The sequence below is a fragment of the Levilactobacillus mulengensis genome, from assembly GCF_003946045.1.
Taxonomy (GTDB): domain Bacteria; phylum Bacillota; class Bacilli; order Lactobacillales; family Lactobacillaceae; genus Levilactobacillus; species Levilactobacillus mulengensis.
In genome coordinates this window covers 57,672-151,710 of record NZ_RHNW01000007.1, presented here as the reverse complement: position 1 = coordinate 151,710, position 94,039 = coordinate 57,672, and the positions used below count along the sequence as shown (strand labels likewise).

The following is a 94,039-nucleotide window of genomic DNA, read 5'->3' as shown; positions in this document are numbered from 1 at the left end:
AATCGGTCGAGGACTTAACCAAGTTGAAAAACGTGGTGTTCTCAATAGAAAATAATTTGATGATATCTAGTTTTGAGGGAATAAGTTCTCTTATAGTGTGGTGGCGATAGCCTAAAGGATACACCCGTTCCCATGCCGAACACGGAAGTTAAGCTTTAGCACGCCGATAGTAGTTGGGGGATCGCCCCCTGCGAGGATAGGACGTTGCCACGCAAACGTTAGGAACCCAGTGATGGGTTCCTTTTTTTGTGCAGAAAATCAAAAGCAGATGGGGCGCATGACCGCGGCGGTAGCGAGGTTGGCAACACCGGTCACGTCAGAAGCAGATTCCCCAGTACAATTGCATAAACGTTTTACCCATCCACTGCTAGCAGTGCAACTGATATTTTCACAAAAATCTACTGCTTAGCACAGCCAGCGGTTAGGACTAGCTACTAGAAATGGAAAATTCAGTCCCTTGCTGGTCTCAGGTGGCCGTTAAATCTGTTAGCGTCTCCGTGGTAGGCGATACACTTAAGTGGCGTTAGAGGCTAACTGAGGACGTTTTCCCACTTGAAATCGGTTGTGTGCCATCTTTGCCGGGACGGGGCATTGTGCTATCATTATGACTGTTGTGACTAATCACTACCTAAATTATCTGAAACTATCAAATTAAGAGAGAACAGGTGACAGTAGCATGCAGAAGTATCGGAAGTACCGCCTGAGTCTAGGGTGGCAAATTCTGATTGGGCTGATTCTCGGGATTATTCTTGGGGCAGTCTTTTATCAGAACAAGGTCGCTATTACGGCGATGCAAAACATTGGGAACATGTTTATCGGGTTGATTCAAATGATCGTTCTGCCAATCGTGGTTTCCTGTCTGACCGTTGGGATCGCCAACATGGGTGACATTAAGCAATTGGGGCGTATTGGTGGGAAGACTATCATTTACTTTGAAATCATGACCACGATTGCGATTGCCTTAGGGTTACTGGTTGGGAACATCTTCAAACCCGGGGATTTCATTGATATTCACCAATTACATAGTACCGACATCAGTCAGTACGTTTCCTCTGCCAAATCGGCTGGAAATTCTGGTATTTGGGCAACCTTGATGGGCATCATTCCAACCAACATTTTCAAGTCGCTGTCTGAGGGGGACATGATGCCAGTCATCTTCTTCTCCGTCTTCTTCGGACTGGGAACGGCCGCCATTGGTAAGCAGGGGCAGGTCATTATTGATGCCTTAGACGCCGTCTCGCAAGTGATGTTCCGCGTAACGAACTGGGTCATGCATACGGCACCCATTGGGGTCTGTGCGCTGATTGGGGTCACCATCGCGCAAATGGGACTGTCGGCGCTAGCACCGCTGGGGTATTTCATCGTCTTAGCCTACGCAACCATGGCCGTCTTCATTCTCGTCTTCATGGGCTTGGCGGCCCGGTTGTTCGGGTTCCGGTTGTGGGATTTGCTGTACGTAATCAAGGATGAGGCCGTTTTAGCCTTCTCAACGGCGAGTTCTGAAGCAACCTTACCCCGGTTGATCGATAAAATGGACAAGTTCGGGGTTAGCCAAGGTATCGTGTCCTTTGTAATTCCCACCGGCTATACCTTTAACTTGGATGGATCCGCTATTTACCAGTCATTGGCCGCGCTCTTCCTGGCACAGGCGTACCATATTCACCTGAGTCTGGGACAGCAGATTACCTTGCTGGTGGTCTTGATGATTACCAGTAAAGGGATGGCTGGGGTGCCTGGCGCATCCTTTGTGGTCTTGCTGGCGACGGTTTCGACGATTGGGGTGCCTATGAGTGGGTTAACCTTTATTGCTGGGATCGACCGGTTAGTTGATATGGGACGGACCGCCGTTAACGTGGTGGGGAACTCCCTAGCGACCGTGATCATTGGGAAATCGGAACATGAATTTAGTGAAGAGAAGAGTCAGGCTTATCTGGACCATCTTCATTCGGCAAAAGCAAAATAATAAAAAAGCAGCGAACCAATCCGTTTTTCGGAATTGGTTCGCTGCTTTTTAATGAAGCGTGTTTGGTAATACCAGCTCATCAACGTCATGGCGGTGGGACCTTGCGGGGTGATTCCCATCAGCCCATGGGGCCCATCAAATGGCGTTGATAACCAGTTTATGATTGGTTTGGTATTGATTAGTCGTATCGACCGTTAGAGATTAAAAACCGACCTAGTTGAAACGGCGTCAGTTACGAAATGTTTTCCTCTCCACTGGGTTCCCCCAACGGTGAAGCATCGCTACGTAGTGTAACGCTATGCGACTAGCACGTCAATGCATTATGGTGACATAGTTGCCGAGAAAGACTGGTAACTCTAGCTTGCGTTATCCATTAAGTGGGTGGAACCCGGCTGGCACACGAACGAGTTCGGGAAGTTCAGACGAGTTACGGTCGGTTGCAACACCGACAGCGTCTGAAATAAAGTGGCCAGTCGTTTCCGTTTAAAGTCTACTAGTCGAACCTCCGCATCAAGCTACGGGGTCCGGGATAGGGAAAGCTAGAGGTTTGTCCTCCTCAAAGCGTCAACCAAGAGGCTTGAACAGACTGTAACTTTCCCACCGGCGAGTAATAACACGCTCCGGGATCATCTAAAAGTTGCGTTGTCATGTTCAATCACCTCCTGTAGTAAGTCGACAGTGACAACTGCGACAAATTAAAAGCGCTTAGCCACGACTAGCTAAGCGCACAATAAAAACATGTGTGATTTTGGCTAGTCGTTGAGTTTTAGCACTATACGGCGTAGTTAATTTCATAACAGCTACATTAGATCAGGCCTTGAATTGACCTGAACAGCTGACTCATTGGCGTTTCTCGACGTTTCTGAGCAGTAGCATTTTCCGTATAGGAGCCTCACCTAACAGCTTCTAATTTATCTATGTACTTAGTATATCTGCTTTTGGCGCACAATGCAAGAAAAAAGCGTAAACTCTAGCGAATAATAATTATAATAACAAACTATTAAAACCTTTATAGAACGCGGACATCTGGTATTTTTCTAGTTTAGAATGATTCTTGATTTCGTGGAGGAAACCGCGTATGCTAGGGGTGTGTTAGAAGTTATCAATTGAATGAGGGGAGTTTTACATCATGAATTATATTGGTTCTGCGTTACCCGATTTTCAAGTCAATGCTTATCAAGACGGCGAGGTTCAGTCTTTAACGCCCACCGACTTACTGGGCCACTGGTCCGTATTGTTCTTCTATCCAGCCGACTTTTCTTTCGTTTGTCCCACGGAACTCGGCGACCTGGCAGCGCACTACGCGGCGTTTCAGAAACAGAATGCGGAAATCTATAGTATTTCTGAGGACACCGAGTTCGTGCATCAAGCTTGGCACGAGCAGAGCGATGAGGTTGGTCACGTGGCTTACCCGATGATTGCCGATCCAGCTGGCGTGCTCGCGCGGCACTATGACGTACTGGACGAAGAGGCGGGGCAAGCCTACCGGGGTGTCTTTATTCTGGACCCTGCCGGCAAGGTGCGTTCCTACACCATCAACGATATGGGTATCGGCCGCAATGCCGAAGAGATTCTGCGGACGTTGACCGCAGCGCAGTTCGTTGCAGAGCACGGCGACCGCGTTTGCCCAGCCAACTGGCATCCAGGTGAAGAAACATTGAAGCCGGGGACAGACCTGGTTGGTAAAATTTAATCTTTAAATCAGTAAAGGCGCGTCCAAAATAATCCGGACGCGCCTTTTTAGTGCGCAAAAAAAGGCAGCTGCCTGCCCCTCATTGCCTGCTTTATTTACCTTCGGCGATGCCAGCGTACTGTTGTGCGTACCAGCCGTCCCAAGTTAAATCTTTGAGCGCACCACTTGCCGTGTAAGGCAGGTTGACCGTCTTCAAAATGGCTAAGAATAGGTCGCGCTTGTTAGCCAGAACCCCAGCGGCCAGTTGGTCGGGGCTGAAGTTCAGGTTGCTGTAGATGTACATGTTGATATCGTTCATGGCGTAATCAACCTTGAACGAAGCCAAGATTTCCAAATCGTTGGTCCGGTAGTGCCGTAAATAAAAGTGGACAAAATCAGTTAGAGCAGTGTTTTGGGCGTTTTCGTCCAAGTCAGTGATGGTCAAATCTGGATTTTGCAAAATTTGAGACCTCCTCAAAATGTGTGTGTCAAAGCGAGTATCGGTCAAAGTCGGTCGGTGCCCTTCCTTCATTATAGCATGGGGGCTAGTGGGGTAAAGCAGACTGGTCAAAAAATTTCAGTTGTCAATGACTTCTATAGTGTTGGATTGTGTGTTAAGCAAGTAGGTCTTGGCTCTACAGACGTCGTAATTAAGTAGACAATACTTTGGACTGAAAGGATGGGTTAGCCGGTATAAGCCGGAGGGATGGTGAAAATGAGCCCAGCCGTGGGAGTTCCCTTAGTGGCTTTGCCACTTAGGGAACTGATATCTTTGAGACGCGCTTTTTGCGGCTCAAAGTAAGCCCCGGAGACCGTTCCTTGGCTCCGGGTGTGCGCCCACAGCGTCCCGGTCTTATTTTCACCATTCCGGAGACGCTGACGAGGACCGGTTAACGCGTAGTGTATAATGATTAAGGAAAGTTTGGAAGGGAGCTTGAGAACTGATGCGGGTAATGATCGTTGGGGCAAACGGCCACGTGGGTCGGCTATTAGTGGCGCAGCTGTTGGCCAAGGGGGATGAACCGATTGCCGGGTTGCGGCCGGATGAAGATGGTGAGGACTGGGAAGACCAGGGTATCGCTGTGCGCCGGCTAGACCTCCTAGAGAAGCCTGAGCGGATTGCTAGCACGTTCATGGATGCCGAGGCTATCATCTTTGCTGCGGGCTCTGGTGGGCGTACCAGGGACGATATGACGCTACTGATTGACCTGGATGGCGCCGTGAAGACCATGCAGGCCGCTGAAATTGCTGGCGTCCACCGCTTCTTGATGATCAGCATGTTATTTGCCGAGGACCGCAACCGCTGGGCCGATCCGTTGAAACCGCTGTACGTGGCGAAATTTTATGCAGACAACTGGCTGGTCCACCAAACGCACCTGGATTACACCATTGTGCAGCCGGGCGCGCTGTCCTTTCATCCCGGGACTGGCAAGGTTAAGAGTGACCCGTTGGCAGTTGGCAGTGTGCCTCGAGAAGACGTCGCCGCCTTCTTAGTGGCGGCGCTGCATGCCCCCCAGACAATCGGCAAAACCGTGCCGTTGTTGCAGGGTGACCAATCAATTGATCAGGTGATTGACCAGTTGTGAGCATAATGGTCGCGTTCGTTAGTGATTCTTGTTAAAATAAAGACAGAAATAGAGAGTATCCGACTGAACATTTGCTAAGGAGGGGACGGTTATGACTGAGAACTTAGTGTTAGACGCGCCAGAAGCTCTGGAGTTAGCGCACCACCTTGATGAATGGGCGAAATGGCGGCAGACAAAGGACCGGACCACGGCCGATATGGACTGGGACCGGTTCATTGCCAAGAGTCGCGAAAAAGCGCAATGGCAGGCAGGCCTCGCCACTGAAATTGACCACTGGGAAAACCTCCACGCGATTCAAATGGCACTTGAAGATCGTTTAGCGGGGACCACAGCTGGTGGCCACACGCGTCAATAGAGAAATTTAAAAACCGTCTGGGGAATTGCTCCTCAGGCGGTTTTTGTACATGAAAATGAACCTGAAAACTGCCACCTGGGCATCGACCTAGGTGGCAGTTTTTTTAGCTGAAGGCGTGCCACAGTACGTAGGCTAGCAGAATCAGTGGGGCGAAGGTAAACTTACCCAAATTACCTAATAACCTTGGCAGCCAGTGTTCGTGCTGGACCGTGTAATCGCGTAAAGGCATTAGGGGCAGACCGGCCGCGTAAATACTAGCCCGCGGCGTTGGCGCCTGGGTCATCGGGTGGGGATGACGGGGCCAGCTAGCGCGGAGATGTGACAGTAGGACGACTGCCAGTGGGAAGGTGGCGTAACAGAGGGTGAGGTACCACGAGGTCAGGTTCCAAGTAAAGTTGAACTTGCTTAAGGTAAACTGGCAGTTTAGTAAGATGAGAATGAGCCAGATAGGCAGGGCCTGCAGGTACAGAATGAAGTAGCGACGAGGGGATGCTATTAAGGAAATAGATCCAGATTTTGGGGACAAGTGCGCGAGGGCTTTCATGATAATCACTCCTAACTTGGTTTAGTCTCAGTATAGGTGGCCATAACCGGGCGGATGACAAAAATAAATCGGTTAGGGTCATGACAGTAAAAACAGTGGGCTAAGGATTAATAGTCATGGTAGTGTTCGGGCACAGCCATTTTAATGATGGGGGACTGGGTGACTAAAACCATTCACCTAGTCATAGTTCCGAAGATAAGGGCGCTTGTGGAACCGTCGTCATAACCATTCTTTTGCAGTTCTTGATTGACAATTCAAGGTGTGTCAGCGATACTTTAGAAAATAGTATCGGGGGCGAAGCGGATGGCGAACGGTCGAGCAAAGCAAGTGATGGGAATTATTTTAGGTTTAATGTTGGCGACAATTTGGGTGCAATTGTTCACGACGCCGGTTCATGCGGCGCACCGGCAACTAGCTAGCACGCCCAAGGTCTTACGTGGTTACTGGTATACCTATGGCACCAAAACGACCCATCGCCATGCCAGTGACCTGGTTTACTTGCACGTGACTGCCAACCATATTGACGGCAGTGTGATTTCTCGCAAGACCATGAAATTAGGCTTGCAAATGTTCAGCGGGGCGAATCTGAATCCGGGGAATCCAATTGCTACAAAGTTACGTGCTAATAAGACCAATACGCTGTACCAAATCAACCGCAACCATTGGCAGTTACATGCGCTACTGTCGACGGCAGATGGCAAACTGTATGCCACCGGTCGATATGCGTTGAAGGGCCAGAAAACGCTGTTCTTCCAAGGGCTAGGCAGTACCAAGGGATTCAATGATCACCCCCTGGCGGTCCACGAACGCTTGCACGGAAAGTACCCCGTTATTAAGTATACGAAAATCAGTCGGCAGTATCTGCAATCGATTGGCATCTTTGATTAAGTCTGGTTCTAGAGGAGGCCAACAAAAAACGGTCAGGACAATGTTAGCCCTGGCCGTCTGTAAGTAGATTAAGATAATTGATCAAGCTGATTGGCGCCGGCACGCTTATGCCAGAAGGAAATTTCGGCAGAAATCAGGATAATCGCCGTAATGGTTGCGAGGAAAGTGAAGTCGCTGGCGAGCGAGACGTTGCCGGTGAACTTTAGAATCAGTGCGGCAACGGCGCTACCAAGGGCGACCAGCAAGATCCATGGGCGTCGTTTCGTCCACGCAACATACGGGTTAACATTATCCAAACTATTGGCGAAGACCGTTAACTGGTTTAACGCCAAGATATTGATCATGCCCATTAGGTAGAACAAATCCTGGCTAATAAAGGTCTGGTGCGAAAAACTCAGACCAATTAAAAAGAGAATATCAACGATGGTGAGTGTTTTAATGACAGGTTTAATCGATTTGAGAACGACAGGTTTCCGTAGTGTATCGGTCAGCCCGGTATCGTTCTTGAGCAGTGTATCTAAGGAAATCTGAAAATAATCGCTTAGTTGAATCAAACTATCGATATCTGGATAGCTCTTGCCGCGTTCCCAACTGGAAATGGTTTGTCGTGTGACGTGTAGATTCTTCGCGACAGTTTCCTGTGTTAAATCTTGATGTTGCCGTGTGCGTTTAATTCTTTCCCCGAATTCCATGGTGGTGCCTCCTCTAACTGATGTGTCTAGTATAGGCATAGGTGGGGAGAAGTGTCTAGCAAAGGTTCTCTGCAACGTTGATATGACGCCGTTTCTGGTCAAATCAAAAACTCACGGTCAAAACGACCGTGAGTTTTCTAAATCACTTTAAAATTAAGTTTATTGTTCTTCGTACCAACTGTAATGGAAGTTCCCATCGCGGTCGTTCCGTTCGTAGGTGTGGGCACCGAAGTAGTCCCGTTGTGCTTGTAACAAGTTAGCAGGCAGAACTTCTGCACGGAAGCTATCGTAGTAGGTGATAGCAGCGGACAGACTTGGAACGGGGATGCCGGCTTGAACGGCCATGGCAACCACGTCACGGATGGATTGTTGATACTTGCCGGCGATATCCTTGAAGTAGCTATCGAACAGCAGGTTAGTCAGCTTAGGATCCTTGTCGAAGGCGTCGGTGATGTTTTGCAGGAATTGGGCCCGGATAATGCAACCGCCACGCCAAATCTGTGCTAATTCACCAAACTTCAGGTCCCAATCGTTAGCTTCGGAAGCGAACCGCAGTTGTTCAAAGCCTTGGGCGTAACTCATCAGCTTACCAAAGAAGAGGGCTTGACGAACTTCCTCAACGAACTTGTCCTTGTCAGCAATTTCGGCCTTGCCTTGCTTAGCTGCAGCTGGCAATTCCTTAGAAGCCTTGACCCGTTCGTCCTTCAACATTGAAATGTAACGGGCATAAACGGCTTCCGTAATCACGGATTGTGGGACTTGAACATCGAGGGCATCTTCGGAACTCCACTTACCAGTCCCTTTGTTGTTCCCACGGTCCTTGATGGCGTCAACGATTGGCAAGTTCTTGTCGTCGCCTAAGTCATCCTTACGGGAAAGGATGTCAGCAGTGATTTCGACCAAGTAGCTATCGAGTTCACCCTTGTTCCATTCCTTAAAGATGTCAGCCATGTCGTCAACGGAGATTCCGGCAACGTTACGCATGATGTTGTAGCTTTCATCGATCAGCTCTTCATCACCGTATTCGATACCATTGTGGACCATCTTAACGTAGTGGCCGGCACCATTAGGCCCAATGTAAGTGACACAAGGCTTGCCGTCTTGAGGCGCCTTAGCCGCAATTTTAGTTAAGATAGGTTCAACAAGATCATAAGCTTCCTTTTGGCCACCGGGCATCAGTGAAGGTCCTTGTAAGGCCCCTAATTCACCACCGGAAACACCCATACCAATGAAGTTGATGCCGGACTTGTCCAGCTCAGCGTTCCGTGCCATGGTGTCATGGAAGTTCGTGTTCCCACCATCAATCAGCACGTCACCCTTATCAAGCAATGGTAACAGTTCGTGAATAACGGCGTCAGTTGGCTTTCCAGCCTTAACCATCAAGAGAATCCGCCGTGGCGTTTCCAAAGATTTAACAAAGTCTTCAACCGTGTAACTTGGAACCAGTTTCTTTTCGCTGTGGTCCTTCATGACTTGTTCAGTCTTGTTTGCGGAACGGTTAAAGATTCCGACCGTGTACCCGCGACTTTCGATGTTCAGGGCTAAGTTCTTGCCCATGACTGCCATACCAACAACACCAATATTTGCTTTTTGATCTGCCATTAGTAACCTTCCTTTTTGTCTCAAAATTAGTAACGACTTTCCACCAGCTAGTGTAGCATTGAACAATTTGAAAGGAAACTGATTTGACTGGAAATGGGTGAAAAAATCGCTCAGGTTTCAAAACGGTCACGTAAAATGGTAACGGCACGCGGTTTAAGACCGCTTTTCTTGGAAATCACGCATGGTTCGTCGCAACCTTGGCCAGCAATTCTTCGATCAGGGCGGCCTCACCGGTAGATAAACCAGCGGTTCCGATGGCCAGGACGTGTTACTCATAGGCTTCAAGCGCGGGCGCCATTGCCATGCCCTTAGTCGTTGCGACTAGGGGCGGCGTTTCTTATTGGTGTCGTCGGTCTCACGACTGACGTAGCCACTCGTGATAAGTTTGCGCACGGTTCGTAGGCAAGTGGAGGGGTCAACGTGAAGCTGACTAGCCAATTCAGTCTGGGTGATTCCGGGTTGTTCCGTGATCCGTAGAAGATAATGAATTGGTCACAGCAAAAAAAGCGCTGATTACCAGTTTCCTGGCAGTCGGCGCTTTTGCTTAATTATAAATTAGTTGTTTAAACGGTAGACCCATTCACGGTGGTCGCGTTGAATTAATTCTTCAGCAGCGGCTGGTCCCATTGAATGTGGCGTGTAGTTAGGGAAGTTAGGTGCTTGTAAGTCCCAAACACGACGGATTTGATCCACGAACTTCCAAGCGTAGGAAACTTCTGGCCAACTTGAGAAGTTAGTCCCGTCACCCTTCAAGACGTCGTGTAACAGACGTTCGTAAGGTTCTGGCGTTTCCTTAGACTTTTCAGCGTCAACCAAGTAGTCCAACTTGATTGGTTCCGTTGAGAAGCCAGCGTCGTTGGTCTTGGCGTTCAATTGCAGAGAGAACCCTGCGTGTGGTTCAACGAAGATCGTCAAAACGTTGGCAGCCAATGGCGTGTTTTGAGATTGTGGGAAGGCAAAGATATCAACCAGTGGACGCTTGAAGACCACGTCAACTCGGGTGAACTTGTCAGCTAACATTTTACCAGTCCGCACGTAGAATGGGGTACCGGACCAACGGTAGTTGTCAAACAACAGCTTGCCGGCAACGAAGGTTTCAGTCGTGGAATCAGCTGGAACATTGTCTTCATGACGGTAGTCTGGTTGGTTGTCAACGGAGCCATATTGGCCACGGACAAAGTTGGTTGCGGCGTCAGCGACGTTGTACACGCGCAGGCTCCGTAAAGCTTTGACCTTTTCAGCCCGGATATCAACATCGGTGAAGGCAACAGGTTGTTCCATGGCTAACAGGGAAACGATTTGCATGATATGGTTTTGGACCATGTCACGTAAAGCCCCACTGTTATCGTAGTAAGAAGCCCGTTCTTCAACACCCAACTTTTCAGAAAGGGTCACTTGGATGTTGTCAATGTACCGGTTGTTCCACAGGGATTCAACCAGCGTGTTCCCAAAACGCAAAGCTTCAATGTTTTGGATCATTTCCTTACCTAAGTAGTGGTCGATCCGGAAGATTTGTTCTTCCTTGAAGGAGTTACTTAAGGCATCGTTTAATTGCTTAGCGGAGTCAAAGTCGCGGCCAAATGGCTTTTCAATAACCAAACGGTTGAAGGCGTCTTTGTTGGTGGACATCAAGCCTTGTGCCTTTAAGTCTTTGGCAATCGTGCCGAAGAATTGTGGGGCCATGGACAGGTAGAAGATCCGGTTACCTTGTAACTTGTACTTCTTGTCCAGCTTTTCAGCAGCGTCCTTCAAGACGGAGTAGTGCGCCGTGTCGGTGACGTCGTGAGCTTGGTAGTAGAAATGAGAAATAAAGTCGCTGGCTTCTTTTGAGTCGGCGCGGTTACCGCTGTCAGCTAAAGACTTCTTAACTGCGGCACGGAATTTGTCATCGTCAAGCGTTTGACGGGAAGTCCCGAGAACGGCGAAGTGTGTCCGTAAACTACCTTTTTGATAAAGGTTAAACAGACTAGGGTAAAGTTTCCGGTAAGCTAAGTCACCGGTAGCCCCGAAGAACATGAATAAAGATGTACGTTCAGTTGCCACGAGATTGTCACTCCTTAAGTGTAAGTTCGTTATATGAGTCGTATCTACAATAAATATGAGAAACAGTTAGCAATGCTGTCGGCTATCCGTGAGCGGTGAGCAATGCCGCCCCGGGTCCGCAATGATCTAAACGATGTCTAGATCACTTCAAAAATGTATTATACGCTTCTTTTCCATGAAACGCGACCTTTTTAAAGCAAGAATTTAAAATTTGGACAACCGGTTGCAATTGCGTAGAATCAACGTTTTCATCAATTTGACGTTTTCATGAAAACGATAATATTTACGATAAATTAGCATGGAAGCGACTTTCGCTTAGCTCTTTTGTGAAATCGCTGCCACTTGTAGTCTATCAGAAACGGGGTCGATAGTAACGTGAGACGACGCGAATTTGTGAAAAATTTTGGGGCAAAATCATGGTACACTGAATCCATTAGAAAAGAGGGATTGCCATGAGTTGGAATCAACGAGAAATCCAGACGGTAACCACGGCGGACGACCTGCGCCAGTTGTTTAAGAAGCTGGGGCTCGAGTCCACGGACACCTGTCTGGTGCACACGGCGCTCAGTGCCTTTGGGTTTATTCCAGGTGGGGAGCAGACATTGGTGGCTACGCTAAAGGAAACCTTGCGGGACGGCAATATTGCGATGCCCGCGCAGTCAGCAGACTGGTCTGATCCGGTCGATTGGGAAAATCCGCCCGTCCGTGCCGACCTGCAGGCCAAGGTCATTGCCGGTATGCCAGCCTTTGACCGGGAACAAACGCCCTGCCACATGATTGGCCTAACGCCGGAATACTTTCGGACATTACCGGACACCCAGCGGAGCAATCACCCGACATGCTCGATGACCGCCTGGGGGCGTGATGCCAAGAAAATCTGTGAGACGCCGACCCTGGACGTGCCATTTGGTGAACTGGGGCCCCTCCAGAAACTCTATGACCTGGACGCCAAGGTCGTGTGCCTGGGGACGCCATTTGAGAATGCCACGGCGATTCACCTGGCGGATTCCACGATTGGCCGGCCAACCCACCTGGAGCGGGCGCCCATCAACGTTGACGGCAAGCCGCAGTGGGTCTCCTTTGCCATGGCACCGCTGGAACCCTACGATGATTTCAACGAGATGGGCGCCGCATTCATGGCCGCACAGCCAGATGCCGTCCACGAAGAACCCATTGGTGACGGGCACTTGGCCCGGGCCATGTCGATGCGGGCGCTGGTCGATTTTGCGCGGACGTATTACCGGGCGAAAGATTTAGCCGCTAAATAGGTAGGGATTATAGAAATGAAGACAGGCACCGCTAACGCTATCTCGAGGATAGTTCTAGCGGTGCCTGTCTTTTTGAAGTTTACAATTAGTTAGCCAGTGCCTTCAAAGCGTCAAAGTCTGCTTGACTCAGGTCAATATCTTGGCCGTGAATGTTTTGTAGTTCGTGTTCACTGGACTTAGTTCCAGGAATAGGTAAGATAACGTCTGAGCGTTTCAGCAACCAAGCTAAGGCAATCTGAGCGGGAGAGGCGTCGTACTTCTGGGCGATGTCAGTCAGCGTGGGGTTGTCGATGAGTTGACCAGTCGCTAACGGAAACCACGGGATGAAAGCAATGTGGTGGGCGTCCGCGTAGTTCAGCACGTCTTCATCCTGGCGGTTACTGAGGTTGTACATGTTTTGAACGGAAGCGATTGGCGCAATCTTTTCGGCTTCCTTGAGTTGGTCGACGGAGACCTGACTCAAGCCGATGTGTTTGATCTTCCCTTCGTCCTGTAGGGCCTTCAGCTCCCCAATTTGGTCGGCCAATGGCACGTTGGGGTCGATGCGGTGTAATTGGAGTAAATCAAGATGGTCGAGGCCTAGGGTAAACAGGTTCAGTTCGACCTGCTGACGTAGGTAGGCTGGCACGCCGATTGGGGTCCACAGGTTCGGACCTTGCCGCGTTTGGCCAACTTTGGTGGCAACCATCACGTGGCTGTCGGGCCGGTTTTGCAGGGCCTGGCGTAGGTACAAGTTGGCGTAGAAGGGACCGTAAGCATCGGCGGTATCGATGAAGTTCACGCCATGATCAATGGCCGTTTCAATGACCTTGACCGCGTTATCGGGATCCGCCACGGGGCCCCAGACGCCGTCGCCGGTCAGCTGCATGGTGCCGTAGCCTAAGCGATTAACGGTTAACTCGTCGTCAAATTTAAAAGTTTTTTTCATTAGAGTTCCACCTCAATAGTCAGAATATGGTTATGCACAATAAGTTAGTCCTTTAACAACGTAATCGCAAACATTTCGCCTCGGGAAAATGGTGAATCAAGTTAATTTTAAGGGACGTTAAAAAAGTCTAAACTCCTGTTCGATTTTAGACCTTTTTACCATAAAATCTGTTATACTACTAGTCGGTTAAAAAATTAAGTACCGGCGCGAGAATGCCGGTAGAATAGGGGTCAGGATATAATGAAAAAATTTATGGTTGCTATGACCGGACTGGTTACCTTAGCTACTCTGGGAGCCGTTGCACCCGCTGCCGCTGTGACACCAACGACTGCTCACGCCGCAACGACGCATGTTGGTCCTAGCTTGAGCGTTAACGCTGTTTACACGTCATCCGCTAAAGTTTCGGGGACTGCTACGAAGGGTTCTAAGGTTACCGTTAAGGCGACCAAGAACGCTAAGAAGAACTTGGCTAGTGGGACTGCTTCTAAGACGACTGGTAAGTACAGCATCAAGCTGTCCAAGAAGTTGAAGAAGAACGCGAACGTTTACGTTTACGCCACGAACCCTAAGACCAAGACTTCTTTCTACCGGATCATCCGCGTCCAAGCCGCTGCGACTAAGGCTGCAACGACCACGAAGACGACTTCTACTAAGAAGACCACGTCAACCAAAAAGACGACCACGGCCAAGAAGACCACGACGACTTCTACCAAGAAGGTTGCCAACTACGGTGTGAAGACGCCTACTGGTACTTGGAAGTCCAACACGGCTAACAAGTATTCTCAAAAGATCGTCTTCAGCCAAAAGACTGGTTTTAACCAAACTCTTTACAAGAACGGTAAGAAGGTTAAGACCTTAGTTTCTTACGCTAAGTACAGCGTAGATGCTAAGACCCCAACGTTCTGGAAGATCAACTACACCCCTAAGGGTTCCAAGACGGCGCAAACGCTCTACCTGCGTTTCACTTCTGCCAAGAGCTTTAAGCTGGTTAACAGCAAGAACCAAGTCGTTGCCGTTAAGGCCGGCGTTGCCCCAGCTGCTAAGTGGACTTTCACGAAGTAATTAATGACTAAATAAATGGACGACCTCATCAATGTGATGGGGTCGTCTTTTGTTGGGTCTAATGATGACTGGTGAAAATAGTTGATTACAGTTCCCGGCGCTGACTTGTTTAACCGGCCCTAAACGACTAGAATACTTAATGATACAGAGAATTCACAAAGTGTCTGAATCCGGTGCCACTGGGGAGTGAACCACGGATTCAGTCGTTCAAAGGGGGAACGGTGACGTGCAACATAGACTGAAAATAAGTTTGATTGGTCTCGGCGTTGTGGGCATCGGGATTGCAATATACCTGGCGTGGGGCGACATGGTCAACACGATGGCGCTAACGTACGGGGATGCGGCCACAAATGAGCTTGTACTCTGGGAACTAACCGCCGCAGCAACCATTATCTTTGCGCTTAGCCTGTTCTGGCTCCGCTTTCGAGGTATCACCTGTCTGAGTGGCCTGCTGGGCTTCATCAGCATGGGAGGTTATGCCTTGCTGGTCGGAACGGGATTCAGTCCCTTGATTGGCGGCTACCTGCTCTATTTGGGTGTCGGCTGTGGGCTGAAGTGCTACGCCAATAAGGTTTAAACTGAATATGAAATTATTTATCGCACAAAAAAGCGCCGGGTCGTCAGTGACCTAGCGCTTTTCATTTACCAATTATTTAGTTCGTGGCTAATTGTTGGGCAACGGGTTGGGCGTCCTTCTTACCGCGAGGCTTGTAACCAATCAGGCGCATCGCGTTGAAGATAACGACCAGGATGGAGGCTTCGTGGACGAACATCCCACTGGCCATGTAGATGTAACCGTAAACCAGGCCAATCAGCAGGAAGGCGACCGTCAAGATGGCGATGGTGATGTTTTCCTTGGTGTTGGCAGAAGTCTTCTTGGCTAAACCGACCGCGTGGTTCAAGGCGGTGAAGCTGGATTGCATCAGGACCACGTCGGCCGTTTCGATGGCGACGTCGGTCCCACCACCCATGGCGATACCGACACTAGCGGTGGCTAAGGAAGGACTGTCGTTGATGCCGTCCCCAACGAAGGCGACGCTGCGACCCATGTCTTGGAACTTCTTCACAAAGGTGACCTTGTCGGCTGGTAGCAAGTCGGCGTGGACTTCATCGATGCCTAAGGATTCGGCAACGGCGGAGGCAGTGGCTTGGTTGTCACCGGTTAACATAACCAGGTGCTTGATGCCTTGGCGTTTCAGAGCGGCTAAAGCAGCGGGAACCTCGGGACGAACCGTATCGGCAACGCCCAGGATGAAGGCGAGTTGGCCTTGGTAGCCAACTAAGACAGTGGATTGACCCTCATCTTGCATTTCGTGTAAGTCGGTTAGTTGGTCAGCAGTTAAATCAATGCCGTTGTCCTTCAGTAAAGCCGCGTTTCCAACGTAGAGACTGTCGTCGTGCCAGTTGCCGACCATCCCACGGCCCTTGATGGTTTCCGTTTCAATGGCAGCGGCGTTCGCATCGAGGTGGGCGTCTAAGTGAGCCACAATGGCTTGTGCCAGTGGGTGATCAGAGGTTTTTTCGACCTGAGCGACTCCGGCTAAGAGGGATTGGTCGTTCGTGTATTGCTTCAAACCAGCGACGGTCATCTTACCAGTGGTCAGGGTCCCAGTCTTATCAAAAACGATGGTATCAACCTTGGCGAGACTTTCGACCACGTCGCCACCCTTGATCAGGATACCGTTTTTAGCACCGTTACCGATACCCGCCACGTTAGAAACGGGCGCGCCGATAACCAAGGCACCAGGGCAACCGAGAACCAAGACGGTGATGGCTAACCGTAAATCTTGCGAGAAGACGTAGACCAGAATGGCGATGACCAGCACGGCTGGCGTGTAGTATTGCGCAAATTTATCAATAAACTTTTCAGCGGGGGACTTGGTATCTTGGGCTTCTTCGACCAGTTCAATGATCTTAGAGAAGGTCGTTTCGTCCCCAACTTGGGTGGCTTCGATGGTTAACGTCCCACTTTCAACCATGGCACCGGAGTAAACGCCGTCACCATTTTGCTTGTTAACGGGGCGAGATTCACCGGTAATGGAGGCTTCGTTGACGTAACCCGTACCGTCGACGATTTTACCATCGACAGGGACTTGGCCACCGGCCTTGACTAACACAACGTTGCCTTCTTCCAGGTCATCGACGTCGACTTCTTCAGTCGTCCCGTCGTCGTTGACCAGCTGAGCGGTTGTTGGGGCCATTTCTGTCAATGATTGGATGGCACCCCGGGTCTTGGCCAGCGTCTTCTGTTCGAGGTAGGACCCGAAGAGGAAGAGGAAGGTCACGATGGCTGATTCTTCAAATTCACCGATGGCAAATGCCCCGATGACGGCGATGCCGACCAGCAATTCAATGCTGAAGACCTTGGCTTTCAACGCGCTGATGGCCCGTAAAACGATTGGGGCGGCGGCAATAACGGAAGCGATGATCCAGGCGACATCGGTCACGTAAGGTACCTTGGTGAACCAGGTGTTCAGGAAACCAAGGATGATTAAGCCAGCAGACCAGAAGGTAATGGGGTTGGTGTGACTGTAAATAAAGCGTTGAAATTTCATGGGGTAGCATCCTTTCTATTGATCATTCTTAAGTAAGTTTTTGTGTTCCTTGTTTATGTATCCATTATGCCTGCGATGGGGATGGATTAACTTGATGTGAATCAAGTTGGGAGAAACAGTTGGGATTTATTTGGGTTAATGGGAAGAAAACTGACGAAAAATATTAGAGCGCCGAAGTTTGCAGCACATTTACTTAAAAAGGTGTCGTAAACGGTTTCAATCGGTTAAAATCAAGACAACTACTTAATTTTAAAGGGGGATGCCATTTGGACTGGAGCTATCAGGATACAGCTGGCAATCAGTATCGGTTGAAAGCTATTGCCACGAATCGACTAACTGGTGAAAAGGAAGCGGTTTATATTGACTGCCAAACGCAAGAAATCATGGTAGACTCGCTATCTAGTTTTGAACAGTGGGTGGATTTAGTCGACTCACCCACCAAAGAAACACGCTTAACAGTGCAGGAGAAAATCAAGCTCTATCGTACCCGTTTTAATGGACGGTCGGATATTTATGCCAAGCGGTATTACAATAAGAAAGCTCAGAGGGATGTTTATAGTCCAGCTACGGGGTTCATCGATGGGCGTCCTAATCGGGATGATTTACTGCCATTAACTGATGAAGTTGTGAAGGAACATTTACAAGGGAAAATTTTCATTGGTATCTATCCGTTATTACGGGATGACACGTGTAACTTTCTGGTTATCGATATTGATAAACATAATTGGAAAGAAATAACGAAATCATTGTCAAAGGTCTGTCGCCAATTCGAGATTCCAATTGCGGTAGAACGTTCCCAATCAGGAAATGGTGCCCATTTGTGGGTTTTCTTTGCTCACAAGATGGCGGCCGAGCTGGCTCGGCAGTTTGGGCAGGCAATTTTGAAACGCGCAATGGCAATCAATACCAGTATTTCCTTTTCAGCATTTGATCGGCTCTTTCCCAGTCAGAATCATCTTACACAGAAAGGGTTTGGCAACCTAATTGCAGCTCCCTTGCAGTATCAACGAATGAAACTAGGAAACAGCTTATTTATCGATGAGGACTTTAAACCGTATAAAAATCAGTGGGAGTTTCTGGCACAGATAAAATTGATGGATGAACGACGAGTTAAAGAAGCGATTGGCAAGTTGGAAGAAGGAAATACGTTCCGGCTTTTTCAGCAGTTAGATACTTATGAGCCAGATTTATTAAAAGATGACTTGTTAACCATCAAGACGGGCATAAAGATTATTCGGAGTGATCAACTTTATATAGACATGGCTGATTTGAACTCGCGGCAAATTAATGCGCTACGTTGGGCAGCAACTTTTGACAATCCTGATTTCTATAAAAAACAAAAACAACGGTTAAGCACTTGGGATACACCACGATACGTATCATTGGCTAGTCATCAAGGCAAATACTTAGTATTACCTCGTGGTGTTGAGTGGTTTTTGGCTGCCCGGTTACCACAGCCGAACTTTATAGATAAAACCGAAAGTGGTAGTTCTTTGCACGTACAATTTACGGGTGAACTACGGTCAGAACAACTCACAGCACAAGAGGCGTTACTGAAACAGCGAATGGGAGTTTTGGCTGCAAGAACAGGATTTGGTAAGACAGTCATTGCGGCAAGCATGATTGCAGAAAAAGCAGTAAGTACATTGGTTATCGTGAATAATCGGGAGTTAGCTAATCAGTGGCAAAAACAGCTTCTTCATTTTTTGGAAATTACCGATGAACCTTGGGTTGAATTAACTAAAACAGGACGGAAGAAGAAAAAATCAATCATTGGCACATACTTTAGTGGGCACAAATCAGTTAGCCGATTAGTAGATGTGGCAACGGTTCAGACACTAAGCCGCATGAAAAATCTACCAGAATTCTTGCAGCATTATGGCATGGTTATTATTGACGAGGTGCACCATTTGGCGGCCGTTACCTTTGACGATGTCATTAAACAGTCACCAGCACGTTATGTATATGGATTATCTGCAACACCTTATCGGCGAGATGGCTGGGATCCAATTATTTTTATGCGCGCAGGGAAGATTGCCTATCGTACGGCCAAAACTGATGAGCATCAATTGCTGACAACGACACGGACTGTTGTACTAAGACCCACGGGTTTGGGTGAATTAAATGGTGGTGTGATGAGTCAAAATAGTATGCAGGATAACTATGAGGCTATGATAAAGGATCAGGATCGAAATCGGTTGATTGTGAATGATATATTAGAAAATTTCAAGCAAAACAAGCATCAATTAGTACTGACGCAAAGATTGGAGCAAATTGATGTCTTAAAAATGGCGTTAGCCAGATGGTCTGAGATAACTGTTTTCGAGCTGTCGGGGCATTAAAAAAACAAAGAGAATCAGCGAAATATTGATGAAATCAAACGTTGTCAATCTCCTTATGTAATTTTGGCTACTGGTAGTTTTGTGGGTGAAGGTTTTGACGTACATTCTATTGATACGTTATTACTGGCGATGCCAGTTTCTTGGAAAGGTAGTGTTGAACAGTATTTAGGACGACTTAATCGTGACCTGGAGAATAAGACGGACTTAGTCGTTTACGATTATGTTGATTTGTTTGTTCCAATGCTTGAAAAAATGTACCAGAAGCGTCAAAAGACTTACCGAGAACTTCAGTACCAAATACAGTCTGGTGAAAAACAATCTGTTGTGCAGATTAGGAGTGGTAAGCCGGCATTAGGTAAGTTACAGGCTGATGTGAAAAATAGTGAAACAGGTGTTGTAATTGGTGTAACAACAGACCATCCTGCCATTGTGGGCTTTGTGAAACGACTGAAGGGTCCTAAGGTAACCGTGGTGTCTTCACCTAAAGTTATATCGTCATATCAGGCGTTGCCTGATGTAGAAGTTGTCGAAAGCCCGCAGGTATTGAACGCATTGATTATTGATAAGAAATCTGTTTGGGTTGATTATCAGCAGTTGCTGTTTAGTGCCCAGGAAAACTCAGCTTTAGAATTTGGAAGTTCACAATTGGCTGAACGATTTTTAAATGTTCTTTTAAACGAAAAACCCAAGTTGTTTTGAGAATTTAAGAGAATAAAAGCAAGACACTTATCAGCTCCTCCAGTTGGAGACTGGACTGACAGGTGTCTTGCTTTTATTTCAGCTAAGAGTAAATCTTATTTTTTAAGTAGGCGGCGCACAAAGAAATGAATGATCTCGTACGTGACGATGCAGAAAATCAGCAGGAGTAATAGACTCAGTAGTAGCGACGGACCAGCGCCTAACGTGAAGACCTGATTGCTGAGCCACGCGAAGAGCTTGAAGGTGATAAGTATGGCGATAACCAGTTCGAGTAGGGTCAGTAGGTTGTTTTTGATGGCGGCAGCCTCCTTAGACGTGTGCTAGTTTAAAGCTAGCCTAGCAAATGGGGATGATGTCGTCAAATAGAAAATCGCTGGCATAACAAAATAAATATTACGTGGTAAATAGTAAATAAAAAGGCGGCTGCCAGCACCTCGCAGTGTGCTGACAGTCGCCCTTTCTCGCAGGGTGAAACTTGGTGTAAGTGAAATTTGATGGTGGTAAGTGATGATAGGGGCACCAGTGCGGGGCCCGGTGTGATATTGGCTTGGGGCGTTTTCGTTTTTGAGACAGTTCACTTGCCGTAGTTCGGTTCGTGGGACTGGTTCTTCGCGGAACTATCCTGGTACTGGCGGCCTTTGAAACGTGCTCCGCGGGGCAGGTCCCTGCGCTTAACCCCGATTCAGCAATGACCCAAGTTCGGGGTCATCACTGAACCGACGTTAATGCTCAGGACCTAAGCGCCCCGCTCCGCACTCTAGTCTTCGTCATCCTCATCGTCTTCTCCATCCAACCCATCCCGGGCGTCATTGCCCAGAACGGCTTGGAGTTCGCGGATGATGTGGTTGTTGGTGCCGCGCAGGTCAGTTAAGAAGCTAGCCAGGGCTGGGCGTTCTTCCTTTTCGGCGAGCTTGATGGCCCGGTCGATGAAGAGGTTGTGGGTATCGGCGTCGTGGACCAGCTCACTGACTTGGTCTTCGGCGTTGAGGTACTTCTTGTCGCCGCCTTCTTGCAGCATGTTGTAGTCGTGGTATTCCTTGGTCGTGGTCGAAACAATTTCGCCCTCATCCAAGAGCAGTTCACCTAAGGCGTCAAACTGCTTACGGTAAGTGTCGATGTAGCCGGCCAATAACTGGCGAACGCTTAAGGCCAACGGACCTTTGACGGACCACCGAACTTGGTGGAACTTAACGATAGAGATGTGCAGGTTAGACAAGATGTGGTTGGTCATGGCGCCGGCCGTTGGGACGTGATGGTCGTGGTCGGTTTGAGCTTGTTCGGCAGCGTAACGGTCTTCGATACTCATAGTTGTAGTGGTCATTAGATGGACTTCCTTTCAAATTTAGGGGTCAGGGATTAAAGGGCTTTGACTTTGGAACTCTTGACGACGTAGCCGAGGTCAGTGACGGTGTCCGCCAGGCTTTCAGCGGTAACAGCACTGTCGTCGAATTCGGCTTTGATCTTGCTGGCGTTGAACAGGACCTTGACGTTTTCCACGCCGTCCTTCTTACTCAGTGCGCCTTCAATCTTGGTCATGCAAGAGGGGCAGGTCAATGCGTCTAACTTCATGGTTACTTTACTCATAATTGAAAACCTCCTATTGGCTTAAAGAGCTTTAACTTTACTACTTTGAACGGCGTAGCCTAAGTCGGTCACGGTGTTCGCTAAATCTTCGGCGGAAACGGTGGCGTCGTCGAATTCGGCTTTGACCTTGCTGGCATTGAACAGGACTTTGACGTTCTTCACGCCGTCCTTCTTGCTCAGCGCGCCTTCGATCTTGGTCATGCAAGAGGGGCAGGTCAGATCGTCTAACTTCATGGTTACTTTACTCATAATGAAAACCTCCTTCGGCTTTTCGTTTGCCTTGATTACATGACTTAGTATACGGGCGACCGGAGGAAAAGAACTTGACTCAAATCAAGTTGACGGAAAAGATAGAAATTTTTTTGTAGAAAATGAGCAATTTGCTCATAAAACAGCGGTTTAATCCCATTTTGAACGGGTAAGAGTTTCGGAAATTTTTTATCTGTGCGACAATGAAGACAGATTGAAAATAAGTGAGGGACGCTAAATGTGGAAAACCAAACGAGAAGTGAGTATGCCTGGTATTGTAGCGGCAACGCTACTCCTTAACGCCGCGGCCGCGTGTATGTGGCCGTTGACCACGGTTTACATGCACGATCAGTTACACCAAACGCTGACGCTGGCGGGGATTGCCTTGCTGGGGATGTCACTATGTATGATTTTAGGAAATTGGCTGGGCGGCTGGCTCTTTGACAATTGGTCGCCGTTTTTATCGAGTATCGTGGGCACGCTGTGTTCCTTTATCCCGATGACGCTGCTGATCTTTTTCCATGGCTGGCCGGTCTTTGGCATCATGCTGCTGTTCATCGGTTTAGGTGACGGCATCGTCATGACGGTCGTGAATTCCTTTGCGGCCACGGTCAAGTCGGTGGAGAGTCGCAAAGTTTTCAATTACCTCTATATTGGGATGAACTTAGGGGTCGTCATCGGTACGCTGATGGTCGGAGTCCTGATGAAACACGGGGTCACACTGGTCTTCGGGGTGGCGGCGCTCAGTTATTTGGCGCTGCTGTTGATCTTCCTCTTTGACTTCCGGGCCAAGATTGAAAAGAAGACGTATGCGCACGCCAAGGGACCGGCCAAGCCGGCGCAACTTAACCTGATCTGGCTGATTAGTGCGCTAGTCTTCGCCCTCTACATGAGTTATTCCTTATGGGAAAGTGTGATTTCCGTGCACATGACCGGACTCGGCATCTCCTTTGAAAAATACAGTCTGTTGTGGACGCTAAATGGCTTGATGATTGTCTTTGGCCAACCCATCGTAAATCGCTTAGCCGCAGACTTTAAACTGAGTTCTCAGATTTGGGTCGGCACGCTAGTTTTCATTCTCTCGTTCCTGCTGTTAGTTTTTGCCAAGAGTTACGCAATGTTCGTGATTACCATGGTGATTTTAACTTTAGGTGAAATGACCGGTTTTCCAGGGATTCCCGCATGGATCGATGGCCTGGCGGGGGACAATGATAAGGGAAAATTCCAAGGTATCTATAATATGGCGATTTCCTTCGGCCGGGCCGTGGGGCCGCTGTACGGTGGGATGATCATTGAGTATGGCAGTTACCAATCATTGTTCTGGTCGGTGACGGCTTTGATGTTGGTGGCATTGGGGGCCGTTCTCCTCTGTAACCGCCGGAACCAGGCTAAACTTTCTAAATAGTGTTTTTGTTTCGCCTCCCGGGGGCTCAAAATAGGCCGGAACGCTGTGGGCAGGACGCCTAAAGCCTGTGAGGCGGTCTTTAGGCTCGCTTTGAGCCTCTGGAAACCGAGTCTCAAAGTCGCCATTTACTGGGCGCTGCCCAGTAAATCCCACGGCTGAGCCTATTTTGAGCCCCCGTCCGGCTGACACTGGTTTGGAACGTTTGGACTGGTCGTTGATTTTGGCTTAGTTTGTTTTACTTTTTTCACATTTTGCTTTAATAAGGAAGACTGTTATGAAAAAAAGTGGCGTTGTTATCATTTCAATTTTAGTGATACTCGCGCTGATTGGTAGCGCTGGTGTGCGGCTACTCCCTAATACGCCGCAAAATGCCGTACGCTTGGCAATTTTAAAAAATGGTCATCCGGTGATTGCTTTAACCGAAACGCCTAAGAGGCTAAACGAAAATCAGAGAGAGGATTATTCTGGTAAATCTGCTTGGCGGTACTATCAGGTAAAAACAGTCTTCGACGCAAACAATGGCTGGATAAATATTAATACGCTTGCGGTCAATCAGCCAGAAAAAGGGTCATCCGCTTATCGGGTTCACTTAGTCTATAGCGTTGCGTGATTCAGGTTATGCAGTCAAACAGGAGGTAAGTCTGGGAGTATATCAGACTTACCTCCTGTTTTATTCTCTAAAAACAGCCACCTGAGTTCTCCTCAGGTCCAACTTCTACGGTCTGGTCTCACGGATTAATGCAATTATGTGCAGACACTTGACTCAACTGGTTTCCTTAGCCAGGTCTAAAACTTTCTTTCGAAAATAAGGGTCACTTCTAAAGAAATGTAAGGGTTTACATTGACGTGATAATGGGCACGGTGTACATTGAAGTTGTACAAATGTTCACTAACACAATTTCGTAGGGGATGAGCTTATGTTTTCTTTTCTGAAACCAGCTCCAGACGCTAAGGTGAAGGTTCCTGCTGAGAAAATCGAGGGAACTTATCGTTGGCGGCAAACGGGTGTCTTGCTCTCAATTTGTATTGGTTACATTGGTTATTACATTATTCGGCTGATCTTCACGACGGAACAGAACGATATCATGAAGGCGTATGGGTTTACCACCGCTGATATCGGGCTGGTCATGTCCTGCTTTGGGATTGGCTACGGGATTTCGAAATTATTCATGGGGGCGCTCAGTGACAAGAGTAATCCCAAGTGGTACTTAGCAACTGGGTTATTTGTTTCAGCCATTTTAAATTTGGGGTTGGGTGCAACGCGCAACCTGTACATGATGATGTTTCTGATGTTGGTGATGTCCGTCGCCCAAGGGATGGGTGCCGCTGCTTGTCAACGGACCGTTCAACTCTGGTGGGGGAAGAAATGGCGGGGGACCGTCTACGCCGTTTGGTCCTCTGCACATAATGCTGGAGCGTTCGTCTGCGTGGCCGTTGTGCAACTGGCAACATTGATGTTTACCGGCTCGATTGCGGCCGTCTTCTACACGGCTTCCGTCGTTTCCATTATTATTGCTATCTTTATCGTGTTCGCTGGAGCTGACCGGCCCGCCACGGTGGGTCTCCCAAGTGTTGGGGAACATACCGGTGACGAAGTTGTATTGGATGATGGGAAAGCCACGGCCGCTGAACTGACCGACCTGTCTCTCTGGCAGATTTTTGTCAAATATATCTTAACGAACAAAATTGTGTGGGCCATCACGTTGACCTCCATGTCACTTTACCTCGTGCGTTACGGGATCATGAGTTGGATTCCCAGCTATTTGACCCAGTTCAAGGGCTTCGACCCCGGGACTGCCAAATGGTTGGTCGGTATCTTTGAACTGGCCGCCGTCCCAGGCGTTATCTTGATGGGAGCCATCTCCGACCTGTTAAAGGACCGCCGGGCGCTGGTCTGCATCGGTTGTGTAATTGGATTATTGATTTGCCTGACAACCTACTTCTTCAGTACCAGCCACATTGCTATCATCGTGGTTCTACTGATCATGGGGAGCCTGATTTACGCGCCACTGACCCTGGTCGGCCTGATGGTCAACGAAGCTGTGCCAAAGTTTGCCGTGGGTTCCTCAACCGGGTTCATGGGCTTCTTCCAATATATCTTCGGTGAAACCTTGGCCACTGCATTGATTGGGATTCTGGTTGCCAAATTTGGTTGGATCGCCAGCAACACCGTGTTGTACTCGGCTGCCGGGTTGGCACTGCTGCTGTTACTCTACATTGCTATTCACGAACACCGGGTCGCCAAGATTGTTGCGGCGGACCAGGCGGAATAATAAATTGGAAATGGACTGCCGTAATGGCAGTCCATTTTTATGTTGGGGGGCCATTAGAAACCTTATGGCAACGGCATTTTCACAACGATATTTATGGTTGAACGTCTTATTAAAATCGCAATGACGGATTTGCTGATTTGGAGTGAAATTCGTTGTGAAATTGGTGAAGTGGCGTAACCTGTTAGAAAAAGGGGAGGTCTCGCCATGCTAATTGCATTCACGCTCCAAAATTTTCGGTCGTACAAGGAAGCCGCTACGCTCTCACTCGCTGATTTGAAATGGGTGGCCCTGTCAGGACTCAACGGTGCTGGGAAAAGTGCCGTGCTCGCCGGTTTAACCCTGTTACAACAGCTGGTGGTGGTCCCCACGGAACAGATTACGGATTGTCTACCCTATCAGCCATTCGCTTTCGACACGACTAGTGATGGCCTTCCCACGCAGTTTGCGGTGACGCTAGAACGCGGTGGGAGTCGCTATCGGTACGCGCTGAGTTACGATGCCACACGGATTCTGAGCGAAGAATTAGCTGTTCTTCTGCCGGGTGGTCAGTCACAGCGGCTGTTCTTACGGCAAAATGGCGGTATCGTTTGTGTACCAGCCGGGCAGAAGCAAGCGGCCGCTAACACACGACCCAACGCGCTCTTTCTGCAAACCCTCCAAGCAGCCAATTACCAACCGGCAATCGCCGTCTTCAGCTGGTTTGCGGAAGATTTAGTGGTCCTGGGCGACCGTCCGCGAACGGATCTGGTGCTGGATGACTGGCTGATTCCCCAGTTGACGCAGTTCTTACACGCTGTGGGCAGTGAGGTGGCGGGTGTGACCCAACGACAGCTGGCCCTCCAGTTTCTAGATGGGTCGCGGTTTACCCGGCCAGACCTGGCGCTGCTCTATGAAAAATACGATGAAGAGGGTGAGGTCGTCGATGTGGCCGAACTCCCGCTGCGCCAGGCCTCAACCGGGACTCAGCAACTAGTGACCGCGGGATTGGCTTTCATCACTGCCCAGATTGCCAAGAACCCGCAAACGGTGATTGCCGATGAGTTTGCGAGTGCTGTCCGGCCAGAGGTGGCGACGGCTTTACTGGCCCTAGTGGCGTCCGACGTGAACCACAGTCAGCTGCTCTTCTCAACGGGCCATGAGGTCCTATTAAGCAGCCAGACGGACCCGCAGCAACGGTGTCTAGCGGAGAAAAACTATCGAGGTGAAAGCACCTTGCGCCAAGGTATTTCCGCGATGACGGAGCAGCCCACGATTTTTACCCATCAGCGAGTTGACGGTGAGACTCTGCGGACGGCGTTTACGACCGATATAGCATGACTTTAAGTGGGACAGTAAAAAGGGACTGAGAGCGTATCCCAGTCCCCTTAATTTGAATGATTGTGGTTAGTGGGCAGCCTCCAGCGAAAAGCCTTGTTGGATGAGGGCCACTAAAATTTCTTCACGCTGTTTCGGGTCACGGCTCATTTCGCGGACGATGTGGTGCGTAAATGTTTCGTCGCGCTGGTTAGAGCCACGGTCGTGATAGTAGGACGTAATCAACCGATTGTAAGTTTTTAAAACTGGATCAGTGGCGACAATTGGTTGATAGGCGTTGGTGAAGTGAATCAATTCCTTGGGAAGTCGGGGTTTTTGTTCCGGCTTTTCAGCGGGATGACCCACGGCTAGGCCCAGAACCGGGAAGGTCAGCTCGGGTAAATCAAAGAGTGAGATGACCCGCAACGTATCGTTGAGGATACTGCCCATGACGGTGCTTCCCAAGCCCAAACTTTCGCCAGCCGTGACCATGGCCTCGGTGGCAATAGCGGCGTCAAAAATACCGGCCAGCAGTTTATCCGTGCTCCGAAGGTTGGTTGCGGTCCGCTCATTTTTTGGGGCCAACTGTGCGTTACGATATTGATCAGCGACCATCAAGAAGTAGTGACCGGCCTTTTCTAACCAGTGGTGCCCGGTGATTTCACCCAGGACGGCCAGCTTTTGTGGGTCGGTAACGCTGATGATGCTGTACTGTTGGGAAAAGGTACTGGTTGCGGCGTGTTGCGCGGCGTTAACGAGTGTCTCAACTTCGGCAGCGGTCAGCTTCTCACCAGTAAATTGACGAATACTGCGGTGGTCCAACAGGGTGTTTAGTGTAGGATTGATCATGCTTGAGCCACCTCCCGTGCCCGGGCGACGAGGGCGTCGTAGACCCGGGACTCGTCACGAGGAACGCCCCGGAGTTCATAGCTAGCCACGAAGGGCACGTTGAATTGCGTTGCGTACCGTTTAGCCGTTAAGCAATACTGCTCGTTAAAATTACGATTACCACTACCGACGACGCCGAGCAGCTGTTGTGCGTTATGGTTGTAGGCAATGTACTCACCCATAACGTTGGTCATCAGTTCCTTAACGCCGTTATCAATGCCGTTGCCACCGTTCAGGTAGGTGGGCACGAAGCAGAAGTAGGGTTGCGTTTCATCTACAAAGTCGCTGACTTCACTGATCTCCAAGGCACCAATGGTTGGCAGGTTAGGGTTCGCAGCGTGTTGTTGCGCCGCATAAGCGGTCAAGTTCGTGACAAAGTTGCGGGTATTCCCCTCGATGGAAATGAATAAAATGCGTAAGGGTTGCATAAAAAGAGCCTCCGTTCAAAACAATCTGATTACTCCCAGTGTACTCGAAATTGGGTAGGAATGTTGTGATTTTTTCGTGAGTCTTATCCTTAGCCATTTCGAATGAAGATGATTGTGACGGTACAGGTTGGGAAGCGTAGATAGCTAAGGCGTTATTTACGGATAGCGTGTTTATTGGGTTTGGGCTGAGTTAGATTCAGAATAGTAAGCTCGGAAGCCGGTGAGCACAGGCGTGACTACACAGGTATAAAGTGATATTGCTAGTCTGAGTGACCAGAGGCGAATCAAGGTGACCAGCTGTGTCGGTGGTCTTGGCTGGGGGGGGCTTTCCAGCCTAGAGCACGGGACGACTTTTGAGACCGTTTTTTGGCTCAAAAGCGAGGTCCCAGACCGCTCCTAAGGCTGGGACCGTTCCCCACAGCAGGGCACTTTGAATTCGCCGTCGGAAACGGCAATGTAAACAAAGCCAAAAGAAAATCACTTGTCAAAAAATAAGGCCTGTGCTATTCTGTTGGTAATCTAAGAAAGAACGAGGTATTCAGCCGATGCGCAACTAATCAATCCACAAATGTCAGTCAGCTTCACCACCTGCAAGGGGTGGAGTGGGCCTGCAATTGGGATTGATGGTGCATTGACTGAGTTGCCAAACGCAACCAGTGGGCGCCATTTCCGGACGGGAAATGCGGCCACTATTTTTGTACCGGCAATCCCTGCTTTCAAAAGGGGGACGACTTTTTGACACAACTTACCTTAAATAATTTAACGAAAACAGTTGCGGGAGAAACGTTATTTACCGCGGAACATTTAACCGCTCAATCCGGTGACCGGGTTGGGATTATTGGCGCCAACGGGACTGGAAAGAGTACGCTGGCCCACATTATTTGTGGCACGGATACGGACTTCACCGGTCAACGGACCGTCACGGATACCGCTATTTTAGTGCCGCAGATTGCCCCGAACGCGGGTCGTTCTGGTGGGCAAAGCATGCTGGACCGGATTCGTCGGGCGATGGCGCAACGGCCAGAATTGTTGATTTTAGATGAACCATCCGCCAACCTGGATGACGAACACCAAAGCTGGTTAATTGGTCAGCTACAACATTTCTCTGGCTTGCTGATCATCATTTCCCATGACCGGGAACTCTTGACGGCCGTGGCAACACAGATTTGGTCCCTCGAGGATCACGTGTACACCCAATATAATGGGAGCTTCACCAAGTTTGAAACGTACCGGGAACAGCGGCGGGAGAATATCCGGAGCCAGTATCAAAATGAACAGAACGAGCGGCGTAAGCTCCGGCTGGCCGTACAGGCGCGGCATGAAAAGGCCGCGCGAATCCGTAAGGGCAGTCGGAGTATGAGCGCTGCGGAACGGGCAAACTCGCAATCGGTTCGTGAACAGAACGCCGGCAAGATGGAGCGTGGGGCCCGCGCCTTACGCGACCGAGCTGAACGGCAAACGACGACGGTCAAACCGCACGAGACGGCGGCTTTGAAGCTGGTGGCCACGGATTTACCCCCCGTGACCGGTAAACGCCTGATTGCGGTGGAAGACCTGCACCTCAAGCGTGGGAAGCATGACCTGCTGCAGCATGCTCGTTTCAGTGTGACGCCGGGCGAACGGGTTGCATTGGCCGGCCCTAATGGCTGTGGCAAGTCGACATTGATTGAGGCCATTTTAGCTCACGCGCCCAACACCCGTTTGGCGCCTAGCGCGCGGGTCGGGTACTTTCATCAGGACATGACAGAGCTGCCCGCGACGAAGACCGTGTGGCAGGTGATGGCGGCCGCGACGGCGCTTGATGGCAACCGGACGCGTCAGGTGATGGGCGCCTTTGGGTTAACGGCCCGGTTTTACGACCGGTTAGTTGGCGACCTCAGTGGGGGCGAACAGGTTAAGCTGCAACTGTTAGCCATCCTGGTCAGTGCCAGCAACCTGTTGATTCTGGACGAACCCACGAACTATTTAGACTTACCTGCCTTACGGGCACTGGAAGACTATCTGATTGGCTATCCCGGCACCGTCTTGTTCGTGGCGCATGACCAGGAATTCCGCCAACACGTGGCGACACGGACCTTGGTCATGGCAGATCATCAGCTAACGGACCCGGCCAAGACGGCTAAGGGCGTCCCCGCTAGTGATCTACCACGGCTCCAATTTGAATACGACCAGGTGATGATGGCCCCGGAGCTCGATACCCAACGGTTGAAGGAACTCCGGGAACAGATTGCGGCCATTAAGGGAAAATAGGTTACTTGTTACGGAAAATTGTCACCGCAAAAAATGAGAATTAAAAAAAATATTAAAAGTTTTACTTACGAAGACGCTTTTTTTCTGGTAGAGTAATCCATTGTGACTATTCGTGAAAGAGAGTGTGAAAACAAATGGATTCAGTTCAAAATAACCAACCAGAAATGGCGAAGCATGCGCGGGTACAGGTTGCCCACCCCATGCTTGCAATTATGGGGATGCTTATTGGGGGATTTGTGGGGATGTTTTCTGAAACATCTTTGAACATTGCCTTACCCCAGTTGATGACGCAGTTAAACGTGTCAACGGCCACGATTCAATGGCTGGTGACCGGATATATGTTAATGGTTGGGGTGGTTCTGCCACTCTCCAGTATTATTACGAAATGGTTTACGACGCGGCAGGTTATCCTGTTTGCTTTGATTGATTTCATCGTCGGGGCGGTTATTTCTGCCTCGGCACCCGGATTTGGCGTCTTGTTATTTGGGCGGATGATCCAAGGGATTGCGACCGGGTTAATCCTGCCCCTGATGTTTACGGTGGCGATGCAAATCTTCCCACCTTACAAACTTGGGGCAGCCATGGGAATGGTTGGACTGGTTATCATGTTCGCACCAGCACTAGGACCGACCCTGGCTGGTTTGATTTTGGGTGTCGCTTCCTGGCGATGGATTTTCTGGTTATTTGTGCCACTACTGGTGATTGCCTTTATTTTTGCAGTGACCTCACTGAAAAATATTGCTGAAGTCACCCGCCCCAAAGTAGATTTTCTCTCAATTATCCTGTCGACGATTGGTTTTGGGAGCTTGGTTTTGGGGGTTAGTTTTGCGAGTGATCGCGGCTGGGGCTCAGGAATTGTGATTGGTGCCTTGGTTCTGGGGATTGTTGTCTTAGCGTGGTATACGCATCGTCAACTAACGGTGGAAAAACCCATTTTGAATTTGCGGGCATTTGCTATCCCTGGTTTTCGTATTGGGACCATCCTGGTGATGATTGACTTCGGTATCATTCTTTCCGCAATGTATCTATTACCTATGTATATTCAAAAGGGTCTGTTGGTACCGGTTGCGTTGACGGGGATCATTATGTTCCCAGGTGGTATCGTCAACGCAATCGTTTCGGCTCTTTCTGGGCGGCTGTATGACCATATCGGTGCACGAATTCCCGTCAGAATCGGCTTTATTATTTTGATGATTGGTGCCTTGATGTTAGCCTTAACTTCAACGCATTCAGCCATTTGGTACGTTATCCTGGCTCACGTGACGTTGATGGTTGGGGCACCGTTAGCGATGTCACCATCCCAGACACACGGGTTAAACGCTCTGACTGGTCCAATCGCCGCCGATGGGAGTGCCATCATGAACACCTTTGAACAGGTCGTTGGGGCCATTGGTACCGCGATTGCTACCAGCTTACTGGGTATCGGCCAAGCCGCTTACCTGGCTAAGGGGACGACCAACGCCGCCGGTGCCTTTGTGAACGGGGCCCACTATGGATTCTACTTCACGTTTATCCTGGCCTTGATTGGTTTCCTGATTGCCTTACGCTTACCAAAGGCAGAACGTTAAACAAATGCTAAATAAAATGGTGTCCGACCAAGTTGGTCAGGCACCATTTTTTTCGTTAAAGGAAATTACTGAGGGCGAAAACTAAGGGAATCGTGCCCATGCATAAAATCGTTGAGAGGCTCATCAGGGTAACGGCCGGCGTGGTATCGCCGTGGGCCTTGAGCGTAAACAGGACCACGTTACCGGCAACCGGGCAGGCGGCCATCAGCACGGTCGTGTAGAGTGGAATTCCACTGACGCCAAATGCCCGCAGAATTAAAATGTTGATAATTGGAAATAATAAATTGCGTAACAGCAGCGGCCGCCAGAGGCGGGGGTCCAGCGTTTGCCGGTTGAGTTTAACCGCGGCCAGGCTGTTCCCGATCACAATCATCGATAGTGGCGTGTTGATGGAGCTGACGTCGGTGATGGTTTGGTTGAGCAGGCTTGGCAGGTGGACGGCACTGACGAAAATGATCAGCCCCACAACAATCGCAATGATATTGGGATTGAGTAGAATCTGGCGCCAGTTGACGTGGCGGTCTCCCGGCTGTTTCGGGGTGAAGAGGGCAATCCCGTGCGTCCAACAGAACAGGTTGAAGCCCGCTAGTGAGGCTACGGCGAAGAAGACACCGGTGCTACCAAAGAGGGCGCTGGCCAGTGGCACGCCCATGAAGCCAGCGTTGGAGTACACGGCCCCGAAACGCATGATGCGCTGTAGGTTGGTGTCCGCGATTCGTTTGAAGACTAGGTTGGTCACCAGGACCATGACGGCGTACGTCAGGAGAATGCCCAACATGACCATGGCGAGGGCCTGCAGGCGGCTAGCGGAGAACCGCTGTTCAAAGGCGTTTACGATGAGGCAGGGTGACACGATGTAGAGCAGGATGTTGGTGAGGTCGGTCGCCGTTTGCCCGTGCATGAAGCCGAGTTTGTTCGTCAGCAGGCCGACCGCCATGAGGATGAACATGAGGATGATTTGGTTCGAGAGTTGCGCAATATCCACGCGATTAGCTTCCTTTCAGAAAACAGGCCTGATCAGGCCGATAAAATAGCGGATGTGAGTCGGCATTGTTTGCTAGTGATGACCGGAAGCGCACAATCACCTAAAAATCCGTGCCAGAAATAACGACATACGTTCATCTTCGGCCTAACTGGCCAGTGTGTCAATGATTGCTAGTTAATCCCCTGTTCATTAGTGCTAGAATAAGAGGTAACAGTCAGTGGAAGGCGGAATCAGCGTGACGTTTAATAAAGAATTTTATCGTTCATCGAATTTTTGGGGTGGCATCGTGGCCCTAGTTTTGAGTGGGTGGGGGTTCTCACCCTTGACCGGGAATAGCGTATTTGAGTGGCTTATCTCGGGTATTTTAGTCATTGTCGGCGTGTACGAGTTGTCGCGGGGGATGTTTGTCACCCCCAGTCGGCAGAAAAAGTAGGAGGAGCCATGCAATTTAATCGACGTTTTGTGCATTCATTGGATTTTTGGAGCGGACTCCTGATTATGTTTTTAATGATTTGGAATATCCTGCCATTTCGGCTAACCAGTGTTTTCTGGTGGGTCTGCTTCCTGCTGTTTTGGGGCGGCGTGTTTTACTTTGTTAAGGGGTTAGTGCGGTTGCGGTAAATCAGCGTTGAGCAGACCTGATTTCTGTTGGGCTACATAGTGGTAAACAAAAAGCGTCCCTGCTGCCAAGTTGGCAACGGGGGCGCTTATTTGCGCTTAATGTTTAACGGCTAAAACCTCATCGACATACTCACTAAAGGTTTTGGCTGGCCGACCCATCAGGGCGTTGAAGTCCAGCGGGTTACCCTTGTACGGGTGGTTGCCGTGATAGGTGGCAATTCGGCCAAATTGATCGTTGGCGTGTACGGAAGGGAAATCGGGGACCGGAATCAAATTGATTTTGAGCTGTTTCCCGGTCTTGTCACAGATTTCCTGCGCATATTCGCGGGTCGTCCGGTTGCCCTTGGAACAGAGATCCAGGGAGCAGGCGTAATAGTCATCATCACTCAGTAGGATTTTGACGTTGGCGGCTGCGATATCATTAAGACTGATCAGGTTAGAGGGCTGGTCGACCTTGATGAAGGTGGTCAGCACGCCGGTTTCAAAGATGCTGTCAGCACCAGCGGGGAAGTGGCCTTCCAGGTAGCCACTAGGCTTGGTGATAGTGTAATTCAGGATTGATCCCATCAGTCGGTCTTCGATTTCGTATTTTTCCCAGTGTTGGGCTAATTCCATGACCGTGTTCAGGCAGGAGGAGAAGACGAAATGGGTGACGTTGGCCTTTTCGGCGGCAGTAATGAGTCGTTCGGTCATGGGAACCATGCCATCGAGGGCGTCTGGTAAAATTAACAGAACCTTGTCGACGCCGGTAACGGCCTGGTCGATGATTTCGTCACGACGCAGGTCACCAATGATGACTTGGCTAGCGCCTAATTTTTTCAAAGCCGCCTCGTTGGTGGGGTCCGGGTCGACTGCCACGACATCGACGTTGTTTTGAGCCAATAAGGGAATTACCTTTTGACCGATGTGACCGAATGATGCAGTAACTAGTACTTTCATGAGTATTTCCTCCTTAACGCCATTTGAAGATGGGGTTATTAATCGTATTGTCGTGTTTTAGAACCTTACCGTAGAGCATCTTAATGTTTTCGTCGGTTGGAGCGTAAATCGTATCGCTGTGGGCAGGCGCGATAATCTTCTTGGTCGACAGGAGCCATAGGAAGTTCTTGATGGCCTTACGTTGCCGGTCCATTTCAGTGTTCACGAAGTCGCCCAGAATGGTCAGATTTTTAATGAAAAATTCGCCGTAGTTCAACGTTTGTGGATTATTGTTGGCCGTGCAGAAGACGACCTTACCCAGTGGCCGGGCGAGGTGAATGGCCAAGTTCATGCCGGGATTACTACCGGACACGTCCAGAGCCGCATCGATGCCACCGTTCAGTTTACCGATGAGGGTTTCAATAGCTGCCGAATCATTCGGGTCCAGGACAATGTCGGCCCCGGCTTTCTTGGCTGCTTGCCGCCGTTGTTCCTGAATATCAAAGGCAACGATGGGGTGCAGGCCGTTTGCTTTGGCTGCCTGAATGGCAATTTGACCCACGACGCCGGCCCCAATGATGGCCACGGACTGGCCTAAACGTAAGTCGGCCTTGTCCAGCGTAAAGAGGGCGGTCATGCCTAGGTTGTAGAAGACGGCATCGTCCAGCTGAACGTCATCGGGAACCGGGTAGACGGCATCTTCTTCAACGTAGGTGTAGTTAGAGTGGGCACCGTAGACGGGCGCACCGATGACGCGGTCGCCAGGCTTAAATTTCGTGACGTCTTCGCCAACCGCTTCGACGACACCGGCAGAACTGTAACCGGGGATGAAGGGAAAGGTGGTGCCCAACACAACGTGGGCTTTATCATTCACAAACCAACTATTTTCACTGCTTTGACTGATCAAAGAATACTGCGTCGCAATCAACACGGTTTTGCCAGTCGGCTCACTGATTTCTTCCTCGTGATATTCCGCAACACCGGCGCTAGGCCAATAAACTGATTTCCGTAACATCTTCGTTGCCTCCCTTAAATTGCTTACAAACTCATTGTAGAAGCGTTTACATCCAAACGGAAATAGCGGATAATTGTGAAGGATGATAAGTGAATCTTATAACAAGGTGGTGCTATGAAATGGATTTAGAATCGCTAAAATACTTCGTTGACGTGGTCGACCTGGAAAATTTTACCCGTGCGGCGGAACGAAACTTTATTTCACAGCCAGCCATTAGTGCCCAAATAAAACAGTTAGAAGAAACGACTGGTAAGTCGCTCTTGTTACGCGACCATCATCACGTAACGGTCACCCCCGCTGGTCAGAAATTCTATCACGCGGCCCAGCGCATGCTGGCAACGTATCACGGCGCGCTGCTAGATATCTGGCGGGAACAGGCGACGGTACCAACCCGGCTACGGGTCTCCTTTTACATTACCCAGCAGTTTCAGCCCTACATTAATCAACTAGTCAAATTTCGTGTTGAGTTTCCGAACGTGACCGTTGATTTAGTGGAACGCGATTCGGAACAAGCGGTGCAGGATGTGCTAACGGGGGCGGCCGACCTGGGATTTGGCATCGTCGATCATTCCAATCGGCAACTGGTCTGGAAACAGGAGCTAGCGGATCACTTGGTCGTGGTCGGAGGTAAGAGCACGTTGGCGGCGTTGCCTCGGCGCGTGACCCTGAATCGCTTGGCAGGACTAACCTACTTAACGCTAACCAATGTACCAGCGACGCAGTTTGGCCAACTGACAACGCAGCTCTTGCTCGGTCATGGGTTTCAAACGACCCAGTTGGCAGGGCTGGACCTTTTATTCACCCAGCTGCAGATGACGCCGACGTTTGCGCTATTACCAGCCTCACAAGTACCTAGTAACCTGACCGGGCTGGTAACGCGGGAACTACAAACGTCGCTCCCCAATGCTATGGGGGTCGGCTGGTGTTACCGACGGCATCCCTTGGATCCGACCGTGGGGGCATTTCTCGCTTTTGAAAATTTACTGTAACCAAAGAAGCCATCACTCAAAACGAGCGATGGCTTTTTTGATGTTACTTATCTTTTTTCTTGTCGTCACTTTCGGTGTCTTCCGTCGTGGTGATTTGCTTCTGTGGCGGATTGACCGTGACCTCTAACCAGTTGATGAAGGAGTTTTCGTAATCCAAGACCTTCAAGTCAAAGTTCTTCAGTTGGATGACATCGTTGACCTTGACGTCGGGGTAGTTATCAATGATAAACCCGGCCATCGTGACCGTATCGGAGGCCTCAAAGCCCTTGATATCGGTGTTGAAGTACCGCTCAAAGTCGTAGGTGGTCATCTTCCCGTTGACCTGGTAAGTGCCATTGGGTTGCTTGAAGATGTACTGGTCGTTGGCGTCATCGATTTCATCGCGGACGGTCCCGAACAGTTCTTCATAAATATCCTTATCCGTAATGATCCCGGACGTCCCACCGTATTCGTCAACTACGACGACGATTGGGGTCCGCTTCTTGATCATTTGTTGGAGGACTTGGGTGATGGGCGTTGTTTCGGGGGTCGTGGAGATGTCGCGAATTAATTTATCGATTCGGACGTGAGAATCCACTTGCTGTTGCCGAATCAAATCATAATTGTAGACGTAACCCAGAATCTTATCCTTATCACCGTCGGCCACAACGGGTAACCGGCTAAAGCGTTCTTGCAGGTAAACGTTCAGGGCTTCCTTGACGTTAGCGGTAATGTCGATGACAACCAGTTGAGTCCGGTCGATCATGATATCTTTGGCCACTTTATCGTTCAGCTCGAACGCCCGTTGCATGTAGATCAAGTCGTTCTTTTCCAGTTCACCACCGGCAACGGCGCTTCTGGAAAGGTTTAAAATTTCAGCTTGGGAAAAGACTTCATCACTTTCGTTGGCCACTTTCAGGCCCATCAATTTGACCACGCCGGAGGCACTATTGTTTAGTAACCAGACGAACGGGTAGAAGATGACGTGGCAGTAATGTAGGGGTGTCACCACTAACATTAACACCTTCATTGGCATGTCGATGGAAATGTTCTTCGGCACAATTTCTGTGAAGACCACTTCGAGGTACGTCAGTAAAAGGACACCGACAATCACGGCGATGGTGTGGGCCGTTGCGTTGTTCAGGTGGGCGGGCGCAATCCCGCCGAGCAGTAGGTCAACGAAGAACGTTTCCCCGATCCACCCTAAGATGATTCCGGCGAGGGAAACCCCCACTTGAGTCGTTGATAAATATTCATTCAAATTGGTGACCATTTTCATGGCCCGATTCAGCTTGGCCGATGGCTTGTCTCTTTCGGCAATTTTTTCCTCCAGGGCACTAGGCCGGGTTTGGACCAAAGCAAACTCGCAGGCAACAAAGAAAGCTGCAAAAAAGAAGGTAATTAAAATAATAATTAGATTTACAACTATCTGACCGCTATCCACACATCATTCCTCATTTCATATAGTTCTATCTCTTCATTATAGCGCGTCTCACCGCCTTTTCACAGGGGGTGAATTGAAGCAAATTTTACCCTTTATGGCGGTCCGACGCAACCGAACACCGCAAAATAAGTGGAATTTTACCAAAAATTGCGTGGGCCGGGGATTTGGATGGGGGTAACGGGTGACATGTGGCTAGGAAAAAGGGGGCCTTAGTCGGTCATGCGGGGGAAAAGTCAGTGTTGACGCAGATTCTGAGGGGAATTAGATTGGCGAACGAAGTTACTCGTATGGTGGGGTATTTATATAGTAGAAAAGTGGTGAGTAGCGACCAATGCGGCATGGACTGTTTCGATGGCCAAACTTAGGTGTTAGATTCAGGAAAGATAAATGTGCTCAGCGCAAACTGGTTTTGTTTTCACCATCCCAGAGGCGCCTGCCGACAGTCTACCTCACCCCGAACCGGTTAGCGTGAAATTCACCCTGCCGTCGGACCATTTAACCGGCTAACTAACACAAGTTGCATGGAATACTTAACGTTTGCCCGAAAAAGGACTAGACTAAAGTCAGAAACATCAAAGGAGATTTTGATTATGGCAGATACACCAAAGGAAGAAACACAGAAACCGACCGTAGTAATTCCTAAAGAGGACGTTGAAAAAGCGGCGAAGTTGGTTCTTGATCCGGGGTATGTGACGAAGAAAGATTTACCAAAGATGGCAGATTTAGAATGGGCGACCGCTTTATCTGATGCTGTTACGAAGCATTTCTTAAACGACGACGAAGACCACGATCCTTACGTCTACTTCGAACAATTTGACTTTGCTGGTGGCGATATTGATTCCATCATCTTCAACATGGACATTATCAAAACGCGTGATGCCGGCTTACACAAGCTGTCAGAAGCGCTCGATGAAAATATCATCGACAACGATGTGCAACAAGAAACTTACTAAATTTAACTTGGAGAGCAACTGGTGTGAGCCGGTTGCTCTTTTTTTATGGGAATAAAACGTTTAAAAGACTTTTATAAGACGGATAAAAGCCGTTTTCTTAGGACATTTCTGGTGATCGTGGTACTATATGCTAAAAGGGGAGGTGCTCAGCATGCAAACGATGAACGTGCCGATCAGTAATATTACTGATTTAAAGAAGTCTCCTAAAAAACTGTTTGATGAGGCGGGCGACAAAAAAACCGGCGTCTATGTTTTCAATCGGGATCAACCAGCTGGGGTCGTCTTAGCAGTTGCGGATTATGAAAAACTAGTTAATCGAAATGAGGAACTTCAAGAGAAGCTATTTGAAATGGAACAAGACTACCTGGTCTCGCAGCGGTTGCTGAAGCAGGCACAAGCTCCGACACCTTTAGTGGATGACAAAACGGTTCGGGGTTCTGTAGCTGATGAGAAACCGGTAGTCGATGAAAATGACGGTTGGGAATAATGTCAGATACGACTGAAGCATATGCAATTGCCTATTTAGAGGAAGCGCGAAACGACTATCAAAAACTAGATGGTTCCCAGAAAGTCTTTGTCGATAAAGGCTTAAACAGGATTAGAAAGTTGGGGATGCAGGCCGGCCAACCGTTAGCGGGAAGCTTGATTAATTGTCGCAAGCTGAAGAACAAGCGTATGGGGTTACGAATAGTTTTTAGACAAGTTGATCAGGAAATTCAAATCATTCAAATCTTAGCCATTGGCAAACGAGCAGACAAAGCGGTCTATCGTGACGCTGCACAGCGCTTGTCGCAATTTAAAGATGAGGCGAGATAGAGAAAAGTAGGGCAACTGGTGCGAGCTGGTTGCTCTTTTTTTGCTTTTTTGAGAGCGAGTCCCTTAGATTGGTCACTATCTGCAGGTGTGTTGCAAGATAATGTTGCTCGGAGCTGTTTTCACTAGTTCAAAAAATGCAGAATCATGAGAAAGCTTGTCGGAAAGCCAAAATAAGTAGCTATCCAATATTTTGGGATAATGGCTTTTCAACGGATTGGTATTTTTTTCAGTAGTCCAACTATTTTCGTAAATTGTAACCTGTCCGTGAGAAGCGACAGACTAAGTGAAATCGTATGTAAAAAGCCATCTAGATTTGATTTAGATGACTTTTTGTCGTAATTACTACATGAGGCAAAGATTTAGAATGTAAAGCAAAAAAGCGAAAGGCAATACATATTGCAATGCTAAATGTATTGCGATATTATTTGTATAAGCCTTTAAACAAGTGACTGTCACTTCTTATCTTTATCATCTTCCATATTGTCGAGCGCATATTCACAAGCTTGAATCACAAAGGTTGAAAAGGTGACGTCCTCACCTTCAATCGCGTGTTCAATCTTTTCTACCAATTCCAGCGGGAACCGAACTGTTTTGTTGACGGTTTCTTTACGATCATGTCGAATTTTGAATGCCATTTGCAATCACCTCCTGGAAGACAAGTTTAAGTAAAAATGTCCCGATAATATGCACTGCATAAAGCACTACATTTTGTCTTAGATGTGAGGAGCGTTCTTGGGAAGCGATACTGATTTTCAAGCGGTTATGCGGCGTTGGATAAAAAGGTAACGAAAACAGTGATCTTAAAAGCAGACGGGTTTACATAATTAAAGGGAGTGCAAGATGTCTTATTATAATGGTCCAGATGAGGAAGAGATTCAAAGTCGTATTGATGAAGAAGTCGAAGCTGGTGTGAAGCAAGGCGTCAAAGAAGCTACAGAAGAGATGCGTTGGCAACAAATCGAGTTGGAAGCGCATAAGGGTAATAAGTGGGCACAGCAACAGTGGAAGCAGCATCAACAGAAGATTGAAAATCTCGAGACAGCCAAAGGCGCATTGGCAGTGTTGTTAGTGATTGCTGGTTTTATTTGGTGGAAATTTCTCCGGTTTCATACTTTAAAATATGCCCTCTATCTTCAGATAGCTGGGTATACCGGATACGGGTCAACCTTTGGTGTATGGATAAGTAGTGCCTTAATACTAGCGATTCCCATTGCCTCAGTTTATTTTCGGCGAAAGGCGCACTTACTTGAGTGGTATGGGGTTATATGGGATACCTTTGCTTACTTAGGTGGTGGTAGGTTGTTGAGACAAGTAATTGTCGTGCATCTGATTCCTATGACTGCGATATTCAGTCTGCTATTGATGATAGGGTATACTATTTTCGCCGTTTGGGCGTTGCGTTACAAATTTTCGGCGCATCAGAATGGTCAGCATCAGTCAGCACACTTTGGTTGGACACCTAGACAGCGCCTTGCATTGTATGGTTCTTGGGTACTGATGATTGGGTGTTTGTGGTTTCTCTACATTCTTTAAAGGAGCAGAACTTATGAAGAAGTTATTAGCACTGGCTGCGGTGAGCCTGTCAGTGGGCTTGCCGCTGGCATTGGATACGCCAACTACGGCTCATGCGGCCAAGTGGCACCAAGGGACGCCCAAAGTGTTGCGTGGTACTTGGGAACGTATGGAAACTGTAGGTAAGGGACAAAACGCATTTAAAGCACCAGAAGTTGCAAAGATTACGAAAAGCAAGTTTACGGCTTATTTCATTGCTGACCCTTATATGCTTGGGAAGTTGAAGTATCAAAAGACTGGAAAACACGTTTATGTTTTTAAAGGTATTGAAACATTGTATTCGCATAAGCCTGACCGGGTTCGCGTTCATCAGGTTGGGAAGCGTCTGCAGTGGCAAGAGCATTATAAGGCTGGACGCTACCTTAAAATGGGCCTTTGGCTAACCAAGAAGTAAATCGATTAATCAATAAGGGAAACGGATTTAGTTGAATAGTTAACTAGCGATTAAGGGAAAAACCGAGACTGAGTGTCCCAGTTTTAAAACCGCTAGTTGATTTTACATAGTGCATAAGTGGGCAATAAGTTGATTAAATTAAAATTTTACGATATGGGGAGATTAATTTGATTAAAAAAACAACACAAGTTATTACTGGGACAGCAGCTGTTTTAGCAGGAATGATTTTGACGGGTGGTGTTGGTGTAAAAGCCGATACCTTACCAGATACAAATGATAAGACGAGTCAAGATCAGGCCGCCCAGGATGCTTTAAACCAACAGGTGGAGTCTTCTAAGGAGGTTCAAGCAGCTAAAGATGCAGCCGCAGAGGCGACAGCGGCTACAAAGGATGCGCAAACCGACGTTACTAATGGACAACAGGATGTGGAGACGGGTCAGGCAACTGTAAAGAAACAAACTACGGCAGCTGATAACGCTCAAAAAGCAGTTGATCAGGCTAAAACGGATAAGGATACGGCAGATAAAGCAGTCACTGATGCTAATTCGAGTGTTGATACAGCACAGTCTCAGGCAGATGCAGCGAATGCCGCAGTTAAGCAGGCCCAGGATACTAGTGCGGCATCTCAAGAGCAAACGGATGCCGCTAAACAAGCAGCTGAAGATGCGGCTAATGCGGCTGCCAAGGCTCAGCAAGACTTAGATACTGCTAACACCAATGCCGCTGAAGCAACGCCAGAGAATATTGCCAAGGCTAATCAGGACATTAGTGATCAACAGGCACGGTTGGACAAGGACAATACAGCAGTTACGAATACGCAGGGACAGATTAAAGACCAATCAGGAAAAGTAACCGCTGCAGAGAGTGATTTAACAGCCGCTCAGCAAACTGCGAAGGATAAGGCTACTGATGTTGAAACAGCGCAGCAGGCACTTGATGATGCCAATAAAGCAGTTGAAACGGCTAAACAGACTGTTAATGACCAACAGAACAGTGTGGATAGCACAGCTGCAGACTTGAAAACAGCCCAGCAGGCGGTGACGGATGCTGAAGCTGTAGCCGCACAAGCTAAGAACGATTTGACAGCCGCTCAGAAAGCAGCCGATAGTGCAGTGACGGATGCAGCGGCGAAATCAGATGCGGTGGCGGATGCTAAAACTGCTGTAGCTACTGCTCAAGGGACACAACAGACGGCTCAGGATGCGGTTGACAAAACTCAGAAAGACTTAGCTGCCGCCGAAGTTGGTGTACCAGCGATAAATACGATTACGTTGCCAAGTGGATTGACACTAGCTGACTTGCAGAATATGGCTACGCTTAATGACGCTTATGTAGACGCCATGGTAGCGGAGAATCAAGCAGGTAGTGACGCAACAGCTGCGGAGAAAAAGGCCACAGTGGATGCTAAGGCAGCTGCCGATGCCGCTTCAGCATCATTAGCCTCGACTATGACGCCAGGAGCTGATGGAAATAAGTATCAGTCAAACGCAACGGATGCTGTAACGCCATACAGTGGTGCAGCATCGTTAACTGCTGATCAGTATCAAGACTTGGCGAAATATACAGCGACCTTGATTAACCAGATTCGGAAACAATTAGGGCAACCACAGGTAACCATCAGTACAACGATGATGAACTTTGCTAAGGACGTTGCAGCGGCATACGATGCTGATAACTGGCATCTTGATAAAAAAGGCCATGATGTGTCCGCAATTACGACCGCTGCGAAGAAATATGGACTCGATGATAGTGGTAATTATTATGAGAGTGCTGGTGCAGGTTATTTTGCTGAGGCAACCAGTATAGATGATGTGAAAGCAGGTATCTATAACGGTATTAGATCGATGGTATTTAATGATAACTTGTACGGCGCTGACCAAGGTCATTTAATTGCCCTTGCAGGGGTAGATCCTCTGAATCCTTACGACAATCAATATTTTGGGATGTCAATTGATAATTTGGGCCAAATGCATTTCGAGTTGGCAATTGATTCTCCAGCCTACGTTACGACTGATTTTGATAAATCAGCAGAGACAATCATTGCTAATCCAACGATTGACCAGACTGATGCTCAACAAAAGGTCAATGATTTAAAGACCACGCTGAGTAGCCAACAAGCGACGTTAGCCACGGCGACTACAGCCGTAAAGACAGCGCAGGGTGACTTAACTCAGGCACAGGCAGACCAAAAGCTTGCTGATCAAGCAGTTGCAGATGCTAATGCGCAAGTGGTGGCAGTAAGAGATAAGGTTGAGGCGACTTCTAACGCAGTAACAACAGCTAATCAGACTGTTACCGCCAAGCAGGCCCTGGTGGACACCGCAACTGAAGCGTTAACTGACTTGCAGACGACGTTGACAGGTAAGCAGAGTGATGTTACAGCCAAGACCGGTTTGGTAACCACCGCAACAGGCGAAGCCACTACGGCTGATGAAGCGGTAACGACGGCTGAAGCCCAGTTGTCAGCTGCCCAACAGACGCTCAGTGAACTGAACGAGACGTTGACAACGCAGCAAGAAACCGTGGCAACTGATACAGATCAGTTGAATAGTTTGAAGACAAAGCTGGCTACTTACACAGATGCCGCGGGCACGATTACAGCCGCTGAGGAGAAGTTAGAAACCGCGAAGACAGATAGTCAAACGGCTAGTGATGCAGCTAGCAAAGCGCAAGAAGCCCAAAATCAACTAGCACAAAAGGTGACGGACCAACAAGCGATTCTTAACCAAGCAACGACTGCATTAACTACGGCCCAAGGGGTCTTAGAGCAGGCGACAGCTCAGGCAAAGACGGCTGCTGATACTTTAGAGAAAGCGCAGTCTGAAGTGAATACGGCACAACAGAATCTGAATCAAGCTAATCAAGACCTGAAAGAGGCCAAAGCAAACTTGGCGACTGCTAATGAGAAGCTGGTAGCAGCTCAGCAAGCCGAAACTCAGGCAACCAAGAACATTGCAATGGTTCGCCAACAAGTCTTAGACAAATTGATTGCGGGTAATAACCCAGGAACCGGAACAACGACGCCGACGAATCCGACTGGTCCCACAGCTCCGGTAGTCACCCCAGTCAATCCAACAACGCCGACTACGACAGATACAGTAGCGCCAGTGCCCACTGGAGACATGGAAATGCCTGAAAAGTTACCAGGTAAGAAGACAACCAAGCAGAATAAGAAGAAATCGGCGGATAAAAAGGCTGAAACTACTACCAAGAACACAACGACACGGAATCTTTCAGCTAAAACGAAACTGGCGCAAAAGCAGGCAGCGTCAATCAAACGATTAGCAAACAAGCAATCGACGTCAAGGGACTTTACACTGGCAACATCCCATTCTAAAGCTTACCGGGGAACCTCAGTAATGGGATTCACGCCGAAAGCAGTGGACGGGAAAGCCTTGACGGTCGTTATTCCAGCCGTTACACAGGCTATCAGTCAGGCGACCGGTGAGACAGTTGCGGAAGCTGCGACTAGACCAGTGACAACGGAGCGGTCAAGCAAGAAGCAACAAAGTAAAGCGATAAAGAAGTCTAAAGCAGCAAAAGCTACTGATGGCACAAAGTCCAAGTCTAAGCAGACAACTCAGACCAATAGCAATACCAAACAGATGGCATCGCCACAAGTCAACCGTCACACGGCAAAACGTAGTAATGATCATCACCAACTGTTTATCATTGGTGGACTTGTCATTGTTGCTGCAGCGGCATTTGCTTGGATTCGAGCAGCTCTTCGTCGACGTAATTAGTATGAACATTGAAACTAAATTTTGGAGGAAATAGTTATGAATAAATTTATCGTAAGAACAGCCTTAACCTCAGTCACGGCGCTGGCCTTATTTGGTGGTGCGGATATTTTAACGAATGGCAGTGTGTCACTGGGACAAACAGTGGTGGCCCAAGCCAAGACGGTTAGTCGGAAGCAATTTTTGAGTGACGTTGAAGTTATGCGTAAGGCGTGTCTCCATGGTTCAGAGTATATGCAAGGTAGAGTGACACTGGATACTGTAAGTCAATATAAGTCTGATCCGCTAGATGCCTATAGAGGTGAAAATTATGGTCCAACATTCTCTGGCTCTATTTACGACTATTACTATGGCGTTAGTAATGAGGAAGACGATGAGGACAACTTTCTGCCAGCAGATTTTGAAGCCGATTATAGTGGCTTAATGAGTATCTATAAGCAGTTTAGAAGTCGATTAAGCAGTAGCGCTCAGGATTCGTTAGACAACTATAAAGCAGAATCAGAAACATCTAATATGGATGATCGAGTTGACGCTACAATGCAATTCGTAGAAGGGCTTAGCACAGCAGTTGCAGATTACGGTCAAACGGTTACCAAAGTACAGCCGGCCGCAAAGGCAAATAAGGTCTATGGCATCGATGCTAAGAAGTCTGGTAAGTATGTCATCGTCTTTGGTAAGGTCACACATAACCGATTGATGAAGTCTGCACTGGCTAAGACCAAGAAACTGAATCGTGCTCAGATCAAGACGTATCGTGGCAAGAAGACTGTGAAAATTAATGGCCAACATAAATTTAAACTGAAGGTCTATGCACCTAAAGCTAAGACGTTGAAGATCAATGCCGGCGGGATGAACGGTAGCAAGTACGCCGCCATCACCAAGACAGTTAAAGTAACAGTTCGGTAAACGGTAGAGGAGATACGATCATGAAAAAAACATTAACGGTCATTGCAGCCGCTTCTATGGGCTTGGCATTAGGCGTGTTGTCTCAGCCACAAACAACGGTGCAGGCTGCTAAGTATCATCAAGGAATGCCTAAAATTTTGCGGGGGCACTGGTCATTATCCAAGCATGAGCAGAAAAAAGCTGGACGTGAGGCTGGAGATATTTATAACCATATGACTGTTAGTAGCCAGAAATTTGCTAGTGAGAATGTAGATACAATGAATATTTACTTGTCGCCGCGTTACAAGAAGACAAGCAATAACCACTATGTTGTACTAACTCATTTTCGACAGTTCAGTTCGATTACCAAGAATTCTATATTTTTAGATAAGCAAAATGTTAAGGTAAGCTTCACTCTTAAGAATGGCAGAATGAGTTTCACAAGAGAAGGCGGAGGCCCAGATGGCCTGTGGTATAGCCGAGCAAAGTAGGGGGGCTGTCCCAATGAGAGGGATAAGACAAGTTTGCATAGTAGTCGTATCTCTTGGGTTGAGCGGTGTAGTACTGGCCGTTGATGCAAAGATTACCCAGTGCTTGCAAATTAACCTTTCCTAACCAAATTCACAGGACATGGTATTGCCAGGATAGCTAGTATTGTTAGCTGATATGAAAGTACGAGGAGGTTTTCTAATGAATAAAGTAAAATGGCTTGCGTTGATTGTGGCCCTGATAGGTGGCATGATTTTATTCCCACAAGTGGCGTCGGCAAAGTCCTATCACAGCATTCCCAAAACGATTCGGGGAACATGGTATGACAACACAAATGATGTTTACTATCGGCAATTTTATACCAAGACTAGAGTTACGAAAGACCATGTGTATGTGACACGGGGATCTAGGGGCAACGTGCTAGGTCTTAAAGAACCTAAACACACGTACAGTTTAAATTCAGGTAAAAAGGCCAATCGAATTCATGTGGCCAAGGATAAGCAGGGCTTTTATATTTTAACAACCGGAAAGATGTACACCTATAAGATGCCTAAGAAGAGTCCGTATAAGCGGGGCTTGCTCAATGCAATCTTTGTGGGGCGGCCGATGCATCATAAATTGAAGGGGAAGACCTATCGTGTCATGGAACAGTATGTTCAGAAAGGAAGCGCACCATTCCAGCGATGGTATGCCTTTCAGTACCCCAAGCTATTGCGGACACACGGGACGGTTGATACGCAACAAACTAATTTATAGACTTTGCATCATAACTGACCGCATTTTTATAGCAGAGAGATGTTAATTAAAGGTCTGTTATAGGAAGGACACAAGATAGTTGGTGGGTAACTCTATGGTTATCACCAACTATTTGTGTATCGTTTAAAGCCACAAAGGGAGCAAAACAATGAAAAGATTACGAGTAATGTTGCTGCTGGTAGGGATGCTGGCAATTGGGATGGCTGTTCCGGTCTCATCGCAAGCTGCGCATACTGTCAATGGCATGCCTAAGGCCCTGCGTCACGTCTGGATTCGGGGCAAGTACAAGACTAAAATCACGAAGTATCACATTTATTGGGCACCAACAGGCAAGAAGTACACGAGCCAGATTTCGTTTAAAAAAGTTCTCAAGAGCGGTAACAAATATACCGTTAAAAAGATTGATCTGTTCGAGCAAACGCCATATTGGATTAAAGGGCACAAGATGTATCACGGGATGCGAGGGGATGCCAATGATCCTTTGACAATTTGGCATCGTTAACGTCAAGTGATTGGAGATTTTGTCCGTTGATTAAATGAAAGTGTAGGAGGTTTTACTAATGCGTTCTGGATTAAAATGGACGGCTGCGTTGCTGGCAACCTTGACGTTGTCAACGACGGCATTAACACCAGTTACGGCCAATACTTCTCGTTATCGCTCGGGGATGCCGAAGAAGTTTTGGGGTCACTGGCGGAATAAGCAGGTTCGCATACGCGTCAAAAAGAATGGTTATGATTCCGCGGCGATGGGGGCGACTGGCTGGGTCTTTGCGTATGGCAAGCCGCGGGTCAAGGCCCTTGGTCACAATAAGTATCGGGTCCGCATCTATTCCTATGCGCAAGCTGGGCATTGGACGACAGACTCATTTACTTACATTTCCAAGAATAGAATTAAGTATCAAGGCATGACTCTTAAGCGATATTAGTGTTCACATGGTTGAGTAGAGATTGAAATGTTTTTTTAAATACTTAAAAAACTCAGTCTTATGTTTAGGTTTTAAAAATCAGGAGGCACTTTATGAAACATTTTAAATGGTTCGCACTGGTTATTGCGATAGTGGGTGGGTTATATCTGTTCCCACAAACGGCGTCGGCGAAGGTCTATCACTATAACCCCAAGTCCATTCGGGGAACGTGGTATGACAATTCGAACGAAAAAAATTATCGTCAGTATTACATCAAGGTGCACGTCACTAAGTACCATGTTTATACGTCATCAGGGCCTAAGGGAGACACTCCTGGGCAAGATAGTCGGCTCAGAACGAAGAAGCGGACTTATAGTTTTAATCATGGTAAGAAGAGTCAACGCCTGCACGTTTACAAAGTAGAACAAGGATTTTATGAGTTAACCAAGGGCAAGGCCAAGTATATTAAATTTCCGGATCAAAACTATCATTATAAGCGAATGATCATTAACACCATCTTTATCGGTCGGCCAACGCACCACAAGTTAAGAGGCAAGACTTACCGGGTCATGGAACAATTTACACACAATGCATCTGCACCGTATCAACGCTGGTATTCTTACCAGTATCCACTAGTGATTAAGTCCCCAGGCTCGAGTTATGGTTATCAGGAAAAGCTTTAAATAGGAGATGGACATCGTGAAAAAGATTTGGCTATTAGCTTTGTGCTTAGTGGGTTTGGTTGGTGTTGGCAGCTTAGTTCAAACACCAACGACGGCGAATGCTGCGGTTCACTACATTCACAAGTGGCAGCATCCCTATCCAATTGATTTGCTGGATTACGAGGAAAATACCGGTAAGCCCAATCGTGCCGGCGTTTATTCCAGCAAGGGAAAGCTGTTGCGCCGCGTGAATGGGGCCAAGGTGACGGCTAATTATTGGCCATTAGCTGAGGCTAAGATTAAGGGGCATAATTATTATCGCGTTTACAAGTATTCAGCGCGAGCTAATCATGAAGGAACACATAAATTAGTCGGCTGGATGCGGACATCGGCTTTTAGGGGCGAACCATCCGCGAAAATTGAGTATGCCTCTTCCATGTTTTACACCTACTCCGCGAACTTTGGCGACGCTGATTTGCCCAGGGCTATGTGGCCATATGAAATCCTAGGCCAACCAATTAAATTTCAGGCGGAAAATGCGGGACATTCATTTTCCTTTGCGACCAGCGCCGAGTTTGTTTTGCGTTCATATATGAGAGAGTCGGATGGTAATTATTCGAACACGGGGGTTGAGGCCCTGCGGTGCACAGGTGGCGAATTAGAGCTGTTCTATTCGTCGCAAAAGAAAGGGAAACACAGCGCCACGAAGTATCTCAAGAGCGGTAAAACGCAGCATTACACGATTTACGATAATAAGTATGGTAACGTGCCAACGACAATCAAGAATAATGTCAAAGGCAAGTGGTTAACCTTCTCGTACAAGTTAAAGGGTAAAAAGCATACTTATACGATTACGAGCAAGGGTGTTACGCGATTTGACGGTAAAAAATTGAAATATACGGTCGAATCTAACGAAGGGTGAAGTCGAAGTGGTGAAACGGATGATAAAGAAACTAGTGCTGACCAGTCTCGCCGTCATGGCAGGGGGCTTCTTGGTCGTGACGACGGCTTCGGCCAGCACACATACGTACCAGGACAAAACGACGCGGGCCACGGTGACGGTCACCAAGAAGAAAGGTAAGGTCACCGCAATTGTTTATCAATTGAAGACAGGGAAGGCCTTTCACAAACGGTACCAGGCCAAGACGAAGTTTTACACGAAGCTGACGCCGCAAAGTGGCACCCGCGCTTACCTTGTCCGGAAGAATCATCACGGTAAGGTCACTTACAAGAAGACGCTGCCTAAAATTCTCGGGCATCAGTACGCCAGCGTTCAGACGGCGCCCAAGATTGGTGAGGTTGGGGATGTGACGGATGCCATTTTCATGAATGTCGATTACTACGGTGATTTACAAGGGAAACGGTATCACAACGCCTTAGCTAACTTCACCTGGTGGTGGAATACCATGAATGATGATCTGACGGATATTCCTGAAGGTCATGCCGTCGTTTTACGAAATGGGAAGGTCTCATTCAACAGTAAGCTCAATTATGAACTACCAGACTAGCTAGAAAGCGGAGGGTGCAAGCCCTCTTTTTCTTTGCCAACAGTCACTTAACAAGGAGGATTTCTATGTCAGAGTCACCAGCCCAACATCCGGTGCGAACCTGGTTGTGGCAACACGCGTTTCTTTTAATTGTGATTGCGCTGTCGTTTTTGGCGGCGCTACCGCAGCTTACCAGTCACTCGGTCATTCTCGGTGTCGATGGGCTCTTTCACTTTAACCGGTTCTACGACGTTGTCATGCAGCTAAAACAGCTGAATTTCCATTATTTTGTCGCGCCCTATGAGTATCAGGGGATGGGCCGGATGGTCAACGCCATCTATGGGCCGTTTGCCGCCGGATTCAACGGGGTCTTACTCTTGCTGGCAGGCAACTACGTGAAATACCAAGTCCTATCTCGCGTCGTCCTCAGCGCAGTCGCCGCCGAATGTATGTACGTGGCGCTGCGCCGGTGCCGGGTCACTAACCTGACAGCGCAGGCAATCGCCATTCTTTACCCGTTTACTTATCAAATTATTATGTGGAATATCCGGCAGTCCTTCATGAGCTGGGGCGCGGCGTTGATGCCTTTAGGCGTGATCGTCGGGGTACGGATGATTGAAAATCGTGAGCATCCGGTCAACGTTTGGCAGCTGGCGATTGTGATGGCGCTGTTGACGCAGACCCATTTGATCTCAGCCGCGCAAATTGCGCTGATGCTGTTGGTCTACGCGATAGTTGCTCTGTTTCGGTTACCGAACCGGCGTGATTTTCTCTTGAAAATTGGGCAGGCCATCTTGCTGTACCTGGTTCTATGTGCCAATGTGATTGCCGGCATGGTAGAAGTCTTTATGGGCAACCGAATCTTGGGCGTCGGTCAGGTCAAAGACCCGGGTAGAAAGGCGTTTAACGTCCTGGTCCTGCATCGCTCGCGCTATCTGATTCTGGTGGTGCTGGTCGCCAGTGTGATTATTCTCCTGATTGGTTGGCGAAAATTAAGCTTCTCGACCAAGGTAACGGCTAGTCTCGGTGCTGGCTTCTATGTGATCTCGTCGGTGCTCTTGCCCTGGAATGCCATTTTTCATTTACTGCCAGCTATCAGTTTTATTCAGTTTCCCTCGCGGTTTATGGCGGTGGGGACGGTGCTATTGCTGGTCGCTGATGGTCAGTTGTTGTCAACGACGATCCTGGGTCGTGGGTGGAATGGCCTGCTGCGACTAGGAATCGCCGGGCTAGGCGTTCTCCTAATTGCCGTCAATGGCTACTCAACCCTGCGGCATACGCAACAACTTTTTGCGGTTCCGCGTGCCATTTATCCAGCACGGACGTACTCTGCTAAGAAACTGGAAAACTTGCGGACGGCCTTTAACAGCCCCAATCTGGCTAAGCCCTTAACACTCGCGACCAAATCAACGCCGGATTATTTACCCCTTCAGCCGAACTATAAACCGACCGATAATGTTTTCGCGGCGTACGAGGAACTGGATCGCGTGCTTTACCAACGGACCGGTCCGCGCCTACACCAAACGATTGGGCGGCACGCCACAACGCTGCGGTGGACGGGAACAAAAAAACAGTCATTGACGTTACCGGTCGCGATGTACCGCAACACGCAGGCGACGCTGAATGGGCACGCCTTTCAGTACCGCAATAATCCCAAGCAGACGTTACGACTGGCAACGGTTCAGAGTCGGGGTGGCCAAAATACGTTTGCCTTTCATTATCAGCCGCGATTGCTTTCACGGGGACTCCTGTGGGTTGCGGCGTTTGGCTGGTTAGGAGCCTTGGTTTGGTGGTGGCGGTCGCGAGGTTAGATTTAGTGATTAGTGAAATAGTCCTTTGGGTTAATCATCGCCAAGGGGTATCATAGAGTACAGGGGAGTGTTAATGGGAGAAAGCACTGTTAACACTGCTAAATTTAGGTGTTGAGGAGCGAATTTTTAGATGAAAAAGATTTTGTTTACGCTCACGGTTCTATTAGCAATAGTCGGGGGCGTCACGTTCGTCACTACTAGTACAGTTACCGCGCAAGCAGCTAAGAAGCATTACACGGTGGTGCCCAAGTCATTAAGAGGCCACTGGCGCCAGTACAATGCGAAAAAACATGGGTACGATAAGGTGATCTTTACTAAGTGGCAATGGAAGACGAAAAATGCTGGGCAGAGAAAGTGGTACACCTTGTCCGGTAAAAAGTTTAAGGTTGCTCGACGTGTAGGTGGCTCACCTTGGTATAGTGATTTAGCTATTTCTAAGGCAAAATGGGGCTACAATGTTGGTCAAAGTTACTCAGACGAATGGCCGTACTGGAAAAAGGTCAGACACAACGGGAAAACGGCATTACGTTGCTACATGCCACCATTGGGTCCGGGAAAAGGCCGGGCAAGCTACTACTACCACAAATAGAAAATCATCACTGACCTTTTGCTTAATTGTTTGATCTTAATTTATATATGATTTAGTATATCCTCACATAAGCGCTGATATATCAGTGTTTATGTGAGGATTTTAGCACTCCGATAGTACGAGCGCTAATTACTTGCAATCCTGACCAATACTGACTATTATAGATAATGTAATCAAGCAAAGCAGAAAGGGGTTATTGATTATGACTAACGATGTTATGAACCGGAACTTTGATTTCTTTGATCCAATGAATTTCTTTAACGAAGTGGGGAACCTGGGACGCGACATGTTTAGCGGCGATGGCTCTATGAAGACGGATGTTGTGGAACACGATAAGGACTACGTGGTGACGGCCGAAATGCCTGGCTTCAAGAAGGAAGACATTCACGTCGATTACCGCGACGACACCCTGAGAATTTCTGGGAAGTCCGAGGTCAACCAGTCAGCTAAGGATGACGATGGCCGGATTCTTCGTCAAGAACGTAGCAGCCAAAACGTTGCGCGTTCCTTCTACCTGCCAAGCATTGACCTGGATAATGTTCAAGCCAAGTACGTTGAAGGCGTTCTGACCTTGACATTGCCAAAGCAAACCAAGGTTGCAGACAATCATAAGATTAGCATCGACTAATTAAATCGACATTAATGAAGCCCACTGGCCGCGATTAACGTGGTTGGTGGGCTTTTTGCTGGGTAAATGGGGTGTTATCTGGTAGGGTTAGCATGACGCAATGAGGAGGAGTTTACATGAAGGTCAGACGAGTTGGCAAAGAATTAGTTTTACAGGTTCCGGCTAGTTTCGGGGTTCAAGTGGGGCAAGAGTTTTCCGTGAGGGTCCTAGACGATGGTAGCCTTATTTATCATCCGGTGGGACCAAACATTTTCGAAGATAGAACTCACAAGAATGCTGACTTACGTCCAAGTAAGGATGAGTTGCCGACAGACGTTGTAGGACGTGAAGAGATCTAATCTCTATGAGAAAAAGCCGACTTATCACACGAAAAATTTAGCCTCCTGTTAGGAAATTACCACGGGAATGTATTGTCTTTCATTTAGTATAAATATGGCAGAATTTCCTTGCTTTCAAACAAGGGATGAATGCCATTATGCTTTTCGCTGATTAGCAATATAGTTTTCCACGGTTGTCCTGCTCATGTCACCCAGGGTGCTCATAAAGTAACTAGGCGACCAGAGATGTCCACCCCAAAACTTCTGAGCCTTTATCTCTGGATGTAGTTCAAAGAACAAGCGAGCCGAACCGCCCTTGAAGGCTTTGACAACATTGGTTGGTGCATACTTAGGCTTAAAGCTTAGTAGTAAGTGAATATGGTCCGGCATTACCTCCATCTGTTCAATGGTCACTTCGTTTAGCCGGGCTATCTTTGTTAGAATATCCGTCATCTCAGCGACTAACTTTGGTGTTGTAAATGCTTCATGCCGATACTTGGTGACCCAGGCCAAGTGAAAATGGAAGCTGTAAACATAACCACGTTCATGAATAATCCCTTCAGCATTCTCACTCATACGCACCCTCCATAAATATTATTATAAGACAGCTTACTATGGATACAGTATACTCATATGATATGCTGTTATCAAGCAAAAGGAGGTGGCAGTTCATGACGAAAACGATGGCACAATTACCTTACTACTATGGGGTTAAGGTCCGGGTCTTTCCTTCAACCGAACAGAAACGGTTGATCAAACGTAACAGTGATGCGAGTCGCTTTATTTATAACGAAATGAACGGGATGAACACTGACCTATTCTGGCTGAAGAAAGTTAAAACGCCAATTACGCTTGTTTTGAAGCGGATTGCTGATTTGACCGAGCGTCTGAAGAAGCCGTCAACTGCTATCTCCAATATTCATGGGTGGCTCAATCACCCGGACTTTGACAGTCTGATGAAGGCTAATGCCATCAAAAATTATAAGACCGCTTGGAAATTATTCCACCAGGTTCATCAGGCCGGAACGCCTAAGTTTCATAAACGTGGTTATTCTCAGACTTATCAAACATCTTGTCTTTACAGTGCCAAAGTGACAGTGCCAACCATGAGAAATGGGAGTGTCAGATTAACTGATACCCACCACCTACAATTACCCAAACTGGGACGTCTCCGATTCAAGGGACTTCCATTAAAAATCTTAGAGCGAGCTAATGACATTAGAATTGGAACGACAACGGTCTCAATGGACGCTGTAGGCCATTATTTTGTGTCCCTGCAGATTGGTTCGGAACACCCCTTTGTTGCTAAACAATCAATCGTCAAATCTAAAGTTGGCATCGATTTGAATCTTGATAATTTTCTGACAGATTCTAATGGGCAAGTAATTGAGAATCCCCGTTACTACCGAATGATTAAAGGAAAGCTGGCTAAAGCTCAACGGAAACTGTCACGGCGGGCTAGACGAGCTAAAAGGAGTCAACGACGGTTATCAGAATCAAAGAATTATCAAAAGCAACGGCTACAAGTAGCCAAGCTACAGCGTAAAGTTGCCAACCAACGTAAAAACTTTCTGCACCGCGTCTCTACGACCTTGATCAAAAACCACGATTTAGTCGTAGCTGAAGAACTGCGGAGTAAAAACATGTTACGAAATCACGCTTTAGCAATGAGTATCTCGGACGTCGGTTGGCGAACTTTACTAAGTATGCTGGCTTACAAAGCTGACTTGTACGGTCGGAAATTTTTGACGATTGATCCGCGAAATACGACGCAGACTTGTAGCCATTGCGGACATGTCATGATCGGCGAAAATAAGTTGACGTTAGCTGACCGCAAGTGGACGTGCCCTAGTTGTGGCACGTTCCATGTGCGTGATCATAACGCAGCCCAAAACATTCTAGCTAAGGGTTTAGCAGCTCTGTAAGAGAAACAAGTCCGTCTGGCAACCTGCGGACCTAAAAGGCTTTGGTAATTAGCGGATAAGTCCTATTCGTAGGCTAACGCTGTATCTAAGTAAATTGTGGTCGTCATGCCATGGGGTATGGTTCCTACAAGCGTCCGTTTTTAAACGGGCGTGGTTGACAATAAATAAAGCGCCTACAATTGGGCAGCCTAAAATAATTGGGGAGACAATAATGGCTGATAATAATAACTCTAAAATCACCTTAATGGCCTTAGTCATGATGATCTTTACGACCGTCTTCGGCTTTGCCAACAGTACGGTGGCCTATTTCTTAATGGGTTACTCGTCGATTCTATTCTACTTAGCAGCGGCAATCCTGTTCTTTATTCCATTTGCTTTAATGATGGCAGAATATGGGGCCGCCATCAAATCCGACGAAGGGAGTGGGATGTACCAGTGGCTGGACCGCAGTGTGAACTCAGAGTTCGCCTTCATCGGGACCTTCATGTGGTTCGCCTCCTACATCATCTGGCTGGTTTCCACCTCCGCGAAGGTTTGGATTCCCTTTACCACGACCTTCTTCGGGCGTGATCAAACGCAGAACTTCGCCTTCGCTGGCTTAAACGCCACGCAGGTCATCGGGATTCTGTCCTGCCTGTGGATGGTGCTGGTGACCTGGGTCTCCATCAAAGGGGTCAAGGGCATCGTGCGGATCACCAGTCTCGGTGGCTTGGCCGTCATGAGCTTAAATGCCATCCTGCTGGTCGTTTCCGGTGTCGTTTTGGCCTTGCAGCATGGTCAGTTTGCTCAGCCGCTGAGCACCTTCTTACATTCCCCACATCCTGGTTACCAACAACCGATGGGAATCATGAGTTTCGCCGTATTTGCCATCTTCGCCTATGGGGGTCTGGAAGTCTTAGGGGGCATGGTTGATAAGACCAAGAACCCCGAAAAGACGTTCCCCAAGGCCATTGTCATCTCAGCCGTCGTGATCACGTTGGGTTATGCGATTGGGATTCTTTGCTGGGGGATTAGCACGAACTGGCAAACGGTTCTGGCCGACCCAACCACGAACATGGGGAACATCAGTTACGTCATGATGCGGAATCTCGGGGATACCTTGGGTGAAGCCCTGGGTCTGAGCGCCGCCACGAGTACCACGATTGGCTTGTGGTTTGCCCGTTACACCGGCCTGGGTATGTTCTTAGCGTACTCCGGAGCCTTCTTCACGTTGACTTACTCACCGCTGAAGACGCTGATCATGGGGACGCCAAAGTCCATGTGGCCAAAGAAGTTTACTAAATTAAACGACAACGATATGCCCAGTTATGCGATGAAGCTGCAATGTGCCGTCGTCATCGTGATCATTCTGGTCGCGTCATTTGCCTCGAGTGATGCCTCAGCCTTCTACAACATTTTGACGCTGATGGCGAACGTGTCCATGACGTTGCCATACCTGTTCCTGGTCTACGCCTTTCCGAAATTCAAGCGTAACCGCGACATCGTCAAGCCGTTCGAAGTTTACAAGTCACCGGCCTGGACGACTGTCATCAGTTGGGTCGTCTTCCTCGTGGTCTTGGGGGCCAACGTCTTCACGCTGCTCCAACCCATCTTGGAAAACGGCGACGTCCAAAGCACGATTTGGATGCTGGTTGGGCCAATCCTGTTCGGCTTAATGGGGGTCATCTGGTACCAAGTCCGTAAACACAAACAAGTGGAGAACTAGTGCTTTGATGGCGCCTTACCGGGCGAGAAAAATGGGATCGGAACGCTGGGGGAGGACGCCGGAAGCCTGGAAAGCGGTCTTCCAGCACGCTTTGAGCCGAGGAACACGTCTCAAAGTCGCCATTCTGCGAGTGGAATACTCGCAGAATCCCCGGCTGGACCCATTTTTCTCGCCCTCACGGCTGATACAGAACTAATTCTGCCAGTTTGTGCTTAATGCTTTTTACCTGAAAATTGGGCACAATTAGTCAGTCTAAATATGCGTAAAAGAAAATGCAATCAACGTCCTCAATTAATTAATGAGAACGCCGATTGCATTTTTTAGTTTACATGATTAAGTCGCCACCGAAGCGGTACTAGGTTTAAACGCGTATGAGCCGCAGGGTTGGTGAAAATGGGTCAGTTGTGGGAGTGACCAGAGACGAGCCAAGGCGACCAGCTGTGTCGATGGTCTTAACTGAGCGATTTTCTCAGTTTAGAGCATGGGACAACCTTTGAGACCGCACCTCAGGCTCAAAGTTGAGGTGGAAGCCCGCTTCTCAGGCTGTAACCGGCCCCACAGCAGGGCGCCTTGAGCTCGTCGTCGGGAACGGACGCAACACGGCCCAGTTTTCACCAGCCCGGAGGCGCAGTACCCGCACAGTTTAAACCCTAGTACTGCTTGGCGGTTTCGTAGACGATTTCGGGTTCATTCCCCGTCCGTTCATTCTTATTCAGAATGTCGATCATGGTCATCTCATCAACGTCCAAGGCGAAGTCAAAGATATCGGCGTTTTCCTTGATGCGGTCGGGATGGGTGGACTTGGGAATCGTCACCAATTCGTGTTGAAGTTCCCACCGCAAAACGATTTGAGCAACGGATTTGTTATGGTGCTTAGCCATCTTAGTCAGCATCGGGTTATCTAAAACCACGCGCCGGCCTAAAGGACTCCAAGCTTCCGTGACGATCTTCTTTTCTTGGTCGTAGTCGAACAGCGCCTGTTGGTTCAGGTAAGGATGGTATTCCACCTGGTTAACGACGGGCATTTCCTTGGCCTGCGTGGCGAGCAGTTCCAGGTGGGCAATGGTGTAATTGGAGACCCCGATGGACTTGACCTTGCCATCAGCTTTCAATTGTTCCATGGCCTTCCAGGTGTCAAAGAAGTGTTCACGAACGGGCCAGTGAACCAGTAAGAGGTCCAAGTAATCAGTCTGTAAACGTTTGAGTGAGCCTTCCACAGCCTTCATCGTCCGGTCGTAACCCTGAACGACTTCGGCGACTTTGCTGGTCAGGAAGAAGCCTTCACGAGGCAAGCCGAGTTGGTGCAGGGTGGGACCGAGAATGTCCTCGTTGCGGTAAAGCATGGCCGTGTCAAACATGCGGTAGCCAGCGTTCCAGGCCGCGTCGATCGATTTATTCATGGTTTCTTGATCGCCGATTTTGTAGGTCCCAAACCCCATGACCGGCATGCGGTTGCCATCGGCCAGTTTGAGTGTATCCGTAATCTTGGTGGGTGGTGTCATAAAATAGTTCCTCCTTGACGGCAGATACCGTCAGTCATTGTTGGTGCGAGGCGCTGGGCCAGGCACGCGTATACCCTCCATTTTAGGCTATCTAGCGCTAAATGACAACGCTTACTGACGGCGATGAAAAACGTCAAAGAGGTTGATGCTAGCCTCGAATAACATCCCAAACGTCATGAGCCACATGGCCAGCATATCTTGATGGGCTAACATGCAGCCAAGCAGGATGATATAGAGAATAAATAGAATAACCGCTGATGATTTGTGATTCAAAATATTACTCCCTTTGAAGAATTTAAGTAAAAATGCGTGAATAAATGCTACCAATTTCATTGTAGTCTTCCCCGGCTCAAAAGGTTACTATCGTTCCCATTAGAAATGCTTGCGTTTCTCTAAAAGATTGCGTAGAACTGAACGAATTAAGCGCCGGATGAACCCATTTTCTAGTACAATGAAGGTGTGTTCTTATAGGTTGTTGACTGTTGTCTCAGCAGTAGACGCAGCTGTCCTAGGGCCGGTTGATTTCGACTTAGCGTCTGAAATACGATTTCAAAGGCCGTTGGCACCAGTATAGTAGGCGCAAATAAAAACAGCGTGGGTTAAACGTCTGTGAGTCGGAAGGTCGGTGAAAATAGACTCAGCCGTGGGAGTTTCCTTAGTGGCTTGGCCACTTAGGAAACTGATATTTTTGAGACGTGGACTTCGGCTCAAAATAAGTCTGGAGACCGGTCTATGGCTCCAGACGTGCGCCCACAGCGTCACGGTCTATTTTCACTGACCTGGAGACGCAAATTAACGAGTAACCCAAAGAAAGGGAGGTTGCGGGGAAATGACCACAACAGAACGTTATGAAACGCCGTTAGACCAAGGACTAACGGCGGATGAAGTTGCGCAGCGGGTGGCTGCCGGTCTGCAGAATGACCCCTTACCCCCGCTGACCCGAAGTGTGAAACAAATCTTTCGGGATAATCTATTAACCCTCTTTAATTTAATCAATGTCCTGCTGGGGGCCTTGGTTTTGGTCACCGGTAGCTATAAAAACTTGCTCTTCTTGGGGGTCGTCGTGGTCAACACAGGGATTGGTATTTTCCAAGAAATTCGGTCCAAACGGCAGGTCGACAAGCTGGCGCTCCTGTCCGAAGGTACAATTGACGTACTGCGGGACGGTCAGCTGACGGCGCGACACCAAGATGACATCGTGAGTGACGACCTGCTCGAGTTACACCGCGGGGACCAGATTCCTGTCGATGGCCTGATTCGGGATACCGCCGGACTGGAAGTCGATGAATCCCAGATTACCGGGGAATCCACGCCAATTCTGAAAGGGACGGGGGATTCCCTGATTTCTGGCAGCGTCCTCCTCGGGGGGCGGGCCATGGTGCAGGCCACCACGGTCGGCCACGGCAGCTTTGTGAAACAACTGGCGCACTCGGCCAAGCAAAAGCGCCGGAGTGCCAGCCAGCTACTCATCATTATTAATCGCATTATTAAAGTATTGACGTTTGCCATTATCCCTTTGGGGGCGGCCTTATTCGTATCCGCCATGTTGCGGGGACAGAGCCAGAACCGTGCCATTCTGGGAACCGTGGCCTCAATGGTCGGCATGATTCCGGAGGGCTTGGTCTTACTGACCTCGGTAGCGCTCGCGGCCGGCGCCTTCACCCTGGGGCGTCACAACGTGTTGGTGCGGGAATTACCCGCCATCGAAGCGTTGGCCCGAGTCGACGTGCTGTGTTTGGACAAGACCGGGACCATCACCAACGGTCAGCTACAACTCGACCGGGTGGAACCGTTGGCTGATGTCTCAGCGGCAGATCTGCAGACGCGACTGGCTCAGCTAGTGGCGGCCACCGGTGACGATAACGAAACGGCGCAGGCGGTCCAGCAGGCGTACGGCTCACCAGAAGTTGCGGCGCAGGATGTCTTACCGTTCTCCTCCGGGCGCAAATGGAGTGGGGCGGTCATCGGTGGCCACGCGACGCTCATGGGCGCACCGGAATTTATTTTTGACACGGTGCCCAGCGACGTCCAGCAACGCATTCAAACGCTGGCGGCCGCGGGCTACCGGGTCCTGTTGCTGGCGGAAGCGGAACAGCTTACGACGCCCAAGCCAACGAATCCTCGGACCATCGGGCTAATTTTAATTACCGATGAGCTCCGGCCACGTGCCAAGGATACGTTCGGCTTCTTTGCCAATCAGGACGTGGCCTTGAAGGTCATTTCCGGGGACAATCCCGTGACGGTGGCCAGTATCGCTGGCCGGGCCGGTATCGCTGGGGCCCAACAGCTGGTCGATATGAGCCAGGTGGGCGCCAACCCAGACTACGCGCAACTCGTGGCCGACTATAACGTATTTGGTCGGGTCACGCCGCAACAAAAGGAACAGCTGATCAAGGCCTACCAGGAAGCTGGGCACACGGTTGCCATGACCGGTGACGGGGTCAATGACCTGTTGGCGCTGCGTCAGGCAGACTGTAGTATTGCCATGGCCTCTGGGAGCGAAGCCACCAAGAGCTTGGCCGACTTTGTCCTGGTCAACTCAAACTTTGACGCCATGATCAACGTCTTAAACGAAGGCCGCCGGGTCATCAACAACATCGAACGGGTGGCGTCGCTATTTCTGATTAAAACTATGTACTCGGTTGCGCTCACGCTGATCTTTATCTTCATGAGTCGCAGCTATCCATTTGAACCCATTCAGCTGACGCCTATTTCCTCATTGATGGTGGGGATTCCCACGTTCTTCCTGGCCCTGCAGCCCAACTACGCGCGGATTGCCGGTCGCTTTATGAAACAGGTTATGGAAATTGCGGCGCCGGCAGCTATCTGCGTGGTCGGCTACATCCTGGTCATCATGGCGATTGGCACGCAATTCCACCTGACGTTTGCGACGACCTCCACGTTGAGCGTGCTGATCACGGGGTTGATTAGCCTCAATGCTCTGGTCATGGTCGCACGGCCGCTGAACCGGTTCAAGGTCGGGTTGGTCGTGTTGATGGCGGGTTTGTTTGCGGTCATCTTCATCTTCTTTGGTCCGATTTTCTCGTTGGTCAGCCTGTTGAATTGGCAACTAGCGCTGATTTATCTACCCTTGATGATTAGTGTGATTCCGGTGTTTATCTTGGTCCAGGACGGACTGGGTCACCGGATTCTCAGCAAGATTCGGTGGCGCTAGATGAATTGCCGTTTTTAGACCTTAGCTAGTCACTAAGACTAGATTATATGTTATAATCAGAACTAGAAACGGAAGGGTAGGGAAAAGACATGGCTGATTTCAATCAATATACGCGGTGGGAACACCAGATGCACGGGGTTAAATTACCCCGGTGGGACGATTTACCCAAGTTTGACCTCTATATGGACCAGGTAACGGCGCTGATCAATGATGTTTTGGGCCCCTTGGGTGTCGACACGATTACCCCGGCGATGATCAATAATTACGTGAAACACAACGTGATTTTGGCCCCCGTCAAGAAGAAGTATCAGACCATGCAGCTGACCGATATTTTAATGATCAGTCTCCTGAAGCCCATGTTCCAAACGGATACGGTCCGCTCGGGAATCGACCAGATTACGGCGGGCGATTACCCCAAACAGGCCTACGACAACTTCATTGACAGCCTGGAAGACCGGCTCCACCATTTAGGTGAGGACCAGGTCCAACCAGCAGCCAAGGACTTGAACGAAAAACTCATGCAGGTCGCCGTTGACGCGGTCGTGGCGCGCTTGCAATCGGAAAAGCTGCTACATCTCATCAAACGACCTTTACGAAAAATTGAAAAGAAATAATCAAAAAATGCCATCCCGACTATCAATGGGATGGCATTTTTGGTTGCAGTAGTCAGGGAAATTCCCGGTTACTAGGTGTTTTTAGCGTTCAGTCTATTGCGTCTGCGTCTCCAACGACAAATCATTCATAAACGTCAAAAGTAAGTTGGCGTAGCTCGGATGATCCGTGTTGTCCTTGATTTCCTGTTGGATCAGCGACAGGTTATTGGTGATGACGCCGTTGACGCCCATGAACATCATCTGGTCCAAATTGGTGATGGTGTCAATATCCCAAGCGTAAACCTTCTTGTGTTCACGAGCGGCCTGGTCAATAAAGGTATCGTTCAGGGTCGTCGATTCCATGGTGTAGGCGTTGGCCCGGGTCTGCGGGAACGTCAGGTTGTAGGGCATAATGTAGCTGACAAATAGCTGCGGGTGCTCTTTTTTCAGTCGGTTCATAATTTTGTAACTCAGTGTGTGCACCTGCTCATGATTTGCCATGATGCGTGCCCCAAATTGCCGGTAGAAGCGTTCGGGCAAGTCTTTGGTGTCGGCCCCACCCGTCTTGATTTCAATCAGCAGTTTCTGGTGGTGGGCAATGGCCGTGTTCAGGTAGTGATTGAAGCTGGGAATCTTTGCCTGATAGCCATTTTCCGTGACCGTGATCTGAGTCAGTTGCTTCAATGTCAGCTTAGACACAGATTTCTTAATGTTGGCGAGCGCCTTCAGGTTGGCGTCGTGCATGACCACAAACTGATGGTCCTTGGTCATACGGATGTCCATTTCCACGTAGTCGGGCCGCTCCTTGCTGGTCTTGACCATGGCGGGAATCGTGTTCTGCACGCCGTTGCCGTTATCGACGCCTCGGTGGGCAATCGTCAGCGGCTTGCTCATGGCGAGGCCGTTTAGATAGACCAGGTTAAACCCAACCAGAGCGGCACTGATGACGACCAGACCACTCGTGATCAACAGCCGGGTCCGAAACTTAGTCTTCGCTGGTTCGCGGAAACTGAACAGGGACAGCGGCGTCCGGCGATGGGCCTCGTGACTGCTGAGGATGACCATCATGAACAGCACGGTAGCGTAGCAGACGATAAATTCCGTAATGACTTCCATCAAAAAGAGGTTTACGGTGGCCGCAACCAAGCCGAAGCTGGTCTTGTCGAAGAGGACTTGTCCGATGTAAAGCGCGGCATAGATGACAAAGACGGCGGCACTGACCAGGGCCAGGGTCACAATAATTTTGCTAAAGTAGTTCCAAAAGTTTCGGCGCGTCTGGTGCCAGCTGAGGCGAATGGCCTCGCGGCTGTGGTAGTGGTCGATCATCATCAGGGGCAACACGGCAATCAACCGAATCCCCAGGTAGGCCGCACCGACGTAGAAGATGCCCAACAGGACCGTCCACAGGGGATTTTCCATTAAGTAACTAATGATAAACGCCGGAATTTTGGCCTTGTTGAGCAGTGGTGTGGTAAACAGCTCGCTGCCAAACGGGATAATGACGATGAAGTACCCAATAAAGAAGAGAAATGTGCTAGGGGAGGCGCCGGCAATGCTGCGGACGGTGTCGCCCAGTAGCGCCCGTGTGGAGTCTGGTCGCCCGGTTCGAATGTTGGTGATTCCCAGTAGGAGGAAGGCGAATTGCCAGTAGATCAGCGTGACCACCGCCAACAGAATCAGTAGAAGGCCGATGATGGCCAGGGGATGCTGCAACGTGATGGCAGCGATGTTGGTGTAGGACACGTAAGGGACGTGCTGCCATTTCAACAGCGCCGCGGTCAGCCAGGTAAAGGCCGGCACCGCTAAGTAACTAATGACCAAGTTGGTGATAAAGACCAGGGTGACGTAACTGCCCCAGTGTTGGAAAAAATGGCGGGTCGATTCTCGCCAGAACTGCCATGCCTGCACAGTCCTCAACTCCTCTCAATAACAAATATTATGTAGGTGATTCTGTTAAATTGGTTTTGGTTGCCGCCTCCGGGGCGCCAGAAATGGGCCGTGACGCTGTGGGGAGGACGCCCCGAGCCAAAGGGCGGTCTCGGGACTTGCTCTGAGCCGCCAAGGGCGCGTCTCAAAGTCACCATTTCCTGAGGTTCTCTCAGGAAATCCCACGGCTGAGCCCATTTCTGGCGCCCCTGCGGCTGACACGGCAGCTCTGATTGGACTGCGGTGGTTATTTGTTTCTGGTCGTTTTCTGGTTTAGTTTCTCCAGTGGGGTGTTGATTTGAAACGCTGTGGGGAGGACGTCCCGAGCCAAAGGGCGGTCTCGGGACTTGCTCTGAGCCGCCAAAGGCGCGTCTCAAAGTCACCATTTCCTGAGGTTCCCTCAGGAAATCCCACGGCTGAACCCATTTTCCCCGCCCCTGCGGCTGATACAGTGACTCTGATTGTACTGTGGTAGTCATTTGTTTCTGATTGTTTTCTGGTTTTGTTTCTACCAACGGGTTGCTGGCTTGAGACGCTGTGAGATGTGATTAAAGCGTCGTTACTGCCATTCTACATATAGTCAGTCGTCAAACAATTATTCCCTTAAACGGCTTCTATATCTACTACTTTAGCATAATCTTTATAGAACAACCGGAGAAAATAGTTGGTTACTTCGGGGCATTTTGGATAGTGGGGGATGTAGCGAAGGGTAACTGGTTCATTTAGGCTATTTTCATAGAAATTATGAAAACAAAACAGTCGGGTAGTGATTTAATTCACAGACTTATTTAACCAGAAATTTCTTTTGCGATTATGTATGCGCTTTCATTCTAGATGGCTCTAGTCCTTGCTACTAATGGGTTAACTAGCTAAACAAATTAATTGTGATATTTTTAACAAAAAGGGCTTGCGTAATTCTGAAATCATGATATGATATATCTCGTGAAGAAGTTAACAAGGATGTTTTCAAAAATGGAGGCATAAGAATGTTAAAAGACGTGAAAGAGAAAAAAACAACTAAAAACCAAGAAAGCACTGAAACTGTTGATCAAATGATCGACCGGCTCACTGCTAAAGCCCACGATGCTTTATGTGCCATGGACAGCTTCGACCAAGAAAAGGTTGACCACATCGTCCACCAAATGGCTATCGCCGGCCTGGACCACCACATGGAGTTGGCTAAGGCCGCCTTCGACGAAACTGGTCGGGGTGTTATGGAAGACAAAGCCATCAAGAACATGTTCGCCACTGAAGAAATTTGGCACTCGATTAAAAAAGATAAGACGGTCGGCATCATTAAAGATGACCACGAACGTCAACTGATCACCGTTGCTGAACCACTGGGAATCTTAGCTGGGGTTACCCCCGTTACCAACCCAACGTCCACGACGCTGTTCAAGTCATTGATTGCTGTGAAGACGCGGAACCCAATCATCTTCGCCTTCCACCCACAAGCCCAAAAGTCATCCGTGATGGCCGCTAAAGTCGTTCGCGACGCTGCTATCGCTGCTGGGGCCCCAGAGGGTGTGATTTCCTGGATTGAAACACCAAGTATCGAAGCCACGACTGCTTTGATGAACCACCCAATGGTTGCCAGTGTTCTGGCTACCGGTGGTCCTGGCATGGTCAAGGCGGCTTACTCAACCGGGAAGCCAGCCTTAGGGGTTGGTCCTGGTAACGGCCCAGCCTACATCGAAAAGACCGCTAACATCAAGCGGGCTGTCTACGACATCGTCTTATCCAAGACGTTTGATAACGGGATGGTTTGTGCTTCTGAAAACAGTGCCGTCATCGACCACGAAATCTACGCGGAAACGAAGAAAGAAATGCAAGACCGCGGCGTTTTCTTCATTAAGAAGAGCGACGAAAAGGCTTTGGCCGACGCCATGTTCAAGCCTGAAGGTGGCGTTAAGGGCCCGATTCCTGGGATGTCCGCGCAAAAGATTGCTGACATTGCCGGTATCAAAGTTCCCGCTGGCACCAAGGTCTTAGCTGCTGAAATCATCGGTGTGGGACCAAAGTTCCCATTATCACAAGAAAAATTGAGCCCAATGATTTCCGTTTACAAGGCTACCAGCAAGGAAAATGCTTTTGATCTCTGTGACCAACTGCTGCACTTCGGTGGGCTGGGCCATACGGCTGCCATTCACACCATGGATGACGATTTAGCCACCGAATTTGGGATTAAGATGAAGGCTAGCCGAGTTCTGGTTAACACGCCATCCGCCATTGGTGGGATTGGGAACCTCTACAACGAAATGGTGCCTTCATTAACGTTAGGTACTGGTTCATGGGGTAAGAACTCCGTGTCCCATAACGTTTCCTCATTTGACCTGTTGAACATCAAAACGATTGCAAAGCGGCGAAATAATATGCAGTGGATTAAATTACCTCGAGTTTACTTTGAAAAGACGTCCGTTCGTTACCTCGACGACATGCCTGGCATCAAGCGGGTCTTCCTTGTGACCGACCCAGCCATGGTTGAATTGGGTTACGTTGACACGGTGCTGAACGAATTGAAGCGTCAACCAAACGGGATCGAATACTCGCTGTTCTCCGACGTTGAACCTGACCCAACGACTGACACCGTCAACCGTGGGGTTACGCAAATGCGGATGTTCAAGCCAGATACCATCGTGGCTTTAGGTGGGGGTTCCGCAATGGATGCCGCCAAGAACATGTGGTTATTCTACGAAGACCCATCCGCAAGCTTCTTCGGCGCCAAGCAGAAATTCTTGGACATCCGGAAGCGGGCCTACAAGTTTAACAAGCCACACAAGGCGCAATTCGTTGCGATTCCAACGACTTCAGGGACTGGTTCTGAAGTGACGCCATTCTCCGTCATCACCGATTCCAAGACCCACGTGAAGTACCCATTGGCCGACTACGCGTTGACGCCAGACGTTGCCATCGTGGACTCACAATTTATCGAAACGGTGCCTAAGAAGACGGTTGCTTACTCTGGACTGGACGTGCTGACCCACGCCATCGAATCATACGTTTCCAACATGGCGTCCGATTACACCCGTCCATGGTCACTGCAAGCGATTAAGTTAGTGATGGATAACCTGACCAACTCTTACAACGGCGATATTACCGCCCGCGAAGAAATGCACAATGCATCAACGTTAGCCGGGATGGCCTTTGCCAACGCCTTCCTCGGGGTCGACCACTCTATCGCCCACAAACTGGGTGGGGAATTCGGCCTGCCTCATGGGTTAGCCATTGCCATCACCTTGCCACACGTGATCCGGTACAACTTCCAAGAACCAACGAAGCTGACCATGTGGCCTAAGTATGAATACTTCCGGGCTGACGAAGATTACGCCCAAATCGCGCGCTACCTTGGCTTGCCAGGAACGACCAAGGAAGAACTGAAGGAAGCCTTAGTCAAGAAGATCATCGACTTGGCCCACTCAGTTGACGTGACCTTGAGCTTGAAGGCTAACGGCGTGGACAAGGCCCACTTCGATAAGGCAGTCGACAAGTTAGCCGAACTGGCCTTCGAAGACCAATGCACGACCGCTAACCCACGTGAGCCACTGGTTTCTGAACTGAAGCAAATTATGATTGATGAGTACGACGGGAAGAACGTTGAAAAATAACGGTTGAAATTCTTGTCGGTAAATTCGAAAAATCCGCTTGGCCTGAGGGCTGAGCGGTTTTTTTGTGCGTGGTCAAAAGGGGTGATCGATTGGGAGATCTTTCCACTTAAATGATCGGTTTCTACTATAATATAACGAAATTTATTTAACTGACTGGCGGTGGGATTTTACGATTGGTGCTTGGTTTATTTTGATTGGTTGGGCAAAATGTTGAGAGAGTTAGGGTGGCTAGCCCAGTTCAAATCGACCGATTTTGCTTAACTGTTAATAAGCAGAACTATGAAAATGACCATAAATGGACCGGAATTTCATCAAATTTTCATGAAAACAGGCAAAAAAATCCCGTTTTTACGTGCAAAAAGCACTCAAATACCGACCTCGTTTCGCCTCATCTGGGCAAAAACAGGGGTAAAAAAGCGGTTTATGTGACAATAGAGTTACAAATATTACGGAATGTCATACTGTAATATTTTTCTTAATGCTGGCGTAACGTAACGCCAATCTAACTGACACAACCATCAGTTATTCTAATAGCCGTTAAGCAAACAAAGGAGGACGTTCATTTATTATGAATATCAAAAAAGCTTTAGTTAATACTTTGGGTACGGTTGCCATTGTCGGTGCCGGCCTCTTCGCCACTAACGTAACGGCCAACGCCGATACGAATGTTACGGTCAAGCAGGGGGATTCTGTTTGGTCATTAGCCAACAAGTACGACTCATCCGTTAACGCTATCGAAAGTGCTAACAGCTTGAGCAACAGTAACTTGATCTACGTCGGCCAAACGTTGAGCGTACCTTCAAGCAAACAAGCTACCACGACTTCTACTAACACTGCTGCTAGCCAAAACACGACTACGACTGCTAACCAAACTAGCCAATCCACGACTAGCCAAAGCAGCCAAGCAACCACGAACACCCAAACTAGCAGCAACAAGACTGCTTCAACCGGTGTATCTGGTTCAGAAGCCAGTGCTAAGGCTTGGATCGCCAACAAGGAATCTGGCGGTTCATACTCAGCAACTAACGGCCAATACGTGGGTAAGTACCAACTGAGCTCTTCCTATTTGAACGGTGACTACTCAGCCGCCAACCAAGAAAAGGTTGCCAACTCATACGTAGCTTCCCGTTACGGCTCATGGTCAGCTGCGCAAGCCTTCTGGCAAGCAAACGGCTGGTACTAAACTAGAAATAGCTTAGATAAGCCAACAAATTAACGTTTAAATTCAAGTGGCGCCCACAGATGCAGGTCTGTGGGCGCTTTTTTTAGAGTGCGGAGCGGGGCGGTTAGGTCCTGAGCATTAACGTCGGTTCAGTAACGACCCCGGGCTTGGGTCGTTGCTGAACCGGGGTTAAGCGCAGGGACCTGGCTGTCGTAGCACGTTTCGGAGGCTGCCAGCATCGGGATAGGTCCGTGGAGAACCAGTCAAACGGTCTAAAGTAAGCCGAATCGAGAGAAAGGCCAGACTAGAATTCCCGCCTAACACTATGTGGTGCCGGTAATCAGCAATAGCCACAGTGAAAACAATTCCCATTTACTATAGAAGAAATGATGAGTAACCATCTGACAACAGTCCGATTTTTAACATGGCTCAAAGGCAGCTCACAACGAATGGCGCGTTATCACTAACGGTAATTTCAAACGAAACATCAAATTTAACAACAACATTTCTGAGCGCCAGGCAATCTCAACCACTAATTTCAAGCAAGTCGGGTTCACTACCCAGCCCGTAACCGTCACATGACCGCAACGTAAGGACCGTAAACCCGGTTAATGTTGCAACGGGATTAACCACGTTACGGTTTGTCATTTAAGCCGGTTTTTCTTAATGTGGGCGTAACTTAGGAACAATGGCGGTGTAACCTCCGCGGGTTATGATAGGTCTCGTTAAGTAATTGATAGACAGATTCACTAATCAAAAGGAGGACATTCATTTTTATGAATATCAAAAAAGTTTTAGTATCTACTTTAGGAACTGCAGCCGTATTAGGTGCCGGGTTATTTGCCAGCACTACTTCCGCCAACGCCGACGTCCGGGTAACGGTGAAGTCGGGAGACACGGTTGCCAAGATTGCTAACCAGTACAAATCTAGCGTCTCCTCAATCGAAAAAGCCAACAACTTAAAGAACGTTAACTTGATTTACGTGGGTGAATCCTTAGAAATTCCTGACGCCACTAGCACCACGACGTCAACGACTAGTGCCGCTACCACCACGCCTAGCCAATCCACGACGACAACCAGCAACACGACTAACAATACCGCTTCAACCAGCAACTACAGTAGCCAAGCCACCACTGGGACGACCAGCAGCGCTTCTACGGCCACTTCAACGACGTCTACCTCTGGCTCTTCAGCTAAGGCTTGGATCGCTAACAAAGAGTCTGGTGGCTCTTACACGGCCTCTAACGGTAACTACTACGGGAAGTACCAATTGAGCAAGTCATACCTGAACGGGGATTACTCAGCCGCTAACCAGGAAAAGGTTGCCAACTCTTACGTTAGCTCCCGTTACGGCTCATGGGCCGCTGCGAAGTCCTTCTGGCAAGCAAACGGCTGGTACTAAATCCAACTTGGTTCGGTCAATTTAATAAATAATTCAGAAAACGACGGTGCAGTGCCTTTAACTGATCGCCGTTTTTTCGTGGTCCCACCGGGCTTAAACGACAATATATTACACCAGACGGGCCAAAATGGGGTGGGCCGTTACAGGTTTGTAACATTTAGACAACGGGGCTGTAACTTAAGAACGTTATGATATTCTTAACAAATTCGTTAAGGAGGGTGTTCAGTTGAAACTTAAAACTCTATTCATGGTTATCGTGATGGTCGTTTCACTGACCCTCCCTAGTGTCTCATCCGTTGTGAATTCAACAACGACTGCCGAAGCCAGCGTGACCTACGTGTCCAACTTATCCAAGAAGGAACAACGCGCCAAGGCCTGGATCGCCGTTAAGGAATCCGGCGGCAACTACCGCGCCCACAACGGCCGGTACTACGGCAAATACCAACTCACCATTTCGATGTTGAAGGGTGACTACAGCAAGGCTAACCAGGAAAAGACCGCTGACCGCTACGCCCACAACCGTTACGGTTCATGGACGAAGGCCAAGCATCATTGGTTAGGCTACGGCTGGTTCTAAAACTTAATTTAAGCGAATCCCACTGACACGTGTTGGTGGGATTTTTTGTTGGAGTGAGTTTTCATCGGGGGTGCTTTGCAAATCATGTCTAAAAATTCTCACAGAAAGTCATTCTTTTCTTGAAAGCGGTTACAGAATCATTTAAACTGGGAAGTAACCGAGAAAATGATTGGGAGGATCGACTCATGGCAAAAACATTGGCAATTAACGCAGGTAGCTCAACTTTGAAGTGGAAGCTCTTTTCCATGCCGGAAGAAACCGTTATCGCATCAGGAATGGTAGACCGGTTGAATTTACCGGGTTCCATTTTCAAGGTCAAACTGCTCGACGGCACCAAGAAAACGGAAACACAGGATAACATTACGAATAAGCTGGCGGCAGCGATGGTGCTGACGCGGCTGAAGTCTTACGGGATTGTGAAGCACCTGAGTGAAATCACCGGTGTGGGTCATCGAATCGTGGCCGGCGGGGAAGTCTTCAAGGACTCCGCTGTCATCACGCCCGTCGTGTTGAAGCAGATCAAGGAACTGAAGGACTATGCGCCACTGCACAACCCGGTTCAGGCTTACTACATCGAGGTCTTCCAACAACTGTTGCCGGAAGCCAAGCAGGTCGCCGTTTTCGACACGTCTTTGTACACGGATATGCCAGCGGTCAACTATATGTACAGCATTCCTTATGAATATTACGAAAAATTTGGGGCCCGGAAGTACGGGGCTCACGGGACCAGTCACCGTTACGTGGCGCACCGGGCAGCCGAAATCTTAGGCAAGCCGTTGGCCGACCTGAAAATGATCACCTTGCACTTGGGATCAGGCTCCTCCATTACCGCCTTCAAGGATGGCCATGCGCTGGACACCTCCATGGGCTTCACGCCATTAGCGGGGGTCATGATGGGGACGCGGTCCGGGGACATCGATCCATCGTTGGTGGCCTATCTAGCTGAAAAGCTCCACAAGACCATGCCAGAAATGATCGACATTTTGAACCATAAGTCTGGTCTGCTGGGGATTTCTGAGTTATCACCCGACCAACGGGACCTGGAACAGACCCAGGATGAACGGCCAAAGTCTAAGTTGGCCTTGGACATGTTCGTTGACCGGGTAGTCCGCTACGTCGGTAGTTATATCGCTGAATTGGGCGGCGTGGATGCCATCGTCTTCACGGCCGGTTCCGGTGAGAACGGCGTGGACATGCGGCAAGCCGTTGCTGATAAATTAAACTACTTTGGCATTGCCATCGACCCTGCCAAGAATAACTTCCGTGGGGAAGAACACATCGTTAGTCCAGACGACGCCAAGGTCAAGACGCTGGTCGTGCCAACGAACGAAGAATTGATGATCGTCCGTGACGTGGAACGGCTGACAAAATAAATTAGGTTGCGAGGAGGTCCGGGAATCTTTCCTGGGCCTTTTTTTGTTGCCAGCACTTAGAAAAATGGCGATTAGCAGCGTAAACCAAGGCAACTATACCGTATCAAACTGATGTTAATGGCACCTTAAGTCGGGACTTAACGTTTTCTTGACCACTATGACAATCAGGTAAAGACCGTGTCATTTTGTCATCTGACGGGCGATTCCTTAATCGAGCGGTAACGATTTGCTAATGCCGTTGAGATGTCTCGGCGGTAAGCTGGGGTCGTTAAATAAGGGAGGAACCATTTGATGATTAAGAAAGTTATCTTGACGACCATTAGCTTCGCCGCTGTGTTAGCAGCCGGTATCGGTTTTTCCAGCGTCACGGCGAGTGCCAACACCTATCGTGGCGCGGCGGCTAGTTATCAGTATCGACCGCAAACCAGTACGTACAGTCAGGCGGCACCGATCAAGGATACTAGCGTTGCCAGTCAAACCACTAACAACAGCACGGCTGGTGCGACCATCAGCGTGGCCCAATTTGAAAGTCAGGGCGTCGTTTACTTGAACGGCAATAAATGGACCTACTATTCGGGTAGCTTAACGGCCGATGGCACCAGCATTAGTGCGAACGGGTTGGATCCAAACGGCTACCGCGTCGTCGCAGCACCTGCCAGCGTTCCGTTTGGCACGAAGATCATGACGCCACTTGGCATGGGCGTTGTGCATGACCGCGGGACGGCCATCACGGGCAACCATTATGATGTGGTGATTCAGTAATTTATTTATAGCTAAACTTAACCGCACCACTTCTGTTAGGAGAAGGGTGCGGTTTTGTTTACGTCTAAATGGCTGGGGGAGCCAACGTATTCTTAGCATACCTGATGTTTTGCCGAATTGCGAGAAATATCTAATGAAAATGGTTGGCTCGTTATGGGTTAACTGCTTAAACTAAAATCCGTGGGACTCACACACCACTCAATATTGTAAATTTTGTGTCGAAATATAGATAACATTATTGATGGTTAATACTTGCTATTTGATTGGGAGACGGGTAAGCTGGTGAAATCAAGTCGCGCTGGGGTGCACCGGGCTACTAAAAAACCACCGGTCAAGACGACCAGTGGTTGCAGGTAAAAATTTTTAACTCATGTGTAGATCCCGTCGCCGGTAACCTTGCCAGCCGATGATTACTAGAGCAATCGCTAAGACGACCATCCAACTAAACGTGGTCCAGTTGACATCGTGCAGGGGTACCCGTGGCATCCAACCCGTGGGGGTCACGTTTTGGACCCAGTCGGGCAACTTTAGGAGACTGCCCATGTAGACGCTAATGAAGCCCAGAGCCAGGTAGGCCCAACTGAGTGACTTCAAGCGTGGCCAGCAACCGACCAAGAGAACGGCTAGGCCAAGGAAAACCCAAATTTCTGGTAGCTGAGCCGCGACACCTTGCCAGAATTCGCTAGCACTGATGCCATCTTTTACGTGTGTCAGACTGGCGTCGCCCATGACCACAATGCCGCCCAGGCCACCAATGAAGGCGAGGGTGCTGGTGACGAAGGCGGTGCCCACGTAGCTAAAGAGCAGGTGGGTGCGACTGAGTGGCCGTGCGTACAGGGCCTCTAACCAGCCGCGGGTCTCATCGCTGTGGACTTTGAGAATCAGTTGCATACCGGGGATGACGGCCACAGCGGCCATGACAATCGACAGGAGTGACGTGAAGCTTAACAGAATCTTGTGGTTGGCCTCGTGAACCATGGCCGCGCCGAAGACCTGTTGCATGGTCGGGTTGGTCTTGAGAATATCGCCAATCGTGTTGAAGACGGTTCCGTAAGCTACCCCAAAGATGATAACCGCAATAATCCAAGCGATGATCACGTTACGTTGCCGTCGCCAGATCAGCGTTGCGGGTCCCCGGAGAAAAGCCGAAGCTTGCCGGCGGCCGGGACGGGTCGTTAGGGCACCAGCGCCCAGGTCCCGGCGGTTGTTCGCCATGAATGCGAGAACAAGTAGAATCACAGCGAGGCCCAGGCTTAGCCAGATGGGTGACCAGTGCGGATTGTTGTAAGGCGCGAGTTTTTCGACCCACCCCAGGGGTGACCACCAGGTTAATTTAGGATGCTGAACATCCGTAATCATCCGTGCCAGGTAGCTAATACCAAATAGGGTGTAGGCCAGTCCCGTTGCACTAGCTGAGTGATCAGCCAGTTGGGCGGTCAGGAGTCCTAGAATTCCGAATAGGAGCCCCGTAGCGGCCAGTCCCAGTCCAATCAACCAGTTGCCTTCGGTGCTTGCCCCAGGCATGTTAGCGGCACTGAGACCGACACTGTAGAGGATACCTAGCGCGCCATTGACAACGACAAGTTCACAAGTTGCGGCAGCTAATGGGGAAAGGGTGCCGACTGCGTGAGCGCGAACCAGCTCGGTAATGCCCAAGTCTTCCTCGGCCCGGGTGGCGTGAATGCTGAGGGCAATGTTCATCACCACTTGAATCAGAGCCATAAATAAAAGCATTTCGTTAGCGAAAATTTCCGCCGTGGTGACCTTGCCAGTGAAAGAAAAGGCCCCAAACATAGCGACAATGCCGGGACTGGCGAGGGTTCCCTTGATGGCATTGATCTCACTAGGAGTGCCGTAAATCCCCTCGAATTTCCAGGCAACGCTGGCCATTAAGGCTGCCAAGAGAATGAGCCACATGAGAATTCGGAACCGATCCCGCCGAAAATTCAGACGAGTCAGTTGACCAGTACGTCCAAAACGCGTCATGGTAGGTCACTCCTTTCCCGTGTAGTAGTGCATGAAGAGGTCTTCCAACGTCGGTGGCGTACTCTGTAACGCTACGACTTGGTGTTGCGCCAGCGTGCTCATGACCGTGTTGAGATGTTCATCCTCAACAGAAAATTGCCATTCGTGCGGGGCATGACCAGGGGTAACGCCATGGACGTTAGGAAGGGTGGTGACATCGAAGTCATCGCCTAGCGTGACGGTGACCATGGTTCGGGTCAGGTGCCGCATCTCAGCCAGACTGCCGGTTTCAATGATTTGGCCTTCACGGATAATGCCGATCCGGTCACACATGCGTTCCACTTCGGAAAGGATGTGACTGGAAAGCAAGACGGCTTTACCGTGCGCCTTGAGGTCCATGACGGCATCCTGGAAGATCCGTTCGTTCAAGGGATCCAGCCCAGAGGTGGGCTCGTCAAAGATATAGAAATCAGCGTCTTGGGAGAAAGCCGCAATCAAGGCGACCTTCTGCCGATTCCCCTTGGAGTAGGTACGGGCCTTCTTGGTTGGGTCCAAGCCGAATTGTTTGATCAGGTCGTCGGTCTTGGCGGAATGTGCGGTGCCATTCATTTTAAGAAGGAGATCAATAATTTCGCCACCCGTTAAATTGGGCCAGAGATACACGTCGCCGGGAACGTAGGCCAGTCGTTGATGAATCGCGACGCTATCGCTCCAAACGTTTTGGCCGAAAATGGTGGCCGTCCCGCCGGAAGCCCGAATGATGCCGAGCAGAACCCGAATAGTCGTGGATTTCCCCGCGCCATTTGGGCCGATGAAGCCAAAGACTTCGCCAGGGCGCACCTCAAAAGTGATGTCCTTTAAGGCTTGGAAGTGGCCGAATTTCTTTTGCAGATGGTTAATTTGAAGTACAGGATTTGTCATAAGTAATCCCCTCCTTACAGTTTTAAAATCGTTTACATCGTAAGCCCCTGGGTACCCAAAGTCAACGAAAAAGTGAACTTTTATACTAAAATAGTTCACTAAAATTAAATTCTTTCCTAATTTGCGGTATGATAAAATAAACAACGAGTAGCGCTGTTGCTGATTCGTGCTGTAAAATGAGCAACGAATTCGACAAGCGGACGAGGGTGGTGACAGGCATGGCAACGAATCAAGAACGAAAAAGCCGTCAACGGCAAGGCATCTTGGACGCCGGCATTAAATTATTCACGCATGACGGATTTAAGGCAACCCACGTGACAACGGTCGCTGAAGCAGCGGGGGTCTCCCAGGTCACGCTGTATAAGTATTTTCCGAGTAAATTAGCATTGGGCCACCAGGTCGTCATCGAGATGATCAATCAGGGTTACGCGAGCTTTCAAAAATTAATTGATGACGAGCAGGTCCCGTTTTCTGAGATTATCAAGGCGATGATGGCTAACAAGGTTCGGCTGAGTGATGGCATCCATCCCGATTTTTATCAATTTGTTCTGGCCGAGATGCAGGGGAAGAATGGCAGTAACGTGGTGCGGCAAGCCTACGAAGACGGTGAACAGAAGTTTTGGGGTGCCGTGATTGCGCGGGGTCGGGCTGCGGATATTATTAGTGAAGACATTTCTGATGAGGCCCTACTAATTTACCTGCACATGTACGTGTCCTACTTCAGTACAGCCAACATTCCACCGGCTACGTATCAACGGCTGGTCAATCAATTAATGCATTTATTTTTCTACGGATTTGCGGGGACACCGGCTGTGACGCCACCGGATTCGCAAGCGAATAAGGAGGACGATTAAGTTGACAGAGACCACAGTTTTAGCGGCAGTTCGACAATTTTCACAATCGAAAATGGGGGATGACGAGACCGGTCACGGCTTCGACCATATTCAACGAGTCGTCGGCCTGGCTGACCGCATTAGCCAATCTTATCCGGATACCGATCACCTCGAAACGCTGACCGCAGCCTATTTACACGATGTTATTGATGAAAAGCTGGTCGACGATACCGCGGTAGCCAGTGAGGAAGTTCGGCAGTTCTTAGCCGACCAAGGATTCACGTCGGCTCAGATTGACGCTATTTTCCTAATCATGGACAACATGTCTTACCACAAAACTCTGGATGGCACGGCGAAACCGTTGCCGCTAGAAGGCCAAATCGTGCAAGACGCCGATCGGTTGGATGCCATTGGCGCCATCGGCATTTCACGGGCAATCTATTTTGGCGGGCATTTTGGCGAAAAGATTTATGACCCGGCCGTAACCCCCCGGACCGAGATGACCCACGCCGAGTATCGTAACTTAGACAATGAAACCATCATCAATCACTTTTACGAGAAACTGTTAACCTTAAAGGACCTGATGAATACGACGGCCGCCAAGCAGTTGGCCGAGCACCGCCAACAGGTCATGCTGGATTTCTTAGCCGAATATAAAGCCGAATGGAACGCGGAAGTTTAGGCTACCGCGTTTTTATTTTGCCGTGAAACCGGTTTAATCTAAATTTAACGGTGCATTTTAACCGAAAAATGCGTATGATTGAAAGTAATGCTAAATTTAGAGAGAAGAGATTGATTTGCAAATGACAGCTCAGTCCGAGAAGGTGCCACGGGGCAACCTCATTGCGATTTTTGCGATTGCCCTGATGGCCTTCCTAGGAATCTTGGTGGAAACGTCGATGAATGTGGCCTTTCCCACCTTGATGAAACAAATGCACGTGTCCTTGAATACCGTGCAATGGATCACTACTGGCTACCTGTTAACGGTGGCGTTACTGATGATTACATCGGCCTTTTTAAAGCAACGATTTAAAAATAAACAGTTATTCGTGGCCGCCGCTTTGGCGTTTATTTTAGGCGATTTAATTTGTGCGCTCGCAACTAACTTTCCGATTTTGTTGGTCGGTCGCTTGATTCAAGCGGGATGCGCCGGTCTGGCAATTCCACTGATGTTTAACATTGTCGTCGAAAGTGTGCCCCGGTCACGACTGGGATTTTACATGGGGATGGCCGGCCTGATCCTGATGATTGCGCCTGCCAGTGGTCCCACGTTTGGGGGCATCATGGTTTACCTGGCCAACTGGCGGATGATTTTTTGGTCCACGATGCCCGTGGAACTGATCATCCTGTTGCTGGGGGTCGGGGCCATCAAACAGTATGCGCCAGTCAAACCGGTTAAGTTCAACTGGGGCCAATTCAGCTTGCTCGCGATTGCCTTTATTAGTTTTACCTTAGGACTGAACAGCGTGTCGACCGCGGGGGCCCTCAGCTGGGAGTTTCTGGGTGGCGTTGGCTTGGCGATTGTGGCCATTTGGGGTTACATCGTGTTGGCCAAACACAGCAGTCGCCAACTATTAAAACTGGAAATTTTCAAGAATCCAGTCTTTACTTACAGCTTCTTTGCCTACTTTACCCTGCAATTCTGTAATATCGGCATCAACTTTGCGCTGCCGAACTACGCCCAAATTGTGGTGGGTGCCACCTCTTTGATTGGGGGACTAATGCTGTTGCCAGGGAGCCTGGTGACGGCGATTCTCCAGCCATGGTTTGGCCATTTGTTGGACGAACATGGGGCCCGTTTACCAATCTTGATGGGGAGCACGTTATTTACGATTGCGGCGCTAGTCTTCGTGGCGTTTGGCCAACACCTGAGTGTGGTACTGATTGCCATCATGTACGTCGTCTTCAGTGTCGGGCGGTCGATGGCGTTTAGTAACACGCTGACCAATGGACTGAAGGAAGTCGACATGAGTCAACGCGCCGATGCCAACGCAATTTATAACACGGGGCAACAGTTTGCCGGGTCGATTGGGACCACAATCTTGGCAGCGTTGATGTCGTCAGTGAAAGTCAGTGGCATGTCGTACGCCCACGAGACGGCGATTGGGAGCCAGTTGGCCTTTGGACTGATTTTCGTGTTAAGTATCGTCAACTTTGGCTTTTACTTCATTGTTTTCCGCTATCAAAAAAATGATAAATAACCACGAACAGGGCCATGACGATTGTCATGACCCTGTTTTCTCGCATAATTATTGTTGTTTTTTCAAACGAAGCCAGTAGGTGAGGCCCATAACGATGCCGAAGAAAATACCACTGACAACGGCGCCCGAAATATTGGCGAACGACACAAGTTCCTGCGTGAACAGGTGGTCGTCGAAAAAGGTGCCCAGAAAGGCTTGTTCCAGGTACATGAAGACAGCGAAGTAGATGGCCAGGCCCAGTGACACCCATAGGATATGCTTACGTGCGGCCGGTAAGTCCTGGACGCTGACTTCATGATCCGTCAGATGTGCCCGGCGACTGGCGACCATCAGGTAGGGACAGATGACGATCGTGATGAACGCGACGTCAAAACCGGCGAGGCCAATCAGGGCCATGTAAGCCGATTGCGTTTGCCACAGTAGCGCGACGACCGGGCCCAACAGGAGCACTGGTAGGCACATGAAAAAGGCGTTGGTGCCAATCCGGTTGACCTCCTGCCGTTTGTATTCATCAAAGTCCCCGGTAATATTGAAAAAGTGTTTAACAATCTTATCACGTAAATTTTCCCCGTTTACCATGATTATGCCTCCCAGAATAGGTGATTGAGATCCGTGTGGAGGGCCCTGGCGAGCCGTAAACACAGATCGAGTGATGGATTATACTTGTCGTTTTCGACTAGATTAATGGTTTGACGGGCAACCGCAACTTTTTGGGCCAATTCAAATTGCGTTAAGCCAGCTTGCTTACGATAGTCTTTGACCCGATTCACGCGGGCACCTCCTTTAATATGTCAGATATATATGACATCTTTAGGATACAAAGCAGGAGCTGAAATGTCAAATATAAATGACTTTTAAGACGCAGCCGCTGCATGGGTAAAAGTCGTATCGGCTGAAGGCAACAAAAGCGCTAACTACCGTCGTTGCTGGTAGTTAGCGCTTTTAGACTGTTAACAGAGATTTGATAATTAGAGAATTGACATCATTCTATAATTATAGTTTAATAATTAAAAATGATTAAATCAGAAAGAAGTTTTTAAATGCCCGATTACATTCAAGCCATTCGTCATCAGGTGGGTCACAAGCCAATTATTTTAACCTTTGCAGGCGGCATCTTAGTCGACCGTCACGACCACGTTCTGTTACAAAAACGTACAGACTTTAACCGCTGGGGATTACCAGGCGGCGCCTTGGAGTTTGGCGAGTCGGCCAGCGCCGCCTGTGTCCGTGAATTTCGCGAGGAAACCGGCCTGACCGTGGCAGTGACGGGGTTGCTGGGGGTGTCGAGCAATCAAATTCAACGCTATCCCAATGGTGACGTGGCTCAGGCTGTGATCATCGTCTTTCGGGTGTCGCTGGTAGCCGGGCAATTAAAGACCGACAGTAGGGAAAACCAGAAGCTAGGCTATTTTGCCCAGGATAATTTGCCGCCGTTGTTGAATGCGCAACATGAGCAGGGATTGCGGAACTACTTTTCTGGGAATATTCCTTGGATGGATTAGTCAAAGGCCAACGAAGTAGCAAGCTCTTAAGACCAATTTTACAGGTTAAATAAGCGAACCTCTTCTTTAATGAGGGACTTAGTCATCGGGCGGAATGACATGTTCATGTAGAAAGGATGCCGCTTCAACAGTACCTGCTTCCTAAATTCACCACGGTACAATGTAATTTTTCGCGTGTGATGGCTGACCTTAAACTTAAATGTCCAGGCCCCCTTGATCTTTTTGTAGCGTTTGAGGGTGAAGGTCTGATTGTTGTTAATCTTGGTTGCCAATTTGAGTTGTCGGTTATTGGTTCCCGTGTTCGTGAAATATTGCCAGGTTGCTAAGTTGGTGTGGGGTTTGTTCTTGATGGAAGCCCATCTGAAGGTCTTAGCGGTTAGCGTTATCTGTTCGGATAATTGCGCTTCATTGCCCTCCATGTACCATTTACCACGGAGTGCATTTGGTACGGAACGAGTCTTGGCCGCAGCCGTTGTGGTACTGATGCCAACGCAGGTCACTAAGGCTAGTAGGGCCACAAAGAAGGGAAGCAGTTTCTTGATGTTCATAACTTATGGAAGCCTCTTTTCAGAATACACTAACCGGTCACCCAGTTAGTTATTATCACCATAGACGGTTTGAAGAAACGATACAAATGTAGAATTCCCCTAAGAATTCCCCGGAAACACGAAAAAGCCGTGGCCAGGACGACCACGGTTTTCTAATGATCTTTAATTTGTAAGGCCAAACGAACCAGCAAGTTGGTCAGCAGTGAAATCAATAGCGCGTAGCCCAACACCAGGGCCAACAGGATGATGGCGCCGGTCAGGAACGTGAGAAAGCCACTGGCCACGTTTAGCAGGGTGAGGCCCACCGTTAAAATCACGATGATGGTCACGAAGCCAATCAAGCCAATCCGGGAGTTGGCGAAATCGGCGGCACTCAAATCAAAGCCGCCGATGCTCAGATTGAGCGATAGCAATCCCATGATGGTCCACCGAATCCAGGGATGATTGTCGCCGCCCAGCGCACCGAGAAATCCCGACCAGTCCAGGTTGAACGGGTCGGCAATCAGCGTCAACATGCCCTGAAACCAGCTGGGAATCAGGAGGGCCGTCAATCCCAACAAGACTGCTGCACAGCCGAAGATGGGGGCAACCCCAATAAATAAATTGCCGGTGACCTGATACCAATTTCGCTGATTCCAAGTGTGATTGACGTAGCCCAACGCCAGGTCGGGCTGGCCATCCGTACCTCGTCGATTGGGATGGGGCCGCTTGAGCAGCCGGACCTTATCGATTCGGTGACCGAACAAGACGGCCGTCACCAGATGGCTGAGTTCATGAAAGAAAATACCGATGAAGCCCAAGTATAGCTCACTGTTTACGCCAAAGCCATTGGCTAAAAAGGCCTTGGTGTTGCGGTTTAGGAACGTTAACAGCGTGACAAAAATAAAGGGAATCACCAGTAGATCCAGGCCGACAATCCCCAGATTTTTAAAAATGAGGACCAGGTCCGTATTCATCGCTTACTCCAGCAAGTCGGTGAATGTGCCGTGAACCAGCGTGGCGAGCGCCGTGGCATCAACTTCAACCGACCGACCAATCTGACCGGAAGAAACGAGAATTTGCCCTTGTTCCTGGGCGGTATTGTCAAAATAAATCGGGAAGTGGTTCTTTTCCCAAATCCCAACCGGGGTGTTGGCGCCGTGCTCGTACCCGGTCGTCTTGACCAAATCCTTTAGGGGCACCATGTCGACCTTCTTGTTGCCGGAAGCTTTGGCCAACTTCTTTTCATCTAAATGCTCATCGATGGGGAGCACGCCGACCACCGGACCGGTCGTGGGACTGCTCAACACCAGTGTTTTGTAGATGTGGTGCTCGTCAACGTCCTCGTGATCGACGTCTAATTGGGCGACGTCGCCCTGGGTGTGGGTCGCAAACTCGAATTGTTTGTAAGCGACTTTGTTCTTATCTAAAATCTGTTCAACTAACGTCTTATGCAGGCGTTTACCTTTTTTCTTTTTGGACATGGGACTCACCTTTCAAAATTTTATTGATAAATTGGACCGCACTTTAAAAATAAATGGACCGGTTGTTTTTCTATAAAAGAAGACACCGCCACCAAAACCTGTTATACTCTATCAAAGAGAATACCTGTTGAGCGGTTGCGCTCAGCGTACAGTGACGTCTAGTTGAAGAGTTATGAGGAGATATCATGGCAGATTTAGTCTATCGACAAGTGATGCGGGACTTAAAACATCGTATCCATCAAAATGAATTTCCCAATAAACGGTTGCCGGACGAGCGGAGCCTCAGCGAAGCTTACGGTGTGAGCCGTAGCTCGGTGAAGCGAGCACTCAGTATTCTGGCGAACCAGGGACTGATTTTTAAAAAGCGCGGTTCGGGAACCTTCATTAACCCATTATATATGAAAAACCAAACAATTTTTCAATATGAGGGGTCAAATTTAGGAATTACTGACAGTATGAAATCAGCAGGGAACACACCGGGCATTCGGTTGCTCAATTTTAACGTGGTTCCTGCCAGCAAGGAAATCCAACAGGACCTGTTCCTCGAGGAGGGCGACTTCGTTTATGAAATCAAGCGGCTACGGCTGTTTGACGACAAGCCGTTCATGATTGAAACGGGGTACATTCCCATTAAAATTGCGCCGAACCTGACGCAGGCAACGGTGTCAGACTCTATTTTCAATTACCTGGAAAGCCAGGACAAGGTTGTCACCAAGTCCTTCATGTCGATCCAGGCGCAGCCCTCAACGGCCGAGGATCAAGAGTTGTTGCAGCTGAAGCCGGTGGAACCAGTCGGCATCATGGAAGGAATTTTCTTCCTGGATGACGGGACGCCGTTTGAAGTGTCCAACATGCGGTTACACTATCAGTATTTGAACTATAACACCTTTGTTTCCCTAGATGAAGAATAACGTTCGCTATGGGGTTAAGGTAGGGTTATGGTTTTGCCTCCAGGCTGGTGAAAATGGCCCTGGGCACGGTGGGTACTAGCGGTAAAATTAATATATTTTTTGTCATAAGTCTGAGCGAATATTTGAAAATCAAAGGTGCCGATACTATCTGATCAATCAGACAGTATCGGCACCTCTTTTAGTTCACGTAGCCATTCACTTGATAGTAGTGCTGACTTAACGTCGTAATTGTTTGGTGGATGGTGGGTTCTCCCGGCAGTAAGAAGTATAGGTGATGGAGGAAAATTAACCAGTTGTGCAATCGTGCGACGGGAGCGCAATCAAATGAAAAATTACCCCACAAACGCTGGTCGGTAGTGATTAGCCAGTCGTTGAGTTGGGCCGTAGTCAGATGGTCGACCTGTCGTGCCCGAATCAGTGGCATCGCCAGGCGGGGCTCCTCGTCGAATTGAAAAGACGTTGTTTGGCGCGCAAATACCGTTGCAATGGCTGCCAGTGCCGTTGGCGTTTGATCCAAAGGAAACTGGGGATGTTGCCAGGCATATCGCAGCAGGTCGCCGCCGTGAGCGATACCGTGGGCCCAGCCCTTATCAGGCACCCAGCCGCGTTGGTCGTGCTCGCGAACGAGGTAGGTCAAAGCATCGCTGAAAAATTGTGTCTGCTCGGTGGTTGTTAACCAGGCGTCCTGGGCATCACTGTTTAAGACCGCCGCAGTCAACAGGGCTGTGAATGTGCGTTGGAAGACAGCATCATTGGTTGGCTGGTTGATGGCGGTGAATAGCCCTCGTTTGATCAGCAGGTGCTTAGCAATGGATTGACGCTGATCATGGGTGAAGGCATCTTCATCAAATCCACGGGTGAAGAGGGTAAAGACTGTGTCATCGCGAATCACGGGGTCCAAATCACCGACGTGTGCCAACAACAGTTGTACCTGATCGTCCGTAAAGCCCAAGTTGGGTGCGTCGACCAGTTGTTGTAAGTTAATTGGAAAATCTGCCATGCTAATCGCCTCTATTTTTCCCCGAGTATACGCTGATTGTGGAGACAGTGGGTATTAAAAGATACATAGCTTAGAGCAGAAAATCTTGGGTTCACCGCAGGAAGTGAAAAAATTGGCTATGCCATTTCTGAAGCTTTGGTCCACGTTTTTATCAAATTGATACGGTCCAATTGTCAAAAAGGTTGACTTTTATAAAAATCAGCCTATGATAGAGGCTGTAAAAAGCATCCCGGTAGTCACTACGAGATAAATTTTACGCGTTTTCTAACCATTAGATAACGATGTCGTTACGAATTCACAGAAGGAGTGTTAATTACATGGCAAATGCAGACTTCGATTCCAAGTCCTACTTGGAAGGCGTTGACAAGTATTGGCGTGCAGCAAATTACTTGTCAGTTGGTCAGTTATTTTTGCGTGACAACCCATTATTGAAGCGTGATTTAACCTCTGACGATGTAAAGATTAAACCAATTGGTCACTGGGGGACGATTGTTTCTCAAAACTTTATTTATGCTCACTTAAACCGGGCTATTTTAAAGTATGACTTGAACATGTTCTATATTGAAGGTTCAGGTCACGGTGGCCAAGTGATGGTTTCTAACTCATATCTTGATGGTAGTTACAGTGAAATTTATCCAAACATTTCTCAAGACGAAGCTGGATTGAAGCGTTTATTCAAGCAATTCTCCTTCCCAGGTGGTGTGGCTTCTCACGCTGCTCCTGAGACACCAGGTTCTATTCATGAAGGTGGGGAACTCGGTTACAGTCTTTCTCATGGGACCGGGGCAATCCTCGACAACCCAGACGTCATTGCCGCTGTTGAAATCGGTGATGGTGAAGCTGAAACTGGTCCATTGGCCACTTCATGGTTCTCGGACAAGTTCATTAACCCAATCAAAGATGGTGCGGTATTACCAATCATCAACATGAACGGGTTCAAGATTTCTAACCCAACCATCCTGTCACGGATGTCCGACGAAGACTTGACCAAGTACTTCGAAGGTATGGGCTGGGATCCACACTTTGTTGAAATTGACGAAAACGAAAAAGACTTCACGCGGGTTCACGAAGACATGGCTAAGACCATGGATACGGCCATCGAAAAGATCAAGGCTATCCAAAAGCATGCTCGTGAAAACAACGACGATTCATTGCCAAACTGGCCAATGATCATCTTCCGTTCCCCTAAGGGCTGGACTGGTCCTAAGGCCGACTTGGATGGCAACCCAATCGAAGGCTCCTTCCGTGCCCACCAAGTGCCAATTCCTGTTGCCGCTGGCGACATGGAACACGCCGACATGTTGGTCAACTGGTTGAAGTCTTACAAGCCAGAGGAACTCTTCAACGAAGACGGTTCTGTTAAGCAAGAAATCCGTGACATGGCGCCTAAGGGCGAACAACGGATGGCAATGAACCCAATCACAAATGGTGGGATCAAGCCAGAACCATTGAAGCTCCCTGACTACAAGAAGTACGCCGTCGACACCACTGAACACGGTAAGACGATTGCGCAAGACATGTTAGTTTGGTCCGATTATCTGGCTGACGTCATGAAGTTGAACCCGAATAACTTCCGGGGCTTTGGTCCTGATGAAACGAAGTCCAACCGGTTGTACGCTGCCCTCGATTACGGGAAGCGTCAATGGATGGAAGACATTCATGAACCAAACGATGAAAACATGGCCCACGAAGGCCGGATCATTGATTCACAACTTTCCGAACACCAAGCTGAAGGCTGGTTGGAAGGTTACGTCTTGACTGGTCGTCATGGTTTCTTCGCCACCTACGAATCCTTCGGTCGGGTCGTTGACTCTATGTTGACGCAACACATGAAGTGGTTACGCAAGGCCGTTGAACAAGACTGGCGCAATGATTACCCATCATTGAACTTCGTTGACACGTCGACTGTCTTCCAGCAAGACCACAACGGGTACACCCACCAAGATCCAGGTATGCTGACCCACTTGGCTGAAAAGAAGCCTGAATTTATCCGTGAATACCTGCCAGCCGATGCCAACACCCTGTTGGCTGTCGGTAACGTGGCCTTCCAGAGCCGCAACAAGATCAACGTCATTGTGACGTCTAAGCACCCACGTCCACAATGGTTCTCCATTGATGAAGCTACGAACTTGGTTAACAATGGTTTAGGCTACGTTGACTGGGCTTCAACTGATCAAGGTCAAGAACCTGACATTGTCTTCGCTGCTGCTGGGACTGAACCAACTTGGGAATCATTAGCCGCAATTTCATTGTTGCATGACGAATTCCCTGAAATGAAGATCCGCTTCATTAACGTGGTTGATCTTTTGAAGTTGCGTTCACCTAAGTTGGACCCACGGGGGATTTCTGACGAAGAATTCGACCGTCTGTTCACGACTGACAAGCCCGTTATCTTTGCCTTCCATGGCTTTGAAGGCTTGATCAAGGATCTCTTCTTCGACCGTCACAACCACAACGTTCACGTTCATGGTTACCGTGAAAATGGTGACATTACGACACCATTTGACATGCGGGTCTTGAACCAACTGGACCGTTATGACTTGGCCAAGGAAGCCGTCAGCGACATTAAAGAATACGCTGTTAAGGGCGCCTACTTTATCCAACGCATGGACGACATGGTTGCTAAGCACACGGCTTACATCCGTGAGGTCGGGACTGACTTGCCAGAAGTTAACAACTGGCAATGGAAGCCACTGAAGTAACTTAAAACTGTTTGATGAGGCACCTACCTGGTCCATTTGGACTGGGCGGGTGCCTTTTTTGGTGAATTCTGAAGGACATCGGTGGCTATCAGGTGGAAGCAAGCGTAAAGGGTGAAATAAAGCCGACAACAAGGTACAATGGCCTACAGTATGTTAGTATGATGTAAAACGTCAAACGGTAAAGTGAAGATTGTCAGGATGGGCCAAAGGAGCTAATTGTTATGGAAAAGATTAAGCGAGATTTAGTCAATCGAACCTTTGAGGTGAAAGTTTCTCCTAAGGGCCAAATTGTGATTCCGGCAGATATTCGTAAAAAAATAAATTTGACTGGTGGAAATACATTACAAGTTAGCCTTACAGAAAATGATGAGATTAGTATCAAAAAGACACCAACGGCTCTTGATTGGGCGAACCTTGTCGCTGAGGGCTCCGTCGAAAAGGTTGAATTTAAGCCAGATGGGACTGTCGATGCTGCTAAATCGCCTAATTTTGCGGCTTGGATGGCTGAAGATGACGAGTGAGGGACAGTTTCACCTCATGGATGTGGTGATTGCTGAGGTCCCGTATGATGACGGCAAATCATTTAAGACACGGCCAGCACTGGTCGTCATGATGGATGGCCAGGAAGCTGCGTTCTATAAGATAACCAGTAAGTATGCGGAAAAGTCAGTGCAGATTCAAAAACGCTATTTTCCACTCGAATTCTGGCGCGAAGCAGGGCTAAGTAAGGCTTCGTATGTAGATGTGCACCGGGCATATGTGCTAGCGACAGACTATATGATGCAACGACCACCATTGGGCAAGCTGGCACCAGAGGACCGTGATAATCTGTTCCAATTTATTACGGATTTACGTAAAAATAGTTAGGATCTATCCGTAATTGGTCACCTAAATCGGGTTGATGAGGCAGCTACCTGGTCCATTTGGACTGGGCGGGTGCCTTTTTGGTTGAGACGCTATGATTCCGGAAAGTAGTGTGGTATAACTGGTTAATGGCATAACTGGTCACGGCGGGGAATCATGGTCCGCGACCGAACTGGAAATGGATAGGGGACGACGGTATGCGTCGAGGTCGGGTTTTAGTATTAGGTATATTAGTGGGATTATTGTTAATCGGGTTGGGGTATCGGAGTGGACGGTTGCCACAATTAACCGCGGCCATCGATCAGATTCGGGGTGGCAACGCCCTTGGATCACCGCAGGACCCAACGATTACGCACGCGGCATCCGTGAAGGTGCCCAAGGACGCCACGCCCATCGTGGATATCGTGCAGGGCGTGGGCCTGTCGAAAACGTATTATTACCGGTTCAGCGACCAGCTACCGGCGGACGGTAAGCAAGTCTTTGCCGACGCCGTTCAGGTCTATAATCAGACGGGTATCGTGCATTTAGTTGAAAATTCGGGCTGGTCGGGCGCGGGTCATAACCAGATCACCTTTTCTGTGTATCACAAGAAGATGGCCAAACAGGCCGCAACGGTGGAGCTGGGTCACGGGGGTCCCGAAATCATTCAGACGAATGATGGCTGGGGTACCGACAGTGAAAATCATGCGGAGGCTAGCCTCAATGGCGATTATTCAGCCGCCTATACGGATGCCGTGGCCGTCCATGAACTGGGGCACGCGCTGGGCTTAGACCACAGTAAGTCGCGCAAGTCGGTGATGTATCCCATTGCTCACGGTCAGACCCGGTTATCGCGCGGGGACTTGAAGAGCCTGAAGCTGATTTATCAGTAAAAATTGATGGGGTATTTGTTGGTAAACCTTGGGTGAACATGGTAGACTATAGCCATCAGAAAAGGCCCGTGTCTGTTAAACACCGGTCTAGTCTGTGAAAGCTAGCCGTTGAGACAACGGTAACTGATCAAGATTGACTCATGGAGCGAGTCTTCCCTAACCTGCTAAAGTTAGAGGGAAGGCTTATTTTTTTTAAAATGCAAAGGTACCGCGACAGGCCAGTGGGGCTGGTTTTGTCGGGGTACCTTTTTGAATCGATATTTTACAGTGCAATTCACCTAGCGCTTCGCCACGCCATGACTTAAGAACCAAGCGGGCAAGGCCGTAACGGCGATAAACCCAACTGACCACATGAAGGCGGTCTGGTAGGCTGCATTGAGGCCGACGCTGGGAAGTTCGTGTTGGATGATGGTGGCGAGGACCGCGGTCCCCATGGCGCCACCGATATTTTGGAGCATCCGGGAGGCCGTGGTCGCTTCCGCAATCAGATTTTTCGGCAAACCGGTATAGCTATCGGCCATCACCGGAATGGTCAGGCCGCCTTGCCCAATTCCGCGGATAAAGAGAACCGCCAAGAGGAGCCAAGTTGGCGTCTGCGCCGTGAAGAAGACGAAGGGGAGCGTTCCGGCGATGGCGACGAGGATGGCGGCGAGGACGACCCAGCGAGCACCGATGTTGTCGGTCAGTTTGCCAATTTGGCTGCGGGAAACCAAGAGACCCAGTCCCTGCGCAATCAGATAGGTTCCGGACCAAACTACGCTGAGGCCGCGGGTATTTTGCAGGTAAAGGGGCAACAGGAACATAGCACCATTCACGGCAATCCCGGACAACATTAGGATGATGGCCGAGGCGTCGAAGGTTGGCGACTTGAAGAGGGCCAGGCTGATCAGCGCTTGGTTAGGTCGGTACCAAGCGTAGAGAATGTAACCGATTAGGAGGGCGAGTGCCAACAAGAGTGGCGTTAACACCTTGGCCGATGTGAAAGTGGCGCCGGTACTGAAACGCGTAATGCCAATGATGGCGGCGGTGAACAGGCCCGCCAGCAGACTCAAGCTGGGCAGGTCGAGGTGCTTGCCCCGTTTGCTTGCCGGAAAGTTAGGCATTTTCCACCACAAGAGGGCGAGAGAAAGCAGGACAATGGGGATGTTGATGAGAAAAATCCAGTGCCAGTTGCCCGCTTCAATCAGGTAACCGCCCACGGTTGGCCCCAGGATTGGGATCAACACGGCGGGCATGCCCACGATGGCCATCAATTTGCCCAGGCCCTGGCTACCAGCGACCTGTACAATCAGGGTGGTAATCAGTGGGACCACGACGCCGGCCGCGGCACCCTGGATGATACGGCCAATGACTAGGAGCGGGAGCGTCGTTGCCCAGCTAGACAGAATCGAGCCTAGGAGAAAGACGACGAGTGCGGAGAGGTACAGGCGTTTGCCGTCGAACCAGTTGGTTGCCCAACCTGCGATGGGGACGGTGATACCCATGGCCAGCACGTAACTGGTGGTGACCCACTGAACGGCGTTGACGGAAACGTGCAACGACTGCATAATAGTGGCTAAGGCAACGTTGGTCATGGTGGTGTCGAGTAGTGGGGCAATGGCCCCGACCACTAGGAACAGCGCGATTTGAATAATGTTTTTCGTTGAAGGCTTTTGGGTCATACGAATCACCTGACTTCTTAAATTAGATACGGCCGTATCTTATATTTGAGAATACTACACCCTACCTCGGTGAAAAACAAGGGAGAACGATGCATTTATGCCAGAAAATAAAAAACGACGGCGCGGGGCCGACCTAGAAAATGCCATCCTGACCGCGGCTTGGGAACAATTACAGGAAAAGGGTTATCAAAATGCCACGATTGAAGGTGTGGCGGCAGCGGCGGCGACCACCAAGACGGTGTTGTATCGGCGGTGGCCCGACAAGGCCCATCTCATGATTGCGGCGCTGATCAAGTTCGGTGAGTTGCCGGACTATCAGGTGCCAGACACTGGGAGCCTGCGTAGCGACCTATTTGCCCTGTTTGGCCAGATGGCGGCCTTTTTGGACCGATTGAACGGGGAAACACTGCGGGGATTGTTGGCCGATCGGTTGCGTAACCTGGAGTTAGGGGAGTTACTGAGTCGGGCTAACACCACCGACACGTTGAAAACCTTCCTGCGGCCGCTATTGGTCCGGGCAGCCGACCGGGGGGATATTCCCCAACGCGAGTGGTCTGACCGGGTCATTAATTTGCCGGGTATTCTATTGTTAAACGAAGTCATTGGGCAGCAGACGTTGACCGTCGCCGCCCAGACGGAAATGATTGATGAAATTTTGTTGCCAGTTTACGGCGCAAAATAAAAAACGCACCGGCCTGTCGCGCTAGGCGGCCGATGCGGTGCGTTTAACATGGTATACTACTAATGGGATAAGGGACGTTCAAGGTCGACGGCAACGATTTGCACGTCGTAACTGGCGTTGGGCGCCTGAATAGTGACCGTTTCGCCAGGATGATGTCCCAGTAGGGCCTTGCCCAGCGGCGACACCCGGGTGATTTTCCCTGCCTCGAGGTCGGCTTCTTGAGTGCCAACCAGTTGGTAAACGGCCTGGTCATCGTCATCCATAAAGGTCACGGTGACCCACTTGCCGAGCTCGACCTGGTCGTTAGCGGCGGGGTTGACGACCTTGGCATACTGGAGCTGTTTATTGAAGAACCGCAGCTGACTTTCTAGGTGGCGTAGGTCTCGTTTAGCGGCGGAATATTCCGCGTTTTCTGAAAGGTCCCCGTGCGCCCGGGCCTCAGCTAGAATCGCAATCTTTTCGGGACGGTCGGCTTCGAGGGCCGCAATTTTTGTTTGCAGCTCTCGGTAGCCGGCCGCTGTGATGGGGTTAAAGTCTCCTGCCATCGTATCACCTCAATTTACATATTTATTTGTTGCGCATTGCCGGTCTGGTGAAAACTGGTCCTGGCCGCGTCCGTTCCCGGCGGTGAGCTCAAGGCGCCCTGCTGTGGGGCCGGTTCCAGCCAAAGGGCGGTCTGGAACCTCAACTTTGAGCCAAAAGGCGGTCTCAAAGGTTGTCCCATGCTCTAAACTGAGAAAGTTCGCTCAGTTAAGACCATCGATACAGCTGGTCGCCTTGGCTCACCTCTGGTCACTTCCACGACCGGCCCAGTTTTCCCAGACCGGTGGCTGACATGGATTTAGCTCGTTCCGTTCTGTGCATCGGTTGTCTGGGCTATTGATTCGCCTTATCTGGCGGTTGGTTAATTGAGATTGAGGTCAAGACCACCGACACAGCCGATCACTTTGATCTGCCTCTGGTCACTAACAACGACCTAGATGGTCTCAGTTTTCCTAGATTTGCGGCTGACACTGGTTTAGCACGTCAACGAATCGTGCTCAAGGGGGCCAGCTTGTTTAATATTGGCGTAATCTTCTGTGAAGCGAATCAGTTAGTCGAGAACATGAATAGTAAAACGCTACGTGGTTCAGCCAGCTGACAATGATTGGCTAGTCTCAGCGACCAGAGGCGGGCCAGGGTGCCCAGCTGTGTCGGTGGACTTAGCTGAGTGATTTGCTCAGGTTAGTCCACGGGACAATCTTTGAGACCGATTCTCAGGCTCAAAGTTGAGGTGGAAGACCGCCTCTCAGGCTGGAACCGGCCCCATAGCAGGGCACCCTGAGCCCGCCGCCGGGAGCGGCCTGATCCAACACATCGCCAACTGGCCAACCGCAGTTCCATTTTAACGAACGATTTGGAAAAAGAAAAGGAGTCACCTCATGAAATTATCCGTACAGTATTGGGTCAAACAAACCGGGATCGGTCTGATTTTTACCCTGATCTTTATGTTACTCGGGCACCTCAACTATGCGCAGTGGCGCCTGATACCGGGGATGTCGATTGCCGACTGGTACTTCCTGGTCTGCCTGTTGTGCTTTGCCTTTGCGAAGTGGGTCATCCTCGAAGACAACCGGGATGTGAAGGCCCCCACAATTCGCCGGCGGCGGAAACGGGGACTGAAAAAAGCGAGTGATGATACGGCCTCCGTCTATGAGAAAATGGCCAAGCCAGCGCGCGCCCCGCGACTTCAGGCAGCGCCGAAAACGACACTGAAGTGGTATTGGTTAGTCCTGCTAGACATCGTGCTCGCCTTCACGAGCCCACTGATTTTAGGGGGATTCATCACTTATTCACTACGGCACAATTAAATTGTGTGATTTTTTCAAGCTTTAACGTGCGTTAAATGACGTTTTTGCGACTTCCTCCCTTATTGAGGCGTTTCATGTTAAAGTAGTAACAGTTGGAAGAGGTCAGTTTTACGGCAACTGATTTTGCCAGTCAATCGGTTAAAGTATACGTGAATAACGGGTTAACATGATTGAGGGGCATCCACTGGTTATCTAATCAGATATTGTCGGCCTGACAGTGCGTCAGAATGAGTTGTCACTTAGGTTAATGGCGTTTTGAAGATT

The 94,039-nt window shown here is 49.2% G+C and carries 89 protein-coding genes, 1 rRNA gene and 1 riboswitch; of the genes, 58 read left to right on the top strand and 32 right to left on the bottom strand.

What is annotated here, in order from left to right; genetic code table 11:
- The first annotated feature begins 96 nt into the window (after positions 1-96).
- The 3 genes from rrf (at position 97) to EKM84_RS08445 (ending at position 3,656) form a co-directional block, all read left to right on the top strand.
- Positions 97-213: ribosomal RNA gene (rrf, locus tag EKM84_RS08455) — 5S ribosomal RNA — on the top strand.
- Between the two features lie 463 nt (positions 214-676).
- On the top strand, positions 677-1,963 hold the full coding sequence (locus tag EKM84_RS08450; RefSeq protein WP_125765326.1) for a cation:dicarboxylate symporter family transporter: 1,287 nt from the start codon (positions 677-679) through the stop codon (positions 1,961-1,963).
- A gap of 744 nt (positions 1,964-2,707) precedes the next feature.
- A riboswitch (M-box (ykoK) riboswitch) is annotated at positions 2,708-2,874 on the bottom strand.
- A gap of 218 nt (positions 2,875-3,092) precedes the next feature.
- Positions 3,093-3,656: a peroxiredoxin gene (locus tag EKM84_RS08445; RefSeq protein WP_125765325.1), complete on the top strand. Its 564-nt coding sequence runs from the start codon at positions 3,093-3,095 to the stop codon at positions 3,654-3,656.
- Positions 3,657-3,747: 91 nt separating this feature from the next.
- Here the strand turns inward: EKM84_RS08445 and EKM84_RS08440 are convergent, their stop codons facing one another.
- Positions 3,748-4,095, bottom strand: coding sequence for a hypothetical protein (locus EKM84_RS08440; RefSeq protein WP_125765324.1), 348 nt, complete (start codon positions 4,093-4,095; stop codon positions 3,748-3,750).
- 484 nt (positions 4,096-4,579) lie between these two features.
- Here EKM84_RS08440 and EKM84_RS08435 point away from each other — a divergent pair, with 484 nt between their 5' ends.
- Complete coding sequence (locus tag EKM84_RS08435; protein ID WP_125765323.1) at positions 4,580-5,221, top strand: SDR family oxidoreductase; 642 nt, start codon at positions 4,580-4,582, stop codon at positions 5,219-5,221.
- 91 nt (positions 5,222-5,312) lie between these two features.
- Complete coding sequence (locus EKM84_RS08430; protein WP_125765322.1) at positions 5,313-5,576, top strand: hypothetical protein; 264 nt, start codon at positions 5,313-5,315, stop codon at positions 5,574-5,576.
- Positions 5,577-5,679: 103 nt separating this feature from the next.
- On the opposite strand, the gene EKM84_RS08425 is transcribed toward EKM84_RS08430, so the two are convergent.
- A complete protein-coding gene (locus tag EKM84_RS08425) occupies positions 5,680-6,120 on the bottom strand; it encodes a hypothetical protein (RefSeq protein WP_125765321.1) in 441 nt (146 codons plus the stop codon).
- Positions 6,121-6,423: 303 nt separating this feature from the next.
- Between EKM84_RS08425 and EKM84_RS08420 the strand changes: the two genes are divergently transcribed.
- On the top strand, positions 6,424-7,008 hold the full coding sequence (locus EKM84_RS08420; RefSeq protein ID WP_125765320.1) for a hypothetical protein: 585 nt from the start codon (positions 6,424-6,426) through the stop codon (positions 7,006-7,008).
- A 68-nt stretch (positions 7,009-7,076) separates the two neighbouring features.
- On the opposite strand, the gene EKM84_RS08415 is transcribed toward EKM84_RS08420, so the two are convergent.
- The 4 genes from EKM84_RS08415 to zwf all read right to left on the bottom strand — a co-directional run bounded on the left by EKM84_RS08415 (position 7,077) and on the right by zwf (position 11,345).
- Complete coding sequence (locus EKM84_RS08415; RefSeq protein ID WP_125765319.1) at positions 7,077-7,700, bottom strand: helix-turn-helix domain-containing protein; 624 nt, start codon at positions 7,698-7,700, stop codon at positions 7,077-7,079.
- A 159-nt stretch (positions 7,701-7,859) separates the two neighbouring features.
- Positions 7,860-9,302, bottom strand: coding sequence for an NADP-dependent phosphogluconate dehydrogenase (gene gndA, locus EKM84_RS08410; RefSeq protein WP_125765318.1), 1,443 nt, complete (start codon positions 9,300-9,302; stop codon positions 7,860-7,862).
- A gap of 321 nt (positions 9,303-9,623) precedes the next feature.
- Positions 9,624-9,740, bottom strand: a complete 117-nt coding sequence (locus EKM84_RS14330) for a MarR family transcriptional regulator (protein WP_263853628.1) — start codon at positions 9,738-9,740, stop codon at positions 9,624-9,626.
- A gap of 117 nt (positions 9,741-9,857) precedes the next feature.
- Positions 9,858-11,345 carry a glucose-6-phosphate dehydrogenase gene (gene zwf, locus EKM84_RS08400; protein ID WP_125765317.1) on the bottom strand — a complete coding sequence of 496 codons (1,488 nt, stop codon included), beginning with the start codon at positions 11,343-11,345 and terminating at the stop codon, positions 9,858-9,860.
- 452 nt (positions 11,346-11,797) lie between these two features.
- Here zwf and EKM84_RS08395 point away from each other — a divergent pair, with 452 nt between their 5' ends.
- Entirely contained in the window at positions 11,798-12,613 is an 816-nt protein-coding gene (locus tag EKM84_RS08395) for an aminoglycoside N(3)-acetyltransferase (protein WP_125765316.1), read from the top strand.
- Between the two features lie 85 nt (positions 12,614-12,698).
- Here the strand turns inward: EKM84_RS08395 and EKM84_RS08390 are convergent, their stop codons facing one another.
- On the bottom strand, positions 12,699-13,541 hold the full coding sequence (locus EKM84_RS08390) for an aldo/keto reductase (RefSeq protein WP_125765315.1): 843 nt from the start codon (positions 13,539-13,541) through the stop codon (positions 12,699-12,701).
- Between the two features lie 240 nt (positions 13,542-13,781).
- Here EKM84_RS08390 and EKM84_RS08385 point away from each other — a divergent pair, with 240 nt between their 5' ends.
- Both EKM84_RS08385 and EKM84_RS08380 read left to right on the top strand, forming a co-directional pair.
- Positions 13,782-14,603, top strand: a complete 822-nt coding sequence (locus EKM84_RS08385) for an Ig-like domain-containing protein (protein WP_125765314.1) — start codon at positions 13,782-13,784, stop codon at positions 14,601-14,603.
- 226 nt (positions 14,604-14,829) lie between these two features.
- On the top strand, positions 14,830-15,180 hold the full coding sequence (locus EKM84_RS08380) for a hypothetical protein (protein ID WP_125765313.1): 351 nt from the start codon (positions 14,830-14,832) through the stop codon (positions 15,178-15,180).
- A 76-nt stretch (positions 15,181-15,256) separates the two neighbouring features.
- On the opposite strand, the gene EKM84_RS08375 is transcribed toward EKM84_RS08380, so the two are convergent.
- On the bottom strand, positions 15,257-17,158 hold the full coding sequence (locus tag EKM84_RS08375; RefSeq protein WP_125765312.1) for a heavy metal translocating P-type ATPase: 1,902 nt from the start codon (positions 17,156-17,158) through the stop codon (positions 15,257-15,259).
- A gap of 266 nt (positions 17,159-17,424) precedes the next feature.
- Here EKM84_RS08375 and EKM84_RS08370 point away from each other — a divergent pair, with 266 nt between their 5' ends.
- Complete coding sequence (locus tag EKM84_RS08370; protein ID WP_125765311.1) at positions 17,425-19,500, top strand: TOTE conflict system archaeo-eukaryotic primase domain-containing protein; 2,076 nt, start codon at positions 17,425-17,427, stop codon at positions 19,498-19,500.
- An 81-nt stretch (positions 19,501-19,581) separates the two neighbouring features.
- A complete protein-coding gene (locus tag EKM84_RS08365) occupies positions 19,582-20,199 on the top strand; it encodes a hypothetical protein (protein WP_164511357.1) in 618 nt (205 codons plus the stop codon).
- Between the two features lie 757 nt (positions 20,200-20,956).
- On the opposite strand, the gene EKM84_RS08360 is transcribed toward EKM84_RS08365, so the two are convergent.
- The 3 genes from EKM84_RS08360 to EKM84_RS08350 are packed head-to-tail and all read right to left on the bottom strand — an operon-like array spanning position 20,957 to position 22,032.
- Positions 20,957-21,520: a Dps family protein gene (locus EKM84_RS08360; protein WP_125765309.1), complete on the bottom strand. Its 564-nt coding sequence runs from the start codon at positions 21,518-21,520 to the stop codon at positions 20,957-20,959.
- A gap of 35 nt (positions 21,521-21,555) precedes the next feature.
- Positions 21,556-21,783 carry a heavy-metal-associated domain-containing protein gene (locus EKM84_RS08355; protein WP_125765308.1) on the bottom strand — a complete coding sequence of 76 codons (228 nt, stop codon included), beginning with the start codon at positions 21,781-21,783 and terminating at the stop codon, positions 21,556-21,558.
- A gap of 21 nt (positions 21,784-21,804) precedes the next feature.
- On the bottom strand, positions 21,805-22,032 hold the full coding sequence (locus EKM84_RS08350; RefSeq protein ID WP_125765307.1) for a heavy-metal-associated domain-containing protein: 228 nt from the start codon (positions 22,030-22,032) through the stop codon (positions 21,805-21,807).
- Positions 22,033-22,270: 238 nt separating this feature from the next.
- Here EKM84_RS08350 and EKM84_RS08345 point away from each other — a divergent pair, with 238 nt between their 5' ends.
- The 4 genes from EKM84_RS08345 (at position 22,271) to EKM84_RS08330 (ending at position 27,027) form a co-directional block, all read left to right on the top strand.
- Entirely contained in the window at positions 22,271-23,437 is a 1,167-nt protein-coding gene (locus EKM84_RS08345; protein WP_125765306.1) for an MDR family MFS transporter, read from the top strand.
- A 274-nt stretch (positions 23,438-23,711) separates the two neighbouring features.
- Positions 23,712-24,047: a hypothetical protein gene (locus tag EKM84_RS08340; protein ID WP_125765305.1), complete on the top strand. Its 336-nt coding sequence runs from the start codon at positions 23,712-23,714 to the stop codon at positions 24,045-24,047.
- A gap of 307 nt (positions 24,048-24,354) precedes the next feature.
- Positions 24,355-25,710, top strand: a complete 1,356-nt coding sequence (locus tag EKM84_RS08335) for an MFS transporter (RefSeq protein ID WP_125765304.1) — start codon at positions 24,355-24,357, stop codon at positions 25,708-25,710.
- Between the two features lie 204 nt (positions 25,711-25,914).
- On the top strand, positions 25,915-27,027 hold the full coding sequence (locus EKM84_RS08330) for an AAA family ATPase (protein WP_125765303.1): 1,113 nt from the start codon (positions 25,915-25,917) through the stop codon (positions 27,025-27,027).
- A gap of 66 nt (positions 27,028-27,093) precedes the next feature.
- On the opposite strand, the gene EKM84_RS08325 is transcribed toward EKM84_RS08330, so the two are convergent.
- Together EKM84_RS08325 and nrdI are read right to left on the bottom strand one after the other, a co-directional pair.
- A complete protein-coding gene (locus EKM84_RS08325; RefSeq protein WP_191988076.1) occupies positions 27,094-27,852 on the bottom strand; it encodes a nitroreductase family protein in 759 nt (252 codons plus the stop codon).
- On the bottom strand, positions 27,849-28,319 hold the full coding sequence (nrdI, locus tag EKM84_RS08320) for a class Ib ribonucleoside-diphosphate reductase assembly flavoprotein NrdI (RefSeq protein WP_125765302.1): 471 nt from the start codon (positions 28,317-28,319) through the stop codon (positions 27,849-27,851). Before nrdI ends, EKM84_RS08325 begins: the two co-directional genes overlap by 4 nt.
- Positions 28,320-29,054: 735 nt before the next feature.
- On the opposite strand from nrdI, the gene EKM84_RS08315 reads away from it, so the two are divergent.
- Both EKM84_RS08315 and EKM84_RS08310 read left to right on the top strand, forming a co-directional pair.
- The gene (locus EKM84_RS08315; protein WP_125765301.1) at positions 29,055-30,569 is read left to right on the top strand and encodes an ABC-F family ATP-binding cassette domain-containing protein; all 1,515 of its coding nucleotides are present in this window, start codon (positions 29,055-29,057) and stop codon (positions 30,567-30,569) included.
- A gap of 134 nt (positions 30,570-30,703) precedes the next feature.
- Entirely contained in the window at positions 30,704-32,137 is a 1,434-nt protein-coding gene (locus EKM84_RS08310) for a DHA2 family efflux MFS transporter permease subunit (protein WP_125765300.1), read from the top strand.
- A 55-nt stretch (positions 32,138-32,192) separates the two neighbouring features.
- Here EKM84_RS08310 and EKM84_RS08305 read toward each other — a convergent pair whose 3' ends face one another.
- Positions 32,193-33,122, bottom strand: a complete 930-nt coding sequence (locus EKM84_RS08305) for an AEC family transporter (protein WP_125765299.1) — start codon at positions 33,120-33,122, stop codon at positions 32,193-32,195.
- A gap of 235 nt (positions 33,123-33,357) precedes the next feature.
- On the opposite strand from EKM84_RS08305, the gene EKM84_RS08300 reads away from it, so the two are divergent.
- Complete coding sequence (locus EKM84_RS08300) at positions 33,358-33,555, top strand: hypothetical protein (protein WP_125765298.1); 198 nt, start codon at positions 33,358-33,360, stop codon at positions 33,553-33,555.
- A gap of 284 nt (positions 33,556-33,839) precedes the next feature.
- On the opposite strand, the gene EKM84_RS08290 is transcribed toward EKM84_RS08300, so the two are convergent.
- Both EKM84_RS08290 and EKM84_RS08285 read right to left on the bottom strand, forming a co-directional pair.
- On the bottom strand, positions 33,840-34,682 hold the full coding sequence (locus tag EKM84_RS08290) for an SDR family oxidoreductase (RefSeq protein WP_125765296.1): 843 nt from the start codon (positions 34,680-34,682) through the stop codon (positions 33,840-33,842).
- A 13-nt stretch (positions 34,683-34,695) separates the two neighbouring features.
- Positions 34,696-35,676, bottom strand: coding sequence for a zinc-dependent alcohol dehydrogenase (locus tag EKM84_RS08285; RefSeq protein WP_125765295.1), 981 nt, complete (start codon positions 35,674-35,676; stop codon positions 34,696-34,698).
- Between the two features lie 119 nt (positions 35,677-35,795).
- Between EKM84_RS08285 and EKM84_RS08280 the strand changes: the two genes are divergently transcribed.
- A complete protein-coding gene (locus EKM84_RS08280) occupies positions 35,796-36,665 on the top strand; it encodes a LysR family transcriptional regulator (protein ID WP_125765294.1) in 870 nt (289 codons plus the stop codon).
- Positions 36,666-36,708: 43 nt separating this feature from the next.
- Here the strand turns inward: EKM84_RS08280 and EKM84_RS08275 are convergent, their stop codons facing one another.
- The gene (locus EKM84_RS08275) at positions 36,709-38,088 is read right to left on the bottom strand and encodes a hemolysin family protein (RefSeq protein ID WP_125765293.1); all 1,380 of its coding nucleotides are present in this window, start codon (positions 38,086-38,088) and stop codon (positions 36,709-36,711) included.
- A gap of 590 nt (positions 38,089-38,678) precedes the next feature.
- Between EKM84_RS08275 and EKM84_RS08270 the strand changes: the two genes are divergently transcribed.
- The 3 genes from EKM84_RS08270 to EKM84_RS08260 all read left to right on the top strand — a co-directional run bounded on the left by EKM84_RS08270 (position 38,679) and on the right by EKM84_RS08260 (position 39,857).
- A complete protein-coding gene (locus tag EKM84_RS08270; protein WP_125765292.1) occupies positions 38,679-39,041 on the top strand; it encodes a hypothetical protein in 363 nt (120 codons plus the stop codon).
- 151 nt (positions 39,042-39,192) lie between these two features.
- On the top strand, positions 39,193-39,528 hold the full coding sequence (locus EKM84_RS08265; RefSeq protein ID WP_125765291.1) for a type II toxin-antitoxin system Phd/YefM family antitoxin: 336 nt from the start codon (positions 39,193-39,195) through the stop codon (positions 39,526-39,528).
- Positions 39,528-39,857: a type II toxin-antitoxin system RelE family toxin gene (locus EKM84_RS08260; RefSeq protein ID WP_125765290.1), complete on the top strand. Its 330-nt coding sequence runs from the start codon at positions 39,528-39,530 to the stop codon at positions 39,855-39,857. Before EKM84_RS08265 ends, EKM84_RS08260 begins: the two co-directional genes overlap by 1 nt.
- Before the next feature lie 452 nt (positions 39,858-40,309).
- On the opposite strand, the gene EKM84_RS08255 is transcribed toward EKM84_RS08260, so the two are convergent.
- Positions 40,310-40,492 carry a YlcI/YnfO family protein gene (locus EKM84_RS08255; RefSeq protein WP_125765289.1) on the bottom strand — a complete coding sequence of 61 codons (183 nt, stop codon included), beginning with the start codon at positions 40,490-40,492 and terminating at the stop codon, positions 40,310-40,312.
- A gap of 205 nt (positions 40,493-40,697) precedes the next feature.
- Between EKM84_RS08255 and EKM84_RS08250 the strand changes: the two genes are divergently transcribed.
- The 15 genes from EKM84_RS08250 to EKM84_RS08180 all read left to right on the top strand — a co-directional run bounded on the left by EKM84_RS08250 (position 40,698) and on the right by EKM84_RS08180 (position 54,113).
- The gene (locus tag EKM84_RS08250) at positions 40,698-41,390 is read left to right on the top strand and encodes a hypothetical protein (protein WP_125765288.1); all 693 of its coding nucleotides are present in this window, start codon (positions 40,698-40,700) and stop codon (positions 41,388-41,390) included.
- Positions 41,391-41,403: 13 nt separating this feature from the next.
- Positions 41,404-41,823, top strand: a complete 420-nt coding sequence (locus EKM84_RS08245) for a hypothetical protein (RefSeq protein WP_125765287.1) — start codon at positions 41,404-41,406, stop codon at positions 41,821-41,823.
- Positions 41,824-41,990: 167 nt separating this feature from the next.
- Positions 41,991-45,566 carry an SEC10/PgrA surface exclusion domain-containing protein gene (locus EKM84_RS08240; protein ID WP_125765286.1) on the top strand — a complete coding sequence of 1,192 codons (3,576 nt, stop codon included), beginning with the start codon at positions 41,991-41,993 and terminating at the stop codon, positions 45,564-45,566.
- Between the two features lie 36 nt (positions 45,567-45,602).
- The gene (locus EKM84_RS08235; RefSeq protein ID WP_125765285.1) at positions 45,603-46,469 is read left to right on the top strand and encodes a hypothetical protein; all 867 of its coding nucleotides are present in this window, start codon (positions 45,603-45,605) and stop codon (positions 46,467-46,469) included.
- Positions 46,470-46,489: 20 nt separating this feature from the next.
- Positions 46,490-46,939 carry a hypothetical protein gene (locus tag EKM84_RS08230; RefSeq protein WP_125765284.1) on the top strand — a complete coding sequence of 150 codons (450 nt, stop codon included), beginning with the start codon at positions 46,490-46,492 and terminating at the stop codon, positions 46,937-46,939.
- A gap of 199 nt (positions 46,940-47,138) precedes the next feature.
- Positions 47,139-47,693, top strand: a complete 555-nt coding sequence (locus tag EKM84_RS08225; protein WP_125765283.1) for a hypothetical protein — start codon at positions 47,139-47,141, stop codon at positions 47,691-47,693.
- A 148-nt stretch (positions 47,694-47,841) separates the two neighbouring features.
- Positions 47,842-48,195, top strand: coding sequence for a hypothetical protein (locus EKM84_RS08220; protein WP_125765282.1), 354 nt, complete (start codon positions 47,842-47,844; stop codon positions 48,193-48,195).
- Positions 48,196-48,253: 58 nt separating this feature from the next.
- Positions 48,254-48,619 (top strand): hypothetical protein, encoded by a 366-nt coding sequence (locus EKM84_RS08215; RefSeq protein ID WP_125765281.1) that lies wholly within the window; start codon positions 48,254-48,256, stop codon positions 48,617-48,619.
- Positions 48,620-48,711: 92 nt separating this feature from the next.
- A complete protein-coding gene (locus EKM84_RS08210) occupies positions 48,712-49,281 on the top strand; it encodes a hypothetical protein (RefSeq protein ID WP_125765280.1) in 570 nt (189 codons plus the stop codon).
- Between the two features lie 16 nt (positions 49,282-49,297).
- Entirely contained in the window at positions 49,298-50,182 is an 885-nt protein-coding gene (locus EKM84_RS08205) for a hypothetical protein (protein ID WP_125765279.1), read from the top strand.
- 19 nt (positions 50,183-50,201) lie between these two features.
- Positions 50,202-50,768 (top strand): hypothetical protein, encoded by a 567-nt coding sequence (locus EKM84_RS08200; RefSeq protein ID WP_125765278.1) that lies wholly within the window; start codon positions 50,202-50,204, stop codon positions 50,766-50,768.
- A 65-nt stretch (positions 50,769-50,833) separates the two neighbouring features.
- On the top strand, positions 50,834-52,558 hold the full coding sequence (locus EKM84_RS08195; protein ID WP_125765277.1) for a hypothetical protein: 1,725 nt from the start codon (positions 50,834-50,836) through the stop codon (positions 52,556-52,558).
- A 130-nt stretch (positions 52,559-52,688) separates the two neighbouring features.
- Positions 52,689-53,147, top strand: a complete 459-nt coding sequence (locus tag EKM84_RS08190) for a hypothetical protein (RefSeq protein WP_125765276.1) — start codon at positions 52,689-52,691, stop codon at positions 53,145-53,147.
- A 202-nt stretch (positions 53,148-53,349) separates the two neighbouring features.
- Positions 53,350-53,775: an Hsp20/alpha crystallin family protein gene (locus tag EKM84_RS08185; RefSeq protein ID WP_125765275.1), complete on the top strand. Its 426-nt coding sequence runs from the start codon at positions 53,350-53,352 to the stop codon at positions 53,773-53,775.
- Between the two features lie 116 nt (positions 53,776-53,891).
- Positions 53,892-54,113 carry an AbrB family transcriptional regulator gene (locus EKM84_RS08180; protein WP_125765274.1) on the top strand — a complete coding sequence of 74 codons (222 nt, stop codon included), beginning with the start codon at positions 53,892-53,894 and terminating at the stop codon, positions 54,111-54,113.
- Between the two features lie 135 nt (positions 54,114-54,248).
- On the opposite strand, the gene tnpA is transcribed toward EKM84_RS08180, so the two are convergent.
- Positions 54,249-54,668 (bottom strand): IS200/IS605 family transposase, encoded by a 420-nt coding sequence (tnpA, locus tag EKM84_RS08175; RefSeq protein ID WP_125765273.1) that lies wholly within the window; start codon positions 54,666-54,668, stop codon positions 54,249-54,251.
- Between the two features lie 95 nt (positions 54,669-54,763).
- Here tnpA and EKM84_RS08170 point away from each other — a divergent pair, with 95 nt between their 5' ends.
- Positions 54,764-56,017: an RNA-guided endonuclease InsQ/TnpB family protein gene (locus EKM84_RS08170; protein ID WP_125765272.1), complete on the top strand. Its 1,254-nt coding sequence runs from the start codon at positions 54,764-54,766 to the stop codon at positions 56,015-56,017.
- Between the two features lie 211 nt (positions 56,018-56,228).
- Positions 56,229-57,722 carry a glutamate/gamma-aminobutyrate family transporter YjeM gene (yjeM, locus tag EKM84_RS08165; RefSeq protein WP_125765271.1) on the top strand — a complete coding sequence of 498 codons (1,494 nt, stop codon included), beginning with the start codon at positions 56,229-56,231 and terminating at the stop codon, positions 57,720-57,722.
- A gap of 650 nt (positions 57,723-58,372) precedes the next feature.
- Here the strand turns inward: yjeM and EKM84_RS08160 are convergent.
- Both EKM84_RS08160 and EKM84_RS08155 read right to left on the bottom strand, forming a co-directional pair.
- Positions 58,373-59,224 (bottom strand): aldo/keto reductase, encoded by an 852-nt coding sequence (locus tag EKM84_RS08160; protein ID WP_125765270.1) that lies wholly within the window; start codon positions 59,222-59,224, stop codon positions 58,373-58,375.
- Between the two features lie 111 nt (positions 59,225-59,335).
- Positions 59,336-59,557, bottom strand: coding sequence for a hypothetical protein (locus EKM84_RS08155; protein WP_125765269.1), 222 nt, complete (start codon positions 59,555-59,557; stop codon positions 59,336-59,338).
- Between the two features lie 496 nt (positions 59,558-60,053).
- On the opposite strand from EKM84_RS08155, the gene EKM84_RS08150 reads away from it, so the two are divergent.
- Both EKM84_RS08150 and EKM84_RS08145 read left to right on the top strand, forming a co-directional pair.
- Positions 60,054-62,399 carry a cation-translocating P-type ATPase gene (locus EKM84_RS08150; RefSeq protein ID WP_125765268.1) on the top strand — a complete coding sequence of 782 codons (2,346 nt, stop codon included), beginning with the start codon at positions 60,054-60,056 and terminating at the stop codon, positions 62,397-62,399.
- Positions 62,400-62,488: 89 nt separating this feature from the next.
- On the top strand, positions 62,489-63,013 hold the full coding sequence (locus EKM84_RS08145; RefSeq protein WP_125765267.1) for a DUF1836 domain-containing protein: 525 nt from the start codon (positions 62,489-62,491) through the stop codon (positions 63,011-63,013).
- Between the two features lie 93 nt (positions 63,014-63,106).
- On the opposite strand, the gene EKM84_RS08140 is transcribed toward EKM84_RS08145, so the two are convergent.
- On the bottom strand, positions 63,107-64,900 hold the full coding sequence (locus tag EKM84_RS08140) for a glycerophosphoryl diester phosphodiesterase membrane domain-containing protein (RefSeq protein WP_125765266.1): 1,794 nt from the start codon (positions 64,898-64,900) through the stop codon (positions 63,107-63,109).
- Positions 64,901-65,904: 1,004 nt separating this feature from the next.
- Here EKM84_RS08140 and adhE point away from each other — a divergent pair.
- The 6 genes from adhE to EKM84_RS08110 all read left to right on the top strand — a co-directional run bounded on the left by adhE (position 65,905) and on the right by EKM84_RS08110 (position 73,800).
- Positions 65,905-68,523, top strand: coding sequence for a bifunctional acetaldehyde-CoA/alcohol dehydrogenase (gene adhE / locus EKM84_RS08135; RefSeq protein WP_125765265.1), 2,619 nt, complete (start codon positions 65,905-65,907; stop codon positions 68,521-68,523).
- 568 nt (positions 68,524-69,091) lie between these two features.
- Positions 69,092-69,706 carry an aggregation-promoting factor gene (gene apf, locus EKM84_RS08130; protein WP_125765264.1) on the top strand — a complete coding sequence of 205 codons (615 nt, stop codon included), beginning with the start codon at positions 69,092-69,094 and terminating at the stop codon, positions 69,704-69,706.
- Positions 69,707-70,461: 755 nt separating this feature from the next.
- Complete coding sequence (apf, locus tag EKM84_RS08125) at positions 70,462-71,088, top strand: aggregation-promoting factor (protein WP_125765263.1); 627 nt, start codon at positions 70,462-70,464, stop codon at positions 71,086-71,088.
- A 226-nt stretch (positions 71,089-71,314) separates the two neighbouring features.
- Positions 71,315-71,665: an aggregation-promoting factor C-terminal-like domain-containing protein gene (locus EKM84_RS08120; protein WP_125765262.1), complete on the top strand. Its 351-nt coding sequence runs from the start codon at positions 71,315-71,317 to the stop codon at positions 71,663-71,665.
- 185 nt (positions 71,666-71,850) lie between these two features.
- Complete coding sequence (locus EKM84_RS08115) at positions 71,851-73,038, top strand: acetate/propionate family kinase (RefSeq protein WP_125765261.1); 1,188 nt, start codon at positions 71,851-71,853, stop codon at positions 73,036-73,038.
- A 291-nt stretch (positions 73,039-73,329) separates the two neighbouring features.
- A complete protein-coding gene (locus EKM84_RS08110; RefSeq protein ID WP_125765260.1) occupies positions 73,330-73,800 on the top strand; it encodes a hypothetical protein in 471 nt (156 codons plus the stop codon).
- Between the two features lie 363 nt (positions 73,801-74,163).
- Here the strand turns inward: EKM84_RS08110 and EKM84_RS08105 are convergent, their stop codons facing one another.
- Complete coding sequence (locus tag EKM84_RS08105; RefSeq protein WP_125765259.1) at positions 74,164-75,786, bottom strand: ABC transporter permease; 1,623 nt, start codon at positions 75,784-75,786, stop codon at positions 74,164-74,166.
- A 6-nt stretch (positions 75,787-75,792) separates the two neighbouring features.
- On the bottom strand, positions 75,793-76,686 hold the full coding sequence (locus tag EKM84_RS08100; protein WP_125765258.1) for an ABC transporter ATP-binding protein: 894 nt from the start codon (positions 76,684-76,686) through the stop codon (positions 75,793-75,795).
- Between the two features lie 218 nt (positions 76,687-76,904).
- On the opposite strand from EKM84_RS08100, the gene EKM84_RS08095 reads away from it, so the two are divergent.
- From EKM84_RS08095 to EKM84_RS08085, 3 genes are all read left to right on the top strand, one after another.
- Positions 76,905-77,540, top strand: a complete 636-nt coding sequence (locus EKM84_RS08095; protein WP_164511356.1) for a TetR/AcrR family transcriptional regulator — start codon at positions 76,905-76,907, stop codon at positions 77,538-77,540.
- A 1-nt stretch (position 77,541) separates the two neighbouring features.
- Positions 77,542-78,201, top strand: a complete 660-nt coding sequence (locus EKM84_RS08090; protein WP_225418174.1) for an HD domain-containing protein — start codon at positions 77,542-77,544, stop codon at positions 78,199-78,201.
- Between the two features lie 121 nt (positions 78,202-78,322).
- Positions 78,323-79,720: an MFS transporter gene (locus EKM84_RS08085; RefSeq protein WP_125765329.1), complete on the top strand. Its 1,398-nt coding sequence runs from the start codon at positions 78,323-78,325 to the stop codon at positions 79,718-79,720.
- A 48-nt stretch (positions 79,721-79,768) separates the two neighbouring features.
- Here the strand turns inward: EKM84_RS08085 and EKM84_RS08080 are convergent, their stop codons facing one another.
- Positions 79,769-80,299, bottom strand: a complete 531-nt coding sequence (locus tag EKM84_RS08080; RefSeq protein WP_125765256.1) for a DUF3278 domain-containing protein — start codon at positions 80,297-80,299, stop codon at positions 79,769-79,771.
- Positions 80,300-80,301: 2 nt separating this feature from the next.
- Positions 80,302-80,490 (bottom strand): helix-turn-helix transcriptional regulator, encoded by a 189-nt coding sequence (locus EKM84_RS08075; protein ID WP_125765255.1) that lies wholly within the window; start codon positions 80,488-80,490, stop codon positions 80,302-80,304.
- Between the two features lie 270 nt (positions 80,491-80,760).
- On the opposite strand from EKM84_RS08075, the gene EKM84_RS08070 reads away from it, so the two are divergent.
- Positions 80,761-81,222 (top strand): NUDIX hydrolase, encoded by a 462-nt coding sequence (locus tag EKM84_RS08070; RefSeq protein ID WP_125765254.1) that lies wholly within the window; start codon positions 80,761-80,763, stop codon positions 81,220-81,222.
- A gap of 38 nt (positions 81,223-81,260) precedes the next feature.
- Here the strand turns inward: EKM84_RS08070 and EKM84_RS08065 are convergent, their stop codons facing one another.
- From EKM84_RS08065 to EKM84_RS08055, 3 genes are all read right to left on the bottom strand, one after another.
- Positions 81,261-81,770, bottom strand: coding sequence for a hypothetical protein (locus EKM84_RS08065; protein ID WP_125765253.1), 510 nt, complete (start codon positions 81,768-81,770; stop codon positions 81,261-81,263).
- A gap of 152 nt (positions 81,771-81,922) precedes the next feature.
- Positions 81,923-82,726 carry a hypothetical protein gene (locus tag EKM84_RS08060; protein WP_125765252.1) on the bottom strand — a complete coding sequence of 268 codons (804 nt, stop codon included), beginning with the start codon at positions 82,724-82,726 and terminating at the stop codon, positions 81,923-81,925.
- A gap of 3 nt (positions 82,727-82,729) precedes the next feature.
- Complete coding sequence (locus tag EKM84_RS08055; RefSeq protein ID WP_125765251.1) at positions 82,730-83,233, bottom strand: aminoacyl-tRNA deacylase; 504 nt, start codon at positions 83,231-83,233, stop codon at positions 82,730-82,732.
- Positions 83,234-83,418: 185 nt separating this feature from the next.
- Between EKM84_RS08055 and EKM84_RS08050 the strand changes: the two genes are divergently transcribed.
- Positions 83,419-84,144, top strand: a complete 726-nt coding sequence (locus EKM84_RS08050) for a GntR family transcriptional regulator (RefSeq protein WP_125765250.1) — start codon at positions 83,419-83,421, stop codon at positions 84,142-84,144.
- Between the two features lie 178 nt (positions 84,145-84,322).
- Here EKM84_RS08050 and EKM84_RS08045 read toward each other — a convergent pair whose 3' ends face one another.
- Complete coding sequence (locus tag EKM84_RS08045) at positions 84,323-85,144, bottom strand: DUF2785 domain-containing protein (protein WP_125765249.1); 822 nt, start codon at positions 85,142-85,144, stop codon at positions 84,323-84,325.
- A 317-nt stretch (positions 85,145-85,461) separates the two neighbouring features.
- On the opposite strand from EKM84_RS08045, the gene EKM84_RS08040 reads away from it, so the two are divergent.
- From EKM84_RS08040 to EKM84_RS08025, 4 genes are all read left to right on the top strand, one after another.
- Positions 85,462-87,846 carry a phosphoketolase family protein gene (locus EKM84_RS08040; RefSeq protein WP_125765248.1) on the top strand — a complete coding sequence of 795 codons (2,385 nt, stop codon included), beginning with the start codon at positions 85,462-85,464 and terminating at the stop codon, positions 87,844-87,846.
- A 221-nt stretch (positions 87,847-88,067) separates the two neighbouring features.
- Positions 88,068-88,367, top strand: a complete 300-nt coding sequence (locus EKM84_RS08035) for an AbrB/MazE/SpoVT family DNA-binding domain-containing protein (protein WP_125765247.1) — start codon at positions 88,068-88,070, stop codon at positions 88,365-88,367.
- Positions 88,357-88,713, top strand: a complete 357-nt coding sequence (locus EKM84_RS08030) for a hypothetical protein (RefSeq protein ID WP_125765246.1) — start codon at positions 88,357-88,359, stop codon at positions 88,711-88,713. Before EKM84_RS08035 ends, EKM84_RS08030 begins: the two co-directional genes overlap by 11 nt.
- A 194-nt stretch (positions 88,714-88,907) precedes the next feature.
- The gene (locus EKM84_RS08025; protein WP_125765245.1) at positions 88,908-89,582 is read left to right on the top strand and encodes a matrixin family metalloprotease; all 675 of its coding nucleotides are present in this window, start codon (positions 88,908-88,910) and stop codon (positions 89,580-89,582) included.
- A gap of 278 nt (positions 89,583-89,860) precedes the next feature.
- Here EKM84_RS08025 and EKM84_RS08020 read toward each other — a convergent pair whose 3' ends face one another.
- Entirely contained in the window at positions 89,861-91,243 is a 1,383-nt protein-coding gene (locus tag EKM84_RS08020) for an MDR family MFS transporter (protein WP_125765244.1), read from the bottom strand.
- 97 nt (positions 91,244-91,340) lie between these two features.
- On the opposite strand from EKM84_RS08020, the gene EKM84_RS08015 reads away from it, so the two are divergent.
- A complete protein-coding gene (locus tag EKM84_RS08015; protein WP_125765243.1) occupies positions 91,341-91,925 on the top strand; it encodes a TetR/AcrR family transcriptional regulator in 585 nt (194 codons plus the stop codon).
- Between the two features lie 59 nt (positions 91,926-91,984).
- Here the strand turns inward: EKM84_RS08015 and greA are convergent, their stop codons facing one another.
- Positions 91,985-92,470: a transcription elongation factor GreA gene (greA, locus tag EKM84_RS08010; protein ID WP_125765242.1), complete on the bottom strand. Its 486-nt coding sequence runs from the start codon at positions 92,468-92,470 to the stop codon at positions 91,985-91,987.
- An 876-nt stretch (positions 92,471-93,346) separates the two neighbouring features.
- Between greA and EKM84_RS08005 the strand changes: the two genes are divergently transcribed.
- Positions 93,347-93,775 carry a hypothetical protein gene (locus EKM84_RS08005; RefSeq protein ID WP_125765241.1) on the top strand — a complete coding sequence of 143 codons (429 nt, stop codon included), beginning with the start codon at positions 93,347-93,349 and terminating at the stop codon, positions 93,773-93,775.
- Positions 93,776-94,039: the final 264 nt, after the last annotated feature.

Bases quoted from the DNA above. Each gene is read 5' to 3' on its own strand.
- EKM84_RS08450 (WP_125765326.1), top strand. From the start codon at position 677: ATGCAGAAGTATCGGAAGTACCGCCTGAGTCTAGGGTGGCAAATTCTG.
- EKM84_RS08445 (WP_125765325.1), top strand. From the start codon at position 3,093: ATGAATTATATTGGTTCTGCGTTACCCGATTTTCAAGTCAATGCTTAT.
- EKM84_RS08435 (WP_125765323.1), top strand. From the start codon at position 4,580: ATGCGGGTAATGATCGTTGGGGCAAACGGCCACGTGGGTCGGCTATTA.
- EKM84_RS08430 (WP_125765322.1), top strand. From the start codon at position 5,313: ATGACTGAGAACTTAGTGTTAGACGCGCCAGAAGCTCTGGAGTTAGCG.
- EKM84_RS08425 (WP_125765321.1), bottom strand. From the start codon at position 6,120: ATGAAAGCCCTCGCGCACTTGTCCCCAAAATCTGGATCTATTTCCTTA.
- EKM84_RS08420 (WP_125765320.1), top strand. From the start codon at position 6,424: ATGGCGAACGGTCGAGCAAAGCAAGTGATGGGAATTATTTTAGGTTTA.
- EKM84_RS08415 (WP_125765319.1), bottom strand. From the start codon at position 7,700: ATGGAATTCGGGGAAAGAATTAAACGCACACGGCAACATCAAGATTTA.
- gndA (WP_125765318.1), bottom strand. From the start codon at position 9,302: ATGGCAGATCAAAAAGCAAATATTGGTGTTGTTGGTATGGCAGTCATG.
- EKM84_RS08395 (WP_125765316.1), top strand. From the start codon at position 11,798: ATGAGTTGGAATCAACGAGAAATCCAGACGGTAACCACGGCGGACGAC.
- EKM84_RS08390 (WP_125765315.1), bottom strand. From the start codon at position 13,541: ATGAAAAAAACTTTTAAATTTGACGACGAGTTAACCGTTAATCGCTTA.
- EKM84_RS08385 (WP_125765314.1), top strand. From the start codon at position 13,782: ATGAAAAAATTTATGGTTGCTATGACCGGACTGGTTACCTTAGCTACT.
- EKM84_RS08375 (WP_125765312.1), bottom strand. From the start codon at position 17,158: ATGAAATTTCAACGCTTTATTTACAGTCACACCAACCCCATTACCTTC.
- EKM84_RS08360 (WP_125765309.1), bottom strand. From the start codon at position 21,520: ATGACCACTACAACTATGAGTATCGAAGACCGTTACGCTGCCGAACAA.
- EKM84_RS08355 (WP_125765308.1), bottom strand. From the start codon at position 21,783: ATGAGTAAAGTAACCATGAAGTTAGACGCATTGACCTGCCCCTCTTGC.
- EKM84_RS08350 (WP_125765307.1), bottom strand. From the start codon at position 22,032: ATGAGTAAAGTAACCATGAAGTTAGACGATCTGACCTGCCCCTCTTGC.
- EKM84_RS08345 (WP_125765306.1), top strand. From the start codon at position 22,271: ATGTGGAAAACCAAACGAGAAGTGAGTATGCCTGGTATTGTAGCGGCA.
- EKM84_RS08340 (WP_125765305.1), top strand. From the start codon at position 23,712: ATGAAAAAAAGTGGCGTTGTTATCATTTCAATTTTAGTGATACTCGCG.
- EKM84_RS08335 (WP_125765304.1), top strand. From the start codon at position 24,355: ATGTTTTCTTTTCTGAAACCAGCTCCAGACGCTAAGGTGAAGGTTCCT.
- EKM84_RS08330 (WP_125765303.1), top strand. From the start codon at position 25,915: ATGCTAATTGCATTCACGCTCCAAAATTTTCGGTCGTACAAGGAAGCC.
- EKM84_RS08325 (WP_191988076.1), bottom strand. From the start codon at position 27,852: ATGATCAATCCTACACTAAACACCCTGTTGGACCACCGCAGTATTCGT.
- nrdI (WP_125765302.1), bottom strand. From the start codon at position 28,319: ATGCAACCCTTACGCATTTTATTCATTTCCATCGAGGGGAATACCCGC.
- EKM84_RS08310 (WP_125765300.1), top strand. From the start codon at position 30,704: ATGGATTCAGTTCAAAATAACCAACCAGAAATGGCGAAGCATGCGCGG.
- EKM84_RS08290 (WP_125765296.1), bottom strand. From the start codon at position 34,682: ATGAAAGTACTAGTTACTGCATCATTCGGTCACATCGGTCAAAAGGTA.
- EKM84_RS08285 (WP_125765295.1), bottom strand. From the start codon at position 35,676: ATGTTACGGAAATCAGTTTATTGGCCTAGCGCCGGTGTTGCGGAATAT.
- EKM84_RS08280 (WP_125765294.1), top strand. From the start codon at position 35,796: ATGGATTTAGAATCGCTAAAATACTTCGTTGACGTGGTCGACCTGGAA.
- EKM84_RS08270 (WP_125765292.1), top strand. From the start codon at position 38,679: ATGGCAGATACACCAAAGGAAGAAACACAGAAACCGACCGTAGTAATT.
- EKM84_RS08265 (WP_125765291.1), top strand. From the start codon at position 39,193: ATGCAAACGATGAACGTGCCGATCAGTAATATTACTGATTTAAAGAAG.
- EKM84_RS08260 (WP_125765290.1), top strand. From the start codon at position 39,528: ATGTCAGATACGACTGAAGCATATGCAATTGCCTATTTAGAGGAAGCG.
- EKM84_RS08255 (WP_125765289.1), bottom strand. From the start codon at position 40,492: ATGGCATTCAAAATTCGACATGATCGTAAAGAAACCGTCAACAAAACA.
- EKM84_RS08250 (WP_125765288.1), top strand. From the start codon at position 40,698: ATGTCTTATTATAATGGTCCAGATGAGGAAGAGATTCAAAGTCGTATT.
- EKM84_RS08245 (WP_125765287.1), top strand. From the start codon at position 41,404: ATGAAGAAGTTATTAGCACTGGCTGCGGTGAGCCTGTCAGTGGGCTTG.
- EKM84_RS08235 (WP_125765285.1), top strand. From the start codon at position 45,603: ATGAATAAATTTATCGTAAGAACAGCCTTAACCTCAGTCACGGCGCTG.
- EKM84_RS08230 (WP_125765284.1), top strand. From the start codon at position 46,490: ATGAAAAAAACATTAACGGTCATTGCAGCCGCTTCTATGGGCTTGGCA.
- EKM84_RS08225 (WP_125765283.1), top strand. From the start codon at position 47,139: ATGAATAAAGTAAAATGGCTTGCGTTGATTGTGGCCCTGATAGGTGGC.
- EKM84_RS08220 (WP_125765282.1), top strand. From the start codon at position 47,842: ATGAAAAGATTACGAGTAATGTTGCTGCTGGTAGGGATGCTGGCAATT.
- EKM84_RS08215 (WP_125765281.1), top strand. From the start codon at position 48,254: ATGCGTTCTGGATTAAAATGGACGGCTGCGTTGCTGGCAACCTTGACG.
- EKM84_RS08210 (WP_125765280.1), top strand. From the start codon at position 48,712: ATGAAACATTTTAAATGGTTCGCACTGGTTATTGCGATAGTGGGTGGG.
- EKM84_RS08200 (WP_125765278.1), top strand. From the start codon at position 50,202: ATGATAAAGAAACTAGTGCTGACCAGTCTCGCCGTCATGGCAGGGGGC.
- EKM84_RS08195 (WP_125765277.1), top strand. From the start codon at position 50,834: ATGTCAGAGTCACCAGCCCAACATCCGGTGCGAACCTGGTTGTGGCAA.
- EKM84_RS08190 (WP_125765276.1), top strand. From the start codon at position 52,689: ATGAAAAAGATTTTGTTTACGCTCACGGTTCTATTAGCAATAGTCGGG.
- EKM84_RS08185 (WP_125765275.1), top strand. From the start codon at position 53,350: ATGACTAACGATGTTATGAACCGGAACTTTGATTTCTTTGATCCAATG.
- EKM84_RS08180 (WP_125765274.1), top strand. From the start codon at position 53,892: ATGAAGGTCAGACGAGTTGGCAAAGAATTAGTTTTACAGGTTCCGGCT.
- tnpA (WP_125765273.1), bottom strand. From the start codon at position 54,668: ATGAGTGAGAATGCTGAAGGGATTATTCATGAACGTGGTTATGTTTAC.
- EKM84_RS08170 (WP_125765272.1), top strand. From the start codon at position 54,764: ATGACGAAAACGATGGCACAATTACCTTACTACTATGGGGTTAAGGTC.
- yjeM (WP_125765271.1), top strand. From the start codon at position 56,229: ATGGCTGATAATAATAACTCTAAAATCACCTTAATGGCCTTAGTCATG.
- EKM84_RS08160 (WP_125765270.1), bottom strand. From the start codon at position 59,224: ATGACACCACCCACCAAGATTACGGATACACTCAAACTGGCCGATGGC.
- EKM84_RS08155 (WP_125765269.1), bottom strand. From the start codon at position 59,557: ATGAAATTGGTAGCATTTATTCACGCATTTTTACTTAAATTCTTCAAA.
- EKM84_RS08150 (WP_125765268.1), top strand. From the start codon at position 60,054: ATGACCACAACAGAACGTTATGAAACGCCGTTAGACCAAGGACTAACG.
- EKM84_RS08145 (WP_125765267.1), top strand. From the start codon at position 62,489: ATGGCTGATTTCAATCAATATACGCGGTGGGAACACCAGATGCACGGG.
- adhE (WP_125765265.1), top strand. From the start codon at position 65,905: ATGTTAAAAGACGTGAAAGAGAAAAAAACAACTAAAAACCAAGAAAGC.
- apf (WP_125765264.1), top strand. From the start codon at position 69,092: ATGAATATCAAAAAAGCTTTAGTTAATACTTTGGGTACGGTTGCCATT.
- apf (WP_125765263.1), top strand. From the start codon at position 70,462: ATGAATATCAAAAAAGTTTTAGTATCTACTTTAGGAACTGCAGCCGTA.
- EKM84_RS08115 (WP_125765261.1), top strand. From the start codon at position 71,851: ATGGCAAAAACATTGGCAATTAACGCAGGTAGCTCAACTTTGAAGTGG.
- EKM84_RS08110 (WP_125765260.1), top strand. From the start codon at position 73,330: ATGATTAAGAAAGTTATCTTGACGACCATTAGCTTCGCCGCTGTGTTA.
- EKM84_RS08105 (WP_125765259.1), bottom strand. From the start codon at position 75,786: ATGACGCGTTTTGGACGTACTGGTCAACTGACTCGTCTGAATTTTCGG.
- EKM84_RS08100 (WP_125765258.1), bottom strand. From the start codon at position 76,686: ATGACAAATCCTGTACTTCAAATTAACCATCTGCAAAAGAAATTCGGC.
- EKM84_RS08095 (WP_164511356.1), top strand. From the start codon at position 76,905: ATGGCAACGAATCAAGAACGAAAAAGCCGTCAACGGCAAGGCATCTTG.
- EKM84_RS08085 (WP_125765329.1), top strand. From the start codon at position 78,323: ATGACAGCTCAGTCCGAGAAGGTGCCACGGGGCAACCTCATTGCGATT.
- EKM84_RS08080 (WP_125765256.1), bottom strand. From the start codon at position 80,299: ATGGTAAACGGGGAAAATTTACGTGATAAGATTGTTAAACACTTTTTC.
- EKM84_RS08070 (WP_125765254.1), top strand. From the start codon at position 80,761: ATGCCCGATTACATTCAAGCCATTCGTCATCAGGTGGGTCACAAGCCA.
- EKM84_RS08065 (WP_125765253.1), bottom strand. From the start codon at position 81,770: ATGAACATCAAGAAACTGCTTCCCTTCTTTGTGGCCCTACTAGCCTTA.
- EKM84_RS08060 (WP_125765252.1), bottom strand. From the start codon at position 82,726: ATGAATACGGACCTGGTCCTCATTTTTAAAAATCTGGGGATTGTCGGC.
- EKM84_RS08055 (WP_125765251.1), bottom strand. From the start codon at position 83,233: ATGTCCAAAAAGAAAAAAGGTAAACGCCTGCATAAGACGTTAGTTGAA.
- EKM84_RS08050 (WP_125765250.1), top strand. From the start codon at position 83,419: ATGGCAGATTTAGTCTATCGACAAGTGATGCGGGACTTAAAACATCGT.
- EKM84_RS08045 (WP_125765249.1), bottom strand. From the start codon at position 85,144: ATGGCAGATTTTCCAATTAACTTACAACAACTGGTCGACGCACCCAAC.
- EKM84_RS08040 (WP_125765248.1), top strand. From the start codon at position 85,462: ATGGCAAATGCAGACTTCGATTCCAAGTCCTACTTGGAAGGCGTTGAC.
- EKM84_RS08035 (WP_125765247.1), top strand. From the start codon at position 88,068: ATGGAAAAGATTAAGCGAGATTTAGTCAATCGAACCTTTGAGGTGAAA.
- EKM84_RS08030 (WP_125765246.1), top strand. From the start codon at position 88,357: ATGACGAGTGAGGGACAGTTTCACCTCATGGATGTGGTGATTGCTGAG.
- EKM84_RS08025 (WP_125765245.1), top strand. From the start codon at position 88,908: ATGCGTCGAGGTCGGGTTTTAGTATTAGGTATATTAGTGGGATTATTG.
- EKM84_RS08020 (WP_125765244.1), bottom strand. From the start codon at position 91,243: ATGACCCAAAAGCCTTCAACGAAAAACATTATTCAAATCGCGCTGTTC.
- EKM84_RS08015 (WP_125765243.1), top strand. From the start codon at position 91,341: ATGCCAGAAAATAAAAAACGACGGCGCGGGGCCGACCTAGAAAATGCC.
- greA (WP_125765242.1), bottom strand. From the start codon at position 92,470: ATGGCAGGAGACTTTAACCCCATCACAGCGGCCGGCTACCGAGAGCTG.
- EKM84_RS08005 (WP_125765241.1), top strand. From the start codon at position 93,347: ATGAAATTATCCGTACAGTATTGGGTCAAACAAACCGGGATCGGTCTG.